Raw genomic sequence first — 105,174 nt, forward strand, 5'->3', positions numbered from 1 at the left:
GGGCAGATCGTCTGCGCTGTAACTAAATGCGGAGGAGCCACCGCCGCCGCCGCCCGATCCACCTCGGGAAACAGTACCAGAAGCCCGCCTCTCACCTGAAGACCCACCACCGCCGGGCGCCTGAATGAATACATCGACACGCTTCGCGCTGGTCGGTTTTGTCCACGTACCGGATGCGTCGAATACGGCGATCTGCGCCGGTAGCCCTGCTGGACCCTGCAACCCTGTCAAGCCGGATAGGCGAATTGTCCAGTCCGTGAACGTGCCGCCGCCGGTGGTCGCATCAACCGCGACGGTCAACGCCGTCCCGCTGTAAGCCGTCACGAGGCCGTTCATGATGCGCGCGTCAGGCGCGCCATCGCTTGTGATGGCGACGCGCGATCCGGCGCCGTAAGCTTTGCCCGCCTGCGTCGTGAAGGTCTTGGACTCGGCCGAGATCGTCTGAGTCGTCGCGGATGTACCAACGAGGCGCGCCGCGCCTTCTTGCGCCTGGGTGGCAGCCGTTTGCGCCAAGCCCTGAGCGGCTACCGCCCCTTCTTTGGCCGTTTGTGCCGCATTCGCGAAGTTGCCTGCGGATTGCTTGCTCGTATCCGCTTGGGTCGCACTGGTTGATGCGTTCGACGCGCTCTGGCTGGCCGAAGTGGCGCTGGTGGCGGCTGAAGTCGAAGAGTTGGCCGCAGCATCCCGTGCCGTTTCAGCGCCAGTTCTTGCGGTCTGTGAAGCGGTCGCGCTGCCAGAGGCCGCGTTCGCACTTGATGCGGCAGCGGTTTTGCTCGCGTCCGCCGCTGATGCGCTTGTCGAAGCTGCCGATGCGCTGCCAGAGGCCGCGTTCGCAAATGCCGAACTGCTGTTTGCAAAATGACGCGCGGAATAGTCAGACGACCCATTCCCCCCAGCCGCCGCCGAGATCAGACTTCCGATCGCCTTGTTCGCCCATTCCTGAGCGTAGTTCTTGTTGTCGACCGCCGTGTTCTTGGCCGTCGTCGCAGTCCCGGCTGACGACGCCGCGCTGGTGGCGCTGGTGGCGGCCTGATCAGCAAGCGGCTGGACACCTGCGATGGCGCCGGCGACCGCGACCGTCACCGGGTCCAGCATGAACAGGTTCGAGCCGTCGCAGTAGATGTCGACCAAGCGTCCCACTGGGACCGTGACCGTCGTCCCACCCATCGTGAACACAAGCGGGTAGCTCGTGCGGTTGCTGACGTGCCAAGACTTCGGCGCGGGCGGGACGGTGATGGTCGGTGATGAGACGAGACCCGGCCCAGTCGTGAAGATCAAGGTGGCGTTGCGGGCTTCGTCCGAGACGAAGTTCTGCACCTGAAGCGTGACGTTGCCCGTTAAGGGCTTGATCAGGACGCCGCAGACAGCCTGCTCGACCATCTGCAAGGCCTGATTAAGACGCTCTCCCCACTGGTTTAGCGCCTCCCCGGTCTGCTGAAGTTCGAGACGGAGGCTGGTTGTCGGCGTGGACGGCATCGCGGTGTCCTTGAATTAGGGTCGGAGGGCGATGATGCCGAGCGGGATCGTCTGCGCCGTCGCGATGGAGAGGCCGAGCGCTGCGCTGTTGACGAGGACCACCGTCAAGGTGCCGTCCGTCAGGCAATAGGCCTCGCCCATAGAGAGGTTGGCAGGCAGCGCCGCGTTGGGCGTCACCACGAGGTTGTCGTTGCGCTTCAGGCCCGTGACGGCCACCGTGCGCGTGCTCTTGCCAGCGAGGATGGTGATGCCTGCAGCCAGCGTCATCGTTCCCAGCAGCGGCACCACCACGGCCTTGAGAGCGTTGATCTGCGTCTGGAGGGCAGCGTCCGCATCTGCACGGGCCTGCGCTTCCGTCGTGACAGCAGCCGCGCGAGCCGTGATCTCCGCAGAGACCGCATTCTGTCGCGCCGTGACCTCGGCTGTGATCTGCGTCTGGAGGGCAGCGTCGGCATTGCTGCGCGCGGTCGCCTCGGCTGTGTCGGCCGCCGCTCGCGTGGATGCCTCTGCCGTGTCCGCATTGGCCCGTGCAGTGGCTTCGGCGGTGTCTGCGGCCTGTCGATCCGCTTTCTCCTGCGCGTCCGTTGCTGCCCTTGTCTGGGCCTCTGCGGTGTCGGCGCTGGTCCGCGCCTGCGCTTCGTTCGCATCGCCCGTCTGCCGCGCATTGCTCTCGGCGCGGAGACGATCGTCTAGCCCGGCTTCGACGTTCGCCGAATAGGACCGCAGCGTCCGCAGCGTCGCCCGTCCCGGCGTGAACCCCCGCTGGAACACCAGCAGTTCCATATCAAGGCTTGGCTCTGTGTAGAGCGGCGCAAGAGGCGGACTAGGCACCGGAAGTCGCCAGAATGCGATCGGCTTCCGCCTGCCCGAACTCGTCTACAAACATGCCGTAGAACTCGGGGAAGAACGTGCCGCGGTGATAGACGGCCGTGATCGCCTCCCATGTCAGTCGCATGCGGGGTGTCGTCTGGTTCAACAGCGTGTCGAACGTGTCCACCTGGGCGTCCGTCATCCGGGTGATGATGTCCGACTTGTAGGTGAAGGGGCCGAAGTTCGGATCGACCATGTAGTTGGCGAGCGCGATCTCGACCTTGCGGGCGAAGTCGTGAGCCCATGAGGGCGCCGCGCTATCTAGCGGGAACGTGTCACGGAGGCGAAGGGTGCGAACACGCTTCATGGCGTCGGTCCCGAGGCGCGCACCGAAGCCCGCGAATACCGGGCCATGTGGTCGAGGCTCTGGAGATCCGCCACCGCCTTCTGATAGAGCGCCGTCCACTTCGCCAGCGATGACGGATCGGCATCCTGCATGAAGATGCAGGCTTCCAAGAGCGAGCCGTAGAGGTAGATATCAGGAGCCCGCTGTAGCAGCCAGTTGGTTTGATTGGCGTCCGACAGCGGCGGGATGCGCGCATAGTAGTCGAGCGTGACGCCCGCGGAAGGCGTGAGGCCGCCGAGGCGAACCTTGAGCCCTTCGATGGCGAACTGATCACCCCAGCCGGCACTGGCCGACGACACCAACACGTGGGGGAATGCCCCGATGGTCGAGAAGTTACGGAACGCGAGGTAGTCGGTCGGGAGATCGCCCACCGAGTTCGTCAATGCGATCGGCGCGCTTGTCTCCTGAAACGTCGTTCGCAGCTCGCGATTGACCCGCGTTTCCAGTAGGCGGATGAAGTCGGGAACCGTGGCCTCGAACTCCTCGTCCTGAGACCGGAAGGCCCAAAGCGCGATGGATGTCTTGAGGGCGTCGTAGCTGTCGAGGGCCATTTCAGATACGCCCCTCCTTCGTCCGCAGCTTCGCGTAATCGCTATCGTTCAGGAATTTCTTCATCGCTGGCTTGTCGCCCGCAGCCCGGGCTTGGGCGTAGTAGCCGTCGCCGTAGAGGAGCGCGTTCGGGATGGAGGCGACGATCTGGCCGTCACCCCATCGTTTGCCGGCTGTCTCGGAACGCTTCTCGGCGTTGGCCTCTAGGATCGGGTCCACGAGGCTCTGATTGCACGTCGTGTACGAGCCGTCGCCGTTGTTCCTGATCCAGACGATATGGTCCGTCTCGCGGGAAAGGATTTCTCCCTCCCCGCCAAACGGGTCCATGCCGAACTGAGCAACGTCGCGAAACTCAGTCCTCTGCATCGAAGGCGTTCTCGGTCGTGGTGACGACGCCGGCCTTGATGAGGCGAGCTGCTTCCTTCTTTGGAAGACGCACGGTGCGGCCGACTGCGAGGGCGTCGTTCTGCACGCTGTCGTCCACGCGCTTGAAGCCGCCGTTGCCGTCCGAGACCGAGTTGCCGGCATCGTTGACCACGACCGCAGGATTGTAGCGGCGCAGGACTTCGACCTCAATGCAACCCTTCGGCACGGGGCCGGGGGTGCCGTCGCTGTCGTCGTGCTCGATGTCCTTCTCGACCAGCCGGTTGGTGTGGAAGTCGGGATGGTTCGGCATGCGATCCACGTGCCCGACCTGCTGGGGCCGCCCGTCCGTAGGCTTGTCGGTGGTCTCGCGCTCGTCGATCTGCTCGGGCAGATAGGGCTCGCCGGGCTGGATCTCGTCCTTGCGGGGACGGCCGGGGCCGCGCGTCTTCTGATCGTCTGCCATGGAATTTTCCTTTTCCGCTGGGATATTCACTTCTGATGAGTGCCTTCGACGCCGCGGCGCATCCGCGCGAGCGTGCGCTGCTGCAGCCAGTGCTGCGCCTCTTCGATCTTGGTCAGCGCCAGCGCGTTCTCGCGGCAGGCGAATGGCCCGGCCTGGAACGAGCGCAGACGGTCAGCGACGATCGAAAGAAGAACCTCCTGCGTCAGGCCGTTCACACCGGCCTCGGCGATCGGCCCGTTCTGAAAGCGGATGACGGTGGCCGTCTCGTCGTTCTCACGATCGTGGTAACCGCGAACCTGATAGACATGGTTCGCCCCGCCAGCGCCCGGCTCGTCCAGTACCTCTAGGACAAGGAGGTCATTAGCAGGGTTGACCTTATGGTCGTCGATCTCGCGCATTGGGTGTCCTCTCATGAAAAAGGCCGCCCCGAATGGAGCGGCCCACTGATGTCCTGATGCTGCGAAGGCTTACGAGGCGGTCGAGGTGCCGTTCAGGTCGGCGACGACAGCCATGGCGGCTTCGTTGCGAACGATCATCGTCAGCTCGGCGTTAAGCACGACCGGCTTGCCGTCCGCGTTCGGGTCGGCCTCGTCCTCGGCGATCTTGCGAAGCCAGGCCTTCTCGATCTTGTCCTTGTCGATGAAGAACGCATTCCGAGAAAGGTCGGTGCCCGCCGCGGTGGCGCGCGCCATCTGACGGTTCGGAACCACCTCGATGATGCCGTAGTCGGACAGGTAGGCGTCGGCCGCACCGACGATCGTTACCTGCTTGCTGGACGAGGCCGCGAAGCGCGTCTGCGCAACGGAGGCGTCCGACATGAAGGTGGAAAACACCTGCTTCAGATACGGGCTGACCATCAGCATATCGACGTTGCCGCCCGCGATGTAGCCGGCGGCGATGCCCTGGTCGAGGAGCGCCTTCGTGAAGGCGCGCTTCGTACCGTTCGTCGCGGCGTCCACCGCACCCGTGGAGGTGTTGTAGCCACCCGAAGCGCCACCGGTACCCATGAGGTCGTTGGTGGCGAGCCAGGCGCGGAGACCGGCCATACGGCGGGCGACCGAGGACGAACCGGCGACCGATGCCTGATTGCTCAGCATGGCCACTTCGATATCGACCTTTATCTCCTGACCCTTTTTAATTTTTTCGTAGGAGCTGTCGGTCGTCTTGCCGGCCTTCTTCACCGCCTCCTGGGTGTTGGAGATGATGAAGCGCTTCGAGAAGATCTGCGTGAAGTTCTTCACGCGGTTGGTGCCGGTGATCGGGTCGAAGGTGTAGATGTCACCTTCCACCTTGGCATTGTTGATGTCCGGCGCGGCCAGCGCGTCGAGCTGCCAGACGGGCTCGGTGCCGTCGATCGTGACATCGCCCGTGTTGGAGTAGAGCGGGGTTTCCGCCGGGGTCAGCCGGGACAGAATGTCGAGAAAGGTTTCCCGACGCGAGTTCGACTTGTAGGTGTCGAGGGTGTTTGCGACCTGAACCATGGGGTGCGCGATCCTTATCCGGATTTATCGAGGAGGGCTGCGGCTTCTCGCAGGGAGAGCCCGCCCGGCTTGTTGATCTGCGCTTGCAGGGATTGGGTCTTCCGAGCTTCGGCCTCGCCACTCGACACGCGGGGGCCGGGCTGGCTCACGCGAGGCGCTTGACGTTGAGGCTGGGCGGCGTTCGTGGGCTTCGGCTTGGCAGCCTGAAGCTTGCGGTAGGCGATGGCGTCCGACATCACCCGCATGAGCCGGTGATCGTAGGCGCCATTGATCTCCTGCGGCTGAAACCCGTAGGTCTCGGTGCCGAACTTCACGAGATCGTTCTGAAATGCCGTCCGCTTGGCGTCGTCCCTGAGTTCCGGCATCGTCTCAAAAAGCTGCTGACGCTGCTGATCGAGGAAGGCAGCCGTGGCGCGCTGCTGCGCCTGGGTCTGCTCCTGATGCCGAAGCTGCTGCCCCTGCTCGATTGCCTGGATCTCGGCCGCTCTTGCCTGATAATCCTCGATTGCCCGGTTCCGGTCGTCCACCATTGCGGAGTACGTAAACGGATCGGTTTCACGCAGAGACCGATCGGGCATTTCGGGGATCTGAGGTAGCTGCGACTGGAGAGCGGCAATCGCCATCGGGGCGATCTGCTCGAAATACTGCGCCTGCTGCGCTGCCTGTTGGGCCTGCTGTTCGAACTCCTGACGCTGCTGCGTGAAGGTCGTGCGGGCCGTCTCAAGCTCCTGAAGGTCGCCCCAGCGCTTCTTCAGATCCCCAACGGTAATGTCGGAGCCGTCCCGCAGGCGCAGCTTCACGTTGCCATGGAGTTTGTCGAATTCGAAGGGTACGTCTTCCGGTGGATTTTCGTCGTCGCCCTCGCCTTCGTCGCCCTCGGGCTCGTCGGTCTGGTCGTCGGTGTCGCCCTGATCTCCGTCATCGTCTTTGCCGGTCTCTGCCGGGGGATTGGACGTGTCGTCGTCGGGCGGGGTCTGGTCCTCTCGCTCTTCGCGATCGGCGTTTTCGAGCATGCTCGCCGCAGCGGACAGGCTTAGGGGTTCGGACGCAGAAACGTCCACACTCTCGCCCGCAGGCGAAGCGGTATTGATGTCAGACATGAGGGTTTTCCGTTGTTCGGGGACGCACCCCGGTTCAGGATTGCCTCATGACGCGAGGCTCACGATCCGCTAGGCGGAATAGGGTGGTGGTCTGCCGCTTCAAATCGTGGCTCAAACCCTTTTACCGCAAGCCTTTGCGGGTGGTGGCCTACCGATTTCTGCTGTTTCTAAATCGTGGGTGTCAGCGCGTTTTTTTGCGTTTCGATCTTGCCAAGCATGACGGTCGTCTGGATGCGCTGCCGCAGCGCACGAATGGCATTCACCTCGTCCAGATGGTGCCGGGCTTCGCGGGTGCCCTCTGGCTGCCAATAGGGGGCCATCAGAGCGCTTTCCATCGACTCCCGCTCCAGATCGGCGAGGAATGGCTCGATCTTCTCCAGCAGGGTTGCCGCCTCATGCCCCGCCTGAATGGCGGTGACGCTCATCGGACCTGCCCGTTGGGATACATAGCGGCGAGGAGCGGATTAGAGGCAGCCTGTGCCGGTGCCACGGGGGTAGCTGCCAGAAGCGGATTGGAAGCCGCTGCCGTCGTGGCCGATCCCTGTGGGTAGAAGAGCGCGTTCGCCGCGGCGTTGTCGATCGGGACGCTGCCATAGTCGCTATAGACGAACGGCATCTGGTTCATGCCCTCGGTCGCCTGACGAGCCGACTGCATGTAGGCGTCCCACGAGGCCGCATCCGTGCCATAAGAGGCCGGGAGCGCAGTGTTCGCAGGCGTGGCGACCGGCGCGGTAGGCACGGCAGCCGCGACCGGAGCATCGACACCCCACGTCCGGCCTTCCTGCTGACCGAAGTTCTGCCAGTGCAGCTTGGCGGTGTTTGCGCCATATGTCGGGACGGCCGCGGCCACGTCGGAATACCGCTTGATGTAGGCGATATCGTTCGGGTCGGTGATGCCAGCCGCCGCGAAATACTCAGCCATCGGATCGGCGATGTTGCTCATGCGGCCTCCATCAGTTCACGCTCGTATTGCTCCACAGCCGATCGCAGGGCAGCCGGTGATAGCGAGCGGTCACGCTGCATCATACGGCGAGCGACCCAAGTCCGATCCGATATGGACAACGGCGATCCATCCGGGATCGCCAGGACGAACCGCTCGTGGTCGCAGTCCAACCCCGCATTGGCGCCCAGAATGATCCGCATCTCGCCGCTCATTCTGGCCTCTCCGGTACAGGCATCCAATGCGTTGGCGCCCTATCAAGGTAGCCATTGAAGCCGTTGAAGCCATCTTCCCCAAGCACCGGATACAGGTTCCAAGATCCCGTTGAGACCTGAACTTCGTCAGCCATGAACCGGGCCAAAAGAATTGTAGACCCATCCTTCGGCGCGGTTTCGATAGGCTGCCAGTCGCTCATTCTGGCCTCGCAATGTTCGCGGTGTTCAGGTTGACCTTCAGCGCCATGGCGATCTGCGAAAGCTGGCTCTCGATGTCCATCTCGCGATAGCGGGCCTCCTGCCGCATGCCCGCTTCCTCACGGGCGATCAGCAGCTTGGCCTCGTTCTCCTCACGGAGAAGCTGAAGGCGGGCCGCAGCCTCTTCGCGCATCAGCTGGAGCTTCAACGAAGCCTCGGCCTGACGGTTCTGCGTGTCCATCAGCAGCTTAGCCTGTGCGATCTCGTTCTCACGAGTGGCACGAGCCTCTTCCGACTGCTGCGTCATCTGGAACTCGGCCACCTTGGCCTGCTGCTCGAACTGCATCTCCTGCTGGCGGATCTGCAGCTTGGCCTGCGCTTCCATCATCTTCGGATCGGGCTGGCCCTTGCCGGCTTCCTGTGCCTGCTGGCGAAGCTGGGCGACCTGCTCCTGACTGATGGACGGGAAGAACGCCTCGGGGTTCCGAATGCCGGCGGCCTCGGCCATCTTCTGATAGCTCTCCGTCAGGTGTCCGACGTTCAGCTGCTCGTTGAAGGGGCCAAACTGGCCGATGATCTGCTCCTGCTTGGCCGCGACGGCAGACAGGGCCGCGAGATCACGGTCGCGAGAGCCGGTGCCGAGACCGATGTTGATCGTCACGTCCATGTCGGCGTTCCACGAGCGCGGATCGATCTCGACCAGCTTGCCGTGAAGGCGGACCATCTTGGAATGATCCTGATGCTTCGTGATGAGCCGCAGGATGCACCGGAAGATGCGTTGCATGCCACCGCACTCGGCGATGTTGCGGGCGTATTCCTCATTTTTCGTCTGCACCGCAGCTTGGACGACGTTGACGGCCGTCGCGGACTGGTTCTGCAACGCGTTCATGTCAAGGGCGGACGTGCGCTGCGAGGCGCCCGTGCGCTTTTCCCCGACCGCATCCATGATGTCCATGAGCGGCAAGAGCTTGTCGGCGATGAACGGGATCTGGACCGGTGCCGGCGGCATTGCGCCAGCCTTCTTGAGAAGAATGATGCCGTCCGGTGTAGGTTCGAGAACCTCGTCCATGTTCTCGACATCGCCGATCACTACGGCGCGCTGCGGAGCGATGTTCTGGTAGGCGTTGTTCAGGACGCCGCGCAGCACCACCGTCTTGATGCGCTGGATGTCGCCAAGCTCCTCATAGAGCCCCTTGCCGCGCCATGCATGAGCCCGAGGGTTCGGCACGATGTCGGAGAACGGGAGATCGTCACCCCATTCGTCGTTGGCGAGGATCGAACGCTTGCCCGTCAGACCGCCCATGACGATGCGACGCCGCTCGGCAATGCCATCCCCATCGGTGTCGATGAGCACGTAGCACTCGTAAACGTCCACGAGTTGCGTCGATTGATCGGGCGACACGTCGGCATCGTCGAAGCTGTCGTCACGCGCGCGGCGAGAGGCATCCCGCTCCATGTCGTTGGACAGGGGGATCTCGTCCACCTTGTCGCGCGGATAGCCTTCCTTGACCAGTTCCGAGCGGGTCGTGCGGCGGACGTGGGCGCAGAAGCGCACCGTCTCGTCCAGAGCGGTCGCACGGCGCTCGATGATGAACTCCTCGTGCGGCACGGCGGCGATCTGGAGCCGGCCATTCGAGCGGATGCGCTTGACCTTGAAGTCGTGCAGGCGTGGCGCACGCGGATCGGCGTCGTCCTCGCTCGTGTCCTTCGTGTCGCCGGTCTGACGCTCGTCGTCCTCGGCATCAACGAGATCGCCCACCAGCGCGCTCGGATCGATCGCAGTCGCCATCATAGGCGCAGGAGGCATGCCGGGCGCTGGCGGGGCTTCCATGGCTCCCAGAAGCGCCGACATCATCATGGCGGGCGGCGGCGGGGGCGGTGCGACCCAATCGGGATCGGCGTAGGTCTCGTGTTCTAGGATCTCCTCCACGTCCGCATCGCTGATGACCATGCGGTATTGGTCTTCGGTCAACGCGGAGTACGTGTCGGTCGTGTAGTCGGGCGTGTTGTCCCACCAGTGCTTCACGATGCCGTTGCCGAGAAGCAGACCATCCGAGATCGCAGAGCGGAAATTGCGGTAGCCTTCGCACTCGCGCATGACGACGTAGTTCACGAGGTCGGACGCCTGATCCGCATACTCCTCGTGCTCGGTGCGGGTGGGCTCGTAGCTCACGATGCGATCGGAGCCGAAGAACACACGCAGGAGGCTCGGCATGATGAGCCCGTGGATGTCGGACACGTCACGCGACACGACCTGCGAGCCGTGCTTACCCATTGCGGGAAGGTCGGTCTCGCCGTCGAAGAACTTGAGCGCGAGTTCGCGTATTTTGTCGCGATCGGTCCCGCCGTAAAGCTGCGCGTCGGCGATCTGGCTATCGACCTTCGTCGCCAGATCATCGTCCGACATGCGCTTGCGTCGTGCCATTACACGTAGCGCCCGCGCAGCACATTGCCGGATTGCAGCAGATCTTGTCCTTCGGTCAGTTCGAAGCTGGGGGTCATCTTCCTGCTCACAAAGTGCAACGCCTCCTGAAGCGTAGAGAATGCTGCGACGTACGTGCTGATTTCGTAATTCGACATCGCCTGTTCGCCCACGTAGAAGCCTCCCTCGGGAGCGGCGAAGATCGTCATCGCAGTTTTCGGCTTGTCGCTCATCTTGTCGCTCATATCGCTACCCATCTCTCGCTTCATCAGATGAACCCTCGCAGGTCGCGCTTCGGCATCTTGAACGCCACCTGCTTCGGTAGCTCGGCGGATCGTAGCATCATCATCGCGTATCGGGTTGCTGAGAGTAGATCGTCGATCTCTTTCACCACCTTGCCGTTCTTTCGGTGGTAGAGACGAAATTCCTCGAACCACTCGCTGATGTTCGAGAACACCTTCCAGCGGTTCGTCTGCATCCGATCCAGCATTTCCATCAGGCCAGCCTCGACACTGTTCGAGCCATCCTCGAATGTCGCACGGTCTGGCAGGAGGTTCATGCCTTGTGATCGATACTGGCTAGCGAGGTTCGGTCCCGCTGCCGTGTCGTTGTTGCCGTCGTGAGGCCACGCCCACGGGAGTTTTTCGCCCCACGGCTTCAGTGAAGCAGCGTGAAGGACCGGCGTTGCCTCGCGGCGACGATAGCCTTTCGTGACGTAGATCGTGTCGCTGTCGCGGTCCCATGCGAGTTCGGCCGCCGCAGTCGGGTGGTCCCAACCGAAGTCGAGCCCGCCGATACGAGGCCAATGGTCTGGGATCGGGAATGGCGCGATCGTAATCAGGCTTTCCTCGACCGGGAAGATGCGTCCCGATCCGAGGGACGGCACACCCTTCGTGCGGGCTTCTCGCTCGTGAGCCGGGTAGCTCGCAATGATCTTGTTGCGCTCTTCGTCCGAGTAGTGCTCAGCGTCGTCGATCGTCATCGTGACGGTCGTTCGATCCTTGCTCGGCTCCAGAAGATACCGCTGTACCACCGCCGACATTCCCCGAAGCGGTGTGAACGTCATCATGACGCTGCCCTTCGTGGCGTTGGTACGTGTGATGCCCTCAAAATAGAGGTCTTCGGGGCACTCCTCATCGAACCAGACGAAATCAACCGTATTGGCCTGCCACTTCGACCGGCCCTGATCGTAGCTCTTGAGGTAGAGCGTGGATCGTTCGCCAGTGACATGCTGGACCGTCACGGTATCAAGGGCATTGCTGACGCCCATGCGCCGCGTGCGGGCAACGATGGCAGACTGCGGGATGAAGCCTGTGCCCCAATCCTCTTCGCGATCAGGTGGCCCCACGAGAAGTCGTTGCACACCGTCGCGGGTCAGCTCGGCAGACTCCGACCCGGCGATGACGACAACCGCCTTCTCGAACCTACGGCCGTCCCACCACTCCGGATATTGGCCTGTGAGATGCATGGCGACCTCGGCGGCGCCGGAAAGCGTCTTGCCGAGCTGATTGCCAGCGAGAAACAGGCGCTCCCGAAAGCTGTGTCCCGCCCGATGAAACTCCCGCTGCTTGGCGTAGGGCTCGTAGTGGCGAAGGCGGTTAGTGTTTCGTCTTACCCGTTGAAGACGCTCCAACCTCGTCAGAAGTGCCGATCGCTGCGCGGAGGGCAGAGATTGCAGCATCGAGAGTGTTGTCGTCGATGTCATCGAGCTTGTCCGTCACGTCGGCCGTCATGGTGACGGGCTTGCCGTAGCCGCGGTCCAGAAGCTCCTTCGCAGCGGCGATGCGAACCTTCGGATCGTCTTCCTCCAGAGCTTCGGAGAGAACGTCCAAGGCGCGGTCGGTGTGCTCCCTCGCTCGCGCTGCGATACCCTTCGGACGGCCGCCGGGATTTCCGGTCTGTCCAGGGCTGAAAGGCTTCAGGTTCGCAAGCTTGTTCACTGTTCTGTCACTGTTTTCAGTGAGCGACTCCGCAGCGCCACCTCAGTCAGCTTCGTGCGCAGAGGCTTCACGCCGTCCACGAGGTCGGCCATTGTCTTGCCGGTGGTATAGTCGGTGGTGGCAACCGCGTCGGCCGCTCGACCGACCGCATCCCGCGCGTCGGCCAATTCTGCAAAGTTGCCGATAGAGACCCCTTGGCAGAACGCTTCATGCCCGCCTGCATCCAATGGAGTAATTGACACCTCCACGATGGGAAGACCGGCCATCACTTCGCCCCTCCGTCGCCCTCACACCATGCGACGAGCTTGTCCGCCTCGGCGATGGCATCGCTCACGCGGCTGTTGAGTCCACCTCGGGTGACGGCATCGTAGGCCCACCGGCGAAGGTTGGAGATGCGCTCGTCTCGGAATGAGGCATCATAGGCTGCCTGGAACGCGGCCTGATCGGCAGCTTGATCGTTGATCTGCTGTTCGCTCATCTTCATGCTCCGGCCAGCTTATCCAAGATCATGCTGACGAAGAAATAGGTGGACATACCTGCGAAGAAGAGGCCTGACTTGCTCACTTTTTGCCTGCCACAGATGACTTGGCGTCCTCAAACCGCTCTCGCAGCCAATCCTCTTGCTCGACAGTCTGAACGCGGTCGTCATTGATGCGCAACCGAACTCGGCTGCTTTCGAACACGGCTAACTTGGCCAAGATCTGCCCGTCGTCGTTCGGCTCCATCATGTGCGCTTGCTGCATCATGTAGTAGTGAAGCTGGTCGAGCATGCCAGCGAATACGCGGAGACGATCCGCCGCCTCGTGGCCATCCTGATCGTTGAAATCCGTGATGAGGGCTTCGGGACCGCCTGGTGTGCTCCAGATACGTAGATCGAAAGCCCACTTGGGTTCCGCAGCTTTGGGCTTGAGCCGATCGCGAATGTCGATGACGTTCTCGCTCATTTCTTGCCTTTCCCGCCCGAGGACTTGCCCGAGCTGCTGGATTTCGAGCTGGACGAGGCCGAGGACCGGCTAGAGCCCCCCACCTTGCCGCCATCGGTTCCAACCGCGCTGTCACGCTCGCCGAAGCCCGCGAAGCCGCCGCTCATGGTTCCGACACCGCCAGCACGACCCGTGCCGTTCGTACCCGTGGCAGAGCGGTTGCCGCCCATGCCGCTGGAGCCCATACCGTTCATCCCACCGCCGAACATGCCGCCAAGGCCGGAGCCGATCCCGCCACGAGCCGCGGGGGCTGAGGCCATAGGTGCCGTTGCCGGTGCAGCAGCAGGAGCGGCAACGCGACCACCCAGCCAGCCGCCGACGATGCCGCCGATCGGACCAGCGACGACCGATCCGAGGGCAGCCCCGGCAATGCGACCCGGCGTCAGGCCAAGGCGCGAGGCCAGAGACGGCGCCTGCGTAACGGTCGGGGCCACCGGAGCCGCGGAGAACGTCGGCCTGGCTGTCGGCGTCGTAACAGCACGAGACACGACGGGCGCCGCACGCGAGACAGGAGCGGCGATCGTGCGTGTTGGAGCGACGGGGCGAGAGGTCGGGGCAGCCACCGCGGAGATCGTGCGAGGTGCGCTCGTGGGCGTCGGGACCGATGTCGGACCAAGAACGCCGCCGAGAGCATTCGCGGGCAACTGACCCTCGATGCTGCGGGGCGATCCGATCTTGCCGGCGAAGCTCGTGGCAGCAGGCGCAGAGAGAAGCGCATTGCCGACTGGAGCCGCTTGGGCCGCGCTCACGCCAAGAAGGCTGCCGAGAGACGGCGCGGTCTTCGTCGGCGTGCTGGTGCCGAGACGGCTGGCGAGGTTCGTCGCCTGTGCGGGCGTGAGACCGGCTGCCGAGATGGAAGCTGAAGCCGTCCGCAGGCTGGCGAGCGATTGCGTCGGGGTGAAGGCACCGCCGAGGCGAGTGGCGAGGTTTCCTTCCTGTGCTGCGGTGAAGCCTGTGGTGCGAGTGGGTGCCGAGACGGTCGGAGCCGAGACCGCACGTGTCGGCGTCGAGGCAACGCGCGAGCCCTTAGCCGATGCCGCGAGGCCGGACGGCAGGGACGCTGCGGAGCGGATGGATGCCGCGCTCGGCGCTGCCACGGAGATCGATCGCGGAGCGCTGGTGGGTGTGGGTGCCATCGCGAGAGAAGTTTGCGGCGACAGGCGGGATGCGAGGTTGCTGGCCTGTGCGGCGGTCAGTGCCGTGCTTGCGGGGCGGTTCGGGCCTTGGACAGGACGAGACGGCGCAAGGCCGGTGGTGACGGACTGCGGGGCGACACGAGATCCGGTGACGCCCGCTTTCTCGGCGAAGCGATCCATCATGGACTTCGGCATGTTGCCGGGAGCGAAGCTGCCGAAGCGGGTAGCATCGGGCTGGGTCTGTGGAGTTGTTTGCGCTTTCTGCAAAGAAGCCCCCACAGGCCGCGCACTCGGTGTCGGGATGCCTGTCGTGGTGTTCGGACCGACACGGCCACCACGGGACGACTGCAGCCCAGCCGGGAGAGACGAGGCAGCGGCCACGAGAGACGGGTTGCTGCGAGTTGAGACGGACCGAGGCGCCGTGGTTGGCGTTGGAACAGCGCGCCCGCTGGTCTGTGCCTCGATGGCTCGAAGCGCACCCGTTGCGCTCGGTGCTGGCGCATAGGCGGTCACGGCAGGGGCGCGGGAGGGATTGGGCTGACGGAACCCCACGGCGGAATTGATGGAGCGGTTCTGCGGGTCGGCGTAGTAGCGATGGCCGCTGGTGGACGTGACCTGTTTCAGACCCTTCGGCAGGTTCTTCGATGCGCCGGGCGTCGCGTAGAACGTGCCCGTGTGGATCGGACCAGTTGTCTGCACCTCACGGATCGCCTGCTCGGCGAGATCGCGATAGGCGTTGACGCCCTTCGGCAGAGCCTTGCCGTAGGCGTTAAACTCCTTGGAGTTGGCGACAACCTGCTGCGGGGTGATCCCCATCATGCGGGCGCGGTTTTCGATCACCGAGACGATGGCGCGCATGTCGGCGGCGCGCTGTGCTCGGGTGCCGTGGGTGGCCTCCCCTAGCACTACGTCTTGGACTGTACGAGCGACCATCGTTCAAGCCTTAGAAGAGGATGGTGGCGAAGCCGAGGGCAACGATCGCTAGGAGGAAGGCGGCAAGGAAGCGTTCGTCATCCATGCGGCCTCTTTCCAAAATGCAGAAAGTCCCACGGGCGTGAACCGGCGGGGGTGATTTCCTAATCGGCTGATTTCGACTGTTTCCCACCCTAAACCCCTTCATAGCAAGGGTTACGAGGTGATTTCCTCAGGACGTGTCGGGTTCGACACCGACTTCCCATCAACGCTGTTTGCAGGCGACGATGATAGGCTGAATTGACCTGCGTTCGCTGCGTGTCCTTCCACGCCGCCGTCCTGATCTGAATGAGGCTGAACGTGCGCGTTCCCCATACATGGAGGGGGTATGTGCGCCGTTAATTCCTATCCCGCCGTGTCGTATGGTGAGACGACAAGCTCACCCGGCCGTTCAGCTTCAACTGTTCATGCCGCCCTGAGGGCACAAGCCACCATGATGCGGAGGACGATCAGTCCGCAACACCCCGGCGTGTCTCGTGGCCGCACAGTCAGGCAAATTCGTCATCGCCAATCTAGGCTACTAGGCGAAGAGCGTCAACATCTACAGTGACCTCTTCCATCACGCCAACGCACTCTTCAAGTCGAACAAGTGCCTTGTTGCGGTTCATGATCTTTGCGACGACGCCATTCTTGGTCGCGAAGATACCAGACGCGACCTGAACAAGCTCGCCGCCGCTTAGACTTAAACGCTCACCCTTCACTTGTCGCGAGTCACGACGACGTTGCAACACGTTGGCTGCAATATCGTTGAATTCGCCACGAAACTCGGCGTCGAACAAAGGCTCAATCGCTTTCGCTGAGATCGGCATCGGCTTGCCGTTCACACCTAGGAACGCTTTTACTCCGTCACACCGGCGGGCAAAGCCGAAGTGGCGCGCAGCTTCTTCCATCCCCACGAACACATATCCGACCATCAGCGGCGAGAACCGCTCGATCTCAGCTTTGGTGCGGTGATGAAGTCGGACGCTGTAGATCCGGGGGCTATAGGCTGCGAAGCCTTTGTCAGAAAGCGAGGCAACAGCCCGACCTTCACATCGGGGATTAGTGCGAGCGCAGAACCACGAGAGCGTCATGCTGCGCCCCCAATCGAATGTGGCCTGTAAGTACCGTACCCCCGGTAGAACGGAGATGGAGACGGCGTCGCGATGGCGATACCGTTCGCAATTAGTAGGTCGCCATGGCCGCCGTAGCTTATCCGGGTTGCAGCGCGAGGCAGATGGTTACGCCCCATGTCTGAGCAAATGGGTGCGCCATATTGGCTATGAGTGATAACGACATCCATTGTGTTTGCCTCTCCACTGCGGTAGTTTCAAGTGTCCCCGCCAGAGGATAGATCAGGAGCCCGCTCGCACTGCCCGGTGCGGCGGGTTTTCTATGATATGCGCTTGATTAAAGCGTGAAGTTCATCGGCACGGGCAATTAGCTTCCCGATGTTGGCATTCGCTTCCGCCATTTTCCCCTTGAAGACATCTCGGTCTGCATTAAGAGCTTTTTGAGACGTTTCGATACCGATCCACAGCTCCTTAATTTGCTTGTAACAAAGCATAACGTTCTCGTTGGTCGAGATAGATCCGAAATTTTCCTCTCGTATGCGCTCAACCCATGATTTTGGGGTTCCAAGATCATCTGATATTTTCTGGTCAGACCAGCCTGCTGAGTATCCTTGATCCTCGCCAATATATACCTCATTGAGCTTAGCGAAAATAATCCGGCGATCATCGCGGGTCATCTCACGTGGAGGCTCAGTGACAGCGGGTGGGTTGCTCTTAGCCATGACGATTTGCTCCAAATCTAGCTTGTGAATTTTTGGTTGATTATTGTTTGAGGCAGAAATCGCGCTTGGGCGGCAGGAAGGGCAGCGGTTAAGCCGCTGTGAGCTCCCCACCACCCAACCCATTCTCTTAAACTTCTCAGATGAAGCTCGATTTGGAGTGGGGCGCCCGCTAGCTGAATAGCTCAGCCCCTCTTCTTTACATGTGCCGCACCGAATTGATGATGCGTTGACAACTCGACCATCGCGCATCTTGGTTAAGATAGGGAAGTGCTGCTCACCCATTTGCTTTCTCCACCATACGTCGGACAGCGCCAGGATCTCTCCATATAAACTCTCCGGTCTGCCGCCAGCCCATGCCGTGCTTACGACAAAGCCCTGCGACTTCGAGACGGATCTCCTTCATGACGCGAGTGCTGATTGGACTTCGAACGTAAGCGATTGTGGTGCGGCGTTGCGCGAGGAGCACATTAAGATCAACCTGAAACTCTGGATTGGCCTTGATGTTACGCGGACGCCGAGACTTAGGCTTGATCATTCCATGATGGTTTTCAAAAACTGCGGCCTCGCTCATCCCACCCACTCCCTGATCGCGTAATCCGTGCCGTTGAACTGAAACCGTCCCTGCCTCACCATGGATTGAAGACGACGATCCAAGCATCCGGCAGAGGCGAGAAGGCCTAGGAATAGGCCGGTGATGAAGGCGAGCGGGGTCATTATCGACCTCCATCAAGAATGGCGCGGATACGGGTCAGCTTCGCACCGTTGGCATGCGTTTCCTGCTGAACTCGCGCGGCATTCAGATAGCCGGTTTCAAAAGCCCGAATGCACTGCCGCGCCTCTTCGAGGAGTGCTGCGTCCTTTCGCTGCCAAGGAAAACCGGTGCCCCTCATCTGTCCAATTCGGAAAGAAATACGGGCGCAGATATCGTCTGCCATGTCCTTGATAACGTTGTCTTGATCGCTCATGCCTTCGACTCCGTGACAACTGTGAAAAGCAAATCACCTGCGCGGCACGCCACGACACCCGCAATGAACGACCAGCCGTTGAAGCCAGAGTTCAGCGCGCCGTCGATGAGAGCGATGATGACAAACGCGGGCCACGTGATGAGGAAGTGCCGAAACGTGCTCATTCCGGCACCTCATCCAACGGGAGGACCGGGATGCCGAGAGCCTTCGCCTTTTCCGGCCACTTCCCGACCGCGTAGAGCAGGGTTGTGTGGTCACGGCACAGAAGGCGCGCCATCTCGGGATAGCTCACCCACGGGCATCTGCGGCGGATCTCATAAGCTGCGTGCTGGCGAGCGTTAATGACCTTCGCAGAGCCGCGCGTGCCGATGATGACGTGCGTGGGAACCTGATGGAATGCGGACACCTCGTTCAGCACGTCGCGGGCAGTAGCGGCGCTCGGGGTATAGCGGGCTAGCCGCTCTTCTAGGATCTCGATCTTGTCCTTGAGGTCGAAGATGAGGTCGGTCTTTTCCTTCGCGTCCTTCTCGGCGCGTCGCTTGGCGTGCTTCTCGGCTTGCAGTTCGGTTTCCAGTTCCGCGATCTGGCTGCGGAGGATCGGAACCAGTTCAGGGTCAATGCGGCGCTGAACGATACCGCGCTGCGTGTTGGTGGCGATGGCGATGAAGTTCATGGCTCAAGCCTCCCCGAGCGCGTTGAGGTAGACTTCGAGGATCGCGTCCATCTCGGCGCGCTCGTCAGCGTCTTGCTTACGGAGGGCGACGATCTTGCGGAGCACCTTAACGTCGTAGCCGCGGCCACCGGCCTCGCCGTACACGTCCTTGATGTCGTCCGAGATCGTCTTCTTTTCGGTCTCAAGGCGCTCCACCCGCTCCACGAAGGACCGCAGTTCGTCGCCAGCGACGTTGGTCTCGGCGGTGTTCTCGATTGTGTCGCTCATGCTGTCGGCTCCTGATTGGTGGGGTTGCAGGCCGTGATGGTGATCGTGCAGGGCTCGCCGCTGTCCTCCCATCCGATGGAGACACGGCGGACGAAGCGGTGGTCGTCTCCCTCAATGACGCCGTGCTTCACTAGGAGGTCAGTGACGCCTTTCTCGTAGTTCGCCGCGTCACGGAGGCGGTTGTCGGGGGCCACGAGGTCGATGCGGATGTTGACCGGGCCAAAGATGCGGGCTGGCTTCTGCGCCGCGACGCGCCACCCCGCCTCGTCCCGCCATGCCCTATAGCGAGGTGAAGGAACTCGGCTGTTGCCACGGGTGGGAAACATACCGTTGACGCTGATCGGGAACGAGAGGACGAGGCGAGCCGTGCTCATGAAGCCTCCAGAATGGCGGCAACCGGGCGGTCGGGCTGGTTCTGATATTTGCCGCGGTACGGGCGTTCAGTGGGTTCATCAAGCGTTTCGAAAATCACTTGGGCAATGGGGTATCCAGCAGGAAGCCGGACCGGCCAAGGACGATCGTGAGTTAGTTCGAGGGTGAGATGACCTGTCCACCCAGGCTCTGCGTTCGTCGATCTAGATGCGTCGATGAACAGGCGAGCGTTCGTTGATTTGTTGTCAATCTTGGCGCGGAGATCGCTTGGAATACCGATACGCTCCAAAGCTGAACCGAGGCGCCCCCAAAACGGAAACAGGACAACGGCTTGAGCCAACCGAATGTCATAGCCGCATGACGAAAGACCGAAGCTGAGGCCATAAGCTTTTTGCGGCTCTGGAAAGAATGGCTCAATGACGAGCGATCCATTTTCAACGCGCTTGCGGATGGTCTGTGCGGAGAGGATCATGCCGCTTCTCCGAAAATCAGAGGCTCATGCTCCGCGAGCGCTGCACGGATCTCGTTCGCCAGCAGGCGATGCTCCTTCTGCGTGCCGGCCTCCTCGCGAACGTCGAGATAATGCAGCCACGAGCGGAACGAGCCAGAGACGTAGAGGGTGGATGGCGTCAGGCCCTCGGGGAGAACAGCGCGGGCGACTTCCTTGGCTATGCCTTTCTCAATAGCCCCCTGATAGATACGAATAGCTTCTGCGTGGGCCATCCTCTGCGCCATGATCCAGCCCTCTGAGAGCGCGGCGTTCTCACATTCGACGCTATTCTGGCGGTTCCGCTCATCCTGCATCCGCGCCTCGCGGAACACAGGCTCCGCATCGACCTCGGCGTAGCGCTGCGAGAACTCCTGAAACGAGAACGATCGATGCCGCAGAAGCTGTCGGGCGATATCTCGCGTGGTGACAACCTCGACGGTAGCCGAAACCATCTCAAACGGGCTCCAATGCCGATTGCGCATCAGGTAGGCCAGCAGCTTGGCGTCGGTCTCGCGGTTCGCCTGATTGGCGGGGTTGCTGACCCTCGCCGCGAACACGATGAACTCGCCGGCAGTCTGGCATTCGGGCACTAGCGGCTTGGTGATGGCGAAGACACGGGCGCTCATACCAACGCATCCATGCTTGTCGCCCTAAGCGAAACCGCGACATGACGTGGGGCGTCGTTGCCAAACCAGATGGAAGCGATCTCGGGAACCATCCTCGTGAACTTCGGAAAGACCGGCGCATCAGGAACGGCGATCCGGCGAGCCTCGCGTTGCGCTTCTTCCTCGGCGCGAACCCTTTCGCCCCTGATGCTGTCCCGCACCCTCTTCGCATCGCGATAGAGCTTGAGGGAGGCGATCGTCGTGTTGGGGATCGTACGCCCGCGCTCTGCAAAGGCTCGCGAGATCAGCATCGACCCCATTCCTTTCGTCGCCATCTCTCCGATCAAGGCGCTCTCTTCATCGGAGAGGACGGTTGCGGATTTGGTCATGACGGCATCCCCATGGAAATCGCTCGCAGCGAGATTGGAACCTGGATCGGAGTGGAATGCATGACGCCGGCAACGGAGGAAGGCGTGACCATCTGCGTGTAGATCGGGAAGTCGAAGGAGATCGGCGGTCGCGTTGGCGACTGACGAGACCTGACGGCCGCTTTGAACACAGCCTTGCAGCGGATCGAATGCGCCGGGAGGATCCGACGACGCTTGGCGAACTCGGCGACGATCTCGGATGGTGTCGCGCCCGCCAGCGCCATCCTGACGATCAGAGCGTCTTCCTCGGCGGTGTATTCCAGCGTAACGCTCATGCTCGCCATTCCTCTTCGATGAGGATCACAGCGGCAGCCAAATAGTTGATGGCGCCTAGCAGCTCGAACACGGCATTCTGCGAGTTCCCGCGCCTGGCCATGGTGTTGGCCTCCTGCGCTTTCTTCATCACCTGTCCGATGGCAAAGCCGGGTCCGACCATGCGGCTGATGGTGAGGATGGGCTGGTCTGTGAAAGGCTGGCCGTTGGCGTGACGGTCTGCACCTTTGCCTTGAGCGGCTTGCTCTAGGGCTCGGGCTAGGACTTCACAGAGGGGAGCGTAGGGAGCGTCGGTCATGCGGAGGTCGTTGCCTCCTTGATCGCGGCCTTCATCTCTTTATGGATGGTGCCGTTCATGGCCCACGTGTGCTCGAACAGGCGCTCCGCGGCGATGAGCGCCGCCAGCAGTCGAGGAGCAGTCGAGATGAGCGGTGCATCGCGCTTGCTACACGTGGCAACACCATCAAGGTTCGGGCCTCCCTCCTCGCCGATGAGATAGTCGTCAGATGTTAACCCCTGCGGATCTAGCGTTGCGACCCATGGCCCCGGAGTGTGCTGCATCTCGCTCATCGTCCTAGCTCCTCGTCGTAGTCGGTGTGTCGTTCAGGGTGATGGAGGGGGTTAGGCGGCGGCGTCGGTGCGCTTCGCCATGAAGACCCGGCCAGCTTCGGTGGCGACGAAGCACTGAGCGCCGCTCTCGGCGGTCCCGAGCGCCGTGACGAAGCCCTCTGCGACAAGACGGTTCACAGGCTCCCGAGCCAATTCGGACGAGCGCCGCATGAAGCGGTGACCCAACTCTTTGACCGTGATCGAACCTCGACCTTGCTCGTCGTTGCGGATGATGGCTCGAAGCACATTCGTTTGCTTATCCGTCAGCTTCACCTTGACTTCGTTCATCGCTCTATCTCCTCGTCAAAATCGCTATGTCGTTCAGGGTGATGGAGACGGCGCTTGCGGAACCTTCGAAGCTCTCGCTGCCGCCATGCGCTGCTGACGGCGTTCCAGAGCCGCCGCCAAAGTGATCTCGTGAGCCGTCTCAAGGTCGATCCTCTCCAGAAGCGCGGTCTGTTCCGCCTCGATGGCCTCGCTGCGTTCGCAGAGTGCGACGTAGGCCCCGCTGAGACGCATCAGGGCCTCGCCCGACACGTCCTTCATGTCCTGCCAGCGGCTCCAGATCCGAGCCGCGTAGGTGCGATCTATCCCCGCCGCTCGGGCCGCCCGATCTCGCGCTGCCGTCCACGTATCGGCGGGGCCGCGATGGTGCGCGACGGTCAGGGCAACGAGCATTCGGCGGGAATGAGCGACGGCAGTGGTCATGGTTTTGCTGACTGAGCTTTTGTCGTTCTCGACAAGCCTGCTGATGGGTGTGACATGACGTTTGGTAAACACGGGGCGGTCTCCGGTGCGATTGTTGACGCATGGAGACGCAGACCACTCAGGGCGGAAACGGCTTCACCAAAGCGCAGGACGGCAATCCCGCGCCGTACCCGGACGGCAATCCAGGCGACGATTATCTCGCTGATCGCAAAGCCAATGAGGCTGTCGCGGAGCGATGGAGACAGAGGGCGGCTCATCAGGCTGCCGCATCCCGAACCGGGGCGACAGGATGAGGATCGAACTCGTAGGACTGGCAGGCTTCACCGGCGAACAGCGTGTCGCCACGCGGCTTCACGCGACCCTTGCGGATGATCTCCTCGGCGTACTGCGGGTCGCAGCGGATGCCATCCGGCTCCAGCAGGTAGACCTTGCCGCGAGGGATGCGATCGTCCTTCACGAAGTGCACCGTCATGCGCTGGCCGAGGATGATGCGCGAGAACAGGCGCTCGGCGGGCTCGGACAGACGGGCCGGGTCCATCGAGACCGGCAGCTTCTTCGCGACCTTGGGCTTCTTGCTCATGCGACAACCCTTTCATTGACGGAGGATGCAGCTTGATCGACGAGAGCGATGGACCGGGCGTGATGGACGAGGCGGGTGATATGGCCCCGCTCTTCCAGCGCCTTGATCAGGCGGTGGACGGTCGCTTTCGATGCCACGTCCAGAGCGACACACAGCTCGTCATAGGATGGTGGGACGCCGGTACGTTCTACGTGATCCCGTATTGAGGATAGGCAGTGATGCTGGCGTGCTGTGAGGCCGTAAGTCATCGAGCAAGCTCAATGATTGCATCGACCAGCCGAAGAATATTCCAAGTGATGCAGCAAACCGCTAAGCCGATAACGAAGCCCATGCCGCTACCAATGTCGAAGTACTTGACGACCGCATATGCACCAAAAGTCACAGGCGAGGTCGCGAGAAACAGAATGAGGAAGCGCTTCATGCGTCGGCCTTCTCGCGATCGGTGGGAGCAATGACGTGCCTGAAGCAATCCGCCGCAAAACTCGCTTCAACGACCTCCCCGTCTCCGAAGTCATGTGGGGTGTTGACGATCTCCCAAAACCGGAGGCAAAGCGTTTCACTTGAACGATCCACGTCACGAACCGTGTAGTACTCGCCAAGGTTCGGCAGCTTTTCGTTGCCGCCCTTCCGTCGAAGAAAAAGGCGGATGCACCGGCACCGCATTCCTGGCTTCCAGATCGTCATGTTGGCCTCCCTCACGCCTCGGCCATGCGCTTCTGCGCAGCCTTCTCGCGAGCCGCGTCGCCAGCCTTCCGGCGCCGGGCGTACTCGGCTTCGTTCTCGGCAATGACCTTCGCCTTGAAGGCCTCGGCACGAGCGACGGCGTTCTCTGCGGAAGGGTCACGGAAGAACGGGAAGGAGGTTTTGGCGCTGTCGCCAATCAGAGCAATGGAGCCGTGCTCGGGGTTCGTGAACACCACAATCGGCAAATCTCGGATCGGATGATAGATCGTCATGTTGGCCTCCTAGCGGCGGTTGGGTTGGGTGTGAGATGCGGGGGAGAGGGTCATGCGACGGACCGGTAGAGTTCGTGCCAGAGGTCGCCGTCCTTGGGTTTCAGGAGGTGCGACGGAACACGGCAGTCAGGATGGCCGGGAACGCGGCCCCAATGCTCGACGAGCCATCGGCGGCTCACTCGGGCCATGTTGAGGGCCTTGTTCCAGTAGGCGTCGTCCTCGACGACCTGGGGCTTCGGAGCCGGGACGGCGCCCTCATCGCTGAACCGATCCTGGTTCAACCACGTCGTCGCCTGCGGGCAGAAAGCCGATGGCTTGGGATGCTTTCGGGCGAAATGGACGACGGCGGCCATGATCGCCTCAACGGGCACGCCGCGCTTCACCGCCCGGTCGAACGCCAGTTTTGCAGGCTTCTTCGGGTTCGGACCATCTCGCTTCGGGTATGCAGCCCAAAAGGCATCGAAGGGATCAGGTTCGGAAGAGGTAGGTTTCTCCGGCTTAAGCGCAGCCGCGCTCGCAGACGCGCATGCGTCTTTTGATAGTTTATCTGGTTCTGGTTCTGTATGGTTAAGCCGTGGCTTCGCTAAGTCGTTGTTTTTCTTAGGATGAGAGCCGTTTTCGCGCTGTTTATCTTGGAGTTTCGCGAGAGTTTCGAGCTCCGAAACCGCGCGATAATTCGTCAGAAACTCTCCTGAAACTTGGATCTTATCCGCTTCAATCAGGGCGGAACGGATGGTCGTCCACTTCCGAATGGAGCATCCCAGCAAGCCTGAAATGTACCGGTTGTCGTCGGGAAGGTTGCCGCCCTGCATGTAAATGAGGTCGAGGATGACGCGGTACGCGCACTTCACCTCGAAAGGCATTCCGATCGTGCCTTCGATGAAATCGCGAGGATAGGCTTTGTAGTATGGGAGACCATTCATCCGGCGTACCTTTCCCCGTTACGGGCAGCCGAGAACGCCATGTCGCACCACAGGTTAATCGTGGTGACGGGGCCGTTTCTCTGCTTGGCGATGATGAACTCAAGACGGTTCTGGCAGGCGGCGAGCGTCGCGATGCGCTCGTTCTCCTTCTCCGTATCCGTCTCTTCGGTGCGTTCGAGGTAGTAGGCTTCCCGGTGAAGAAACACGACGACATCGGCGTCCTGCTCGATGTTGCCGCTGTCTCGGAGATCCGACAGGATCGGACGCTTGTTGTCGCGCTGGGCGAGCTGGCGGGAGAGCTGCGAAAGCAGCATCACCGCGATGTCGTATTCCTTGGCGTAGTCCTTGAGCGCGCGGGTGATCTCGCCGACTTCGTTGTTCCGGTTGCCGCGGTAGTGCGCGCCGGGTTCAATGAAGCCGAGGTGATCCAGCATCAGGCATTCGAGGCGGGGCTGACCATTGCGCTCAAAGCGCTCGATCATCGCTTCGATCTTCATGCGGATGTCGAACACGTTGCCGCCGGCCTCCTCGACGAGGATCGGGTACGTGTGCAGCCGCTGGTTCATCGCCTCGACGCAGGCCAGACCGGCCTCGTCCATGCGACCCTGCAGGATGTCCACGTAGGGAACCGGGTTCTGCGTCGCGAGCGTCAGGTCAGAGAGGCCACGGGCGATCAGCTTGGCCGCGTCCATCTCCAGCGAGAGGATGCCGACGCCATGGCCCTTGCGAGCCGCACGGAGAGCGGTGGACATCATCACCGAGGACTTCCCCATCGACGGACGGGCGCCCACGAGGATCAGGTCCTTGCGCTGCATTCCGCCGGTGATGCGATCTACGTCCGCATAGCCCCAGGTCACGCCCGTCAGGCCCGCCCCGTTCTTCATCGCCTCACGAGCGGCGGCGATCGCAGCGTCACCTGCTTCGCCAGCGGACATGCGGGACCGGCGGGACGCACTGCGACGTACGCCGCTTCCCAACTCTTCCAGCACCGTCCCGGCCGTCTTGATCAGCTTGCCGACCGACGCCGAGGGATCGCGAGCCGCGATGGACGCGAGTTCCATCTGCTCAGCGAAGGCAAGGCGCGCCCACTGCTCGACGACCGACTTCGCCACCTTGTCGATCGACGCGACGGTGTGGACGCACTCGCCGATGAGGCGGGCGAGGTACTGGTGAATGCCGAGACCGTGACGGGTCTTGAACTCGAAATCGAAGCCTTCCGGCAGCAGCTTAGCGACGACCCGAACGTCTGTCGTGCCAGACCGCTCGAAAGCGTCCTGAATGGCCCGATAAATGATGCGATGGTCTTCGGCGCGGAAATGCTGCTCGTTGAGATAGGGCTGGACGCGGGCGAGGCCGTTGCCTTGAAGCAGGACGCCGAGAAGCGACTGCTCCAATTCCGGCACATAGCCATCCGCCCCTTGGGTGGTGACGAGCGCGTTCATGCGGACCGCTTGAAAGGAATTACGTTGGAGGGTGTGCAGAACACGCGCTCAAACTCGCACCATGCCTCTTCGGCTCGGCGTTCAGTTTCCGTCGTGGAATTCTCGAATGAGGCCAGCTTAGCGACGCGATACCGTTCAAAGGCGGCGTGCTGCTCGGCGATGAGATCGCTCATGCCCGCCACGCGACGGTCAGGAGCCCACACGTGATGACGGCGTATGCGAGGAAGAGTTCGAGCCAGATCATGCCGCTACCCCGGCGGACGAGGCGCGGTTCTGCCGACGTGCAGCGCGCATCTCGGCGAGGGCTTCGATGTCCACCTCGCGCACGCCCTTCGACTTGGCGGCGCGAACCAACTGCGGCCAGTATTCCGGCGGGACCGAGCCCCGCCGCTTCATGGCGCGCGCGTGCATATCGGAAACGCCGATGTCGGCGCCGAACGCCGCGATCGTGTCCCACTTGGCGAAGAGGTCGGCAAAGGTTTTCATGACCCAATACATACGAAACGTATCGTGATCGGTCAAGACGAAAGGTATCGCGAATGCCGGTACACGATACGCATGGAACCGTCAGACCGTCTGCGCGCCGCCCGCATCAAGGCCGGCATCGAAACCGCCAAGGATGCGGCCAATCGCTTCGGGTGGAGCGAGCCGACCTACCGCGCTCACGAGAACGGCGTACGCGGGCTCACACTCAAGAACGTGAAGCCATATGCTAAGGCTTTCAGGGTATCGTCGGCTTGGCTGTTGACTGGTGAGGGCGGCGAGAACCCGCCAGCCCTTCGGGTGCCGGTCATCGGTTATGTCGGCGCGGGCTCCGAGGCGCACTTCTACTCGGATGGGCAAGGGATCGGCGAAGACGCGCCGATGCCGGCCTTTGGCAACGAGGACACGGTGGCGCTGGAAGCACGTGGCGAAAGCCTGGGGCACTTCTTCAATCGCTGGCTCGTCTATTACGACGAGGTGCGCAATCCGCCGACCGACGATCTGATTGGCCGCCTCTGCGTGGTCGAGACGATCGAGGGGAAGGTGCTGGTCAAGAAACTGATGAAGGGCACGGCTCGCGGCTACTTCCACCTTTTGTCGCAGACTGAGGCCCCGATCGAAGATGCCGAGCTGGTGTGGGCTGCGCTCGTCACCGGAATGACCCCGAAGGAATAGCGAAGAGGCCCGCCAAGCGCGGGCTTCTTTTTGTGTCGATGCGATACGTTTCGTATTGACCTCCTGCGATACGTTGCGTATCTTCCATCCATCGGCAGCGAATGACGCGCCGGATGGAGCCCAGCACAATGGACACAATCGCCAACCGTCACGCCGAGCTGCTGGAGCAGTCGCAGGCGCACTTCGCCGCCGACATGCTGGCGAAGGGTTTCTACGCAGCCGAAGACGGCGGCTTCAAGGGCTGCTCGGTGGGTTGCCACCTGCATCACATCTTCGCCGACAAGACGGCGGACGAGATCGAAGGACTCGACGGCAAGCACCGGATCGTCGCCGACTACTACGGCTACCCCGAATGGCTGGCACTGCTGCAGGATACGATGTTCGAGGGCCTGCCGCAGCCTGACAACATGCGCTGGCACGTCCAGTTGGCCGAAGTGATCGCGTCTCGGAACGGCGACATTGATTGGCAGCAGACGCTTCACCGCGTCCACCTCGGCATCCTGCGCTTGAGCTACGTCACGGCGGGTTCGGCTGCTGAGGCGGTCAAGACCGTCATGGATCTGCATGAGCGTGCCGCTGGCGGCGAGGCGATCGAAGAGAAGGCGTGGTCGGCAGCGTGGTCGGCAGCGGAGTCGGCAGCGGAGTCGGCAGCGAGGTCGGCAGCGGAGTCGGCAGCGAGGTCGGCAGCGTGGTCGGCAGCGGAGTCGGCAGCGAGGTCGGCAGCGAGGTCGGCAGCGGAGTCGGCAGCGGAGTCGGCAGCGTGGTCGGCAGCGTGGTCGGCAGCGGATTCGGCAGCGGAGTCGGCAGCGGAGTCGGCAGCGAGGTCGGCAGCGAGGTCGGCAGCGTGGTCGGCAGCGTGGTCGGCAGCGTGGTCGGCAGCGGAGTCGGCAGCGTGGTCGGCAGCGTGGTCGGCAGCGGAGTCGGCAGCGTGGTCGGCAGCGTGGTCTGCAGCGTATCTCGATCTGCGCGACGCGATCCTCGACGCCATCAGCACCAAGGCGATGGCCTGACGCCTCGACCGAGGGCCGCACTCCCCTGCGGCCTTCCACCGAAGCGCCAGTCACCCGGAGAACAGATCATGTCCAAGCTCATCAATAAGTTGCGCGTCCTAGCCCATCTTCTGCGCGGCCCATTCCGCTACGGCATCGAGGCCTACTACTGCGAACTCTACGCCAGACGCTTGAGCGATCGCTTCAACCGCAACCCGGAGACCATCGCTCACGCGAAGCGCGCCATTCGTGACGCTCGTGCTCGACTGGCGTTCCACGCGGCCAATCCCCGCCTTTGCTTCGCCTGAACCCCTTACAGCTGGAGAACAGATCGTGACACGACAGCACTACGAAACATTGCAGGAAGTGTTCGATGACGCTTATTGCGGCTTGGCTGCGCAGGGTTTTGTGAAGTCTACGCAAAAACTCTTCGCCATCGGCTCAGATGAGTACCTTCACGCCTCCTGCGCATACCGCGGCGTTGATGGCCGGCGTTGCGCCATCGGTCACTGCATCCCCGACGACCTCTACACGGGGAAAATGGAGGGGGCCTCTGTGGGGACCAGTGCATCTGGTTTTATCGAAGCATTTGAAGTTTTTGCGCGGCTTTTCGGCTTGATCAGTATCAATGATATTCGTCGTCTTCAAGATATGCACGACGGGGCCTCGTCTCCTGGCAGTATGAAGGATCGGCTAGCGGATTTCGCCCAAGAGCATGGTCTCACCATCCCCTCCATCGAAGGGGCTGCCTGATGTTCACCCCCATCCACGAAACCCACACTATGCCCCCTCTCCGCGAGAGCAACCGCGCCCGCCGCGCCTTCTGGCTCGGCTACGGCTTCCTCTTCATCGCTGGAACGGTGTTCCTCGGCTCCTGCATCGCGTCTGGCATGGAGAACAGCCGGATCGCGCATCTGAGATCGCAGGAGGCGTTCTCCTCCTTCCGCACGGCCAATGGGGGCGGGCTATGACTTCACGGAAGTGGAAAGACGCCGAGTATTTAGATGCTCAGGTCGTCCGATCTGGCGAGATGGTTTGCTGCTCGTGCCACAAACTCATTGAAGGTGAGTATCGATCGCGCGAAGCAGATGACGCTTACATAAATCAGCATCGCGAGTGTTCTGAGCACGATGTTGTTTGGAGCAAGCGCGACGCTGAGAAAGCTAGCTGTCTTGCGTTGATAGAACGTCGAAAGTCCGCCGCAATCGACTTCATTTCCGAATGGGGAGTGATTGACCTCGAAGAGGCGGCCACATGACCCGTTCCGATCTCCCCTCTCTCGCCGTCACCATCACGTTCCTCGCGCTCGTCGCCGCCTTGGCGAACCTCGCGCATAGCCTGGGGCCATTCTGATGGCCCGCTGTCCCTACACAGGCCGCGTCCTACACGACCACTACCGGTCCAACCGCGCCGGCTTCCTCGATCTGATGGCTAGAGCCCGCGCGAACGGCAGCCCGCAGCTTGTCAAGGTCGTCCAGCGCGACGCCGCCGCCCTTCGCCGAGCCCACACCGAAGCCCTTCAAGATGAGGCCGCCATGCGCCGGAAGTCCATCGACGAGATCATTACGGAGAGCCGCGCCGACATCGCGGACCGCGAATACCAACTGGCCCGCGAAGAGGCTGTGAACCTCGGCGCGAAGCCCGTCACCAAAGAAGATTGCGAGCGCATCTTCGGCAGAAAGTTTGCAGCATGAGCCTCACCTACGACTGGTACTTTGCCGCGCTTTCCAATCCATCGCAGGTCGGTCGGGCACCGCAGCTGGCCGTCCACGAAAACGAGCCGCAGCCGGGCTTTTATCGCAAGCGCCGCGGCAAGAACGGCCCGTTCGACCCGGTGGCCATCTGGCCTGAGGACGGCTCACTGGTCGCGATGCTCGGCAACGAGATCGCGGATCCGCACGATCTTTGGACTTGGGTCTGCCGGTCTCCTGTGACGGAAGAGGCCTATCGCCGCGCGGCTCGGGGCGACGGCTGGGGTGACGAACCACCGGCTCCTGCCGAGATTGGACACAACAGCGGCGCGTCGGATCCGTTCGATGCTCTGACGATCGAGTATGCCGGCGAGGCCGAGCAGGCGAACGAGTTCCTCGCCACACCGATCGCCACGCAGGAACAGGCCGACCGTGCTGCGGTCTGGTCGAAGCGGCTGAGCGAGATCGCGAAGAAGGCGGCCGACCTCCACAAGGTGGAGAAGCAGCCCGCTCTAGATGAAAGCCGGCGCATTGATGAGCGCTGGCGCGATCTGAAGGATGGACCGAAGGAGCTCGCGACGAAGCTCAAGCGCCACCTCGACACCTTCCTGCAGGAACAGGACCGCGTCGAGCGGGAGCGCCAGCGTGTCGCTTCGGAGGAAGCGGCGCGAATTCGTCGTGAGGCCGAGGATGCCGCACGCGCTGCGTCCGCATCTCAGAACTCCGATGCAGAAGCTCAGGCTAACGCCGATCGCCTCGCTCGCGAAGCACAGCAAGTCGAGAACGACGCCAAGGCACGGAACGCTGCAGCCGGACGTACCGGCGCCAAGGTCTCGCTGCGCACGTTCGTGTCCGCCGAGATCGCCGACTACGACGCGCTGCTGATGGCGCTCAAGGACCGGTCCGAAATCCGCGAAGTGGTTCAGAGCCTCGCCAACCGCGCGGCCAAGTCCGGCGTCGGCCTGCCTGGAATGAAGATCGTCGAAGAGCGGAGAGCAGCATGAGCAACGTCACCACACTGGCGCCGCCCGCGCTCGCCTCTGGCGGCCGGGTTGCTGCGATCGTGCCGCAGACGATGGAGGAGGCCTACCGCCTCGGCAAGGCCGTCTGCCTCGCGGGCATGGCGCCCAAGGGCATGGACACACCAGAGAAGTGCATGATCGCCATCATGCAGGGCCTTGAGGTCGGGCTATCGCCAATGCAGTCCTTGCAGCGGATCGCGGTCGTGAACGGTCGCCCGACGATCTGGGGCGACGGCGCGATGGGCCTCGTTCGCGGCTCGGGAATCTGTGAGTTCGTCCGAGAGACAATCGAAGGCCAGGGCGACTCCAGATCGGCTGTGTGCACCGTAAAGCGCCGCGGTGAGGCGGAAGAGGTCTCGCGTCGGTTCTCGGTCGCGGACGCCAAGAAGGCGAGCCTGTGGGGCAAGGCTGGCCCGTGGCAGCAGTATCCCGAGCGTATGTTGCAGATGAGGGCGCGAGCCTTCGCGCTGCGTGACGTGTTCGCCGACGTGCTGGGCGGACTGTATTTGCGCGAAGAGATTGAGGATGCAGGTCAGCCCCGTTCGCCGCCCGCCGCGGCGCTACGTACGTATATCTCGCCACCGCCGGCTATCCGGCCCGGCCCTCCCTCGCCGGCCCAGATCACAAATGAGCCTCTGCCGCAGGGCAGCGGCCTGCCGCCTAACCCGGAAGACATCTTCCGCGAGGCCGAGGAGCAGCTTTGCGTCGTGCAAGATATCGAGACTTGGGAGGAGGTCTGGAGCGAGTTCCAGCACTACCAAGAAACGCTCTTCCCGCCGGATTGGGAGCACCTGATCGGCATCGGTCAGAGGCATCGCGAGAGAGTTGAAGGGTGACCAAAGCCGTTTTCCGAAAGATGGCGATGCCGCAAGGCGATGTCCTGATCCCGACCGACGAGGACGGGCGCGATATGGTGCGCGCCCTCAAGTCCATGAAGGACGTGATCGTTGATGTCCATGCGGCTCGCAATCCGCGCCACCACCGCATGCTTTTCCTCCTGTTTAAGAAGCTGGAAGACGGTGGCGCTTGGGAAGGAGATATGGACAGCCTTCTCGACTGGATGAAGTTCGCGACCGGTCACGTCCGTACCGTCATTGACCATAACGGGCAGGTTCACACCGTCCCGAAGTCGATTGCCTTCGAGAGCATGGATCAAGCGCAGTTTTCACGCTGGTTCAGCCGCGTGCTTTTCGTCATTTGCGAGCGCCTCTTGCAAGGCCACAGCTGGGAAGCTCTGCGCGACGAGATCGTGGAAGTGACGGACGGGCGGTTCGAAGCGCAGCGGAAGGCCGCCTGATGCCTCGCGCCCACAACTTCACCCGCAAGCAGCGCCGGGAGATGGAAGCCCGCGCCGGCGGCTGCTGCGAGAAGTGCCACGCCGTCCTCAAGCCCAGCGAGGGCGATGCGGACCATATCCTTTCGGTCTGGATGGGCGGCGAGAGCGAACTATCCAACGGCCAATGGCTATGCCGCCCCTGCCACAAAGGGAAGACGGCTCTGGACATCAACATGATCCGCAAGGTCGAGCGCGTGCGCGATAAGGATCGAGGCGTGTTCCCCAAATCCAAGAGGCCCCTCCGATCCCGCGGCTTCGCTTCGACGCGAGGCACCCCATGACCGCCCTCTACGAAACATCCGGCGATGAAGACGCGGCCCGGCGCGTCATCCTCCAGGCACGGAGCAGCATCCGATGACCTTCTTCACCCGATGCCACGCCTGCCGTCTTAAGCAGGCTGATTGCGGCTCCCGTCATTGGCGCATTCAGATCGACGGGTTCGACGAGCAAATCCAACCTGCCGCATCCATTGGTCAGGCTCGCTGGAGAAATTACCGAGCGGGGCGAGAGGCTGGCTACTTCAGCGGAGGCTTCTCTGACTACCTCTCTCGTCTTTCGAGTGTGACGGATGCATCCGACACCATCCTCCAGGCACGGAGTGCAAAGCTGTGAGCGAGATCGGAACTCTGAGCTACCGACTGTACCGAACGCCGTATCTCGTAATACCGCGTCTCGCGCTGGAAGCGATGCCGCAAGACTGGCAGGAGCAGTTCGAGGCACTTCTTGTGGAAGCTGACAAAGCTGGTCTCCAAACCCCGGACTATCATGTCCTGCGCGACGATCCAGAATTCACGCTCGCCGAGCGGAACGACCCGGAAGACGAGGGTTCCGACCTCCGCTTCTTCACGATCATGCGGCCTGACCCGTGGGCCGATTATCGGCGCGGCGACGCTCAGAAGCTTTCGGAGGTTTCCCGATGAGCACCGAACCCACCAGCCATCCCGACACCGCCTACTGCATCGCTTGCGACAAGCCGATGCAGAACGGGCAGCTCTATTACCCGGATGTGAGCGGCGGTGAACTCCACGCCGAATGCTGCGGCCCCGAGCGCGAGTGTTACACGCTCGACGGCGAGCCCCTTCCTGAGGGTGAGCCGATCCCGGCGCCTCGCGTTTGGTACGAAGAGCCCGTGACCTTCAGCGGGCCGCCGCGTCCGTCTGCCGCGCAAGAGTTGGCGTGGCACAACGAGCCGATCATGTCGGACAGCGATCATGACCTAGAGAAAGGCCGCGATCCTCATGCGATGGTCAACGATCTTTCTCATCCAGCAAAATCGCCATGTACCGAACAGGAGGTCGCTGTTGATCCGGTCTTACCACCGGAGAATGCTCCTGTGACCGACCTCCCCGTCTCATCCGAGGGCGTGGGGCAGGAACCTGCGAACGCTTTCGAGATGATCTACCGTCTCGGGGTGCAGGACGCCTGCGCGATGATCGCCCCGCCAGAAGACATGACGGACGGCGAATTGACCCCATACGGCCTTGGCAAGCGGACCGTCACGGCTTGGGCCAAGCGAGAACTTATCAATCCGCAATCGGCTTGGCGGTCAGACGCTGCCCGCGCCGCGATCTCCCAGGCCACCCGTTCGGAGCCGAGCACGTGAGCGGCATACTTACCCAGCATCAGGCGCTTTACGATCAGTGGCTTGCGAGAGCCCTTGAGACTGTCGAGAAGGAGAAGCAGTCTGTTCTCGACAATGACCCGAGCGAGTTCGGCGTCGGTTACGGACGCGGCTACGCTCACGCGTGCCAGAGCATCATGGCAGAGCTTGTTTGTCTCGCCGAGACCTTTCATCTCGCCTCTCTGCGATCAGACCGCGAACCCAACGTTCAGACCATGACCGACGCCGAGCTCGTGGCTGAACTCAATCGATGCGCCTTTCACTTCGACCGCCGTGGCGAGCATGGCGGATCACCCGGTGAGTATTGGGCCGAACGCGCCATGGAGATCGAGACGCTTCAACGCCGTCGAGCTGCCGTATCCGAAAACCCGGAGCCCACCCCATGACCGCCGATCGCAATTCATCGCCAGCAGAGGCCGAGATGGTGTTCACCATTGGAGACCGGGTCGAGAAGTTCACTGGCGACTATCAGCTGCCGGGTGAGGTGCGTTCCAGCTTCACGACACGCGCTGGCAAGGTTCGGTTCGTCGTCGAGCACGACCCCGGCTTCCTGCATATCTACGGGCGGCAAAACTTGCGCCTCCTCACCCCCGCCCCGAAAGCCACAGAGACGCCGGGGCTGCGGGAGGCGACGGTCGAGGACCGTGGTCGAGATCTTTGGAGCGCGGTCGGAGAATTTCTAGCGAACAACACCCGCATCACCGGTCATGAGAGACAACTTCTTGAGCGTCGGCGCGACGAATTCTGCGATGCGGTCAACCTCCCCCTCGCCGCCCTATCCGCCACGCCCCAGCCGGTCGCCGCCCCTGACGATCCAAACCTCTGGCATTTCTGGAATGAGAAAGCGCGCTGGCTCGCGGTGAAACTAGACGCCGAGCGCGCCGCCCATGAGCAGACCAAGCGCCAGTGGGGCGTTGATCTCAAACTGGCGGCGAAGCTTGACCGCCAGTTTGCAGAGACCATCGCCGAGCGTGACGCCGAGCGCGCCGAGGTCGCCCGTCTCCGCAAGGTGCTGGAGGAGGCGAAAGAGAACAACCCTGTATTCGCACAGGAAGAGCGCGCCAGTCGCCTCGGGAAGATGCTTCGCGAAGGCGCCGCCGCCCGATCCTCTCGTGAGGAGGGCTCTGAAATGACCGGCGACATCATGACGCCTCCCGGCCCGCGCTATGGCGGATCTGCAACAACGCCCGAGGGTGAGGCCTGCCCGGCTGTGGTGGAACTACGAAGCGCGCTTCGCGAAGCCCTGTCCGTCATCGACGAATACATCGCGTATGAACACGACGGCAATCCCGACACGGAGGACGCCCGTGAGCACAACGAGATGGAGATCAACAGGTATGAGCGGGACGGTCGTCTAGACGCCGCGAAAGCACTCCTAACGTGCTCCGAGCCTACGGCATGGCGAGACGTGCTAGCTGAGCGACGCCGGCAGGTCGAAGTCGAAGGTTGGTCGGCTGAACACGACGACAGGCAGCATCCCTGCGCCTTGTCCAGCGCCGCTGCCTGCTATGCGCTCGCAGACCCCAACAACACCGTAAAGCCTCCTTCGATGCTCTGGCCTTGGGATGCGACGGCGTGGAAGCCGAGGGACGAACGATCAAACCTCGTCCGCGCTGGCGCGCTAATCCTAGCAGACATCGAACGGCTGGGTCGTGCCGCCGCCCAATCCGAGGAGGGCAAGTGATGAAGAGCGCCCGCCAGCAGCTTGAGGAAGCCGAGGAGCGCCGCGTCGATATCGCGCGGGCCTCTACCATTCCCGGCATGGTGACGCACCAGTGGCAATCGCTGTTCTTCGCCGAGGCCATCCGAGACCAGACCCCGCGCCGGAAGAGGAGGCCCGCATGACCCCGCAAGCGAACCAGCCCAGCGCCGATGTTCCGGAACTCCTGCCGTGCCCGTTCTGCGGCAAGGACAATATCCGCATTATGGGTCCAACATGCACACGAGAGACGCCTTATAATCCAGCACATCGAGCGTTCCCTGTTGCGCACTGCTGGACGTGCAATACGGAAGTTCCAGGCGAAAACTGGGATAGCCTTGGCATCTCGGCTCTCCGGCGCTGGAACACCCGAGCCGATCGTCAAGCCCGAGAGGAAGCCCGTGATGGCGGTGGGTGGAGGGTGAAGGTCGATGAGTAAAGAACTTCCCGATCAAGCGCTTCTTCTGTCTCTGCTTTCGTATGAAGCCGATACTGGCCGATTGACGCGGAAAGCCCTGCCGCTTGAGCACTTCATGGGAAGTGGTCACCCAGGCGGCCCCTCGCTCGCGGCGTTGATTTACAATGCGCGGAACGCCGGTCGTGAAGCGTTCACCACCTCAGATGCGCGCGGTTACAAGCACGGGAAAGTTCAAGGAGTGAACTATCAGGCACATCGGGTCATATGGAAAATGGTCCATGGCGAAGACCCGAACATCATCGACCACATAGACGGAGACCCCAGCAACAACCGTATCGGAAACCTTCGATCCTGCACAAACGAGCAAAACTGTCGAAATTACAAAAAACCAGCCGGCAGTTCGTCTTACCGAGGTGTGTGCTGGGTTCGCAGGGACAAACGATGGGCCGCAAGAATATCGGTTGGGAAGCTAGGGAAGATGAGCTTGGGAAATTTCAGAAGCGAGATAGAAGCAGCTCGCGCCTATGATGCTGCAGCAGTCATTCACCACGGTGAGTTCGCGATCCTCAACTTCCCTGAGGAGGCTCGCATCCGGTCCTCCATTGAGCCCTCCCCGGTGGAAGGAGATAGGCGATGAGCGATCTCGTTGAACGGCTGCGCTACTGTGCTGCAAAATCACAGGACTATGGAAGGCCGAAGGACAGCGCGACGTTGCTCGAAGTTGTCGCCGCCCTGGAAGCCGCCCAGGCTATCCACGCCGGCCTTCCAGACCCCGACATGCCCGCCAAGCAGCTTCGCCTCCACATGGGCGAGATGACCGCGCAGGAGATGCGGACTGCTCGCGCCGCCATCCGGTGGGCCAACTCTGCCGCTCAAGCCCGGATCGAAGCGGTGCGGAGGGGGACGGTGGAGGAGTGCGCCCAGCACCTAACGACGTTGGCCGACGCCATGCATGAAAAGGCGGAGGCCATCTCCGAACGAGCAAGCCGGCATGGACCTTTTGCGCGGCCGCCCGTGTCAGAGCGTGATGCCGCGGTCATGGCCTATGACTTCGAGCAGGCCGCCGCCGCCATCCGCGCCCTCACCGAAGCCAAGGAGGATCGGACGTGAAGCTGACAGAGAAGCAGCAGTTCGCTCGCGTCGCGATCCTTCGAGATGTCATTCGTTCAGGCGGCAAAGACCGTTGGTCGCACCTTCATAGCCACGGCCACCACTTCAAGCAGGTGATGGCATGTGTGCATCGAGGCGATCTCACATCGTCGGTCAGCTACGAGTTCGAGATCACCGAGACCGGTCGAGCCGCCCTCGCCAGCACGGAAGGAGAGAAGCGGTGAGCGCCGTCCTCTTCCTCGACGTTGATGGGGTGCTGAACAACGAGGCCGTCTTTCGGGATCGTCGATTTGGCCCCTTCCCGATCGACCACCAATGCGTCGAGAGGGTGCACACGGTGGTACGTGAGACTGGCTGCGAGATCGTGCTGTCCTCGTCATGGCGCGGAATGGAGAAGTTGGAGAGCAAGCTTGTTGGCGATGGCGTTTTCAGCGTCTATCGCGACATCCCAGGCCGTCAATTCGGCGAGTTCGCCTTCGTTCGTCATCAGGACGGGCAGACCAAGCGCCTTGAGGGCCGCCGAGGTCCAGAGATAGCAGAATGGTTGTCGCGTCACCCGGAGGTGGATCGGTATGCCATCCTTGATGACGAAAGCGACATGCTCCCGGAGCAGATGCCGCACTTCGTCAAGACGGAGTTCCAAGGCGGTATCATGGACGAGCATGTGCCGTTGCTGGCAGCTGCACTCGCCCGCAGTCTCAGCGAGGATAAGGCCGATGGGTGAGGTCCACACGCTTATGACGCTCAAGGAAGCCTGCAGCACCGTGTTCCGCGGCGCCATCTCTCCCGCCACGCTTCGGGCCGAAGCTTCTCGCGGCCGCCTGCGGTTGACCCGCATCGGCCGAAAGGATTTCGTGACGGAGAATGCCCTGGAGGAGATGACCCGTCTATGCCACGCGCCGCAAAGGGAGCCCGCGTCTGGCTCGATCCGACCACCGAGCTTTGGTACATCAGGGACGGATCAGTCAAGCGCGGCACAGGCTGCCGCGCTGCGAACCGCGAGGGAGCTGACAAAGCGCTCGCGGACTACATCGCCGAGAAATACGAGCCCGTCAGGGACAATCGTCCCGATGTCGTCAGGGTCGCGGACGTCCTGAACTTCTACGGGAAGACGGTCGCGAACCAACATCTGTCCAACGCGGCTGGGTACGCGATCAAGGCCCTGACGAAATGGTGGAAGGGCCGGACGGTCTCAGAGATCCGAGCTTCGACTTGCAAGGAATACGTCGCCTACCGCACCTCGCAGGGCATCCATGGGGCGAAAAGCGAGGAGGCGTTGAAGCGAACGGTGAAGGGCGGGACCGCTCGACGGGAACTCGCCGTCTTGCAAGCCGCCCTGAACGCCTACCACAAGGAGACCCCCTTCACGGCCCTGCCCTCCGTGACCCTGCCGCGGGCGTCTCCTCCGCGCACACGCTTCCTGTCACGAGCCGAGGCCGCGCGTCTTCTCCTGGCGACTCGAAAAATGGAGGACAAGGAAGGCGCGCGCGGCATCCGGCGCTTCGTCCTGATCGGCCTCTACACCGGCACCAGATCAGGTGCGATCCGCGATCTAGGATGGATGCCGAACGTGACCGGCGGGTGGATCGACCTTGACCGCGGCATCTTCCACCGGCGCCCAGAGGGAGAGGTCGAGACGAAGAAGCGGAAGCCGTCGTCGCGCATTCCCGATCGGCTCGCCGATACGCTCAGGCGCTGGCGCGACGCGGACATGAACCCTCCGGCGCGCGAGGACGGCACGACACCAGCGCCCATCCCCTTCGTCATCCACTACCGCGGGGTACGAGCCCAGAGCCAGCGCAAGTCGTGGGTCGAAGCTTGCAGGATCGCCAAGCTCGACGGGACGGTCACGCCTCACATCCTTCGACATACCGCGGTCACCTGGATGATGCTGGCCGGCAACGACCCCTATGATGTGTCGAGCTACGTCGGCATGAGCGTGAAAATGCTGGACGAGGTGTACGGTCACCACCATCCCGACCATCAGAAGGCGATCGCGAGCAAGATCGGGCGACGGTAACTGTCAGCGTATCTGTCAGGCAGCTCAACTGCCGGGGTTGCCCGAAATGCCGGAAGGTGCTGATTTATAAGGGGTTCCGATGGTGCTGCGAGCGGGGATTGAACCCGCGACCTCTCCATTACCAATGGAGTGCTCTACCACTGAGCTACCGCAGCCTGTCGATGGAGGGCTATTGCCACAGCCGGCCGGGGAGCGCAAGCGCCCGGCGCGCTCGAATTTCGTGGCGGGTTCGGCGCAAAGGGGTGGACAGGAAAAAGGCCCGTGCCTATAAGGCCTCCACCACGGCGAGACGCACCAGCCCAACCGGTTGCACGCTTGCCGAAGGCGCCCGGGTAGCTCAGTTGGTAGAGCATGCGATTGAAAATCGCAGTGTCGGCGGTTCGAATCCGTCCCTGGGCACCACCCTTCCCATTCGTTTGCTTCGATCGACGTCGCTGGCTCCTTTCGCCTTGATGGCTGGCTCCTTTCGCCTTGATGAAAGCCGTGCGCTGAAGAGGTGACAACGGGCGAAACTCGCTCGTGGAGGCCATGTGCTCGCTCTGCTTTGCTGAAGTTCTCAACGGCTTCGTCCACCACCACGTGGCGATGGACGAGCGCAGTCGGTTGAAGCTCGCCGAGGCGCTGGGGCGGCACCATGGCAAGCCCACTCGATGCTGGGGGGACTGTCGGCCGGTTCGGTGTCGAAGAGGTTTTTCCTCGCGAGTCGAGGCGGCGTCAGAGGTGCCCCCGACGGCCATCTGAAACCCGATGGGAAGTCCGCATCGCGATCGACGGCCGCGCATTCGGGAGCCGCCGGGTGGACGGGCCGACGACGGCGGGATCGCACCGCAACGAGGATCGCCTCGCCCGTTCGACATTTCACGCGCCGCGACGCGTGTCATGACGCGGCCGGCTCTGCGCCGACGGAACCGCGCGCTCGGCTGCGACGGAATGGGCGGCTTGAAGCGCGGCTCGCGGAAGCCAAGTCTGGCTGACGATACTGAACGCGCCGACACGCGATCGACCCGATGGGATGGAGCCCAAAAGATGAGCGAACAGACCCTTTCCCGTCGCACGGTTCTCGGAGGCGCCGTCCTCGGCGCCGCCGCCACGACCCTGGCGGCTCCGGCAACGGCGCAACAGGCGGCTTCTGTGACGGGGGGCGCCGCGATGCTGAGCGACCCTCGAACCAAGTACACGAACGATCCGTTCCCCGAGCAGAAGCAGCCGTGGCCTGCCCTGCAGTCGAAGATGATTCCCGTGCCGGATTGCGGCGAGACCAGCTACAAGGGATCGGAAAAGCTGACCGGCCGCCGGGCGCTGGTCACCGGGGGCGACAGCGGCATCGGACGCGCCGCGGCGATCGCCTTCGCCCGCGAAGGGGCCGACGTCGCCATCAACTACCATCCCGACGAGGAGACGGACGCGCAGGAGGTGGTGGCGCTCGTTCGCGAAGCGGGTCGCAAGGCCGTCGCGATCCCCGCCGACATCCGGACGCTGCAGGCCTGCGAAGAGGTGGTGCGCAGGGCCGTGAGCGAACTCGGCGGCCTCGACCTTCTCGTCAACAACGCGGCCTACCAGCAGAGCAAGGCCGACATTCTCGAGATCAGCGACGAGCAGTTCGTGCGGACCTTCGAGACCAACGTCTTCCACGTCTTCCGGTTTTCCAAAGCCGCCATTCCCAGCCTGCCGCCGGGCGCCTCGATCATCAACACGGTGTCGGTCAATTCCTACGATCCCGGCGAGGAGCTGATCGACTACGCCTCGACCAAGGCGGCGATCCTGAACCTCACCAAGGGCATGGCCAAGCAACTCGCGGTGAAGGGCATCCGGGTCAACGCGGTCTCGCCCGGTCCGGTCTGGACGCCCCTGCAGGTCGCTGGCGGCCAGATCGAGGGAACGATGGGAGAGTTCGGGCAAGATACGCCCCTCGGTCGCGCGGGCCAGCCGGCCGAACTCGCTTCGCTCTATGTCGCTCTGGCATCCGACGAGTCGAGCTTCAGCACGGGAACCGTCGTCGGAGCGCATGGCGGTAAGGGCAACCCGTAGCTAGCCTCGGTGCCCTCGTTCAGAAAAAGAAGCGCCTTGTGGAAGGTCACTGAAAGAGAAAAGGACCGCGGCTGGGAGGGCCGCAGTCCGATCGATGGACGGATTTCCCGGTTTTCTGCCATGGACCCGGACCCGTATTCCCGCGCAAGCGTCGAGGCCGGGATCGTCTCGAACGCCGCTAGGAAGCGGCGGTCTGGTCCATCCAGGCCTTGTGCTTGTCTTCGTCGGCAAAGGCCGTCCGGAAGAAGGCCAGGGCATCCGACGAGGCCGCCGCATTCTTCGAGGCGTGATCGTAGGCCATCTTGGTCTCGATCTCGTTCGTCGACATCGCCTTGAGGATCGTCTTGTCGCCGATGATGCCGGCGAGCGCGATCTTTCCGGTGGTGAGATACTGTTTCATGTCGCCTTGCGTGGGCGCCTCGATCCCGAGCGATGCTGCCAGACGCTTCAACTCGGCGACATGGCGCAGATGGTCCTCGCGGAACTCGGCGATCTTCGCCTTGTAGCCGGTGTCGTCGAGCTTCTCGACGGTCGAGTCGTACGCGGCGATGGCGTCGTGCTCGAGAATGAGAAGGTTCTGCACCAGCTTCTCGAAGGTGGATTCGGTGCCGACAGTGGTGACCATGGTTCTTCGCCTCGGTTGGTGGATGATTCGGGAACCGTATTTTGCCGCGCCGGTTGCATTTCATTCGCTTGGCTGCCGAACGATCGAGGCGCATCGCGCGCGTCTCGCATCGAGCGATGGCGACGACGTCCCCCCCTCGCAGCTGAAAGCGGCGAACACCGCAGTCGGTTCGCCGGAGGCGAACGAACGCGGGCGGGACGACCATCGCGTTGGCCGGGCATGCGCTTTTTCCTGCCGGTCTGACAAACATCGTCGATCACCCGGATGGGGGCGCTCGCGGCTTCGAAGGGCCGGACGAGTGGAAACGCAGCCGGCCACGTTACCGGCCGGAACCGGCAGGGAACGCAAGCCTGCCTGAACGATTCTTCGATCAGGTCGCGGGGTGGAAGCGAGCGGACGCTGGAAGGCCCCTAGCCTTCCTCACACCCGGCGCGCCGGTCCTTCGCGGATCCTCTCCGTGCTCTCGAACCCTGGCGAGTTTGCGTGCCCCCCAAGATGACCTGGCCTTCTCACCTCTGGATCGTCCGTCACGGCGAAAGTCTCGGCAATGTCGCGCGCGAGGCGGCCATGGGGGGCGATCTGGCCCGGATCGACATCGCCCACCGCGACGTCGACGTGCCCCTCAGCCCCCTCGGCCGCGAGCAGGCCCGCTCGGTCGGCGCCTGGTTCGGCGCCATGGCCGAGGACGAGCGGCCGGAACACGTTCTCTCCTCGCCCTACATCCGAGCCCGCGAGACCGCCGAGTTGCTCGTGGAGGGCGCGGGCCTCGCCGTGCGGGAGATCGTCACCGACGAGCGCCTGCGCGAGAAGGAGTTCGGCGTCCTCGACCGGCTGACCACCCGCGGCATCCTGGAGGACTATCCCGAACAGGCGGAGTTCCGCCGCATCCTCGGCAAGTTCTACCATCGCCCGCCGGGCGGCGAGAGCTGGTGCGACGTGATCCTCCGGCTGCGCGCCATGCTCGACGCCGTCGGGCTGCACTATGGCGGGCGGCGTGTCCTGATCGTCGGTCATCAGGTCGTCGTGCTCTGCCTTCGCTACATCATCGAGCGGCTGGACGAGGCGCAGATTCTCGAAATCGACCGCAAGAGCGACGTCGCCAACTGCGCGGTCACGCAATATCGGCTGGCGCCGACGGACGACGGGGAGGCCCGGCTCCAGCTGGAGCGCTACAATTTCGTGGCGCCGATGGAGCGCCGGGGAACCCCGGTGACGGCCGAGCCGGACGCCAAGTCCGCGGCGGCCGGCTGATGGACGGCGGCCCGATGCCGGCAGGGGCCGTCGATCGCGCGCTGCTTCTCGGCTCCCCCCTCCCGGCGCTGGAGGGAAGCTCGGACAAGGACGCGCGCGGCGCCGTGCTCATCATCGCCGGCAGCCGCGAAGTGCCCGGCGCGGCGCTTCTGGCGGCCACTGCCGCGCTTCGGGTGGGCGCCGGCAAGTTGCAGATCGCGACGGTCGCCTCGCTCGCGCCGCATCTGGCGCTGGCCATGCCGGAAGCGCGGGTCCTGGCCCTCGAGGAAACCGAGAAGGGCGAGATCGATCCGCGCTCCGTCGACCGGTTGATCGAGGATGCCGGAAACGCGCAGGCGATCCTCGTCGGCCCCGGCATGATGGAGGAGACGGGCGCGCGCGCCCTGATCCTGGCGCTGATCGAGCGCGTCGAAGGCGCGAGCTTCGTTCTCGACGCCGCCGTGATCACCAGCCTGCGCGACGAACCCGGCTCGCTTCGGGCCTGCGAGGGACGCCTCGCCATCACGCCGCATGCCGGCGAGATGGCGACCTTCCTCGGCCTCGATCGCGATGCCGTCGAGAAGGACCCGGCGGTGGCCGGCTTGCGCGCCGCCGAGGCGATCGGCGGCGTGGTGGCGATGAAGGGCGGGCGGACCTTCATCTGCGAACCCGGCGGATCCCTGTGGTCCTGCGAGGGCGGCGGCGTCGGAATGGCGACGTCGGGGTCCGGCGACGTGCTGGCTGGTGTCATCGCCGGACTGCTGGCCCGCGGCGCGCCGGCCCTCCTCGCCGTGCAATGGGGCGTCTTTCTCCATGCGGAAGCCGGACGCCGGCTTTCACACCGCATCGGCCGCATCGGCTACCTCGCCCGCGAACTGACGGACGAATTGCCCCATCCTCTCGGCGAACACACGGCCTGACGACGGAGGTCCGGGCGGCGCGGGCGCGCATCGTTCCGCCTCCATCTCGATGTCCCGGTGAAGCGTCGGGCCATGCGCGCCCGGTCCTGCGCCGTCTCCGGCTTCGCGGATTCCGTACCATGTCCGATCTCCCGCAGAGGATATGACGTGAGCGTTGGGAACGGGCCGGGAGTCGCCTTAGGCTTACGCCGCAGTCGGTTGCGGCCGCCGACCGGGGCCGTTCGAGCCTCGAGATCCACGGCCGCGAAGCGGCGGTCGCCGACCCGGTTCCGCCTAAAGGTCCAGCGGGGAACGAAGGCCGTAAGCGTGCCTTTCGGTCTGGTCCGGTCCTGCGTCGAGCAGGACCGCCCGATCCCACCGACGGCGCGAACCGCCCGCGAGGAGCCCACCCATGGCCGACCAGACCCTGAACGATCTCTTCCTGCACCAGCTCAAGGATACCTACTTCGCCGAGAACGCCATCCTGAAGGCCCTTCCGCCGATGATGGAGGCCGCGACCTCGACGGATCTCAAGACCGCTCTCGGCGTGCATCTCGAAGAAACCAGGGCGCAGATCCAGCGGCTGGACGAGGTGTTCGGGCTGATCGACGCCAAGCCCGAGGGCGTCGAATGCAAGGCCATTCTCGGCATCATCGCCGATGGCCGGGAGGTCATGGAGGAGTTCGCGGGATCGGAAGCCCTGAACGCCGGCATCATCGCGGCCGCACAGGCGGTGGAGCACTACGAGATCACCCGCTACGGCACGCTCTTCGCCTGGGCCAACCAGCTCGGCCTCGAAGACGCGGCGGCTCTCCTCAAGGAGACGCTGATCGAGGAGGAGAACACCGACGACATTCTCTCCGACCTCGCCGAAACCTCGGTGAACGCCGAAGCGGACGACTGAGACGGTCCGCTCGGGGGTGGCGGTCTCGCCACCCCCTCGACTCGCCGATCGCCGCACCACGGAGGAAGATCATGAGACGCAAACGTCTGCGCGCTCAGGTTCTGGTCATCACCGGAGCCACCAGCGGCAACGGGCTGGCCACGGCGGAGGAAGCGGTTCGCCGCGGCGCGGCGGTGGTGCTCGTCGCTCGCGACGAGGCCGCGCTCGCGGACATTCGCGACCGCCTGGTCGATGCCGGTGGGCGGGTGGCGATCCTCGCCGCCGACGTCGCCGACGAGGCCTCGGCCGAGCGCATCGTCGAGACCGCCGTCCGCGCCTTCGGCGGATTCGACGCCTGGATCAACAATGCAGGCACGGGCGCCTACGGCACGCTGGATCAGGTGCCGGTCGAGGATCATCGCCGGATCTTCGACGTCAACTATTTCGGCGTTCTCCACGGCTCGCTCGCCGCCGCGCGCCATCTTCGCGGGCGCGGCGGCGGCACCATCGTCAACATCGGCTCGATGTTGTCGGACCGGGCGATCCTCCAGCAGGGGCCCTATTCCGCCACCAAGCACGCCATGCAGGCGCTGACCGACACGCTGCGCATGGAACTCGAACGCGAGAACGCCAACGTCTCGGTGACGCTGGTGAAGCTCGCGTCGATCGACACGCCGTTTCCCGAGCATGCGCGCAACTTCATGGACGCCCCGCCCCGCCTGCCGCCGCCGCTCTACCATCCGAGCGTGGTGGCGGACGCCGTGCTGTTCGCCTGCACGCACCGCCGCAGACAGCTCTATGCCGGCGGCTTCGGGCCATTCGGCTCGGCGATGTCGCGTCTGGCGCCGCGCATGACCGACCGCCTGATGGAACTCGTGGGAACGCGCATGCAGCAGATGCCGAACGATCCCGGCAACCCCGCGCGCCGCGACAACCTGTTCCAGCCACGGGACGACGGTGCGCTTCGTGGAAGTCAGAAGGTCGCCGCTCGCGCCTCCAGCGCGGCGTTGGAGCTCCAGAAGCTGCCGCCCGCGGTGCTGGGTCTGGCGCTCGCCGGCGCTGGCGCGATCCTTCTCGGGCTCGCCACGTCCGCGGGAACGCGCAGACGATGGCGTTGACGCGCCGCGAGATCCTCGGCGGCGATGTCGATCTGGTGCTCGTGCTTGGTGGCGGCAATGCGCTCGGCGCGTTCCAGGCCGGCGTCTACGAGGGGCTTCATCGCGCCGGGCTCGAGCCGGACTGGATCATCGGCACCTCGATCGGCGCGATCAACGGCGCGCTGATCGCAGGCAAGCAGCCCACCGGGCGAGTGGAGGTCCTGCGCGGGTCTGGCACACGCCCTTCGACGGTGCCGCCTGGTGGTCCCTGGCGCCCGACGCGCTTCGCCGCACGGCCGCCGCGAACTGGACGCTCGCCGCCGGGCGCCCCGGGATCTTCGGCCCCGTCCTGTCGGGCACCGGGGGGCCCGCGATCTACGGCACGGACGAGTTGCACCGCATGCTCGCGGCGAAGGTCGATTTCGAGCACCTGAACGCCGGACCCTGCCGCTACACCGCGACCGCCGTCGATCTCGAAACGGGCGACGACGTCGTGTTCGACAGCTCGGAGCGACGGATCGAGGCCGACCACGTCCGGGCGAGCGCGGCGCTTCCCGTGCTGTTTCCGCCCGTCGAGATCGATGGGCGGTGGCTGATCGACGGCGGCGTCTCGGCCAATCTGGCGCTCGATCCGTTCTTCGCCTCGCCGCCGGTGCGACCGACGCTGTGCCTCGCGGCGGATCTCCTGCCGCGCGCCCAGGCGCTGCCGCGCACGCTCACGGAGGCCGCCTGTCGCATGCAGGATCTGATCTTCGCCGCGCAGTCCCGTCGCTCGCTCGCCCGGTGGCGCGAGAGCTATGCGTCGCATCGAGAGCCAAGCCTGACACTCGCCACCCTGACCTACGCGGAGCAAGGCGCCGAGGTGGTCGGCAAGGCGCTCGACTTCTCCTCCGGCACGCTGGACGCACGATGGCGAAAAGGCCGCGAGACGGTCGAGGCGTTCCTGCGTCTCGTCCGAGAGGACGGCGTGGCGCTCGACGGACCCGGACTGCAGATCGTCGAGCGTTGACGCTAAAAGCCGACGGTTTGAAACGCCTCGGCGGAGGCAGCCGATCGGTTCGACAGCGAGAGTGTCGTCGAGATCCACGTCATTCCCGCAAGGGTGCCGTGCACGGCGCCGATAGCTGGAAACAGCAGGGCTGCCATTCCGACTTCGCGCTCCTACCGCACCGCGTCCGCTCTTATGTTGCGGATGTCGAAACGAACCGCACCGGCTTCCACCGACGAGAAGCCGACCGAAAGGATAATTCCATGAGCCTCGCTCGCTCTTTCCAGACCTGGCGCCAGTATCGCAACACGGCCGCCGAGCTGAACCGTCTCTCCCAGCGCGAACTCGCCGATCTCGGCATCTCGCGCTCCGAGATCCCGGCCCTCGCCCGCCAATCGGCGCGCTGACGAATTCGAGAGCTTCGCGGCGGTTGTTCCTCCCGACGACCGCAGCGAACGGGCCGCACGGTTCCTCCCACCGTCGCAGGCCATCCCAAGACGCCCTTGCCGGTCCTCCCCCGGCAAGGGCGTTTTTCGTATCGTCTCAGGTCTTGCGGGCCGTGTCGGAGGGCTTCGCCGCGGCTTCGGCGGGAAGGTCGGGTCGATCCTCGTCCTCGTCGGGCGGATCGAGACCGTCGTCGTCCCAGGCCGGCTGGCCGAACGTCGCGACGCTCACCAGATCGTTGTCGAGCCCCGCGAACTCCTCGGTGATGAGTTGCTCGTCATGCTCGTTCTGCGGCGGGTGGGCGTCCGGTTCCGCGCCGTCTCCCGCCGGAACGACGCGCTCTGGCGGCTCGGCCTTGGTCGCTGCGCTCTCACGATCTGAACCTCCGCCCGACGGGGCCGGGTCCGACGCCTTGGTCGGGTTTGCCATGGCCAGATCCTCTCCTCGTCAAACGATGCCGGGGAGGGCCGGGTTTGGCAGCGTGGGATCCGGCTCGTTGGCCGGATTGGTGCCCGCGGGCTTGGTCGGAAGATCGTTGCCGATCCCCGGGCCGCCGTCGGGACGCCCGATCACGTCGTTGTCGCCGCTTCCCGGCAGAATGGGGTCCGGCAGATCCTGGCCCGGCTGCTGTCCCGTGATGTTCGACATGGTCGTCTCCCGTTCGTCTTGAAAAGGACCAAGCGTCGAGACGAGCGGAAGTTCCGGAAGCGCCCGCCGCGCCGGGTTGGGCGCCTCCGCGTCGAGGCCTCTCGACGAGGCCGCCTCGTCCGGGACAGAGGCCTGCCCGCGTTCCGTATTCTCGTCTCGCCAAGCGCCGGGTCCGCACCGAAGCGACTGGCACTGGGTCCGAAGGGCCCCGGAATGTTCCGTCGCATTGGTCGCATCGACAGGACGGCCTCCTCTCCCACCTGATGGCGACATGAACGAGCAGCCTCCCATCACCCGTCAGGCCGGCCTCAAACGGCTCGACGCGTTCCTGCGCGAGGGCGCGGCCGACTATGCGTCGATGCGCAATTTCGACCGGGGGCCGGCCCCGCGCGCGACGACCTCGGCGCTGTCGCCCTACCTGCGACGACGCCTCCTGAGCGAACAGGAGGTCGTTTCGGCGGTGCGATCCACGCTCGGCGAAGACGCGGCCGAGAAGTTCACGTCGGAGGTGTTCTGGCGAACCTACTTCAAGGGGCATCTCGAAACCCATCCCGCCGCTTGGAGCGACGCCCTGGCGCTTGCCGCTGCAGGACGCGAGCGTCTCGATGCGGAGCCGGGCCTGCGCCGTGCCCATGCGGCGGCCGTGGAAGGGCGCACGGGGATCGATGCGTTCGATGCCTGGGCCCGAGAGCTCGTCGAGACGAACTGGCTGCACAATCACGCGCGCATGTGGTTCGCCTCGATCTGGATCTTCACGCTGCGCCTGCCCTGGGCGCTCGGCGCCGCCTTCTTCATGCGCCATCTCCTCGACGGCGACCCGGCAAGCAACACTCTGTCGTGGCGCTGGGTGGCGGGGCTTCACACGCGCGGCAAACATTACGTCGCGCGCGCCGAGAACATTCGGCGCTACACGCAAGGCCGCTTCGATCCGGCCGGGCTCGACGAGAACCGGCGCGCGCTGGACGAAGACCGGCCTCCGCGCGAGGCGCCGCTCGCCCCCGCCGACGCGGTGCCGGCCGGCGACGTCGCGCTGCTGCTCCATCTCGACGACCTCAACCCGGAGACGCTTCCGATCGCCCGCGTTCGATGCGTCGCCGGCCTTCTCGCCCATGCCGAGGACGCCGCCGAACCGGTGCGGATGGCCGACCGGGACGCGATGCGGGACGGACTGGAGCACGCGGCGCGCCGGTTCGGCTGTCCCGTCGTCCCGCGGGATGAGGGCTGGGCGGGCGACCTGCCGGTGGTGACGCCCTGGGCGCCGCTCGGCCCCTCGGCGGCGGCGTTGCCGGCGGGCGTGCTGCGCATCCGGCGGCGATGGGACGAGGCGGCCTGGCCGCATTGCGGACGCGGCTTCTTCCGGCTGCGCTCCGCCATTCCCGCCGTCCTCGAAGCGTGCGCGGCACGGTGAGCGAGCTGACCGTCTGGCACGACGGCTCGTGCCCCCTGTGCCCGCGCGAGATCGCCCTCGTTCGCCGCCTCGACCGGCGCGGTGCCATCCGCTTCGTCGACGTCGCAGCGGACGAGCCGGCCGATTGTCCGCTCGACCGGGCCGAGTTGCTCGCGCGCTTCCATGCCCGCGAGAACGGTCGCCTCGTCGGCGGCGCCGCGGCGTTCGCCGCCATGTGGCGCGCCGTTCCGCTCCTGCGCCCGCTCGGTCTCCTGTTTCGCGGGCCCATCGCCCTTTCGCTTCTGGAGCGGCTCTACCGGCAGTTCCTGCGCGTTCGCCCGCGCCTGCAGCGCCTCGCTCACCGATGGGAGCGACGATGAGACCACGGCCCGATCCCGTCATGCCCGGAGGCGAAAGCGTCTGGCGCTATCCGCGTCCCGCGATCGCCGAACGCACGCAAGCCCATGTCGTGATCGAGCATCGCGGCGCGCGGCTCGTGGACAGCCGCCGGACGGTGCGCACGCTCGAGACCAGTCACCCGCCGAGCTACTACGTTCCGCTCGACGACATCGCGCCGGGCGTGCTGCAGCGCGGCGCGGGCAGCTCGCTCTGCGAGTGGAAGGGAGCGGCGACCTACTGGGACGTCGTGATCGGCTCCGAGGTGCTGCGCTCCGTCGGCTGGAGCTACCGGGCGCCGACGCCCGCCTTCGAGCTGCTGCGCGACCATGTCGCCTTCTACGCCGGGCCCTTCGATTGCTGCCGGGTGGACGGCGAACCTGTCACGCCGCAGCCCGGCCGCTTCTACGGCGGCTGGATCACCCGCCGCGTGGCGGGACCGTTCAAGGGCGAGCCGGGCACGATGGGCTGGTAGGGACACAGGCCAGACCCTTCGACCCGCCCTCCTCAAGCGGCGGCGGCTTCCTCTTCCAGGGTCAGGTCGTACAGGATGGCGTGCACCTTCTGCCCTCCGAGGCGGGCGGGATCGAAGCCGCTCGCGAGGCCGACATCGGCGAAGCGCTGCGCGTTCGCGCAGGACTGTCCGACGAAGCCCATGGCCCAGTGGGTGAAGGACCGGTGAGCGATGGGCTCCAGCGCCAGCAGCGACACGTCGCCATGGCGTTCGTCCTGCTGGATCCGTTCGAACGTCGCCTCCACCGCCTCGAGCGGGCCCTCCAGCACCTGCGCGAAGACGCCGGCGTTGAACAGGAGCGCGCCGGTGATGCCGGCCGCTTCGTTGTTGCGCCGACTGGCTTCCAGGATCGAATTCACTTCGGCGGCGAAGTTCGCCCCGTCGCCCGATACGGCGTTCCGGCTGTAGTAGACCAGCTGATGGAGTGTCTCTGACATCTTGCGTCTCATGCTGACAGGAAAGTGGAAATGCTGTCGGCCGACATCGGGCGGCCGGTGAAGTAGCCCTGGACGTGCGTGCACTGCTCGCTGCGGATCCGGGCGAGCTGTTCCTGCGTCTCGACGCCTTCGGCGGTGATCGCCATGCCGAGGCTGAGGCCGAGGCCCGCGATGGCCTTGAGGATGGCCTCGCTGTCGCCGCCCTCGTCGGCCCCCTGCACGAAGGACCGGTCGATCTTGATCTTGTTGAACGGGAATTTCTGAAGGTAGCTGAGCGAGGAATAGCCCGTGCCGAAATCGTCCATCGAGATCTTGATGCCGAGATCGCGCAGGGCATGGAGCGTGGCCAGGACGTTCGCGGTGTTTTCGAGAAGCGCGCCTTCGGTGATCTCGATCTCGAGCCGATGGGCGGGCAGGCCGGAATGCGCCAGCGCCGACAGCACCGTCTGTACGAGGGCGTCGGACCGGAATTGAACGGGGGAGATGTTCACGGCGACGGTCATCTCCTCCGGCCAGGTCATGGCCGTCGCGCAGGCGGTTCGAAGCACCCATTCCCCGATCTTGCAGATGAGGCCCGTCTCCTCCGCAAGGGGAATGAAATCGACGGGCGACACGCGTCCGCGAACGGGATGGTCCCAGCGGATGAGCGCTTCGAAGCCGATGACCCTGTTGGTGTAGAGATCGACGAAGGGTTGGTAATGGACGTCGAACTGCTTCAGCGCCGAGGCGCGTCGCAGATCGATCTCCAGCTCCCGGCGATCCCGAAGCGCGGCGTCCATCCCCGTTTCGAAGACGCGGAAGCGTCCTCGGCCCGCCCGCTTGGCTTCGTAGAGCGCCAGATCGGCGTTGCGAAGAAGGTCGCGCGGACCGTTCTTCGGCTCGGCCACCGCGACGCCGACGCTGGCGCCGATGTTCACCGTATGGCCGCTGAGGACATAGGTCCGCCCGATCAGCTCGACGAGCCGCGTCGCCAGCCGCTCGGCATCCTGCGGATCGACCACGCCCGTCTGGACGACGACGAACTCGTCGCCGCCGATCCGGGCGATGCCGTCGCCCTTGCGGCAGGCGGACCGAATCCGATCCGAGACCTTCTTCAGGAGGAGATCGCCGATCCCATGCCCGAGCGTGTCGTTGACCAGCTTGAAGCGATCGAGATCGATGCAGTGAACGGCAACGCGCCCTCCCCCCTCGACCGTCGCGGCGACGGCGCCTTCGAGCCGCGAGTGGAGGCCGTTGCGCTTCAGCAACCCGGTCAGCTCGTCCTCGTCGAGGACGACGACAGGTGCCTCGGCCTCGTCCGGGAACAGGCTGAGCACCCGTGCGCCCGCACCGACCGCACCCATGAAGCCCCGGAAACGGGCATGCGTCTTCGAGGTGAGGCTCATCTCCTTGCCGCTGGCCGCAAACCGATCGAACGGCTCGTGACCGGGGAACAGATCGGCGAACGTCAGCCCGACGATCCAACCGCCGAGATAGACCTGGGCCGAAGCGTTGGCGAGCGTCACTTCGCCCCGGTCGTCGAACGTCAGGACGGGATGCGCCAAGGCGTCGAGAACGGCGTCGGCCAAAGAAGGCTCGACGCGCGCACGTATCGACAGTCGGTGGAGCGGCATCGGAGCCTCTGGTCGTTTGCTTTCGACCACAATGCTCCGCTCGACTTGTAAATCCGTGAAGGCCATCCCGCGGCCAAAGGAATTTCACAATCCTTGTCTTCGAAGTTAACGGGAAGCGGCATCCGACGTTTCGGCCAACACCGACTTGGCTGACGGATTTCGTGGCTCCATCGTGCTTGCGCTTCGAACCGTGGGAAGCGACTGACGCGGAGACATCCAAGAGCGGGCGTTCCATATCCGTCGCGAAGGGAAGGTGACGCCGTGTCCGGTGTTCGCTCGACCAATGCCGGCGACTGTCGCTGTCGTCGTCTCGTCATCCGGAGACAGAGGCTCGGAACACCGGCGGCGGCGGCTGATCGAGAACCGATCAACGGCGTGCTCGACAAGCGCGCCGCCAGCCTCCGTCTCGGCTAAGCCCCCTGACGCGTCGACACGATCACCGCTTGCGGCGGCATCGTCGCACCGGGTGAACGCGTCCGCCGTCCCTCGCGTTATCGCGGATGCTTCACCAACCCGAGCGCACCGTCCGATCCTCCCGCCTCTGGCAACCGAAACGCGTCCTCGTCACGCCCTCGGCGCTGGCGAGATCGCATGGCCGGGTCATCGTCGAGCGGGTCGAAGCCCTCGGCATCCCCGTCGAACGCCTGGCGTCCGATCGCCTGCCGCTGGAGCGCGACTCCGACGCCCGTGGCTATTATGCGCAGGCGAAGTCGACGCTCGCCGTGGTCGTCGCGCCGCCCTCCAAGCTGAGGCTGCAGCCGATCGCGCCGAGTGCCGACTGGCGGGTGGATCTCGCCGAGGGGTGCCCGGCCCATTGCAGCTACTGCTATCTGGCGGGCTCGCTGAAAGGACCGCCGATCACCCGCGTCTACGCCAATCTCGACGAGATCGTCGGCGTGCTGCCGGATCATCTCGGCCGGGGCGTCGTCACGTCGAAGAGCGCCGCGCGAGCCGGCGAGGGAACGACCTTCGAGGCCTCCTGCTATACGGACCCGCTCGCGATCGAGCATCTGACCGGCTCGCTGTCGTCGCTGATCGAGCGGTTCGGGCGGTGGGAGGCCGACGTGCAACTCCGGTTCACGACGAAGTTCGCGGCCGTCGAGCCGCTTCTGGGCCTCGACCATCGCGGACGCACCCGCATGCGCGCCTCGCTGAATCCGGCGGAGTTCGCGCGCTTCGAGGGCGGCACCAGTCCCGTCGGCGAGCGGCTGCGCGCACTTCGGCGGATGGCGGAGGCCGGCTATCCGGTCGGCCTGACGATCGCGCCGATCATCGCCGCCGAGGGGTGGCAGGACGCCTATGGCGGGCTCGTCGCGGAGGTCGCGGCAGCCCTCGGCGACGTCGCCGCGGCCGGCGATCTGACGGTCGAGCTCATCACCCATCGCTTCACGCCGGGATCGAAGGCCGTGCTCCGGAGCTGGTATCCGGGCTCGGACCTCGATCTCGGCGAGGCCGGTCGGCGCGAGAAGCGCACGCGCTTCGGTGCGGTGAAGCAGGTCTACGACGCGCCGACGATGAGCGCGCTGCGGCGCTTCTTCGAGACGAGACTGGCGGCCGAGCTTCCGGGCGGCCGCATCCTCTATTGGACGTGAGCATAAGGCCCGGTCGCCTCCAGCGGGGAAGAGCGAGCCGCCGGTGGAGGCCCGATCCGCGTCTCGACGGATGGCGGGCACGACGATCGGCTCAAGCCGTCCGATCGACCTCGCCCGGCTCGGCCAAGCCGTCGAGGTTGGCGATCAGGCGCTGCAGGAACGCGACGAACTGCTCGGCCTCGCGCTCGGAGAAGCCGGCGAGCGCATCGCGGTTGCCCTGAAACAGGACCGCACAGGCTTCGGGAAGCCCGGCGCGAGCCGCCTCGGTCAGCACGATGCGACGGCTGCGTCCGTCCGCAGGGTCCGGCATCCGCCGGATCAGCCCGTCCCGCTCCATCCGCGCCAGCATCTGCGCCATCGTCGGCTGCTCGACGCGGGCGAACCGGGCGAGGTCGCGTTGCGACGAGGCGTGGCCTTCCTCGAGCGCTACCAGCGCCGGCAGGGTGCCGACGCCGAAACCCAGTGGCTTCAGACGCGCTTCGCTGAGACGGGCGAAGCCGCGGGCGGCCAGACTGACGAGATGCCCCGGCGTCGAAAGCACATCGAGTTTCGCGTCCACCACTTGCATAGGTTCCTATGTTGATACATAGGTCACTATACGAAAGCCACAGCGCACAGGCAATCACCCGCAGTCCCGCGGAGATGGCAACGCCGGAGAGGCCCATGGACGATCACATCGCAACGCTTCGGCGGCTCTACGAGCGGTTCAACGCCCGCGACATCGACGGCGTCCTGCCCGTCCTCGCGGTGGACGTCGCCTGGGCCAACGGCATGGACGGGGGCCACGTCCACGGCCACGAGGCCCTGCGCGACTACTGGACGCGCCAATGGGCGATGGTCAGCCCGCACGTCGCCCCGGTCGGCTTCACCGAGACCGGCGACGGCTCGATCACCGCCGAGGTCCGGCAGACCGTCCTCAACCTCGACGGAACGCCGCTGGAAGGGCAGACGCACGGCTTGAGAGACAAGACGGTCGCGCACGTTTTCCGCATGCAGGATGGCAAGATCAACCGTTTCGACATCCGCGACATAGCCTGAATACGCCGTTTCGCTTCGATGCCCTCCACCGCCGTCGGCCCCTCCGCAACGCCCTCCGCCCCTACGAGGGGTCGCCGAGACGGATGCGCTGGCCGCAGACGGCGTCGGCCAGCGCCTCGTCGTGGGTGACGAGGAGGATCGCGCAGCCGTCGCGATCCGCCGCCTCGACGATCAGTTCGATCATCTCCTTCTGCGTGACGAGGTCGAGCCGCGAACTCGGCTCGTCCGCCACGATCAGCGCCGGCTTCAGGAGAAGCACGCGCAGCAGGGAGAAGCGCTGGAGCTCGCCGCCCGAAACCTCGCCGGGCGTGCGGTCGAGGAGGCTCGGGTGCAGCCGCAGACGCTGCATCAACTCGTCGATCCGGCGCTCGTCCAGCCGGTGCCGTGCGGCGAGATCGGCCAGGGTGCGCCGCAGCCGCCGGCGGGGCGGAAAGGCCAGCACCGGATCCTGGTAGAGCTTCTGGAAGGCGACCGGCGGCAGGCCGGCGGCGCGGCGCACCGTTCCGGCATCCGGCGGCACGAGGCCGAGCACGGCATCGCCGAGGGTGGACTTGCCGCAGCCGCTCGGGCCGGTCAGCCCGACGATCTCGCCGGGGCGCAGGCCGAAGGACAGGTCGGCGAAGAGCCGGCGTCCGCCGCGCGAGACCGCGACGCCTCGAAGCTCCAGGACGGCATCGCCGCCCCGTGCTGCGCCGGCCGCGTCCGTCGCACGCCTCCGCCACTGCCGCGGATCGGCGGCGAGAAGCGTCCTCGTGTAGGGGTGCTCCGGCGCCGACAACACCGTCTCGGCGCGGCCGCACTCGACGATCTCGCCCTTCCACATGATCGCGACGTCGCCGCCGAGGCGGCGCGCGACGTCCAGATCATGGGTGATCGTCAGCAGCCCGCCGCCGCTCTCGAACCCCTTGCGCAGGAGATCGACGACCTCGCCGACGCGGGCGGCGTCGAGACCCTTGGTCGGCTCGTCGGCGACGACGATCGGCGCGCCGCCCGCTTTGGCGGCCACGAAGGCCAGCCGCTGCGCCATGCCGCCCGAGAGCTCGAACGGATAGCGCGCCGTGGCATCCCCGAGGCCGACGCTCGCAAGGTCCGCGGTGGCGGCTCGCCCGGCTTCCCGCGCCGGGCGGCCGGCGACGAACCGGTGCGTCTCCTCGACTTGGCCGCGGGCGCGCATCGTCGGGTCGAGGCTGAGCCAGGGCTCCTGCGGAAGCACGGTGATGGCGTGCCCCCAGAGCGAGCGGCGCCCGGTGGCCTCGGCCTCTTCGGTGAGATCGCCGATCGCGATCCGGCCGCGGGCGTCGAGGCCCGCCGGCAGATTGCCGACGATGGCCTGGGCGAGCAGGCTCTTGCCCGATCCGGTCTCGCCGACGATGGTGAGCGGGCGCCCGGCGTCGAGCGCGAGGCTGGTCGGCGCCACGATGCGCTGCGCACCCGCATGGACCGAGACGTCGTCGATGGTGAGAAGCGCGGTCATCGCGAGCGATATCCTGCCAGGAGGTTGAGCGACAGCACGAGCAGGAAGACCGCCAGGATCGGCTGCAGCAGGATCCACGGAGCCTCCGCGTAGTAGGGCATAAGCTCGGTCATCATCAGGCCGAGCTCGGCCGTCGGCGGGCGCAGCCCGACCGAGACGAAGCCGAGCGCGGCGACCGCCATGATCGCGGTGGCCGCGCCGAAGGCCGCCACGGTGAAGAGCACGGGCGAGAGCTCCGGCCAGAGATGATGGCGCACGATGTAGGCCTGGCCGAAGCCGAGGAGGCGCGAGGCTTCGACGGCGGGCGAGGCGAGGATGGCGCGGGCGGTGGCCCGCGACATGCGGAAATATTCGATCCAGAGCACGAGCGAGATCGAGCCGTAGATCGCCGCGAAGGAGCCGGGGAAGATCGCGCTGACGAGCAGCACCAGAAGAAGACCCGGCAGCGACAGGACGATGTCGCAGACGATCGACAGCGCCCGGTCCGTCCATCCGCCCCGCCACGCCGCGAGGATGCCGAGAAGGGTTCCGGGAATGCCGGCGGTCACCACGCTGAGAAGCGCCAGGCCGAGCGACAGCCGGAGCGCCGCGCCGAGCCGGGCGAGCATGTCGCGCCCGAGGTGATCGGTGCCGAACGGATGATCGGCGCCGAACGGATGATCGGCGCCGGGGTTTGCGAGGATCGCGCCGTAATCCTGGCGGCCGGGGTCGACCGAGGACAGGAGGGGCGTGAGCGCGGCGAAGGCGACGAGTGCGAGGAGCAGCGCCGCGCCGAGACGCGGCAGCGGCCGCCGCGGTTCGGCGGCGATGGGAAGCGTGCCCGAAAGGCTCATGCGAACGATCCCCCTCGCGGGTCGAGCCGGGCGTTGAGGAGGTCCACCGCGGCGTTGAGGGCGACGAAGGTGAGGCCCATCACGAGCGCCGCGCCCTGCACCATCGGAACGTCGCGCTGGACGATGGCGTGGACGAGCGCATGCCCGATGCCCGGCCAGGCGAAGAGCGTCTCCACCACCACGACGCCTTCGACGAGCATCGCGAACTGGACGCCGAGATAGGTGACGACGGGAACCGAGACGTTGCGCAGGCCATGCCGCGGGAAGACGTGCCGCTCGGGCAGCCCCTTCAGCCGCGCGAAGGCGTAGAAGGGCGAGGCGACGACCGCGGCCGTCGCGTCCCGCGTCACGCGCGAGGAGACCGCGGCCAGCCCGAGCGCCAGCGTCAGCGCCGGCAGGACGAGATGGCCGCCATGGCCGTGCCCGGCCGCCGGCAGGATGCCGAGCGTGAGGGCGAGCGCGAGGATCAGCAGCAGGCCGAGCACGAAGGGCGGCAAGGCGCGCAGCACCACCGCGGCGACGAGCAACGCCCGGTCGAGCGCGCCGCCGGCACGCCGCCCGGCCATCGTCCCGAGCGGTAGACCCAAGGCCAGCGACAGAACGATCGCGGCGGCGGCGAGGATCATCGAGGCGCCGAGCTGGTGGGCGAGCTCGTGCACCACCGGCTCGCCCGAGACGAGCGAGCGACCGAGGTCGAGCGTCACGATGTCCCAGAGCCAAGCCCCGAGCGCCATCCACCCCGACTGGTCGAGACCGAGTTCGGCCCGTACGGCCGCCGCCGCGTCGCTCGACACGAGATCGTAGCCGTAGCGGCCCGCCGCGATGCGATAGGCCATGTCTCCGGGCAGGAGACGCATGAGCGCGAAGGTGAGGAGGCCGACCGTGAGCGCCACGAAGCCGGCCTGGAGAAGACGATGGGCGAGACGGCGGATCATGGCTTCCACGCCATCTCGGCGAGGCCGAAGGAGCGCTCGAACGGATCGATCGCCGCGCCCTCGACGGCCTTCGTCACCGCAGCGGTCTGCTCGTACCAGACCACGGGGATCACCGGCAGGTCGCGCTGCAGGATCGCCGCGATCTCGTGGCGCAGCTGCGCCTGCGCGGACGGATCGTTCGACGCGAGCAGCGCGCGCATCGCCTGGTGGAAGGCCGGATCGTCCCAGTTCATCGAGCCCCAGTCCGATCCGCCCTCGCGAAAGTCGCCGAGAAGGGTCACGAAGGGATCGGGCACGAGCGAATAGTTGCGGGCGGCCAGCGCCAGCTGCAGCGTGCCGTCCGCATGGCCGGCCGGGATCGACGAGGCGTTGGTCACCGAGACCTCGACGTCGATCCCGACCTGGCGAAGCTGGTCCTGAAGCGCGGTGGCGATCAGCGGCAGTTCCGGGCGGTCGGCATAGGTCAGGAGCTTCACGCGCAGCGGCCTGCCGTCCTTCTCGGCGATCCCGTCCGCGCCGGGCACCCAGCCGAGCGCGGCCAACCGCGCCCTGGCGCGCTCGGGATCGGTGGCGAGGGGCGCGAGCGCGGGGTCGTGCCAAGCCTCGACGCTCGGCGGAAAGAGCTGCGTCGCCCCGGTGCCGGGCGCGCGCAGGAGAGCGGCGGCGAGCCCTTCGCGCTGGATCGCCTCGCTGAGCGCCGTGCGGCCCTCCACATTGTCGAAGGGCGGCATCGCCGCGTTGACCTTCAGCTGCATGACGCGCGGCAGCGGCGCCTTGAGGACGTCCACCGCGCCGTTGCGCTTCAGCCGGGCGATGCTCGGCGGGTCGAGCTGGAACGCCAGATCCGCGTCGCCGCCCTCGATCATCAGGGTGCGCGTCTCGCCGCGTCCGGCCGCCAGATAGGTCGCCGCCTCGATCGCCGGCTTGCCGCCCCAGTAATCCGCGAAGGCCGCGACCTCCAGACGCTGCGGGGGTTCGAACCGGGTGATCCGGTAGGGTCCGGTGGCGACCACCTGGCTCACCGTGCCGTCGCCGGCCAGCGACGACGGCGCGAGGACGATGGTCGAGAAATGCGCGAGCAGCGCCCAGAGCGGGGCGAAAGGCTCCGCCAGCCGGATCACGACGGCGCCGTTCTCGGCCGCGATGCTCTCGATCCTGGCGCGTTCGAGAACGCCCGGCTTCGATCGGGCGCGGTCGAGCGAGGCGGCGGCGAGGTCCGCGGTGAGCATGGTCCCGTCATGGAAGCGGACGCCGGCGCGGATCGGCAGGGTCCAGGTGAGGCCGTCCGGCGAAATCGTCCATTGCTTCGCGAGCCCGGGCCGCGGCCGGCCCTCGCGGTCGACCTCGACCAGCGTCTCGCCCACCTGCATGCGCTGGAAGATGAAGCCGGAGAGAGACGGGTCGGCGCCGCCGATCTCGAAGGGCGCGACGATGTCGAAGACGCGGTCGGCAGCGACGGCGGGAAGCGGCGCGAGGAGCGAGACGCCGACGAGAAGCGGTCCCGCAAGGCGGGAGACGAGGGCAGATCGGGTCATGGGACGGGTCCGGTGCGGGTCAGGAAGGGAGGGCGTCGAAAGCCGGGAGGTCACGGCGACGAGGAATGAGGCGTTCGTCTCGGGCGTGCGACGCATCGTTCGGCGGCGGCGCAGCGGCGCTGTTCGCGCGGAGGCGCGCCCGACGCGAAGGTCACATCATTTGGGGGCGCGGGTCTTCCGCCGGCGATGGCGAGGCGTCACGCCCGCGGACTGGCGTCATCGGGAGCTGGTCCGTCGTGGTGCCGATGCCGCGACGTGCGGACGTGGACGTGCATGCGACTCATGGGCGATCTCCGCACTCAAGGTTCGCTCTTGTTATTTTATAACATTACAAAGGACAAGGAGGTGCGGAGGGCCGTCGGGGAATCGTGCCGGACTCATGGGGGTGCGTCGGGATGCCCACCCTTACGCCACGGGTCGATCGCCGGCGGTCAACTTTATGCCAGGAGGTGAAGGAGGGACCGTCACCTCGCCGCCCTCGGCAGTGCGGAAGCCCCGAACATCTGCGATGCCTCGGCCGGTCGCCTGTCGGGAATTGCAGGAGTCATCGGCATCGGAGGGCGATCCGACCGCTGCCCTCGAGTCAGGTGCCCGTGGCATCCGGGGTCGTGATTGCACTGTTGGTCACGAGGCATGGGATGCCGGACTGGAACCCAAACGCCTGCTCCGCGGCCAAAGCTCGTTCCAGAAGGGGCGCTCGTTCCAGAAGGAACGGCGCGACGACGCGGATCTTCGTCGGGAAGCGGTTCTCACAGAGCCGCGAATCGCTTGCTGCCCTGTCTACGGGCGTTCACCCACGGTTGCAGCGTCGGCGCCGTTCGTTCGAAGGCGCCTTCACGGCATGTTCGAGGGTGGCTCCGATCAGTCTCTACGGCGCCCGTCGGATGAATGACGGACGGTATGATCGACCACGAACTGGCAAGCGCCGTCCACGTCTTCGCGCGACGTTCGACACGCTGGGACTACCAACGCTCTCATGTGTTTCGGAGCGAATTCGGGTGGTTGCCGAACCCATCTCAACGGGAAAATCCAGATTGATCTGCACCGATCGGTCGCCGCCGGGAGAGAAGGGCGACCGATGGCGAAAACTGGGATTGGCCCGATCCGATCAGCGCGACGCCTGCGCCTGCGGGCCGGGAGCCACGCGCCAGATCGTGTTGGAGAGATCGTCGGCGATCAGCAGGATCCGCCGCGTCGGATCGAACGTCACGCCGACGGGCCGGCCGCGGGTCTCGCCACCCTCGATGTGGAACCCGGTGACGAAGTCCACGGGGTCGCCGGCCGGGCGGCCCTGCTCGAACGGCACGAAGACGACCTTGTAGCCCGACGGGTCCTGCCGGTTCCAGCTGCCGTGCTCGCCGACGAAGGCGCCCTGCGCGAAAGGGCTGCCGAAGCCGTTCTCAGTTGCGAAGGAGAGGCCCAGCGCCGCGACGTGCGAGCCAAGGGCGTAGTCCGGCGTGATCGCGGTCTCCACCAGTTCCGGCTTCTGCGGATGGACGCGGGGGTCGAGATTCTGGCCCCAGTAGCTGTAGGGCCAGCCGTAGAAGGCGCCCTCGCGCACGGAGGTCAGGTAGTCCGGCACCAGCTGCGGCCCGAGTTCGTCGCGCTCGTTGACGACGGCCCAGAGTGCCTGGCTCGTAGGCTCGATCGCCAGAGCCGTCGGGTTGCGGATGCCGCGCGCAATGGTCCGCGTCGCTCCGGTCGCGCGGTCGATCTCCCAGACGACCGCCCGCTCCTCCTCGACGTTCATGCCGCGCTCGCTGACATTGCTGTTCGAGCCGATGCCGACATAGAGCTTGGTGCCGTCGGCGCTCGCGGTGAGCGACTTCGTCCAGTGGTGGTTGATGGCCGAGGGAAGCTTGGCGACCTCCTCGCCGGGTGCGGTGATCTGCGTCTGGCCTTCCTCGTAGGGGAAGCGCAGCAGCGCGTCCTGGTTGGCGACGTAGAGCGAGCCGTCGACGAACGCGAGGCCGTAGGGCGCGTTGAGGTTCTCGATGAAGACGGTGCGCAGTTCCGGCGTGCCGTCGTTGTCGGCGTCGCGCAGCAGCGAGATGCGGTTGCCGCTCTTCACCTGCGTGTTGCCCTGCTTCTTGATCACGCCGGCGATGATGTCCTTCGGCCGGAGCGCCGGGGCATTGCCGCCCCGTCCCTCGGCGACGAGGATGTCGCCGTTCGGCAGCACCAACATCTGACGCGGGATCAGGAAGTCGCTCGCCATCGCGTTGATCGTGAAGCCCTGCGGAACGGTCGGCACCTGTCCGTTCCAGCCGGCCGGCTCGGCGATCTTCATCGGCGGGATGAGCGTCTCGTTCACCGCCGGCAGGTCCGGCGTCGCGCCGACCTGGCTGAGGCTCGGGTCGCTCTCGCTGCAACCCGTGAGAGCCAATGCGGCGACGGCGGCGAGGAGGAAGGTTCGGGTCATCGGACGGCGTCCCAGCGCAGGCTTCGGGAGAAAAACATCCAGCCCGCCGCGAGGGCGAGAAGAGTGGTGGCGACCGACAGGCCGGCTCCGGCCGTGCCGACGGAACTCCACGCGTCGCGCGCATGGTGGAAGGCGTTAACCAGACCGAGCACCCACATGACCGCAAGGGTCGCGAAATAGGCCAACCGACCGCGGCTTCCGGGACGACGGAGCTTGAGGAGCCAGTCGATCAGCGCCCAGGCGGCGACCAGCCCGCCGAAGACGAGCGCCCCGGCGATCGCCCAGCTCGCGAAATTGGTCCACTGGATCTCGGACGTGTTGAGATAGGCGACGTCCGACGCGAGCGCGGTGCTGAAGAGGGCGACGGGAAAACTGAGAAGGATGCCGTGCACGGCGTCCATGGGCGATCGATGATGGTAGGCGGTGTGGCTCATGCCGAACTCCGTTTCGGTCTGGCTACAATCCAAAGTGGAGCGATCCGTTCCGATCCGCCATCCCGGCACATCCGGACGCAAGGTGAACGATCCTGCGACGACGCACCCGTCGCGCTTCCGTTCCAGAAGGCCGACGAAACCTCAATCCCGGTATCGCAGCGCCTCCAGAAGCAGGGCGAAGGCCGGGGACGGCTGCCGGCGGCTGGGATAGTAGAGATAGTAGCCGTCGAACGGCTCGCACCAGTCTTCCAGCACGCGCACAAGCGAGCCGTCGCCGAGGAGCGGGGCGACGCGGTCCTCGACCAGATGCGCGATGCCGTGGCCGGCGGCGGCGGCCTCCACGATGAGGGCGACGTCGTTCATCACGAGCTGTCCCTCGACCTTGACCCGAACCTCGCGCCCGCCCCGCTCGAACTCCCAGGCATAGACGCTGCCGCTGACCATGCGCAGGTTGATGCAGGCATGCCCCGCCAGATCGTCGGGCGTTTCGGGACGCGCGAAACGGGCGAGGTAGCCGGGCGAGGCCACGGTCGCCATCCGCAATCGCGGCCCGACCCGCATCGCGATCATGTCCTGTTCCAGGCGTTCGCCGAGACGCACGCCCGCGTCGAACCGCTGGGCGACGATGTCGGTGAGGCCGGACTGGACGTCGATCTCCACCCGGATGTCCGGGTTCTCCGCGGTCAGGCGGCTGACGGCCGGCCAGAGAACGGACCGCGCGGCGTGCTCGGAGGTGGTGATCCGGATCGTCCCGGCGGGACGCTCGCGAAGCTCGGTCAACGAGGCGAGCGTCGCCTCGATCTCCTCGAAGGCGGGCCGCAGGGTCTCGATCAGCCGCTCCCCGGCCTCGGTCGGCGCGACGCTGCGGGTGGTGCGCGTCAGAAGCCGCAGACCGAGCTTGGCCTCCAGCCTTCGAACCGAATGGCTGAGGGCGGACTGCGAAACCCCGAGCCGGGCCGCCGCGCGCGTGAAGCTTCGCTCCTCCGCCACCGCGAGGAACATCGACATGCCTCCCAGATCCTCGCGCGGCACGACGCCTCCCTCGAAGCGGTTTCATGACGGACCGTCATAGGCCCATGCGCTCGGTCTTGTCTAACGAGCGGCATTGGCGGTCGCTACCTTCCAGACGACGCAAGACCCGGCCCATGAGCCATCCAAGGCGAGGACCATCGCGATGACGACGACACGAGCCCCCGAGATCGGCCGCCGCGCCCTGTTGCTGGCCGGCGGGGCCCTCGCCGCCGCTCCTCTGGCGAGCCGGGCCTTCGCTCAAGGCCCCGCGACGCAGGCGGCCGGCGCTGCCCCGGCCCCCGACTTACCGGTCGTGACGGCGCGCCGGATGCTCGGCACGCTGCGCCGGGCGCATGCCGAGCTGCCCGTCGCGGCCGTCCAGAGCGAGTATTCCATGCTCTGGCGCGGGCCGGAGGCGCAGTGCTCGGGGTCTGCGAGGAACTCGGCATCGGCTTCGTGCCGTGGAGCCCGCTCGGCGTCGGCTTTCTGACCGGCGCCATCGACGCCCAGACACGGTTCGCCGAAGGCGACATCCGTGGGGGCGAGTCGAGGTTCTCGCCGGACAACCTTCCCGGCAATCTCGCCCTGGTCGAACTCGCCAGGACCTGGGGCCAGCGCAAGGCGGCCACGCCCGGCCAGATCGCGCTCGCCTGGCTGCTGACGCAACGCCCCTTCGTCGTGCCGATCCCCGGCACCACGCAGATGGCCCACATGCTGGAGAACAACGGCGCGGCCGACCTGCGCTTTACGGCCTCGGAGCTCGCCGAACTCGACGCCGCCGTGCGCGCCGTCGAGATCCGGGGCGCAAGACTGCCGGATGCCGTGCTCGCCTATTCTGGCGTGGAGGCCCCGCCTCGGAGCTGACCGGACGACGATCCCGCGATCGCGAAGAGGAGACGATCCATGACATCCACCAAGACCATCTCGCGCCGGCAGGCGCTGAAGGGATCGCTGGCCTTGCCTCTCGCGGCAGGCATGGGGTCTCTCACCACGGGAACCGGACCGGCTTCGGCGACGGGGCGCACGTCGAGCCTCGTCGCCTACTTCACGAGGACGGGAAACACCCGGCTGATCGCCACCCAGATCGCACGAGCCCAGGGGGCGACGCTGTTCCAGATCGTTCCGAGGGATCCCTACCCCGAGGACTACGAGGAGCAGGTGGCGCAGGCGGAGGACGAGCGACGGCGCGCCTACCTGCCGCCGCTGCGAGGAACCGTGCCGGACTTCGACGGCTTCGACACCGTGTATCTCGGCTTTCCGATCTGGGGCACGACGGCCCCGTCGGTGATCCGGTCGTTCCTCCGGGCCCACGACATGTCGGGCAAGCGGCTGGCGCCGTTCGTCACGCATGGTGGCTATGGCCTCGGCAGCAGTCTCGCCGTGGTGGCCGAGCAGGCCCCGGGCGCCCGTCTCGCCGACGCCTTCTCCAAAGAGTGCGACCAGGAGCGGGAGACGCTGCGGGAGGTGACGCAATGGCTGGACGGAACCGCACGATGATCGGCGGCGCCAGCGCGCCGAACCCGAGGCCGACGCGGGACGACCGGCGATGCCGAGCCTGTGATGACGAGGGCCCGTTGTCGGCTCGCGTCCCCGTGATATCTCGAACGCAAGGACAAACCGCGCTCGGGCGCCAGGGATCGGAGACGAGACGGCCGTGCAGGACTGGACTTCGGTGCCCTATTGCGGAACGCCGCCGCAGCCGACGGACCTGCTTCTCGCCTGGAACCTTGATCCCTGGCTCATCCTCGCTCTCGCACTGGCCGCGATGGGCCGCTTTCATCCGGCCCTGGCCGGAGACAACGCTCGGCGACGATGCTTCGATCTCGCCCTCGTTGTCGCCGCGCTGGCCTTTCTCTCGCCACTCTGCGCCCTGTCCTCGGCGCTGTTCTCAGTGCGCATCGTCCATCACGTCCTTCTCGTCTCGGCCATCGCGCCGCTTCTGGCCGCGGCGTTTCCAGCGCCGAGCCGGCCGCTCGCAGGCGCACGGCTCGTGCTCGGCGTGCTGGCGGCCTCGGCGACGCTCTGGTTCTGGCACGCGCCCGCCGCATACGCCGCGGCCCTCTCGGACGACCACCTCTACTGGCTGATGGAGCTGACGCTGGTCGGGAGCGCGGTCTTCGTCTGGCGCGAGCTTCAGAGCCCCGGCGCCCTCATGCGCACCGCTCTCGGCCATGTCGCGCTGATCGTGTCGATGGGCCTTCTCGGCGCCCTCCTCACCTTCGCACCGGCGCCGCTCTATGCGCTGCATATCGTGGCCGCTCCAATCTACGGCCTGACGCCGCTGGAGGACCAGCAGCTCGCCGGGCTCGTCATGTGGGTGCCTGCGATCGTGCCGAACCTCCTGGCCGCGCTCTTGTCGCTCGATCGCGTGGTCAACGCAGCCGAGGGCGGGCGCCTCGCCTCCCCCGCATGATCGTCGTCTGGCTGAAACTCCTGCATGTCACCGCGCTCTCGATCTGGGCCGGCGGCATCCTCCTGATGCCGCTGCTGCTTGGCCGTCGCGAGGCGGCGGGCGACGGCGCGACGCTGCATCGCCTGCACGCCTTCTCGCGTTTCGCCTATATCGTGGTGATCTCGCCGGCGGCCTTCGTGGCCATCGGCTCCGGGATCGGCCTGATCTTCGCGCGCGAGGTCTACACCGCCTGGTTCGCCGCCAAGCTGCTGCTGGTCGGCGGGCTGGTGGCCCTGCATGTCTGGGTGGGGCTGCTCGTCCTGTCGGTGTTCGACGAGGGCGGGCGCTTCGCGCGCTGGCGCGTCGCCGCCAGCGTGGTCGTCTTGTCGGCGCTCATCACGGCGATCTTCTGGGTGGTGCTCGCCAAGCCGCCGATCGCGCTCGCCGGCTGGGTCGCGGATCTCGCGCGGCCCGGCGGTCTCGGCGCGCTCGCCGAGCCCCTCATTCGTCGTCTGACACCATGATGCCGACCCCGTGATGCAGGATCAGCTTTCCCCCATGCCAGCCCGCCAGACCGGTGAACACGGCGCCGAGCGCGGAGAGCGCGAGGCCGAGCGGCAGCACCGCGTCGGGATCGGCCAAGCGCAGGCCCCAGTTGAGGCCGATGATCGACACGAACATCATGGCCGCGATGGCGTGCGTCCAGCTCGCCGCGCGCGCCCGGATGCCGGGCACCAGCAGGAGTTCCAGCGTGCCGACCGCCGAGGCGCCGACCGCCGTCCAGAAGGCGAAGCCCGCCGCCCACAAGCCCGCGCGCAGCCAGAACGGGTCGGCGCTCCACCAGTAGAAGACGTCGGCACCAAGCGTCGCGACCGCGAGCGCGATCGGGAAATGCACCGCCATGGCATGGATCGGATGGCCGGCCACCGCCACGGCGGAGCCGATGTCCTTCTCCGCGACGGCGCTCAGAACGGGGCTGTCGTCGGTCGCGGTCTTGCTCATGGAGGCTCCGGAAACGGGTCGCGCCGGTGCGGCGCGGGGGCGGTGATCGTCCTGTCATGTGGGCTGTCGGGCTGCGCCGGCAACCTGTCGATCCTCGATCCCGCCGGTCCGGCGGCCGCCGCGACCGCGACGCTCGCCATCGTGATGTTCGCTGGTGCGGCTCTGATCCTGGCGCTCGTCTGCGTGCTGTTCGCGCTGGCTATGTGGCGGCCGGGCATCGGCGAGGCGGTGCCGCCCAAGCGCTGGCTCGTCTGGGGCGGCCTCGTCTTTCCGAGCGTCACGCTGACCGCGCTCCTCGTCTTCGCGCTCGGCACCGGCGAGCGCCTCCTGCCCCATCCCGGCGAGACCCGGACGGTCGTCGAGGCCCATCCCGAGCAGTGGCGCTGGCGCTTCCGCTACGGTGACGGCCGCGAGACGCTGGACGTCCTTCATCTTCCGGCCGCGCGCGCGGTGGACGTGCGCGTCGTCGGCGGCGACGTGATCCACTCCTTCTGGGTGCCGCGCCTCGCCGGCAAGGTCGACGCCATCCCCGGCCACGTCAACACGATCCGCATCCAGGCCGACCGACCCGGCCGCTATGGCGGCGTGTGCTCGGAATTCTGCGGCACCGGCCACACGCTGATGCGCTTCGAGGCGCTGGCGCACGCGCCAGAGGATTTCGAGGCGGCCCTGTCGGCGGCCGCCGGCCCGCCGCGAGTGGCCGAGACGACGCAGGAGATGCCCCGATGAGCGACGTCGCCCCTCCCGACGCCTTCGCTCACACCGCCGATGCCGTGGTGGACCGCCCGCCGGCGCTGACGCCGGCGCAGCGCGAGCTGGAGCGCATCTGGTCGACGCCGCCGGGATGGGGCCGCCTTTCGGCCGTGAACCACACGGTTCTCGGTCGTCGCTTCATGGTGGCCGCCTTCGTGTTCTTCGCCATCGGCGGGGCGCTCGCCATGCTGATCCGCGCCCAGCTCGCCTCGCCGCGCTCGGCCTTCCTGGGCCCCGACCTCTACAACCAGATCTTCACCATGCACGGCACGGTGATGATGTTCCTCTTCGCCATCCCGATGTTCGAGGGGGTGGCGATCTACCTCCTGCCCAAGATGCTGGGCGCGCGGGACTTCGCCTTTCCGCGCCTCACCGCGCTCGGCTTCTGGTGCTACGTCTTCGGCGGCGGCATCCTGATCGCGGCGCTTCTCGCGGGCGCGGCGCCGGACGGCGGCTGGTTCATGTACACGCCGCTCTCTTCGAGCACCCACTCGCCCGGCATCAACGCCGACGTCTGGCTGCTCGGCGTCACCTTCGTCGAGGTCTCGGCGATGGCGGCGGCGGTGGAGCTCGTGGTCTCGATCCTCAGGTTCCGCGCGCCGGGCATGACGCTGGCGCGCATGCCGCTCTTCGGCTGGTACATTCTCGTCACCGCCGGCATGATGCTCGTCGGCTTCCCGCCGCTGATCCTCGGCTCGATCCTGCTCGAGGTGGAGCGGGCCTTCGACCTGCCCTTCTTCGACCCCACGCGCGGCGGCGATCCGCTGCTGTGGCAGCATCTGTTCTGGCTCTTCGGCCACCCCGAGGTCTACATTATCTTCCTCCCGGCGGCCGGCATCGTCTCGACGATCCTGCCGGTTCTCGTTGGCCGGCCGCTGATCGGCTATTCCTGGGTCGTGGTCTCGGTGGCCGCCACCGGCTTCCTCAGCTTCGGCCTGTGGGTCCACCATATGTTCGCGGTCGGCATTCCGCATCTGGCGCAGGCCTTCTTCTCGGCCGCCAGCATCCTCGTCGCCGTGCCGACCGGCGTGCAGATCTTCCTCTGGCTGGGAACGATGCTGGCCGGCCGGCCGCGCATGAGCGTGCCCATGCTCTACCTGTTCGGCTTCTTCTCGGTGTTTGTCTGCGGCGGGCTGACGGGCGTGATGGTCGCCGTCGTGCCCTTCGACTGGCAGGTCCACGACACCCATTTCGTGGTGGCCCATCTGCACTACGTGCTCGTCGGGGGCTTCGTCTTTCCGATGCTGGCCGCCGCCTACTACTACCTGCCGCACGTCACGGGCCGGCAGCCCGTCTATGCGGTCGGGGTGCTGGCCTTCTGGCTGATCTTCGTCGGTTTCAACCTCACCTTCTTCGTGATGCACCTGACCGGTCTGCTCGGCATGCCGCGCCGCTGGGCCTACGTTCCCGAAGGGCTCGGCTGGGAATGGCCGAACCTCGTCTCCTCGATCGGCGGCTTCGTGACCACGGCCGGCTTCGCGCTGTTCGCCGTCGACATGCTCTTCCAGTTCCGCTTCGGTCGGCCGAGCCCGCCCGATCCCTGGAGCGCCGAGACCCTGGAATGGGCGACCGCCACGCCGCCGCGGCCCTACGCCTTCGCGGCGCTGCCCGAGGTCGCGGGGCGCGCGCCGCTGAAGGACGATCCGGGCCTGCGCGAGCGCCTCGACCGGGGCGAGGGTTTCCTCGCCGTCCCGCGCAACGGCTGGCAGGAGACGCTCGTGGTGGACGCCGCCACCGCGCAGCCGCTCCACATCGCCGTGCTGCCGCGCCCGAGCTTCCTGCCCTTGTGGAGCGCGCTCGCCATCGGCGGCTTCGTGCTGTCGCTCCTCTTCAAGCTCTACTGGTTCTCGCCCGTCGCGATCCTCCTCGTGACAGCGTCCTTCCTCGCCTGGGGCCCCTCCTCCGGGCACCGCCGAAGCTTCGGCGCGCTGGATGCCGGGCGGGGGCTGTCGCTGAAGGTCCATGCCGAGGTGGAGCGCCCGCCGACCTGGTGGGGCCTCATGCTGCTGCTGGTCGCCAACGCTACCCTCTTCGCCTCGCTCCTGTTCGGTGCCCTGTTCCTCTGGCTGACCGCCCCGCTTTGGCCGGCGCTCCTCGACGTCTCGCTTCCTCTCCCGAAGCGCGCCGCGCTGGTGATCGCTGCCGCCGCCGCCGCCATTCTTGCGCACCTGGCGCTCGCGAGGGCGCGTCGCACCGGGCCGGACGCGGCGGTGCCGATGCTCGCCGGCGCCGCGCTGGCGCAGGTGCTCGCCGCGGCGCTCGGCGTCTGGCTTCTCGCGGTCCACGTGCCCGACCCGACCCGGCACGCCTATCCCGCCCTCGTCTTCGCCTTTCTCGCCTACCTCGTTCTCCACGCCGCGATCGGCGCGGTGCTGGCGGGCTTCGGCATCTGGCGCTGCCGAGCCGGGTTCGTGGCGCGCGATCGCCTCGGCGATCTCGCCATCGGCACGCTCTGGCACGACTACACGGCCGCGGCGACGCTGATCGCCGTCCTATTCCTCGCCGCGCTCGAGGCGCTGATCCCCTTCGGTGCCCTGATGGTGCAGCCGTGAACGCGACGCGGCATCGCCCGACCGTCGATCTCGCGCTCCTCTTCGCGGGCTTCACGCTCTGGGCCGCGGCCTTCGTCACGCTCTACGCGCTTCTGTCGCTCGGCTGCGCCTGGCGATGGGAGACGGTGGCGTTGGGGCCGGTGAGCCTGCATCGTGCGGCCCTCGTCGGCGTCTGGCTCGCCTACGCTGGGGCCGCCGCGGCGCTCGCGGTCTGGACGCGAAGGCGCGCGCGCCGGCTGGCCGATGCGGGCGACCCTTCCGCCTTTCTCGCCCGCGCCTCGTTCTGGACGAATGGCGTGGCCTTCGGGGCGACGGTGTTGAATTTCATGCCGGTCCTCAGCTTGTCCACCTGCCTCTAGAGCCGACGCCTTCGCGCTTCAGACGCGCATCGTCCGCGCGATCGAGCGGGCGGCGTGCTCGGCTTCGCGCCGCGCCTGCCGGAAGTAGCTCGTCAGGCTCGGCCGCATGCCGACGAGCCAGAGACCGGGCACCGAGGTTTCGCCGAGCCGCCCGCGAAGGCGCGGGCGGCCCGCCTCGTCGATCGCTCCCAACGGGCCGAGCAAGGGCGCGAGGGCCGACGCATAGCCGAAGGCGGCGATCACGATCTCCGGTTCGAGCCGCGTGCCGTCGGCGAGGATCACGCCCGCCGCCTCGAATGCCACGACCGGCGGAACGACGCTGATCCGCCCCCGCTTGATCGCCGCGACTGCCCCGTCGTCGACGGCGATCGCGACGTGATCCTCGGCCAGTCGCGTCGCGGCGTCGTGCCGCCCCGGCGGAAAGCCGTGCCGGGCGAGGTCGCCGAACGCGATCCGCTGCGTCCACCCGACGAGGCGATCGACGAGCCGGGTCGGCAACGCGGCCATCAGCGGCGACAGCCGATGCACCGCGAAGCCACCGAGGCGTTTGGGCAGCAGGCCGGGGCTGCGCCGGAGCGACAGCCAGACGGGGCCGGTCTCGACGCGGCTAAGATGGTTGAGGACGTCGAACCCCGAGTTGCCGCCGCCGACGACGAGGACGGATCGCCCGGCATAGGCGCGGGCCTCGCCGAACTCGGCGGCGTGGACGATGCGTCCCCCGAAGGTCTCGATGCCCTTCCAGGGCGGGATCGACGGCAGGGCGTCGCGTCCCGTCGCGACGATCACGGCCCGCGCATGGAGGGTGCCCGCCTTTGTCGCGATGGCGAACGGTCCGTCGGTCCTGGCGAGAGACAGCACCTCGACGCCGTGGCGGATCTCGAAGCGATGCCGGTCGGCGAAAGCCTGGAGATGCGCGATCACGGCGTCTCGCTTGGGAAAGGCGCCGGTTCCCGCCGGATAGGCCGATCCCGGCAGCGACGAGACCGAGCGGTGGGTGTTGAGGGTCAGTTGCGGATGGCGGCGGTTCCAAGAGGTCCCGACCTCGCCTTCCCGCTCGAGAACGAGCGGCTCGATGCCCTGCCCTCGCAGCGCGTGGGCCGCCGTCAGCCCGGCCAGTCCCGACCCGATGACGACGACGTCTCTGACGATGGGGTCCAGGCTCATGAAGATCCGCTCGAAGGCCGGGGCATGCCGGCGGGAATGCCACAGGGGGAATGATTGACTAACCGCCTTCGCCATGGAAAGCGAACCGTCGATTGGCAGGACGCGGGCCATCGACCGCCGAGCCCCGCGCAGGAACCACGGCGCATGCCAAGCTTCAAGTCGATGCTGGATTCGTGGCTGGAGGCGCGGCTTCCGGCCGTTCCCGCCTTCGAGCCCGACCTCGAGACCCGGCTCGCCCTGTGCCGCCGGCATGGCGACTTCTCGCTCGCCTATTCCACCGCGGTGCAGCCCGGACTTCGCTATTTCGGCGACGACAAGGGCTATATCGCCTTCGCCACCAAGATGGGACATGCCTTCGTCCTCGGCGATCCCGTGGCGCGCGAGGCGGACCGGGCGGACTTCATCCGTCGCTTCGTGGCGGAGACCCGGCATCCCTGCTTCGTTCAGATCGGCGCGGCCAGTGCCGGCGTCCTGGCCGACCTCGGCTACCGCGTCAACCAGCTCGGCATCGAGAGCGATCTCCATCTCGGCGCGCATTCCTTTGCCGGAAAGCGCAACGAGACGATCCGCTATTCCGAGGCGTGGCTGCGCAGGAAGGGCTACCGGATCCTCGAATGCGACGGGTCCGTCGTGGATGCCGAGGAGGTCCGGCACATCTCCTCGAACTGGCGCACCGGGCGCATCGTCAGCCGGCGCGAGATGCGGTTTCTGAACCGGCCTTTCGAGGCCCGCCTCGCCCCGCACATGCGGCGGTTCATGATCGTTCATCCCGAGGGGCACGCCACCGCCATCCTCGATTTCGACCCCATCTTCCAGGGCGGTGCCGTCGTCGGCTACACCTCGGCCTTCAAGCGCAAGCTCGTGGGAACGACGGCCCACGCCGAGATCGGCCTCACCAAATTCGCGGCCGATCGCTTCCGCGAGGAGGGCCGCAGCCGCCTGTCGTTCGGCCTGTCGCCTCTGGCCGATATCGAGGCGAGCGGGTTTCCCGAAAGCCGGATCTGGCGCCACTCCTTCGAGCGCGCGTTCCGTTCCAAACGCATCAACGAGACGATCTTCAACCTCCAGGGCCAGGCGGCCTTCAAGCGCCGCTTCCATGGCGTCCATCAGCCGAGCTACATCGCGTTCAAACGGGGCAGCCCGGTCGAGATGCTGGCGCTGCTGCGGTTGCTCAAGACGCTGTGAAGGCGCAGCGCCGCCGCCGCATCCGGCAGCGACATCGCGGCGCTTCGCAAAACCGGCCGGGCGATCCCATATCGGGTCGGTCTTGTCCTCCGGAGGTTGTCCCGATGCCTGATGGCGTTCCCGCGAGGACTGCAGCAGCAGCCCTGTCCCTGCTCGGTTTCGCCGTCGCGGCGGCGGCGCCGACTGCCGCACAGTCCAGCCCCAGGCCCATCCGCATCGTCGCCTTCGGCGACAGTCTGGTGGCGGGCTACGGCCTGCGGCCGGGCGAGGCCTTTCCGGCGCAGCTGCAGGCGGCGTTGCGCGCCAGGGGATACGACGTCTCGGTCGCCAATGCCGGCGTCTCCGGCGACACCACGGCCGCCGCGCTGACGCGCGCGCCGCGCGCCGTGCCGGCCGGCACGGACCTCGCCATCGTGGAGCTCGGCGCGAACGACATCCTGCGCGGCGTCCCTCCCGCCGCTACCGAGCGCAATCTCGACGCCATTCTGCGGCGCGTCTCGGGGAATGCCGACGCGGTGATCCTCGCCGGAATGATCGCGCCGCCCGGCCTCGGCAACGCGTTCTCGCGCTCGTTCGACCCGATCTACGAGCGGCTGGCCGAGCGCCACGGCGCGACGCTCTATCCGTTCTTCCTGACGGGCGTCGCGGGCCGCGCGAACCTCAACCTTCCCGACCGCATCCATCCGAACGCCGCCGGCGTGCGCCGCATCGTCGAGGGCATCCTCCCGACGGTGCGTCGCCAGCTCGACGCGCTGGCGAGGCGACCCGCCGCGCTCGACTGAACGGCGCCGGGGCCGCAGCCGAGGACGGCGGCGGTCTCCGTCCTACATGAGCTTGTCGAGCGTGATCGGCAGGTCGCGGACGCGCTTGCCGGTGGCGTTGAAGACGGCGTTGGCGACCGCAGCCGCGACGCCGGTGATGCCGATCTCGCCGATGCCCCGCGCGCCCATCGGCGCGTGCGGATCGGCGATGTCGTTCCAGATCAGGTCGATCGCCGGCACGTCGAGATGCACCGGCACATGGTACTCGGCGAGGCTCGGGTTCATGATCCGGCCCGACCGCTCGTCGAACTGCGTCTCCTCCATTAGCGCGAGGCCGAGCCCCATGATGATGCCGCCCTTGAACTGGCTCGCCGCCGTCTTGGGGTTGAGGATGCGCCCGCAATCGTAGGAGCCGAGGAAGCGCGAGACGCGCAGCTCGCCCGTGACGGCGTTGACGCGCACCTCCGCGAAGACAGCGCCGTAGGAGTGCATCGACCAGTGCTCGGTCTCGAGCGGCATCGGCGCCTCGCCGACGACGCTGATCTCGTCGCGCCCGGCCCGCGAGAGGATCGAGGCGTAGCTTTCGAAGCGATCGGGATGCTCAATCCCGGCGAGGCCGCCGTTCGTGCCACCCACTTCGTCCGGCGAGAGGCCGGCGAGCGGCGTGTCGTTGCCTGCGAGCTTCAGAAGCTCGGCCACCAGCAGGCGCTGCGCCGCGACCACCGAGGCGCCGATCGAGGCCGTCTGCTGCGAACCGCCGGCGAGCACCATGCCAGGCAGCGCGGAATCGCCATAGGCGAAGGAGACGCTCTCCATGGGAAGGCCCAGCCGCTCGGCGCAGATCTGCGTCTGCACCGTCGCCGTGCCCATGCCCATCTCGTGCGCGGCGATCGCGACGAGCGCCGTGCCGTCGCGCCGGATGGTGATCCGCGCGGCGCCGCCGGGCATGCGATGATAGGGGTAGGTTGCGGTCGCGCAGCCCATGCCGACGCGCCAATCCCCCTCGCGCCGCATGCCCGGCTCGGGGCTGCGGTGCGCCCAGCCGAAACGCTCGGCGCCCGTGCGGTAGGCCTCCAGCAGATTGCGCGAGGAAAAGGGCGTGCCCTTGACAGGATCGCGCTCCGGCTCGTTGCGCGCGCGCAATTCGATCGGGTCGAGGCCGAGATCGTGGGCGAGCTCGTCCACCGCCGATTCCAGCGCGAAGGTGCCGACCGCTTCGCCCGGCGCGCGCATGAAGGTGTTGGCGATCATGTCGAGCTTGGCGGCGTCGATGCCGAGCTTGAAGTTGCGCGCGCCGTAGAGGTTGAGCGTCGCCAGGATGAAGGGCTCGGGCATGCCGTTATGCGCCGTCGTGGCGATCGTGCCGGTGTGGACGATCGCATCGAAGCGGCCGTCCTCGTCCGTGCCGATCGCGACGCGCTGCTCGGTGAGCGTGCGCCCGCCGACGACCCGGTAGACGCCCTCGCGCGACAGGGCGATGCGCACCGGGCGCCCGGCGAGCTTCGCCGCCGCCGCGCCCAGCACCTGATGCTCCCACAGCGTCTTCGAGCCGAAGCCGCCGCCGACGAAGGGCGAGGTGACGTGGACCTTGTCCTCCTCGATGCCGAAGACCTGCGCCAGCGACCAGGCCGTGTGCGAGACGGCCTGCGTGGCGTCGTGGACCCGCAGCGTCTCGCCTTCCCAAAGGAGCGTCGCGGCGTGCGGCTCGATCGGGTTGTGGTTGTGGCGGGGGGTTCGGTAGACCTGGTCGACCCGGTGCGCGGCCTTCGCCAGTGCCGCTTCGGCGTCGCCGATCGCCACAGCGAGCGGCTGTCCCATGAAGGTCGCGGGTTCCGTGCACTTGGCCTTCGCCGCCTCGAACGAGGTCGTCGCGGGCTCGGCCGCGTAGTCCAGCGCGATCAGCGACGCCGCATGGTCGGCCTCTTCCTGCGTATGGGCGAGCACGAGGGCGACGGGCTGGCCGTTCCAGTGGATGCGGTCGTCCTGCAGGATCGGCAGGTCATTGCCGCCCGCCGCCTTCTGCGCCGAACCGAAGAGCGGCATCGGCTTCATGCGCGGGGCGTTGCGATGGGTCATCACGAGAACGACGCCGGGCGCGGCCTCCGCATGGGCCGTGTCGAGCGAGGCGATCCGGCCCTTCGGGATCGTGGAGTAGCGCACCGAGGCGAAGACGAGTCCCTCCAGCGCGAACTCGGCGGCAAAGCGCGCGTCGCCCTGCACCTTCAGGGGCCCGTCGATGCGCGACACCGAGGCGCCGACGAGGCCGTGCTTCTGGCGGCCGAGCGGATCGGGCTTGCCGCCGGGCATCCAGGCGTCCGGCGCCAGCTCGATCGCCTTCTTCACCACACTCTGGACCACGCTCTGAACGATGGTGCTCATATCCGGTCTCCCGTCAGATCGCCGAGGGTCGTCACGATGACGCGGCGCGCCAGCTCGATCTTGAACGCGTTGTCGCGAAGCGGCCGGGCATCGGCGAGTTCGGCCTCGGCCGCCACGCGGAACGTCTCGGCATTGGCGGGCCGGCCGCGAAGCGCCGCCTCGGCGCGCAACGCGCGCCAAGGCTTGTGGGCGACGCCGCCGAGCGCCAGCCGCACGTCGCGCACGGTGCCGTCGGGCGCCAGATCCAGCACGGCGGCCACCGACACGAGGGCGAAGGCATAGGACGCGCGGTCGCGCACCTTGCGGTAGGTCGAGCGCGCGGCAGAGCCGAGGCCCGGCAGTTCCACCGCCGTGATCAGTTCGCCGGGTCGCAGCTCGGTGTCGACGTCCGGCCGATCGCCGGGCAGGCGATGGAGATCGACGATCGGCAGCGTCCGGCGGCCACCCGCGCCTTCCAGATGCACGAGCGCGCCGAGCGCGGCGAGCGCCACGCACATGTCGGACGGATGGGTGGCGACGCAGCCTTCCGAGGCGCCGAGAATCGCGTGGATGCGGTTGAAGCCCTCGCGCGCGTCGCATCCGGTGCCCGGCATGCGCTTGTTGCAGCGGGCGGCCTCGTCGTAGAAATAGGTGCAGCGGGTGCGCTGAAGGAGATTGCCGCCCACCGTCGCCATGTTGCGGATCTGCCCGCTGGCGCCCGAAAGGATGGCGCGGGCGAGCACAGGATAGCGCTCGCGCACGCCCCGGTGCTCGGCCAGCGCCGTGTTGCGAACGGCAGCATCGATGATCAGGCCGCCTTCGGGGGTCTCCTCGATCCCTGCCGGCAATCCCGAGACGTCGATCAGCGTCGCCGGCTGCTCGATCCCCTCGCGCATCAGATCGACGAGGTTGGTGCCGCCGCCGAGATAGCGGGCGCCCGTCAGGGCTGCCGCCGCCTGAACTGCGCCGGCGCTGTCGGCGGCGCGCTGGAACTGAAACGGGGTCATGCCGCCTTCTCCGCTTCGATTTCGTTTCGAGCGAAGGTCTCGGCCACCGCCTCGACGATGCCGTTATAGGCGCCGCAGCGGCAGAGGTTTCCGCTCATGCGCTCGGCGATCTCCTCGCGCGTCAGCGTCACGCCGTCTGCGGCGACGTCGGCGGTGACGGCGCTCGGCAGGCCGCGCGCCGCCTCGCCGGCCATGCCGATCGCGGACAGAAGCTGGCCCGGCGTGCAGTAGCCGCACTGGAAGCCGTCATGCTCGACGAAGGCGCGCTGCAGCGGATGAAGGCCCGCTTCGCTCGCCAGCCCCTCGACCGTCGTCACCGATCGCCCGTCGTACTGGACCGCAAGGGCGAGGCAGGAGACGATCCGCTCGCCGTCCACCAGCACGGTGCAGGCACCGCAGGCGCCCTGGTTGCAGCCCTTCTTGGTGCCGGGCAGGCCGAGATGGTCGCGCAGGAGATCGAGCAGCGAGACGCGGGGATCGCCCGGCACCTCGCAGGAACGGCCGTTGATCGTGATCGTCATGATGCCCCCGGATCTGAACCCGTTCTAAACTAGGGCGGCGGGGATCGACCTGCCAAGGGGACGATCATCTTTGCCGGGCGTTTCCGGACGGGCGAGCCGCATGAGGCGGGTCTGCCCCGAACGCACCGAAGCTTTCCCCGCATCCGCGATCAGGGCTTGGCCGTACCGGCCTGCACCTTCGGCCGGCTGCCGAGCATCTTCCAGTTCTTGTAGAAGAGCGCCTTCATCTGGTCGGCGATGGCCGAGACGCCGGCGAGAAGCAGCGAGAGGAAGCCCGGCACGGGGCTCGGGCGGATGACGTCCATGAAGACGTTGTAGCGACGGGCGTCCACCTCGTTCACAGAGCGATGGAACAGCGTGTCGTCGAAGATGTAGAGCGGATCGTCGCGCCAGAGATGGCGCGCCCCGTTGCATTCGATGAAGACGCGGTCGCTGTCGGCGGGCTTGAGGTTGAGGAGCACCCGCAACGTCAGGCGCAGCGGCCCGTAGTGCCAGGTCGTCGATTCCTTGCCCGAGAAGACCGAGACGGCGATCGTCTTCACATAGCGGAAGTCGCGGTTGAACTCCGGCACGGTGTCGAGATGGCGCTTGCCGTACCAGCGATAGACATACATGCCGCGGCGCCCGTCGTGGAACTCGGCGTCGATCTCGCGGGTGATCTCGTCGCGCCGGGTGCGGAACGTGTTCAACACGGCGTCGATCTCCTCCTGCCATTCCGGTGGGAAGTCGGACAGGCGATAGACCCCGGGACTGCGGCGGCTGAGACCGTCGACGAGGAGGTTGAAGGGCGACAGGAGCCAGGTCGGAATGCCGTTGCCCATGAAGTAGCGCTGCAGCATCAGGCCAGTCTTGGCCTTGTTGCGCGAGACGTCGATCGCCCCGGCGATCAGCCAGATCAACGTCAGGATCGGCAGAAACCAAAGAAGCAGGGCGAGAAGTGGCAAGGCGATGGCGAAGCGGCGGAACGCCTTCTTCTGCGAGCGGGTCATGAGCGGGTCCGGAAGTCAGGAACGAATTCGCCGATAACGGACATGTGATCGCGTCGAACGCAAGGCAGGCGACGCGATGTCCTGCATGATCGATGCGTCGCCGTGGCAAGACTGCACGGTTCCACGGCGCTTCCACCCGCGACGGACGCCGATGACAGGATCTCCGCTTGGGCGAACGATGCGCCAAGCTCCTGCGAAAAAATGGTGTCTGCGGCGGGATTCGAACCCACGACCCCAGGATTCATACCACTTCGACTTTCGCCGCCGCCTTGCGGGCGTTCGTGGTCTGGACTGTCCCTTCACCCTAGACCGAAGCCCGTAGGTGCTGCCCTACCAGTCTCTACACCTTCCGGCAGTGCCGGCTTGGCTCGGGATCCGCATCGGCGCGAGTTGCGCGAAGCCTTCCCCGAATTTGAGCAGATCCGATGCGGACTTTCGAACCGCACCGCCCAATTTGCATCAGGAATCCTGTGCTCTATCCTGCTGAGCTACGCAGACATGCGGCCACTCGGCGCCCGAAAGGCCGGAGCGTCCACGCTTGTTGGTAGGACATCTCGGCCACCGAGACAAGCGCCCGGCCCTCACCGAACCGCCGGGTCGGCCTGCAACAGGAGCACCGCGCGCCCGCTCGCGAGGGTCACCGTCACCGGTCCGGTCGCCTCGTTCGACTGCGTGAGGATGGACGAGAAGGGCAGCGCGACGCCGTCGAGCGGGAAGCGAGCGCCCTCGATCGACAGGCCGGCGAGATCGGAAAACTTGAGGAGCGAGAACTGGGCACCGGGCGCGGCGTCGAATCGGTGCGGGAAGCCGTCGGCGGTAAGCGGCCAAGCCCGTTCGCGCCCGTCGAAAAGCTCGATCTCGCGCCCCGCCTCGGCTTCGCGCAGCGCCACGACGAGATGCGAGAAGGCGTGGTCGCTGCGCCCGCCGAAGGCACCGACGAGAAGGATCGACGTGGCGCCGCGCTCGACCGCGGCGGCGATCGCGAGTTCCCCATCCGTCTCGGCCTTGTCGCGCGGCAGGACCTGCCGGGCAATGCCGGCCCCAACGGCGGCATCGGGCTCGGAATCGAAATCGCCGACCCAGAGCTCGGGCCGAAGCCCGAGCGCTGCGGCATGGCGAATGCCGGCATCGGCCGCCACGACGCGCGTTCCCGCCACGGTGGCTCGAAGCGCCGGCGTCGGATGGATAGGGCCGGCGAGGAGACAGGTGAAACGCGCCATGGCCTCCCGTCTATCCCGTCCGGCGCCCCGGCGGCAATCGCGGGCGCCGGCCCTTCCGTTCGCGGGGGGATCCGCTCTCGCCGAGCGGCCCGGCACCGATCGTCCATCCCATCTGGCGAACCCCAATTTGGCCGGTTTCGGCCCGCATGGAAAAGCGGTCGCGAGACGCTGCCGAGAGTTTCGAAAAGCCTGTTGCTCGCCAACCCTTTCGTGCGCATCTCTTCTGCGGGTACACCATCGGTTCGGCGGCCCGATGCGCAGCGGCCGCGCGATCACAGGAGACGAATCGAGCATGGGGCATGACGTTCGATCGCAGGGGACAGGACGCGGCGCATCCACACGCGCCCGCTCGACCTCGCGCGCCGTCCTCGTGCTGCCCCTTCTGGCGCTGGCGGGCTGCACGACGCTCGGCGCCGGTCTCGAAGAGACCGCCGCGAGCCCCGAACTGCAGACCGGCTTCCTGCCGGGGCAGAGCCGGCAGCCCGTGTCGTTCGAGGCGGTGCAGAGTAGCGATCCACAGTCCACCATCGGCAAGTCGCAGCATCCCAAGATCCTGGCGGCCTATGGCGGCGCCTATTCCGACCCCAAGCTCGAGCTGATGCTCGCCGGCATCGTCGGCAAGCTCGGCGCCGTGTCGAGCGATCCCGGCCGCGCTTACAAGATCACCGTCCTCAACTCGCCCAACATCAACGCCTTCGCCCTGCCCGGCGGCTATCTCTACGTAACGCGCGGCCTGCTGGCGCTCGCCAACGATTCGGCCGAGGTGGCGGCCGTGCTGGCGCACGAGATGGGCCACGTGCGCGCCAACCACGGCATCGAGCGCCAGCAGCGCGAGGAGGCTGCCGAACTCGCGGGCCGGGTCGTGACGGAGGTCCTGTCGAGCGACACCGCGGCGCGCGCGGCGCTGGCGCGCGGTCGCCTGAACCTCGCCAGCTTCTCACGCAACCAGGAACTCCAGGCCGACGAGATGGGCATTCAGCAGACCGGGGATGCCGGATACGACGCCTATGCTGCGGCGCGCTTCCTCAAGACGATGGATTCCTTCTCCTCGTTCCGCAACGCCTTCCAGGCCAGCAATCCCAATCTCGACTTCCTCGCCTCCCACCCGGCCGCGCCGCAGCGGGTGGAACTGGCGCGCAAGCATGCCTCCGCCTTCGGCCCGGAAGGCACCGGCGCCACCGACCGCGAGCGCTACCTGTCGGGCATCGACGGCATGCTGTTCGGCGACACCGCCTCGGAAGGCTACGTTCGCGGCCGCTCCTTCTATCATCCCGGCCTCGGCATCACCTTCGCGGTGCCGGAGGGCTTCGCAATCGACAACACCGCCGAGGCCGTGCTCGCGACCGGGCCCGGCGACACCGCCGTGCGCTTCGACGGCATCGCGGTGCCCGAGCGCACCAGCCTCACCGACTACATCCAGAGCGGCTGGGTCGGCGGGCTGGACACCGCCTCGATCCGCCCGGTGAAGATCGGCGCGCTCGACGCCGTGACGGCGGAGGCCTCGGGCGGCTCCTATGTCTTCAACGTCACTGTGGTGCGCGTCGGCGGCCAGATCTATCGCTTCCTTACCGCGCTGCCGGCCGATTCCTCCGCGCGCCTCGCCGGCATCTCCACGAGCATCGCCAGCTCGTTTCGGCTCCTCGCCCCTTCCGAGCGCGAGCAGTTGAAGCCGCTGCGCATCCGCATCGTCACCGCGCGCGCCGGCGACACCGAGTCCTCGATCGCGGCCCGGATCCAGGGCGTCGATCGCAAGGTCGAGATGTTCCGCCTGCTCAACGATTTCGAGGGCGGCGGCACCGTCAAGGTCGGAGACCGCTACAAGATCGTCGCCGAGTAGCCTCGCCGCCCGTCGGACGCTTCGAACGCCTGATGCGTCGCGCGTCCGAACGACGTGGCCCCTGCCGCAGGACGCAACGAAAAAGGCCGCCCTCGGAGAGCAGCCTTTTTCGTGGAATGTCGATGCAGACCCTTCTCGTCAGGCGAGGAAGGCCGCTTCGTCGGGGTTGGACTGGAGAAGCGCGATGCGCAGCTTCTCGAGGGCGCGGGTCTCGATCTGCCGCACACGCTCCTTCGAGATGCCGAGCTTGGAGCCCAGCGCCTCGAGCGTCGCACCGTCGTCCTGCAGGCGGCGCTCGCGGATGATCTTGAGTTCACGCTCCGATAGAACGCCGAGCGCCGAACGCAGCCAGACGACGCGGCGTTCGTCGTCGATCGTGGCCGAGACCATTTCGTCGGGCAGCGGATCGTTGGAAACGAGGAAGTCCTGCCGGTCGGCCGAACCGGACTCGTCTTCCATCAGCGGCGCGTTCAGCGAGGAGTCGGGGCCCGACAGCCGCGAGTCCATCAGCGCGACGTCGCTTTCGGACACTTTCAGCGCGGTGGCGATCTCGCGATACATCTCGGCGCCCGAGAGGCTCTCGGAGCCTTGGCTGAGACGGGCGCGCAGACGGCGGAGGTTGAAGAACAGCGCCTTCTGGGCCGACGACGTGCCCCCGCGCACGATCGACCAGTTGCGCAGGATGTAGTCCTGGATCGAAGCGCGGATCCACCATGTGGCGTAGGTCGAGAATCGAACCTCGCGCTCCGGCTCGAAGCGAGCGGCGGCCTCGAGCAGACCGACATGGCCTTCCTGAATGAGGTCGCTCATCGCCAGACCGAAATGGCGGAACTTCGAGGCCATGGAGATGACGAGGCGCATGTGGGCGGAGGTGATCTTGTGGAGCGCCTCCTGGTCTTGGTGCTCCTTCCACCGCACCGCCAGATCGTACTCTTCCTCGCGCTGCAGGTAGGGCGCGGCCATCGCCGCCTGGATCAGATGACGGCGAGTGTTTTGAGACTTCATGGCTCGGACCTTCCGATGACGTCGGGAACTCTAGGGATCCGAACGCCGATACCGGGACCAGCCACGGCGCTCACGGAGAAGAAACACCGCGCGCGACCGAACGTTCCCGCCTCGGGAAACTTTTTTCGCTATTTAGGCGAGCCGACGAGAAATCAAGTGAGACAGGGATGGGTCCGGAGCGACGCTCGACAGACAGGTAGGTATAGCATTCGGCCCCGACAAAGAAAAGCCGACCGTCTGGGACGGTCGGCTTCTGCGGCAAACCCTTCGGAAAGCGCCTGATTCAGGCGGCTTCGTCCTGTTCGGCGACGATTTCGGTCTCGGCCTCGGTCTCGCCCTCGACCTCCTCCTCTTCGTCGGTCTTGGCCGTGCGCTTCGGGCCCTTGTTGAGGTTCAATTCGATGAGATGGACGGCCTCGGTCTCGCTGACCTCGTTGACGGCGGCGAGCTCGCGCGCCATGCGGCCGAGAGCGGCCTCATAGAGCTGGCGCTCGGAATAGGACTGTTCGGGCTGCGACTCCGCGCGGTAGAGGTCGCGCACCACCTCGGCGATGGAGATCAGGTCGCCGGAATTGATCTTCGCGTCGTATTCCTGGGCGCGGCGGCTCCACATCGTGCGCTTCACGCGCGCACGCCCCTGGACCACCTTCAGCGCGCGCTCGACGAAATCGGTCTCCGAGAGCTTGCGCATGCCGACCTGCTCGGCCTTGGCGACCGGCACCTTCAGGCGCATCTTGTCCTTCTCGAAATCGATGACGAAGAGTTCGAGCGTCATGCCCGCGACCACCTGCTCCTCGATCGCAACGATCTGCCCGACGCCGTGCGCGGGATAGACGATGCTCTCGCCGGTCTTGAAACCCTGACGCTGGGAGGTCTTCTTCTGAGTGCTCATACGCTTGATAAACTCCCTGTTGTGCAGAGCCGCGAACGCCGCTATGCACGGAACGACCGACGAGGCCGCGGATTGAGCATGCCGGCCGATCTGATAGCGGCCGCAGCCTGACGAGCCCGCGGTTCTCCGCACGACCGACCGAGTTCGCCCGAGGCGAACCCGAAACCGATGGTGTGTGGAGAGCCTCTCGGAAGCGTCGTGAAGAGCGGGTCAAGTGGGATCACGAGACCCGGTCATCGACTGTTGCAGAAATAATACCCTATTCCCGGGCAAAATTCAACTGCCATGCAAAGCACCCGCCGCGCGCGAAACGCCGGCGTTCGGACTCGGGTCGTAGCATGCCGACGGGCCGATGCGGACAGTCGGCGGGATGCCCACACCGGGAGCCCCGGCGGCGAACCCGCCGCGCCTTTCGGCCGATCAGTCGCCCTGACCGGGTTCCGCCGAGAAATACTTCTCCAGCTTGCCCTCTTCGCCGTCGAAGGTCTTCGCATCCGCGGGAGCGTCGCGCTTCACCGTGATGTTCGGCCACTGCACGGCATAGTCGGCATTGAGCTTCAGCCACTTGTCGAGCTGCGGCTCGGTGTCGGGCTTGATCGCCTCGGCCGGGCATTCCGGCTCGCAGACGCCGCAGTCGATGCATTCGTCTGGATGGATCACCAGCATGTTGTCGCCCTCGTAGAAGCAGTCGACGGGGCAGACCTCCACGCAATCCATGTACTTGCAGCGGATGCAGTTGTCGGTGACGACATAGGTCATGACGGATTTCCCGGGACTGGCATCGGCCCGGGGCGGCCGCCGGGACGAAGGATGGTCGCTGACGCGATCCGCAGGGCCGCCCGAAGCGACAGGGGGCGGCGAGCCGATCGCAGATGCCGGAGGTAGCGACTAGCGTCCGGCCTGACAAGGGCCGTTCCGTGCGCCGCGAAGCGCGATCGCGAAACGTCGTTCCAATGTGTCGAACGAGCCGGGTGCGCGCGCCATGAGCACGATGGATCGCTCTCGCGTGTGACGTTCAGTCGTCCCAGGCCATCGCGACCAGCCGCCCCGCGTCGCGGCGCTCGCGGCGCGTCGGACGCCCATTCGCCTCGATCGACGCGATCCCGGGTGTCGCCGGCCCCGCCGCGTCCGATCCCTCAGGGGGTTCCGTAGAGGGGGTCAGATCCTCGAACAGCGCCGCCGCCTCGCTGGCGGGCCCGCGCCGAACCCCGGGATCGAGAACCCTGAGGACGCGGATGCGCTCATGCACGTTGATGGTGAGAACGTCGCCCGGACGCACGATCCGGGCGGAATGGGAGACCTTCTCGCGATTGACGCGAACGGCGCCGGAGATCGCCAGCTTCTGCGCGAGAGAGCGCGATTTGACGACGCGCGCGAAGAACAGCCATTTGTCGATGCGCTGTTCGGATCCCGCCATTCGCGTCCCCTATTTCCCGAGCTTGTCCTTCAGAGCCGCCAGCTTGGCGAAGGGCGAGTCCGGATCGATCGCCCGAGGCTTCTCGACCCGCCGCTCTCCACCGCTGCCGGCAGCATCACGCTCATGCGTCGTGTGGGGCTTGCCCCCCTTGCCACCACGACCGTGAGAGAAACGCTCCTCGCGCGATCCCGCCTCCCCGCGCGACGAACCGTCGCGCCGATCCCGCTCGCCGCCCTTGCCGCCGGAGCGCGGGCGCCCCTCGGCGTCGGCGCGCACCGGAGCGGCGCCGCCGCGCTGCGGACGATCGTTGCGGCGCTCGCCGGACCGCGCCTCCGGGGCCGCGACGGCCTCGCCCGTCTCGGCCCCGGCACCGCCGCGGCCACGCCCCTGCGGCCGCGTACCGGCGCGCCCCGCGGGGCGCCCGCGGTTCTCGCCCCGATGCGGACGCCACAGCAACACGAGCTTGGGCGGCTCTTCCGGTTTGGCCTCGGCGGATGCGGCCTCGACGGGAGTGGCCTCCCCTTGGGACGCCGCCGTCTCGCTCTCTGCCGACGGTTCGTCAACGGGGGCCGACCCGGCGTCTTCGCCGGTCGCCTCGACCCCGACCTCGTCGACGACGGCTTCGGACGCATCCGAAGCAGGCGCCTCGTCCTCGTCGTTGCCCGATGGCTCGGCGACCGTCGCATCCGCCGTTGCCGGCTCGTTCTCGGCCGAAGGCGTGGCATCGCTCTCGTTCACCGCGGCGTCGGATGCCACATCCTCAGCAGCCTCGGACACCACATCCTCGCCGCCATCGGTCGCGGTCGCCGGTTCGATCAAAGCCGCGTCCATCGGAGCGGCGTCAACGGGTTCGGTCGCGGCCGCGGCCGATCCTGCGGCCTTGGCCCGCGCGGCTGCGCTGGCAGCCTCGTCCTGGCTGGCGATGGCAGCCTCGACCTCGCGTTGCTCGATCGCCTGCGAGCGGTAGCCGAGACCCTTGAGGATCTCGTCCATGTCGCCCGCGGTGGCGCCGAGGATCGACATCATCGCGGGGGTGACGATGAACTCGCGCCCGTTATAGGCGCCGTCCGGGCGCTTGGAGGAGCCCGGCGTCCAGGCGAGCGCGGGGCGAATGAGATCGGCGAGGCGCTCGAGAATGTCGATGCGCACCGCGCGGCTGCCGAGCACCCGGTAGCCGGCGAGCCCGTAGAACACGGGGTCGAAGCTCGCATCCGGCTTCACCGAGGTGCGGCCCGTCGCCAGAAGCTGCGTCACCTCACCGAAGCCCGGACGATCGCGTCCATCGTTGGCGATGCCCCAGAGCAGCGTCATCAGGTTGGCGGGCGCCGGTTTCACGAGGGCGGGCAGGAAGATGTGGTAGGCGCCAAAGCGCACGCCGAGCCGGCGCAGTGCGGCGCGGGCCTCCTGGTCGAGCGAGCGCACCTCCTCGGCGACGTCGCGCCGCTGCAGCAAGCCGAAATTCTCGTAGAGCCGATAGGCGATGCCCTTGGCGGCGCCCTCGACGCCCTCGGCGCTCTGGAGGTCTACCAGCGGCTTGAGGACGGTCGACACCTGATAGGTGACGAAGCGCTCGGCCCGCTGGGCGACGCGATCGCGCGCCGGCCCGGCGAGCTGGTCGTCGGCGAGGATCACGATGCGTGGCTTCAGCGGATCCTCGCCCGCCGTCAGCGAGGCCACGGGCGAGCCGAGCCAGCGCAGCAGCCCGTCGGACCCCATCGCGAGGTCGCCGTTGGGCGCGTTGAAGAAACGCTCCGCACGCTTGTCGTATTCGCCCGCCAGCGCCTTCTGCGCGGCGGCACGAACGGCCTTGGCATCCGGACCGTCGGACTTCACGTCCGGCGTGAACCTGAAGCCCTGCAGCTCGCCCACCAGGTGACCCTCAACGAGCACCGTGCCGTCGCCGCCGATTTCAGCTTCCATGAATGCGTTCTCTCTCAGCCGCTTCATCAAGACGCTTGTCCTGCGGTCTACGAAGCGTTTCGTCAACCGCTCGTGCAAGGCGTCCGACAGGCGGTCTTCGATCGCCTTGGTGTTTTCCTGCCAGTGTGTCGGATCGGCCAGCCAGCCCGGACGGTGGGAAATGTAAGTCCAGGTTCGGATCTCCGCGATGCGCTGGGAGAGCGTGTCGATGTCGCCCTCGGTGGAATCGGCGCGCCGAACCTGGCTCGCCATGTAATCCTCGGCCACGGTGCCGCGGCGCACGAGATCGGCATAGATCGAGGCGATGATCTCGGCATGCTGGGCCGGCGCGATGCGGCGGTAGTCCGGCAGCTTGCAGGCCTCCCAGAGAAGCTCGACGCTGCGCGCGTCCTTCGCCCATTTCGCCACGCCCTCGTCGCGCGACAGGAAGTCCAGCGCCCGCTGATCGACCGAGGGCAGCGCGCGGGCGAGTTCCTCGCTCGGCGGCAACACATCGAGCGAGCGCTTGAGCGCGTCGATCGAAGCGAAATCCAGCTTGCGCGAGCGCCACTGCACCACGCGAACCGGCTGGAACGTGTGCGATTCCAGATGCTCGACGAGTTCCTGCGGCATCGGATCGACGCGGCCGGTGACGCCGAACGTGCCGTCGCGCACGTGGCGTCCGGCGCGGCCGGCGATCTGACCGAACTCGGGCGGCGTCAGCTGACGATACTGGAAGCCGTCGTATTTCCAGTCCTGCGCGAAGGCGACATGGTCGACGTCGAGGTTCAGTCCCATGCCGATCGCGTCGGTGGCGACGAGGAAGTCGACCTCGCCGTTCTGGTAGAGCTCGACCTGCGCGTTGCGGGTGCGCGGGCTCAGCGCGCCCAGCACCACCGCCGCGCCGCCGCGCTGGCGGCGGATCAGCTCGGCGATGGCGTAGACCTCCTCGGCCGAGAAGGCGACGAGCGCCGAGCGCCGCGGCAGGCGGGTGATCTTCTTCGAGCCGGCATAGAGGAGCTGTGACAGGCGCGGCCGGGTGACGCACTGGATGCCCGGCAGCATGCGCTCGAGCACGCCGCGCATGGTGGAGGAGCCGAGCAGCAGCGTCTCGGCGGTGCCGCGCGTGTACAGGATGCGGTCGGTGAAGATATGGCCGCGTTCGAGGTCGGCGGCGAGTTGCACCTCGTCGATGGCGACGAAGGCGGCTTTGGTCTCACGCGGCATCGCCTCCACCGTGCACACCTGATAGCGCGCGTTCGGCGGCTTGATCTTCTCCTCGCCGGTGATCAGCGCCACCGCGCCGACGCCCACCCGCTCCACCACGCGACTGTAGACCTCGCGCGCCAGAAGGCGCAGCGGCAGGCCGATGACGCCCGAGGAATGGGCGACCATCCGCTCGATGGCGAGAAACGTCTTGCCGGTGTTGGTGGGACCGAGGACGGCGGTGACGCCGCGTCCATCGAGGCCGCTGTCGGGGCGGCGGGCGGGTCGCGGGGAGTGAAAGGCATCCATCATGGTCGCCCCATAGGTGGGACCGCGCACCGGAAACGCAAATGCGGCGGGGCCGGGATCGGCCTCGCCGCACAAAAAAAGACGAGGCCGGCCATGCCGGTGCCTCGTGCGACGGACGTCCCGGTCAGCGAACGTCGATCACGTCGCCCGAGCGGCTGTCGATGATGACGGTCATGTCACGGCCGCGCCGGTCGGCGCCCTCGACGCGAATCGAGCGACGCTGGCGGTAGACGTCGTCGACCTCGCGCATGCCTTCGGAGCGGGCGATGCGGGCGGCCTCGCGTTCGCCGATCTCGCGGCGGGGCGGCGGCGGGCCGTCGCGGTAGTCACGCGGGCCGTCGTAGCCGGGCGGGGGCGGCGGGCCGCGGCGATCGTCGTCGGGTCGCACGCGAACGCCGTTCGGCCCGATCTCGAGCGACTGCGCCATGGACGGCGCCACGCTCGTGAGGGCGAGGCCGGCGACGAGGCCGGCCCGGATGAGGGACTTGATCATCGGTGGAACTCCTCTGGCGCCGGCCGTCTCACCAAACCGGGCCCACTCCAATCGAGAAGGGTCGTCAAAGGTTCCCTCGATGAAAGACGGCAAACGACAAAACGGGCGGTGCGTCGCCGCCCGCCCGTCTGGTCTACCCGGTCTCTCGAACTGCCCACCACGCAAACGACGTCTCGCGTCAGCCGTTGCCGCCGACACACATCAATCTTTGCGTGGGCATACCGCCCAACTCAGCGAACGGCGATGACGTCGCCGCTGCGACGGTCGACATCGACTTGGATGTCGTCGCCACGCCGGTCCGTCCCCATGACACGGTAGGCGTTGCGAGTGCGCGTGACGTCGTCGACTTCGCGCACGCCCTCGGCACGAGCGATGCGGATAGCATCGCGCTCGCCGATCTCACGAGCCGGCCGGCGGTCGTCGCGGCGATCGCCGGGGCGCTGCGCGTTGGGATCGACGAGGCGCACACCATCGCGACCGATCTCGATGCCCTGCGCCAGCGAGGGGGCGGCGGAGCCGAGCAACGCAACGGCCGCCAGTGCGGTGGTCCACTTCTTACCGATCATGCCAGTCGTCCTCCGAAGCGGGATCTCGTGTCCCGAATTGTCACTCTTCGGAGAGATCAACACCGCGCTGCACCGATCGGTTCCTCGTGGCGCAAGCGCGGTCGTCCGCCCGACAGAGGACACCCTCGGCCGAACGACCGTCGCCTCGCACGGGTTCAGTGGAAGTACTGGCCGCCGTTCACCGTCAGCGTGGATCCCGTGATGTAGCCGGCATCGTCGGAGGCGAGGAAGACGACGCAGCGCGCGATCTCCTCGGGCTCACCGAGACGGCCCACGGGGATCTGCGGCAGGATGCGCTCCTTGAGCACGCCTTCGTCGATGGCGCGCACCATCTCGGTGCCGATGTAGCCCGGGCAGATCGCGTTGACGGTGATGCCGACGCGCGCGCCCTCCTGCGCCAGCGCCTTGGTGAAGCCGATGTCACCGGCCTTCGAGGCCGAATAGTTCACCTGCCCCGCCTGACCCTTCTGGCCGTTGATCGAGGAGATGTTGATGATACGGCCGTATTTGCGGGCGCGCATCCCGTCCCAGAGCGGCCGCGTCATGTTGAACAGGCCGTTGAGATTGGTGTTGATGACGTCCGACCATTGCGCCGGCGTCATCTTGTGGAACATCGCGTCGCGCGTGATGCCGGCATTGTTGACCAGGATCTCGACCGGTCCATGCGCAGCCTCCACCGCCTGGATCCCGGCTTCGCAGGATTCATAGGACGAGACATCCCACTTGAAGACGGGAATTCCCGTCTCCTCGCGGAAGGCCTCGGCCGCCGCGTCGTTGCCGGCATAGTTGGCGACCACGGTGTGGCCGGCCTCCTTCAGCGCCCGCGCGATGGCGGCGCCGATGCCGCGCGTTCCACCCGTGACGATGGCGACCTTGCCCATGGGGCTCCTCCCTGATGACGTGGCGTGAATTTTAGATTGCCCGCCCCGACCCTGACGAGGAAAGGCGGGCGGGATCGCGGCCGGCGGCTCGACGCCGCACTCCTCCCGGCGATCCCTTGGGTCTCAGGCGCGGAAGATCCCCCGCGCCGCTAAGTCCCTCAAAAGCGCTCGACGCACATGGCGACGCCCATGCCGCCGCCGATGCAGAGCGTCGCGAGGCCCTTCCTGGCGTCGCGCCGCGCCATCTCGAAGATCAGCGTGTTGAGGCAGCGCGCGCCGGAGGCGCCGATCGGATGGCCGATGGCGATGGCGCCGCCATTGACGTTGACGATGTCGGGGTTCCAGCCGAGATCCTGGTTGACGGCGCAGGCCTGCGCCGCGAAGGCTTCGTTCGCTTCCACGAGGTCGAGATCCTCGATCCGCCATCCCGCCTTCTCCAGCGCCTTGCGCGAGGCCGGGATCGGGCCGGTGCCCATCACGGCAGGATCGACGCCCGCGGTGGCCCAGGAGACGATGCGCACCATCGGCGTCAGACCGCGGCGGCCGGCCTCGCCTTCGCTCATCAGCACCAGCGCGGCGGCGCCGTCGTTGAGGCCCGAGGCGTTGGCGGCGGTGACCGTGCCCTCCTTGTCGAAGGCGGGGCGCAGCTTCTGCACCTTCTCCAACGTCGTGCCGGCCTTGATGTACTCGTCGTCGGCCACCGTCACGTCGCCCTTGCGGCTCGCCACCACGAAGGGCACGATCTCGTCGCGGAAGCGTCCGGCAGCCTGCGCGGCCTCGGCCTTGTTCTGCGAGCGCACGGCGAACTCGTCCTGCATCTCGCGGGTGATCTGCCACTGGCGCGAGACGTTCTCGGCGGTGTTGCCCATGTGGTAGCCGTTGAAGGCGTCGATCAGGCCATCCTTGAGCATGGTGTCGACGAGCTTCATGTCGCCCATCTTGGTGCCGGCGCGCAGATGCGCGGCATGCGGCGCCATCGACATCGACTCCTGGCCGCCGGCCACCACGATGCGCGCGTCGCCCGTCGCGATCTGCTGCATGCCGAGCGCCACGGCGCGCAGCCCCGAGCCGCAGAGCTGGTTGAGCCCCCAGGCGGTGGCTTCCTTCGGAACGCCGGCCTTCATCGCCGCCTGCCGGGCCGGGTTCTGCCCCTCGCCCGCCGACAGGACCTGGCCCAGAATCACTTCGTCGACCTCGGCGCCCTCGACGCCGGCACGCGCCAGCGCCTCGCGCACCACGGCCGCGCCGAGTTCGTGCGCGGGCACGTTGGCGAAGGCGCCGTTGAAGGCGCCGACGGGCGTGCGCGCCGCGCCCACGATCACGATGGATGCACCTGCGGAACTCATGGGATGACCCTTTCCTCGCCTCGGGAATCGTTCTTGGCCGGCGCCGGGCACCCGCAATGCCAGCTTCGCAGAGGTCGCTTCGCACTGTCAAACCACAGCGGGTGCCCCAACGTCAGCCATTCACGCCCGGCTCTAGGCGACGCTTTTGCGTGCGCCGCGGTGGACGACGGCCGCAATTGCTGCGGTTCCCTTGCGAAGCGTTTGGAAACGAGGCGAAATTATGCCTATCTCTTCGCAAGGGCAGCGCGAACGTGCCCGGCGCCACGCATCTGGGGAGGAAACGGATGGCCCGCAACACCGAAACCACCGTCATCAAGAAATACGCCAACCGCCGCCTCTACAACACGGGCACGTCGATGTACGTGACGCTCGAGAACCTCGCTGCGATGGTGAAGGGCAACGAGGACTTCGTGGTCAAGGATGCCAAATCCGGCGAGGACATCACCCATTCGGTGCTGACGCAGATCATCTTCGAGCAGGAGAACAAGGGCGGCCAGAACCTGATGCCGATCACCTTCCTGCGCCAGCTCATCCGCTTCTACGGCGACCAGATGCAGATGGTGATCCCCGCCTATCTCGAAAGCTCGATGACCGCCTTCTCGCGCGAGCAGGAGACGTTTCGCGGCGCCCCGACGGCGACGCACAATCCCGTGCAGTTGATGGAGGCGCAGGTGCGCCGCAACACCGAGCTGTTCCGCGAGGCGATGGGCATGTTCAACCCGTTCGTGGCCAACGCGCTGGGTGGCGCGGATGCGGCCAAGCGGGGCGCGCCCGCCGCCTCGCAGCCCAAAGCCGCCGATCCCGACGATCTCGCCGCGATGCGCGACCAGCTCGCCGAGATGCAGAAGCGCCTGGAGGCGCTAGACGCCAAGAAGGGCTGAGGCTGAGCCGGGCTCCAAGCTCGCCGCGACGCCGCGTCAGGTCCCGAATGAAAAAGGCCAGATGCGCACGCATCCGGCCTTTTTCCATATCTCGATGACCCGCTCCGGACGGAGCGAGCCGGCCTTCGAATCAGGCGTTGTCCTTGATCGTCAGGATCTGCTTGCCGCGATACATGCCGGTCTTCAGGTCGATGTGGTGGGGACGGCGCAGTTCGCCCGAGTTCTTGTCCTCGATGTAGGTCGGCGCGACCAGGGCGTCGGCCGAACGGCGCATGCCGCGCTTCGAGGGGGAGGTCTTTCGCTTCGGGACGGCCATGGGTCTCTCCGTTGGGGTCGGCGGCGTCGGACGCCGTGAGGGCATCGCGCCGCTGCGCAGATGGGTGGGCTCCGGCCGCCCGCATCCTTGCAAGAGGCCGATCCCGGCGTACGCGGCCGACAGCCGATCCGAAAACGGGATCGATCCTGCCTGTCGCGAGACACGGGAAATCGCGTGTGCCCATAGCAAACCCACCCCGTCTTGGGAAGACCGGAGCCGGAGATTCTTGGGTTGCCAGGGTCTTGCCGGTCAGCCGATGCAGCCCGCATAGTCGCCCGCCGCGCGCGCGCGCGCCTCCACCACGTTGGCCAGCCGGTTGAGCCCGCGCGAGGGATTGGCGGGGTCGCGGGTGCGCGGCGAGGGCAGCGCCACCGCCAGCAGAGCGGCCTGGCGCGCGGTGAGCTGGGCCGGGCTGCGGTTGAAGTAGAAGCGCGAGGCGGCGCCGATGCCGTAGATGCCGTCGCCCCATTCGGCGACGTTGAGGTAGATCTCCATCGTGCGGTTCTTGCGCCAGACGAGATCGGCATAGAGCGCCAGCGGCAGTTCCAGCGCCTTGCGCACAAAGGAACGCCCGTTCCAGAGGAAGAGGTTCTTCACCGTCTGCATCGGGATGGTGGAGGCGCCGCGCCCCGCCTCGCCCTCGTTCACCGCCTGGTCGACCACCGTTCCCAAGGCGTCCCAGTCCACCCCGCCGTGGAAGCAGTATTGCCCGTCCTCCGACATCATCACCGAGCGCACCAGAACCGGCGAGATCTCGGACAGCGGCGTCCATTCGCGGTCGAAGGGCTGGAACGAGAAATGCTCGGCGAGCATCAGCGTCGAGACCGGGCGCACGCCGGGAATGGCGTAGATCGGCACCAGCACGAGCGGGATCGCGGCCACGAAGACGAGCGCGAACAGCACTCCGTAGATCAGGCGTCGGGTCATCGGCGTCGGGGTTCCACGAAGGAAGAGGTCGCGAGGGGCCGGCGGCGGCTTGGCGCGTAAAGCGCCAAGCGTCGCAGGCCCTCCCTCATAGCAAGACGAGGGAAAGCGGAGCAACGACCGCGCCGACGCCTTGCGAGATCGCCAGTGGACGGGCAGAGACGGGATCGACGCCCTGCCCCGACGCTTGCCCTGTCTTCCCGCCGAAATCCGGACCCCCGCCATGGCCCCTTCCCGCTTCGACGCCGCGCTCCAGGATGCGGCGCTGCGCATGGAGACGACGTTCGCGCATGCTCTCTCCGAGGCCCATCCGCTGCTCTCGGGCGCGCCCGAGCGGCTGCTGGCGGCGATGCGCCACGGGGCGCTCGGCGGCGGCAAGCGGCTGCGGCCCTTTCTCGTCGAGGCGAGCGCCGCCCTCTTCGGCGCCGAAGCGGCCCACGCCGCCCCGGTGGGCGCGGCGCTGGAATGCATCCACTGCTATTCGCTCGTCCACGACGACCTGCCGGCGATGGACGACGACGACCTGCGCCGCGGCCAGCCGACCGTGCACCGGGCCTTCGACGAGGCCACCGCGATCCTCGCCGGCGACGCGCTGCTGACGCTGGCCTTCGGGCTCGTCGCCGAAGCCGAGGCGATCGAGCCGGCGGCGCGTCTGCGTCTCGTGGCGCTCCTGTCGCGCGAAGCGGGGGCGGCGGGCATGGCGGGCGGGCAGGCGCTGGATCTCGAAGCCGAACGACAGGCGCTGGACGAGCCCGCCATCCGCCGCATGCAGGCGATGAAGACCGGCGCGCTCATCGCCTTCGCCGCCGAGTCCGGCGCGATCCTCGCCGGCGCCCCGGAGGCGGACCGCGCGCGCCTACGCCGGTTCGGCGAGATCGTCGGCCTCGCCTTCCAGCTTGCCGACGACCTCCTCGACGAGACCGCCGACGCCGCCACCCTCGGCAAGGCCACGGCCAAGGACGCCGCCCGCGGCAAGAAGACCCTGCCCGCCCTCCACGGCCAGGACTGGACCCGCGCCGAGCTCGAACGCCTCGTGGCCGAAGCCGAGGCGCTGCTGGCATCCTACGGCGACAAGGCCGAGACGCTGAAGGCGGCGGCGCGTTTCGTGGCGTTCCGCGATCGGTGAGACGGCACGAAAGGTCGAGGTGGGTTTGAATCTCCGGCCATCCACCGAGCGGTGTCCGACTCGAGCATGGACGGGCCAGCGGTTTCAGCTGACGGTAGCGATTTCGCCGCCACCCGTCGCATCGGTCGTCGCCGCTTCCGGCGTCAGGGTCCCGCGATAGGCGACGACCAAGCCGACGATCGGCACCCGAATGGTGACGTCGAAGGCAAACCGCCCGTCGCGCTCGGTCTCGAACGTCTCGCCGCTCGGCAGCAGCCATCCCGGCATCGGGATGTGTCCGATCGACCATCGCCGGGGAACGAACCTGAGGCGTGATCCCTCATGTACGAGAGCGATCGAGAAACGGGCGACCCCGAATCGTTCGACCAGAAGATGACGATCCCGTCCCGTTCCCGCCGACTGGAGCGAGCGAAACGTCCGGCTGCCGATGCGCCGGGTCCATAGCTCGCCTGCGGGCGTCGGCGAGAAGGTGACGATCGCCGGAACATTGCGCGCCGCATGCGGGAAGCGGAAGGCCGCACACAGGAGACGCGCGATCATCCCGCTCCCTCGTGTCACGTCGGCCGAGCCCATCCAGCGGCGCGAAGCGGATGCGCCGTGGATATCTCTCAAAGCCGCAGGCAGTGCCTGAAAAGCGGATCCGAGAATCGCTCTGTATATCGTGTCGCCCTCGCCCTCGTCGCGAAAGCCGGAGACGATCCGGCGGCGTTCGAACAGGGCCTCGTAGTCCTCGAGCTCCAGCGCGTGAACCGCCGATCTGGCGCCCACACCCGGCCTCTCGCCGCGCAGCCTCTTGCGGATCAAAGCCTCGATCGCCATCGAAGGAATGAGCGGTCCGTCGTCGCCTTCCGCCAGAAGATGCCAGCTGCGCACGACGGGACGATCGCCCGAACTGCCGGAAACGGACACGAACATGCCGCCGCGATGCGCGCCGAACCGCGCCCGCTTCAACACCGCATGGAACAGCGTTGCGAACGGTGCGAGAGCCGGAAGGCCGAACAGGGCTCTGGCCTTGGCGAGGAGGTTCAGCAAGCGATGCAAAGATTCCGGGACCGGACCGGCGCCCATCCAGATGTCGGTCATCGACGGATGCTCCGGTGGGAGAACCTGGAGATCGGGCACGTCGACCAGAGAGAAGCGGAGATTGCGCAGAGGCAGGTGACCGGGAACGGCCACCGTGAAGCGACGGCTCTCCGTCAGGCCGCGGCCCTCGAAGGGCTGGCCGGCGCGCAGCAGCTTCACCGGTCCGCCCGCATATCCCAACACCGCCCGCATCACGTTTAAGCCGATCCCGGCATAGGGCGAAGGCGCGATGCCGCCCTCGACGACGCGAATGTCCATGGTGGCGGCCATCCGGCGCAGCACCGCCGCGGTCAGCACGGGAAAGCTGCTGACGCCGGACAGGACGACGACGCCTGCGGCCTTCGCCTGTGCGTCGAAGCGGGAGACGCCGAAGACGAAATCCGCCGCGTCGGCGAAATCGAGATAGTCGACGCCCGCCTCGATGCACGCTTCGATCACGCGGTATGGATGGGCGCCGTAGTCCTGAAACGGACCGGAGGCGTCCACCACGAGATCGGGCCTTCGGCTGCGCAAAGCCTGCAGGATGTCGGCGCGGTCGAGGCCCAGAGGCTCGACATGCGCGATGCCTCGATACGACGCGCAGAAGGCTTGTGCGCGCTCCCAACTCCGGCCGCAGAGAACGAGTTCGAGATCGCCGACATCCTGCAGCAGCTCGACGAGCCGTCCACCGAACACGCCGTAGCCGCCCAGGATCAGAACCCTCATGCGATCGAGTGTCCTTCAGACACCGGCAAAGGCGCGACGGGGGAACCCGTCAAAGGATGCGATCCCGGAAGCGTTGCGGCGCGACCCAGCAGCTGTCGCGTCGACCGAACAGGCGGTAGCGGTTCCGTGCGACGACGCGGTAGACGGGATCGCGCGCGAAGGCCGGTACGATCCGGAAGATCCGCATGAGCGCCCAAGGAAAGCCGAGCCGTTCGTAGATGCTCAGAACGGCGTCGCTGTCGCGGCGCATCCGATCGCCTTCCACCACGAGCATGCTCGCCGGATCGTTCGGGTCCATGCCATGCCGCCGGTAAAGCGCCTGGCCGACCTCGCCCTGCATCGACGCGAGGCGAAAGAGACCGGCGCGATCTCGCTCCAGCACGAACCGGGCGTTGGCCGAGCACAGCACGCACTCGGCGTCGAACAGGATGATGGGTCCGCCGAAGGCGGTCGCGGGGTGGGCGGTGGTCATGGTTCGCCGTTGTAGCGAACTGCGTCTCGCCCCGAAACCTCGCTCTGCGAGAGAGGCCGTCGCCGATCGCCGCTCGGAAGATGCAATTCCGCCAACTCCCCGTCAGTTGCGCATCACCACGCAGTCGCCGCCGGCGGCGCGGAACTTGGTGCAGAAGCCGTTGGCCTCGCCGCGCGAGTTGGCTCCGATGCGCACGGCGGTGATGCGGCGGGGGCCGGAGATCGGGCGGGTGCGCATCACGATCGGCTCGACGCCGCCGAGAACGCCGGGATAGCGGTCCTGCAACTTTCGATAGAGACGCACGGCGATCGCCTCGTTCGGGTGGCCGGCCACCTGCACGCCCCAGGGGCGCATCGGCGCCGATTCCGCCGCCGCGAAGACTGCGCGTGTCGAGAGGATCGGCAGCTTGCGGCAGGCGCTGGCGAAGTCGAGATCCTTCACCAGCGGCGTTACCTCGGCCTCACGGCGTTCGTCGCGAAACCAGGCGGCGGGCTGCGCGGTGATCGAGAGCACGTAGTCCTCGGTCTCGTAGGGCAGGCGCCCGCCAGCGTTCATCCAGCGCTTCACGCGGTTGATACCGCCATTGTAGGCCGCGGCCGCCAGACCCCAGGAGCCGAGCTCGGCCCTGAGATCGCGCAGATACGTGGCGGAATGGTAGATCGCCTGCCCCTTGTCGTAGGGGTCGGCGAGACCGCGCTCCCGCGCCGTGTAGGGCATGAACTGGGCGATGCCCTGCGCCCCCACCGGCGAGCGGGCGCTCTCGTCGAAGCGCGATTCCTTCCAGATCAGGCGGGCGAAGAACTCCGGGGGCATGCCGACCTTGCCGGCATTCTCGGCGATGAGATCGCAGATCGCGCCGACGCGCGGGTCCGACGCCTTCTCCGGCTGCTCGGCGGCTGCCGGCAGGGCGACCAGCGCCGCCGCGAGAAACAATGCGGCCGCAAGGACCCGCCTCATGCGCCGAGCCTCATTCGGCGGCGGCGGTGCCGGCGAGCGCGGCCGGGCGCCCGAAGCGGCGGTCGATGTACTGGCGCACCATCTCGTGGAAATCCTCGGCGATGCGCGCCCCCCGCAGCGTCGCCACCTTCACGCCGTCCATGTAGACGGGCGCCGAGGGCACCTCGGCGGTGCCGGGCAGCGAGATGCCGATGTCGGCGTGCTTGGATTCGCCGGGCCCGTTGACGATGCAGCCCATGACGGCCACCGTCATCGCCTCGACGCCGGGATAGCGCTCGCGCCAGAGCGGCATGTTGGTGCGGATGTCGGTCTGAATGGTCTCGGCGAGTTGCTGGAAGAGGGTCGAGGTGGTGCGCCCGCAGCCCGGGCACGCCGCGACGATCGGGATGAACTGGCGGAATCCCATCGTCTGCAGGATCTCCTGCGCCACCTGCACCTCGCGCGTGCGGTCGCCGCCGGGCTCGGGCGTCAGCGACACGCGGATCGTGTCGCCGATGCCCTCCTGCAGGAGGATGCCCATCGCCGCCGCCGAGGCGACGATGCCCTTCGAGCCCATGCCGGCCTCGGTGAGGCCGAGATGGATGCAATGGTCGGTGCGGCGCGAGAGATCCCGGTAGACGGCGATGAGATCCTGGACGTTGGAGACCTTGGCCGAGAGAATGATGCGCTCGCGCGCCAGGCCCGTCTCCTCGGCGAGCGCAGCGGAATGGAGCGCCGACTGGACGATCGCCTCGCGCATCACGTCGCGCGCCGGCAGCGGGCTGGCCAGCGCCGAGTTGGCGTCCATCAGCCGCGTCAACAGTTCCTGGTCGAGCGAGCCCCAGTTGACACCGATGCGCACCGGCTTGTCGTGCCGGATCGCCATCTCGACGATCTCCACGAACTGCCGGTCCTTCTTGTCCTTGAAGCCGACATTGCCGGGATTGATGCGGTACTTGGCGAGCGCGGCCGCGCAGGCGGGATGATCGGCCAGCAGCTTGTGGCCGATATAGTGGAAGTCGCCGACCAGCGGCACGGTGACCCCGAGCCGGTCGAGCCGCTCGCGGATGCGCGGCACGGCGGCGGCGGCCTCGTCGCGGTCCACCGTGATGCGCACGATCTCCGAGCCCGCCCGCGCGAGATCGGCGACCTGGCGCACGGTGCCGTCGACGTCGGCCGTGTCGGTGTTGGTCATCGACTGCACCACCACGGGCGCCGCGCCGCCGACGAGGACGCCGCCGACATCCACCGCCACGGTGCCGCGGCGCGGCAGCGGATCCACGAGAACGGGTTCGAGGGGGGCTTGCAGGTTCATCGGCGGAAGGTCCGGTTGGGCGGCGGGTCCGGGCGGGCGAAACGACGCCCCGCCAGGCGGGCAAGGTCTACAGCGCCCCGCGCCTCGATCATAGAGGCGGCGGCGTCGCGTCGCCCGTCGCCGCGTTTCAACACCCGCAACTTGTCGCGAGCATGACGCCGCGCGGCTTGATCGGGAGGCGCGCGGCTGGCACATCGCGGCCCGTCCGCTTCCCCTTCCGGAGGTTTCGTGCCAATCGGCCCCGCCCTCGCCCTTTTCTGTCTCGTGATGACCGCCGCGCTCGCGCCGGTCTGGCCCTGGTCGCGCAGCTGGAGCGCCCGTCCGGCGATCGGCTTCGCGCTTGCCTTCACGGTCGTGGTGCTCGGATGGGTGACGATCCTGATCTGAACTCCCGCCCCCGCTCACGGGCCTGCGACAAAAGGATGCGGATGAAGGGAACCGGGTGGTTTCTCACCGGGTTGTGAACGCGAAGGAACGCGTTTTCACTCGGAGTCCCCCATGACCCTCGGCACCATTCTTCTCATCGTCCTCATTCTGCTGCTGGTTGGCGCGCTGCCGTCCTGGGGCCATTCGCGCTCCTGGGGCTACGGGCCGAGCGGCATCCTGGGCTTCCTGCTCGTGGTGGTCCTCGTGCTGCTGCTTCTCGGCCGCATCTGACGACATCCCAAGAAGGGCGGCGGATCACTCCGCCGCCACCGTCTCGCGCGCATGCGCCCCGGCGGCCCGGTCGGCGCCGCGCATGAGGTTCGAGAGCAGGAAGATCACGACGAGGCAGGCCGAGAGCGCCAGGAACACCGGCGGGAAGCCGAAGCGCCCTGCGAAGAAGCCGATCGCCGAAGGCGCGATGAGAATGCCGCTATAGCCGATCGTCGTGGCGATCGAGATGGCGATGCCCGGCTTCAGGCCCTCGATGTTGCCGGCCGCCGAGAAGGCGACGGGCACGAGGTTCGACAGGCCGACGCCGAGAATGGCGAAGCCGAGCAGCGCGAAGGCGAGGCCCGGCGCCAGCGCGATGACGAGAAGCCCTGCGATGCCGAAGGCGACGGAGACGCGCACCGTGCCCACCGCCCCCAGCCGGTCGCGGATGCCGTCGCCGAGGAAGCGGAAGAGCGCCATGGTCGCCGAAAAGGCGGCGAAGGCGAAGCCCGAAGTGGCGATGTCGGCGCCGAGATCCTGGCGCAGGTAGATCGCGCTCCAGTCGATCGCCGCGCCTTCCGGCACCATGCCGAACAGCGCGCAGCCGCCGATCGCCACGGCGGCGAGGGCCGCGGCGCCGCGTGTCGGGCTGCGACCCGCCGGAGCTCCCTCCGATGCGGCGTCGGCTACGGCGGGGCGGTCGTCGCGGTCCTCGCGCAGCGCCCGCGAGACGGGCACCAGCGCGGCGAGAAGCACCAGCCCGACCAGAACCGTGTGGCCGAAGGGGCCGAGCGCGGCGATGAGCGGGCCGCCGACGAAGGCGCCGGCAAAACCGCCGATCGACCAGAAGCCGTGGCAGGACGACATCATCGCCTTCGGCAGGCGCCGCTCCACCGAGACGGCGTTGGCGTTCATCGCGACGTCCATGCCGCCCATGGTCATGCCGAAGAAGAACACCGCGACCGCCGCGGCCGTGGGATTGGGCGCGAGCGTCAGCAGCGGCAGCGCGAAGGCGAGGAGCGCCTGCAGCACAAGCACGGGGCGGCGCGAGCCGAAGCGCGAGACGGCGGCGCCGACGAGCGGCATGGCGACGATGGCGCCGATGCCGATCACGAGGATCAGAAGCCCGAGGCGCGCCTCGTCGAGCCCGAGGCGCTCGGCCTGCACGGGCACCTGCGGGGTCCAGTTGCCCATCACGAAGCCGTTGGCGAGGAAGGCGAGCGACACGGCGCGGCGGCTCGGCGGGAACGAGGCGGGGATCTTCATGGGAGAACGGACGCTTTCGCGAGAGATTCGAAATGGGCGTGAACGCGGGAACGGGACGGCGGTCAGGCGTCGGCGATGCGGTGGACCGTCGTGCCGGCGGCCTCGAAGGCCCGCAGCGTCGCAGGATCGCCGGACGCCTGCGTGACGAGATGGGTGAGCCGGCCGGGCGCCAGCACGCGGAACGGGGCAGCGGTGCGCAGCTTGTCGGCGGTGGCGACCACCATCACGGCGCGCGCGCCCTCCGCGACGCGGCGCTTGAACTCGGCCTCGTCCTGGCTGAAGGCGGTGACGCCCGCCTCCGCGTCGACCCCGCAGGCGCCGAGAATCATGAGATCGGCGTGGAACTCGCCGGCCTCGCGCAGCGCCCGGCTGCCGAGGCACGCGCCGAGCGCGGGATCGTAGCGCCCGCCGACGAGCAGCGTCTCGATGCCGGGAGCAGTGGGCACGGCCAGCGCCACCGCCGGCGAATTGGTGAGAAGGGTCAGCCGGCGCACGGACCCGAGCGCCGCGGCCACCGCCGCGTTGGTGGAGCCGGCATCGACGAAGATCGTGGCGCCCTCCCCGATGAGCGGCACGGCGGCGGCGGCGAGGCGCTCCTTGGCGCCGGCCATCTGGTCGCGCCGTTCCGCCAGCGTGCCGGTCTGCGGCGCGAGCGGCAGCGCGCCCCCATAGACGCGCTCGCAGAGACCGGCCGCCGCCATCTCGCGAAGGTCGCGCCGCACCGTGTCGTCGGAGATGCCGAGTTCGCGCGCGATCTCGTTCGCCACCACGCGCCCGTCCCGCGCGAGACGCTCGGCGAGCAGGCTCTGGCGCTGGCGCGTAAGGAGGGTGCCGGCCATCATTTTACCCGTTTGGATCGGTTTCTGCACGATCTTGCATGATTGAACGGCAGGGCGCAACCCATTCGTGCTTGTCAGGCGTCGCGCTTCTTCAGATAGGCGAACCAGTAGGACAGGCCGATCGAGGCGCCGCCGAAAATGTTGCCGAGGGTGACGACGACGAGGTTTCTGACAAAGCCGCCGAGCGTCACCGTCGGAAAATCGGCGGCGGTGTGGGAAATTCCCGTCCAGAACTCGGGCGCGGCGAAGGCCTTCACCAGAAGCGCGATCGGGATGATCGACATGTTGGCGACCGAGTGCTCGAAGCCGGCGGCGACGAAGGCGGCGACGGGCAGCAGCAGCGCCAGGATCTTGCCGGGCACGGTGCGGGCGGCCTGCGTCACCCAGATCGCGAGGCACACCAGCATGTTGGCGAGGATGCCGCCGGCGAGCAGCGCCACCCAGCCCTTGCCCGTCTTGGTGGCGGCGATCTCGAGCGCGCTGAGACCGACCGCCCCCTCGCCCGGCATGTGGCCGCCCGCCGCCACGAAGAGCGCGGCGATCAGCAGCGCGCCGACGAGGTTGCCGCCGTAGACGAGCGCCCAGAAGCGCCACATCGTGGCGGCGTCCAGCGTGTCGCGCATCCGGTTGATCACCAGCATCGTGTCGCCGGTGAAGAGTTCGGCGCCGGCGATCACCACGAGCACGAGGCCGACCGCGAAGCTCGCGCCGGCGATCAGGTGCTGCGGCCCGGAATAGGCGCCCCCGCCCGCCGAGGTGACGATGTAGAGGATCGACCCGAAGGCGATGTAGGCGCCGGCCAGAACCGACAGGAGCAGCACGTCGCCCGCCGGCTTCTTCACTTTGCCGGACAGATATTCGAGGGCGATCTTCGCCGCCTCGGGCGGAGCGGCATCCTTCGCCGACACCACGGGCGGGGCATCGGACGAAGCCGGGGGCGCAGGGCGTTCGGCAGTCATCGGGCGGTCTCCTCTCGGGGGCACCCGTCGAGCGGCGCCGCAAGCCAGTGGAGATGGGGCGCCGGGCCGGCGGGGCGAGCGCCCCGCCGCAGGGCTCCTGCGTCTCAGGGCGCGAAGACGACCAGAAGGTCCTTGGCGTCGATCTGGTCGCCGGTGCGCACGTGCACGGCCTCGACCACGCCGTCGCGCTCGGCATGGAGCGCCGTCTCCATCTTCATCGCCTCGATGGAGAGGAGCACGTCGCCGGCCTTCACCGACTGGCCGGGTGCGACCGCCAGCGTCGAGACGACGCCGGGCATGGGCGCGCCGACATGGGCGGCGTTGCCCGGCTCGACCTTCGCCCGCGCCGCACTGCCGCCCGCGTTGGAGCGGTCGGGCACCTTCACCCGGCGCGGCTGGCCGTTGAGCTCGAAGAACACGGTCCTCTTGCCCTTCTCGTCGGTGTCGGCGGTGCCGAGGCAGCGGATCACCAGCGTCTTGCCGGGCTCGAGATCGACGAGGATCTCCTCCTCCGTGCCGATGCCGTAGAAATAGTTCGGCGTCGGCAGCGTCGACACCGGGCCGTAGGTCTCGGCGGCCAGCGCGAAGTCGGTGAAGACCTTCGGGTACATCAGGAACGAGGCGAATTCGGCGTCGCTCACCTTGCGCCCGAGCTTCTCCGCGATGGCGGTGCGTTCGGCGGCGAGGTCGGCGTCGGGGATGAGCGAGCCCGGCCGCACCGTGATCGGCGTCTCGCCCTTCAGCGCCTTCTTCTGCAACCCTTCCGGCCAACCGCCGGGGGGCTGGCCGAGATCGCCGCGCAGCATCGCCACCACCGAATCCGGGAAGGCGATGTCGCGCGTGGGGCTCTCGACGTCGGCGACGGTGAGGTCCTGCGCCACCATCATCAGCGCCATGTCGCCGACGACCTTCGAGGAGGGCGTCACCTTCACGATGTCGCCGAACATGCGGTTGGCGTCGGCATAGGTCTGCGCCACCTCGTGCCAGCGCGTCTCCAGCCCGAGCGAACGAGCCTGCTCCTTGAGGTTGGTGAACTGGCCGCCCGGCATCTCGTGGAGATAAACCTCCGAGGCCGGTCCCTTGAGGTCGCTCTCGAAGGCGGCATATTGCGTGCGCACGGCCTCCCAGTAGAAGGAGATCCGCCGGATGGCGTCGCCGTCGAGGTCGGGATCGCGCTCCGATCCGCGCAGCGCCTCGACCACCGAGCCGAGGCAGGCCTGCGAGGTGTTGCCCGAGAGCGCGTCCATCGCCGCATCCACCGCATCGACGCCCGCCTCCACCGCGGCGAGAATCGTGGCCGCCGCGATGCCGGACGTGTCGTGCGTATGGAAGTGGACGGGCAGGCCCACCTCCTCCTTCAGCGCCTTCACCAGCACCCGCGCGGCCGCCGGCTTTAGAAGGCCCGCCATGTCCTTGAGGCCGAGAATGTGCGCCCCGGCGCGCTCCATCTCCTTGGCGAGCGCCACGTAGTATTTCAGGTCGTATTTCGAGCGCTCAGGGTCGAAGAGGTCGCCGGTGTAGCAGATCGCGCCCTCGACGAGCTTGCCCTCGTC

General features: G+C 66.6%; 132 protein-coding genes, 2 tRNA genes and 1 pseudogene (2 of these 135 only partly in view). 49 read left to right on the forward strand and 86 right to left on the reverse strand.

Annotation, left to right across the window (positions count from 1 at the left end):
* The 45 genes from GGR04_RS05060 to GGR04_RS05285 form a co-directional block, all read right to left on the reverse strand.
* Positions 1-1,476, reverse strand: partial view of a glycine-rich domain-containing protein gene (locus tag GGR04_RS05060; RefSeq protein WP_183198465.1) — the 5' portion only. The gene continues 645 nt to the left of window position 1, outside the view; only the first 1,476 of its 2,121 coding nucleotides appear in the window; its start codon is at positions 1,474-1,476; the stop codon falls past the left edge of the window.
* Positions 1,477-1,491: 15 nt separating this feature from the next.
* Complete coding sequence (locus GGR04_RS05065) at positions 1,492-2,259, reverse strand: hypothetical protein (protein ID WP_183198467.1); 768 nt, start codon at positions 2,257-2,259, stop codon at positions 1,492-1,494.
* 40 nt (positions 2,260-2,299) lie between these two features.
* Positions 2,300-2,653, reverse strand: coding sequence for a hypothetical protein (locus tag GGR04_RS05070; protein ID WP_183198470.1), 354 nt, complete (start codon positions 2,651-2,653; stop codon positions 2,300-2,302).
* Entirely contained in the window at positions 2,650-3,243 is a 594-nt protein-coding gene (locus GGR04_RS05075; RefSeq protein WP_183198472.1) for a phage adaptor protein, read from the reverse strand. The genes GGR04_RS05070 and GGR04_RS05075 overlap by 4 nt, the downstream gene beginning before the upstream one ends.
* A 1-nt stretch (position 3,244) precedes the next feature.
* Entirely contained in the window at positions 3,245-3,607 is a 363-nt protein-coding gene (locus tag GGR04_RS05080) for a hypothetical protein (protein ID WP_183198474.1), read from the reverse strand.
* Complete coding sequence (locus tag GGR04_RS05085; RefSeq protein ID WP_183198476.1) at positions 3,594-4,070, reverse strand: hypothetical protein; 477 nt, start codon at positions 4,068-4,070, stop codon at positions 3,594-3,596. Before GGR04_RS05085 ends, GGR04_RS05080 begins: the two co-directional genes overlap by 14 nt.
* Positions 4,071-4,096: 26 nt before the next feature.
* Entirely contained in the window at positions 4,097-4,468 is a 372-nt protein-coding gene (locus GGR04_RS05090; RefSeq protein WP_210291624.1) for an Acb2/Tad1 domain-containing protein, read from the reverse strand.
* A gap of 69 nt (positions 4,469-4,537) precedes the next feature.
* Positions 4,538-5,551: an SU10 major capsid protein gene (locus GGR04_RS05095; protein WP_183198478.1), complete on the reverse strand. Its 1,014-nt coding sequence runs from the start codon at positions 5,549-5,551 to the stop codon at positions 4,538-4,540.
* Positions 5,552-5,565: 14 nt separating this feature from the next.
* Complete coding sequence (locus tag GGR04_RS05100) at positions 5,566-6,651, reverse strand: hypothetical protein (protein ID WP_183198480.1); 1,086 nt, start codon at positions 6,649-6,651, stop codon at positions 5,566-5,568.
* Between the two features lie 167 nt (positions 6,652-6,818).
* Positions 6,819-7,076 (reverse strand): hypothetical protein, encoded by a 258-nt coding sequence (locus tag GGR04_RS05105; protein WP_183198482.1) that lies wholly within the window; start codon positions 7,074-7,076, stop codon positions 6,819-6,821.
* Entirely contained in the window at positions 7,073-7,594 is a 522-nt protein-coding gene (locus GGR04_RS05110) for a hypothetical protein (protein WP_183198484.1), read from the reverse strand. Before GGR04_RS05110 ends, GGR04_RS05105 begins: the two co-directional genes overlap by 4 nt.
* Positions 7,591-7,806, reverse strand: a complete 216-nt coding sequence (locus GGR04_RS05115; RefSeq protein WP_183198486.1) for a hypothetical protein — start codon at positions 7,804-7,806, stop codon at positions 7,591-7,593. The genes GGR04_RS05110 and GGR04_RS05115 overlap by 4 nt, the downstream gene beginning before the upstream one ends.
* Positions 7,807-8,002: 196 nt before the next feature.
* Positions 8,003-10,411 carry a portal protein gene (locus GGR04_RS05125; RefSeq protein WP_183198490.1) on the reverse strand — a complete coding sequence of 803 codons (2,409 nt, stop codon included), beginning with the start codon at positions 10,409-10,411 and terminating at the stop codon, positions 8,003-8,005.
* 17 nt (positions 10,412-10,428) lie between these two features.
* Complete coding sequence (locus tag GGR04_RS05130) at positions 10,429-10,671, reverse strand: hypothetical protein (RefSeq protein ID WP_183198493.1); 243 nt, start codon at positions 10,669-10,671, stop codon at positions 10,429-10,431.
* Between the two features lie 23 nt (positions 10,672-10,694).
* The gene (locus GGR04_RS05135; protein ID WP_183198495.1) at positions 10,695-12,131 is read right to left on the reverse strand and encodes a terminase large subunit domain-containing protein; all 1,437 of its coding nucleotides are present in this window, start codon (positions 12,129-12,131) and stop codon (positions 10,695-10,697) included.
* Complete coding sequence (locus GGR04_RS05140) at positions 12,025-12,366, reverse strand: DUF5681 domain-containing protein (RefSeq protein ID WP_183198497.1); 342 nt, start codon at positions 12,364-12,366, stop codon at positions 12,025-12,027. Before GGR04_RS05140 ends, GGR04_RS05135 begins: the two co-directional genes overlap by 107 nt.
* Complete coding sequence (locus GGR04_RS05145) at positions 12,363-12,632, reverse strand: hypothetical protein (protein WP_183198500.1); 270 nt, start codon at positions 12,630-12,632, stop codon at positions 12,363-12,365. Before GGR04_RS05145 ends, GGR04_RS05140 begins: the two co-directional genes overlap by 4 nt.
* Positions 12,632-12,844 (reverse strand): hypothetical protein, encoded by a 213-nt coding sequence (locus GGR04_RS05150; RefSeq protein WP_183198502.1) that lies wholly within the window; start codon positions 12,842-12,844, stop codon positions 12,632-12,634. Before GGR04_RS05150 ends, GGR04_RS05145 begins: the two co-directional genes overlap by 1 nt.
* A gap of 82 nt (positions 12,845-12,926) precedes the next feature.
* Positions 12,927-13,310: a hypothetical protein gene (locus tag GGR04_RS05155; protein WP_183198504.1), complete on the reverse strand. Its 384-nt coding sequence runs from the start codon at positions 13,308-13,310 to the stop codon at positions 12,927-12,929.
* Positions 13,307-15,343, reverse strand: a complete 2,037-nt coding sequence (locus tag GGR04_RS05160; RefSeq protein WP_183198506.1) for a hypothetical protein — start codon at positions 15,341-15,343, stop codon at positions 13,307-13,309. Before GGR04_RS05160 ends, GGR04_RS05155 begins: the two co-directional genes overlap by 4 nt.
* Positions 15,344-15,969: 626 nt before the next feature.
* On the reverse strand, positions 15,970-16,530 hold the full coding sequence (gene nusG, locus GGR04_RS05165) for a transcription termination/antitermination protein NusG (RefSeq protein ID WP_183198507.1): 561 nt from the start codon (positions 16,528-16,530) through the stop codon (positions 15,970-15,972).
* 299 nt (positions 16,531-16,829) lie between these two features.
* Positions 16,830-17,513 carry a hypothetical protein gene (locus tag GGR04_RS05170; protein ID WP_183198509.1) on the reverse strand — a complete coding sequence of 228 codons (684 nt, stop codon included), beginning with the start codon at positions 17,511-17,513 and terminating at the stop codon, positions 16,830-16,832.
* Complete coding sequence (locus tag GGR04_RS05175) at positions 17,506-17,802, reverse strand: hypothetical protein (protein ID WP_183198511.1); 297 nt, start codon at positions 17,800-17,802, stop codon at positions 17,506-17,508. Before GGR04_RS05175 ends, GGR04_RS05170 begins: the two co-directional genes overlap by 8 nt.
* A gap of 142 nt (positions 17,803-17,944) precedes the next feature.
* Positions 17,945-18,196 (reverse strand): hypothetical protein, encoded by a 252-nt coding sequence (locus tag GGR04_RS05180; protein ID WP_183198514.1) that lies wholly within the window; start codon positions 18,194-18,196, stop codon positions 17,945-17,947.
* On the reverse strand, positions 18,193-18,360 hold the full coding sequence (locus GGR04_RS05185) for a hypothetical protein (RefSeq protein ID WP_183198516.1): 168 nt from the start codon (positions 18,358-18,360) through the stop codon (positions 18,193-18,195). The genes GGR04_RS05180 and GGR04_RS05185 overlap by 4 nt, the downstream gene beginning before the upstream one ends.
* On the reverse strand, positions 18,357-18,869 hold the full coding sequence (locus GGR04_RS05190) for a helix-turn-helix domain-containing protein (protein ID WP_183198517.1): 513 nt from the start codon (positions 18,867-18,869) through the stop codon (positions 18,357-18,359). Before GGR04_RS05190 ends, GGR04_RS05185 begins: the two co-directional genes overlap by 4 nt.
* Before the next feature lie 3 nt (positions 18,870-18,872).
* Positions 18,873-19,136 carry a DUF2312 domain-containing protein gene (locus tag GGR04_RS05195; protein WP_183198519.1) on the reverse strand — a complete coding sequence of 88 codons (264 nt, stop codon included), beginning with the start codon at positions 19,134-19,136 and terminating at the stop codon, positions 18,873-18,875.
* Complete coding sequence (locus GGR04_RS05200) at positions 19,133-19,510, reverse strand: RusA family crossover junction endodeoxyribonuclease (protein WP_183198521.1); 378 nt, start codon at positions 19,508-19,510, stop codon at positions 19,133-19,135. The genes GGR04_RS05195 and GGR04_RS05200 overlap by 4 nt, the downstream gene beginning before the upstream one ends.
* Positions 19,507-19,980, reverse strand: coding sequence for a dCTP deaminase (locus tag GGR04_RS05205; RefSeq protein WP_183198523.1), 474 nt, complete (start codon positions 19,978-19,980; stop codon positions 19,507-19,509). Before GGR04_RS05205 ends, GGR04_RS05200 begins: the two co-directional genes overlap by 4 nt.
* Positions 19,977-20,624 (reverse strand): FAD-dependent thymidylate synthase, encoded by a 648-nt coding sequence (gene thyX / locus GGR04_RS05210; protein ID WP_183198525.1) that lies wholly within the window; start codon positions 20,622-20,624, stop codon positions 19,977-19,979. Before thyX ends, GGR04_RS05205 begins: the two co-directional genes overlap by 4 nt.
* Positions 20,621-20,992 carry a hypothetical protein gene (locus tag GGR04_RS05215; protein WP_183198527.1) on the reverse strand — a complete coding sequence of 124 codons (372 nt, stop codon included), beginning with the start codon at positions 20,990-20,992 and terminating at the stop codon, positions 20,621-20,623. The genes thyX and GGR04_RS05215 overlap by 4 nt, the downstream gene beginning before the upstream one ends.
* Entirely contained in the window at positions 20,989-21,306 is a 318-nt protein-coding gene (locus GGR04_RS05220; RefSeq protein WP_183198529.1) for a hypothetical protein, read from the reverse strand. Before GGR04_RS05220 ends, GGR04_RS05215 begins: the two co-directional genes overlap by 4 nt.
* The gene (locus GGR04_RS05225) at positions 21,303-21,602 is read right to left on the reverse strand and encodes a hypothetical protein (protein WP_183198531.1); all 300 of its coding nucleotides are present in this window, start codon (positions 21,600-21,602) and stop codon (positions 21,303-21,305) included. Before GGR04_RS05225 ends, GGR04_RS05220 begins: the two co-directional genes overlap by 4 nt.
* Positions 21,599-21,874, reverse strand: a complete 276-nt coding sequence (locus GGR04_RS05230) for an XkdD/Y8K6 family phage-associated protein (protein ID WP_183198532.1) — start codon at positions 21,872-21,874, stop codon at positions 21,599-21,601. The genes GGR04_RS05225 and GGR04_RS05230 overlap by 4 nt, the downstream gene beginning before the upstream one ends.
* Positions 21,875-21,925: 51 nt before the next feature.
* Positions 21,926-22,201 carry a hypothetical protein gene (locus GGR04_RS05235; protein WP_183198534.1) on the reverse strand — a complete coding sequence of 92 codons (276 nt, stop codon included), beginning with the start codon at positions 22,199-22,201 and terminating at the stop codon, positions 21,926-21,928.
* Between the two features lie 33 nt (positions 22,202-22,234).
* Positions 22,235-22,693 carry a hypothetical protein gene (locus tag GGR04_RS05240; RefSeq protein WP_183198536.1) on the reverse strand — a complete coding sequence of 153 codons (459 nt, stop codon included), beginning with the start codon at positions 22,691-22,693 and terminating at the stop codon, positions 22,235-22,237.
* A gap of 184 nt (positions 22,694-22,877) precedes the next feature.
* Complete coding sequence (locus tag GGR04_RS05245) at positions 22,878-23,201, reverse strand: hypothetical protein (RefSeq protein ID WP_183198538.1); 324 nt, start codon at positions 23,199-23,201, stop codon at positions 22,878-22,880.
* Positions 23,198-23,449, reverse strand: coding sequence for a LexA family protein (locus GGR04_RS24540; protein ID WP_183198540.1), 252 nt, complete (start codon positions 23,447-23,449; stop codon positions 23,198-23,200). The genes GGR04_RS05245 and GGR04_RS24540 overlap by 4 nt, the downstream gene beginning before the upstream one ends.
* Positions 23,446-23,622 carry a hypothetical protein gene (locus tag GGR04_RS05255; protein WP_183198542.1) on the reverse strand — a complete coding sequence of 59 codons (177 nt, stop codon included), beginning with the start codon at positions 23,620-23,622 and terminating at the stop codon, positions 23,446-23,448. The genes GGR04_RS24540 and GGR04_RS05255 overlap by 4 nt, the downstream gene beginning before the upstream one ends.
* The gene (locus tag GGR04_RS05260; RefSeq protein ID WP_183198544.1) at positions 23,619-23,885 is read right to left on the reverse strand and encodes a hypothetical protein; all 267 of its coding nucleotides are present in this window, start codon (positions 23,883-23,885) and stop codon (positions 23,619-23,621) included. The genes GGR04_RS05255 and GGR04_RS05260 overlap by 4 nt, the downstream gene beginning before the upstream one ends.
* Positions 23,886-23,896: 11 nt before the next feature.
* Complete coding sequence (locus GGR04_RS05265; RefSeq protein WP_183198546.1) at positions 23,897-24,157, reverse strand: hypothetical protein; 261 nt, start codon at positions 24,155-24,157, stop codon at positions 23,897-23,899.
* Between the two features lie 50 nt (positions 24,158-24,207).
* A complete protein-coding gene (locus GGR04_RS05270; RefSeq protein WP_183198548.1) occupies positions 24,208-25,080 on the reverse strand; it encodes a DUF1376 domain-containing protein in 873 nt (290 codons plus the stop codon).
* Positions 25,077-26,522: a replicative DNA helicase gene (locus tag GGR04_RS05275; RefSeq protein ID WP_183198550.1), complete on the reverse strand. Its 1,446-nt coding sequence runs from the start codon at positions 26,520-26,522 to the stop codon at positions 25,077-25,079. The genes GGR04_RS05270 and GGR04_RS05275 overlap by 4 nt, the downstream gene beginning before the upstream one ends.
* On the reverse strand, positions 26,519-26,695 hold the full coding sequence (locus GGR04_RS05280; RefSeq protein ID WP_183198553.1) for a hypothetical protein: 177 nt from the start codon (positions 26,693-26,695) through the stop codon (positions 26,519-26,521). Before GGR04_RS05280 ends, GGR04_RS05275 begins: the two co-directional genes overlap by 4 nt.
* Positions 26,696-26,762: 67 nt before the next feature.
* On the reverse strand, positions 26,763-27,044 hold the full coding sequence (locus tag GGR04_RS05285; RefSeq protein WP_183198555.1) for a hypothetical protein: 282 nt from the start codon (positions 27,042-27,044) through the stop codon (positions 26,763-26,765).
* Positions 27,045-27,080: 36 nt separating this feature from the next.
* Between GGR04_RS05285 and GGR04_RS05290 the strand changes: the two genes are divergently transcribed.
* The 21 genes from GGR04_RS05290 (at position 27,081) to GGR04_RS05390 (ending at position 39,586) form a co-directional block, all read left to right on the forward strand.
* Positions 27,081-27,680, forward strand: coding sequence for a helix-turn-helix domain-containing protein (locus GGR04_RS05290; RefSeq protein ID WP_183198557.1), 600 nt, complete (start codon positions 27,081-27,083; stop codon positions 27,678-27,680).
* Positions 27,681-27,808: 128 nt separating this feature from the next.
* Positions 27,809-28,690 carry a hypothetical protein gene (locus tag GGR04_RS05295; RefSeq protein ID WP_183198560.1) on the forward strand — a complete coding sequence of 294 codons (882 nt, stop codon included), beginning with the start codon at positions 27,809-27,811 and terminating at the stop codon, positions 28,688-28,690.
* 68 nt (positions 28,691-28,758) lie between these two features.
* Positions 28,759-28,977 (forward strand): hypothetical protein, encoded by a 219-nt coding sequence (locus GGR04_RS05300; protein WP_183198562.1) that lies wholly within the window; start codon positions 28,759-28,761, stop codon positions 28,975-28,977.
* Between the two features lie 25 nt (positions 28,978-29,002).
* Complete coding sequence (locus GGR04_RS05305) at positions 29,003-29,422, forward strand: hypothetical protein (RefSeq protein ID WP_183198564.1); 420 nt, start codon at positions 29,003-29,005, stop codon at positions 29,420-29,422.
* Between the two features lie 29 nt (positions 29,423-29,451).
* Positions 29,452-29,640 carry a hypothetical protein gene (locus GGR04_RS05310; RefSeq protein WP_183198566.1) on the forward strand — a complete coding sequence of 63 codons (189 nt, stop codon included), beginning with the start codon at positions 29,452-29,454 and terminating at the stop codon, positions 29,638-29,640.
* 381 nt (positions 29,641-30,021) lie between these two features.
* Positions 30,022-30,363 carry a hypothetical protein gene (locus GGR04_RS05315; RefSeq protein ID WP_183198567.1) on the forward strand — a complete coding sequence of 114 codons (342 nt, stop codon included), beginning with the start codon at positions 30,022-30,024 and terminating at the stop codon, positions 30,361-30,363.
* Entirely contained in the window at positions 30,360-31,364 is a 1,005-nt protein-coding gene (locus GGR04_RS05320) for a hypothetical protein (protein WP_246392671.1), read from the forward strand. The genes GGR04_RS05315 and GGR04_RS05320 overlap by 4 nt, the downstream gene beginning before the upstream one ends.
* Positions 31,361-32,218 (forward strand): recombinase RecT, encoded by an 858-nt coding sequence (locus GGR04_RS05325; protein ID WP_183198569.1) that lies wholly within the window; start codon positions 31,361-31,363, stop codon positions 32,216-32,218. Before GGR04_RS05320 ends, GGR04_RS05325 begins: the two co-directional genes overlap by 4 nt.
* Positions 32,215-32,679, forward strand: coding sequence for a DUF1367 family protein (locus tag GGR04_RS24390; protein WP_183198571.1), 465 nt, complete (start codon positions 32,215-32,217; stop codon positions 32,677-32,679). Before GGR04_RS05325 ends, GGR04_RS24390 begins: the two co-directional genes overlap by 4 nt.
* Positions 32,679-32,999, forward strand: a complete 321-nt coding sequence (locus GGR04_RS05335; RefSeq protein ID WP_183198573.1) for an HNH endonuclease — start codon at positions 32,679-32,681, stop codon at positions 32,997-32,999. The genes GGR04_RS24390 and GGR04_RS05335 overlap by 1 nt, the downstream gene beginning before the upstream one ends.
* A gap of 73 nt (positions 33,000-33,072) precedes the next feature.
* Complete coding sequence (locus GGR04_RS05340; RefSeq protein WP_183198575.1) at positions 33,073-33,330, forward strand: hypothetical protein; 258 nt, start codon at positions 33,073-33,075, stop codon at positions 33,328-33,330.
* On the forward strand, positions 33,327-33,638 hold the full coding sequence (locus tag GGR04_RS05345; protein WP_183198577.1) for a hypothetical protein: 312 nt from the start codon (positions 33,327-33,329) through the stop codon (positions 33,636-33,638). The genes GGR04_RS05340 and GGR04_RS05345 overlap by 4 nt, the downstream gene beginning before the upstream one ends.
* Entirely contained in the window at positions 33,635-34,321 is a 687-nt protein-coding gene (locus tag GGR04_RS05350) for a hypothetical protein (protein WP_183198579.1), read from the forward strand. Before GGR04_RS05345 ends, GGR04_RS05350 begins: the two co-directional genes overlap by 4 nt.
* Entirely contained in the window at positions 34,318-34,725 is a 408-nt protein-coding gene (locus GGR04_RS05355) for a hypothetical protein (RefSeq protein WP_183198581.1), read from the forward strand. The genes GGR04_RS05350 and GGR04_RS05355 overlap by 4 nt, the downstream gene beginning before the upstream one ends.
* A complete protein-coding gene (locus GGR04_RS05360) occupies positions 34,722-36,023 on the forward strand; it encodes a hypothetical protein (RefSeq protein WP_183198583.1) in 1,302 nt (433 codons plus the stop codon). Before GGR04_RS05355 ends, GGR04_RS05360 begins: the two co-directional genes overlap by 4 nt.
* Positions 36,023-36,184, forward strand: a complete 162-nt coding sequence (locus tag GGR04_RS05365; RefSeq protein WP_183198585.1) for a hypothetical protein — start codon at positions 36,023-36,025, stop codon at positions 36,182-36,184. The genes GGR04_RS05360 and GGR04_RS05365 overlap by 1 nt, the downstream gene beginning before the upstream one ends.
* A gap of 285 nt (positions 36,185-36,469) precedes the next feature.
* A complete protein-coding gene (locus GGR04_RS05370) occupies positions 36,470-37,093 on the forward strand; it encodes an HNH endonuclease signature motif containing protein (protein ID WP_183198586.1) in 624 nt (207 codons plus the stop codon).
* Positions 37,090-37,566 carry a hypothetical protein gene (locus tag GGR04_RS05375; RefSeq protein ID WP_183198588.1) on the forward strand — a complete coding sequence of 159 codons (477 nt, stop codon included), beginning with the start codon at positions 37,090-37,092 and terminating at the stop codon, positions 37,564-37,566. The genes GGR04_RS05370 and GGR04_RS05375 overlap by 4 nt, the downstream gene beginning before the upstream one ends.
* Complete coding sequence (locus tag GGR04_RS05380) at positions 37,563-37,790, forward strand: hypothetical protein (protein WP_183198590.1); 228 nt, start codon at positions 37,563-37,565, stop codon at positions 37,788-37,790. Before GGR04_RS05375 ends, GGR04_RS05380 begins: the two co-directional genes overlap by 4 nt.
* Positions 37,787-38,290 carry an HAD domain-containing protein gene (locus GGR04_RS05385; RefSeq protein WP_183198592.1) on the forward strand — a complete coding sequence of 168 codons (504 nt, stop codon included), beginning with the start codon at positions 37,787-37,789 and terminating at the stop codon, positions 38,288-38,290. Before GGR04_RS05380 ends, GGR04_RS05385 begins: the two co-directional genes overlap by 4 nt.
* A gap of 600 nt (positions 38,291-38,890) precedes the next feature.
* Positions 38,891-39,586: a site-specific integrase gene (locus tag GGR04_RS05390; RefSeq protein WP_183198594.1), complete on the forward strand. Its 696-nt coding sequence runs from the start codon at positions 38,891-38,893 to the stop codon at positions 39,584-39,586.
* Positions 39,587-39,666: 80 nt separating this feature from the next.
* Here GGR04_RS05390 and GGR04_RS05395 read toward each other — a convergent pair.
* Positions 39,667-39,741, reverse strand: a tRNA-Thr gene (locus GGR04_RS05395).
* Between the two features lie 171 nt (positions 39,742-39,912).
* On the opposite strand from GGR04_RS05395, the gene GGR04_RS05400 reads away from it, so the two are divergent.
* Positions 39,913-39,988, forward strand: a tRNA-Phe gene (locus tag GGR04_RS05400).
* A gap of 624 nt (positions 39,989-40,612) precedes the next feature.
* The gene (locus GGR04_RS05405) at positions 40,613-41,614 is read left to right on the forward strand and encodes an SDR family oxidoreductase (RefSeq protein WP_183198597.1); all 1,002 of its coding nucleotides are present in this window, start codon (positions 40,613-40,615) and stop codon (positions 41,612-41,614) included.
* Positions 41,615-41,792: 178 nt separating this feature from the next.
* Here the strand turns inward: GGR04_RS05405 and GGR04_RS05410 are convergent, their stop codons facing one another.
* Entirely contained in the window at positions 41,793-42,239 is a 447-nt protein-coding gene (locus GGR04_RS05410) for a DUF2383 domain-containing protein (protein WP_183198599.1), read from the reverse strand.
* Between the two features lie 495 nt (positions 42,240-42,734).
* Between GGR04_RS05410 and GGR04_RS05415 the strand changes: the two genes are divergently transcribed.
* The 6 genes from GGR04_RS05415 to GGR04_RS05440 all read left to right on the forward strand — a co-directional run bounded on the left by GGR04_RS05415 (position 42,735) and on the right by GGR04_RS05440 (position 47,357).
* Positions 42,735-43,490 carry a histidine phosphatase family protein gene (locus GGR04_RS05415; protein ID WP_183198601.1) on the forward strand — a complete coding sequence of 252 codons (756 nt, stop codon included), beginning with the start codon at positions 42,735-42,737 and terminating at the stop codon, positions 43,488-43,490.
* A gap of 14 nt (positions 43,491-43,504) precedes the next feature.
* Positions 43,505-44,389, forward strand: a complete 885-nt coding sequence (locus GGR04_RS05420; RefSeq protein ID WP_210291625.1) for an NAD(P)H-hydrate dehydratase — start codon at positions 43,505-43,507, stop codon at positions 44,387-44,389.
* Positions 44,390-44,780: 391 nt separating this feature from the next.
* On the forward strand, positions 44,781-45,272 hold the full coding sequence (locus tag GGR04_RS05425; RefSeq protein ID WP_183198605.1) for a YciE/YciF ferroxidase family protein: 492 nt from the start codon (positions 44,781-44,783) through the stop codon (positions 45,270-45,272).
* A 71-nt stretch (positions 45,273-45,343) separates the two neighbouring features.
* Positions 45,344-46,369 carry an SDR family oxidoreductase gene (locus GGR04_RS05430; RefSeq protein WP_183198607.1) on the forward strand — a complete coding sequence of 342 codons (1,026 nt, stop codon included), beginning with the start codon at positions 45,344-45,346 and terminating at the stop codon, positions 46,367-46,369.
* Positions 46,360-46,782, forward strand: coding sequence for a patatin-like phospholipase family protein (locus tag GGR04_RS05435; RefSeq protein ID WP_183199027.1), 423 nt, complete (start codon positions 46,360-46,362; stop codon positions 46,780-46,782). The genes GGR04_RS05430 and GGR04_RS05435 overlap by 10 nt, the downstream gene beginning before the upstream one ends.
* Entirely contained in the window at positions 46,749-47,357 is a 609-nt protein-coding gene (locus GGR04_RS05440) for a patatin-like phospholipase family protein (RefSeq protein ID WP_183199051.1), read from the forward strand. The genes GGR04_RS05435 and GGR04_RS05440 overlap by 34 nt, the downstream gene beginning before the upstream one ends.
* Before the next feature lie 2 nt (positions 47,358-47,359).
* Here the strand turns inward: GGR04_RS05440 and GGR04_RS24245 are convergent, their stop codons facing one another.
* On the reverse strand, positions 47,360-47,494 hold the full coding sequence (locus GGR04_RS24245; RefSeq protein ID WP_281383028.1) for a hypothetical protein: 135 nt from the start codon (positions 47,492-47,494) through the stop codon (positions 47,360-47,362).
* A 105-nt stretch (positions 47,495-47,599) separates the two neighbouring features.
* Here GGR04_RS24245 and GGR04_RS05445 point away from each other — a divergent pair, with 105 nt between their 5' ends.
* The gene (locus GGR04_RS05445; RefSeq protein ID WP_183198609.1) at positions 47,600-47,743 is read left to right on the forward strand and encodes a DUF1127 domain-containing protein; all 144 of its coding nucleotides are present in this window, start codon (positions 47,600-47,602) and stop codon (positions 47,741-47,743) included.
* Between the two features lie 136 nt (positions 47,744-47,879).
* Here the strand turns inward: GGR04_RS05445 and GGR04_RS05450 are convergent, their stop codons facing one another.
* Together GGR04_RS05450 and GGR04_RS05455 are read right to left on the reverse strand one after the other, a co-directional pair.
* Complete coding sequence (locus GGR04_RS05450) at positions 47,880-48,209, reverse strand: hypothetical protein (RefSeq protein WP_183198611.1); 330 nt, start codon at positions 48,207-48,209, stop codon at positions 47,880-47,882.
* 18 nt (positions 48,210-48,227) lie between these two features.
* The gene (locus GGR04_RS05455) at positions 48,228-48,428 is read right to left on the reverse strand and encodes a hypothetical protein (protein ID WP_183198613.1); all 201 of its coding nucleotides are present in this window, start codon (positions 48,426-48,428) and stop codon (positions 48,228-48,230) included.
* A 271-nt stretch (positions 48,429-48,699) separates the two neighbouring features.
* Between GGR04_RS05455 and GGR04_RS05460 the strand changes: the two genes are divergently transcribed.
* The 3 genes from GGR04_RS05460 to GGR04_RS05470 are packed head-to-tail and all read left to right on the forward strand — an operon-like array spanning position 48,700 to position 50,686.
* On the forward strand, positions 48,700-49,836 hold the full coding sequence (locus GGR04_RS05460) for an FAD-binding domain-containing protein (protein ID WP_183198615.1): 1,137 nt from the start codon (positions 48,700-48,702) through the stop codon (positions 49,834-49,836).
* Positions 49,833-50,195: a thiol-disulfide oxidoreductase DCC family protein gene (locus GGR04_RS05465; protein WP_312857399.1), complete on the forward strand. Its 363-nt coding sequence runs from the start codon at positions 49,833-49,835 to the stop codon at positions 50,193-50,195. Before GGR04_RS05460 ends, GGR04_RS05465 begins: the two co-directional genes overlap by 4 nt.
* On the forward strand, positions 50,192-50,686 hold the full coding sequence (locus tag GGR04_RS05470; protein ID WP_183198619.1) for a DUF427 domain-containing protein: 495 nt from the start codon (positions 50,192-50,194) through the stop codon (positions 50,684-50,686). The genes GGR04_RS05465 and GGR04_RS05470 overlap by 4 nt, the downstream gene beginning before the upstream one ends.
* A gap of 32 nt (positions 50,687-50,718) precedes the next feature.
* On the opposite strand, the gene GGR04_RS05475 is transcribed toward GGR04_RS05470, so the two are convergent.
* Both GGR04_RS05475 and GGR04_RS05480 read right to left on the reverse strand, forming a co-directional pair.
* Positions 50,719-51,162 (reverse strand): BLUF domain-containing protein, encoded by a 444-nt coding sequence (locus tag GGR04_RS05475; RefSeq protein ID WP_183198621.1) that lies wholly within the window; start codon positions 51,160-51,162, stop codon positions 50,719-50,721.
* An 8-nt stretch (positions 51,163-51,170) separates the two neighbouring features.
* Positions 51,171-52,775, reverse strand: coding sequence for a putative bifunctional diguanylate cyclase/phosphodiesterase (locus GGR04_RS05480; protein WP_183198623.1), 1,605 nt, complete (start codon positions 52,773-52,775; stop codon positions 51,171-51,173).
* 500 nt (positions 52,776-53,275) lie between these two features.
* Between GGR04_RS05480 and GGR04_RS05485 the strand changes: the two genes are divergently transcribed.
* On the forward strand, positions 53,276-54,367 hold the full coding sequence (locus GGR04_RS05485; protein WP_183198626.1) for an SPL family radical SAM protein: 1,092 nt from the start codon (positions 53,276-53,278) through the stop codon (positions 54,365-54,367).
* 91 nt (positions 54,368-54,458) lie between these two features.
* Here the strand turns inward: GGR04_RS05485 and GGR04_RS05490 are convergent, their stop codons facing one another.
* The gene (locus GGR04_RS05490; protein WP_312857400.1) at positions 54,459-54,926 is read right to left on the reverse strand and encodes a MarR family winged helix-turn-helix transcriptional regulator; all 468 of its coding nucleotides are present in this window, start codon (positions 54,924-54,926) and stop codon (positions 54,459-54,461) included.
* A 104-nt stretch (positions 54,927-55,030) separates the two neighbouring features.
* On the opposite strand from GGR04_RS05490, the gene GGR04_RS05495 reads away from it, so the two are divergent.
* Positions 55,031-55,405, forward strand: a complete 375-nt coding sequence (locus GGR04_RS05495; RefSeq protein ID WP_183198630.1) for a nuclear transport factor 2 family protein — start codon at positions 55,031-55,033, stop codon at positions 55,403-55,405.
* Positions 55,406-55,466: 61 nt separating this feature from the next.
* Here the strand turns inward: GGR04_RS05495 and GGR04_RS05500 are convergent, their stop codons facing one another.
* From GGR04_RS05500 to GGR04_RS05530, 7 genes are all read right to left on the reverse strand, one after another.
* Positions 55,467-56,879 (reverse strand): ABC transporter ATP-binding protein, encoded by a 1,413-nt coding sequence (locus tag GGR04_RS05500; RefSeq protein WP_183198632.1) that lies wholly within the window; start codon positions 56,877-56,879, stop codon positions 55,467-55,469.
* Complete coding sequence (locus tag GGR04_RS05505) at positions 56,876-57,712, reverse strand: ABC transporter permease (RefSeq protein WP_183198634.1); 837 nt, start codon at positions 57,710-57,712, stop codon at positions 56,876-56,878. Before GGR04_RS05505 ends, GGR04_RS05500 begins: the two co-directional genes overlap by 4 nt.
* Positions 57,709-58,647, reverse strand: a complete 939-nt coding sequence (locus tag GGR04_RS05510) for an ABC transporter permease (RefSeq protein WP_183199028.1) — start codon at positions 58,645-58,647, stop codon at positions 57,709-57,711. Before GGR04_RS05510 ends, GGR04_RS05505 begins: the two co-directional genes overlap by 4 nt.
* Positions 58,644-60,182, reverse strand: coding sequence for an ABC transporter substrate-binding protein (locus tag GGR04_RS05515; protein WP_183198636.1), 1,539 nt, complete (start codon positions 60,180-60,182; stop codon positions 58,644-58,646). The genes GGR04_RS05510 and GGR04_RS05515 overlap by 4 nt, the downstream gene beginning before the upstream one ends.
* A gap of 1,108 nt (positions 60,183-61,290) precedes the next feature.
* A complete protein-coding gene (locus GGR04_RS05520) occupies positions 61,291-62,604 on the reverse strand; it encodes a PQQ-dependent sugar dehydrogenase (protein WP_183198638.1) in 1,314 nt (437 codons plus the stop codon).
* Positions 62,601-63,038: a DUF2231 domain-containing protein gene (locus tag GGR04_RS05525; RefSeq protein ID WP_183198640.1), complete on the reverse strand. Its 438-nt coding sequence runs from the start codon at positions 63,036-63,038 to the stop codon at positions 62,601-62,603. Before GGR04_RS05525 ends, GGR04_RS05520 begins: the two co-directional genes overlap by 4 nt.
* Before the next feature lie 141 nt (positions 63,039-63,179).
* Positions 63,180-64,070 carry a LysR family transcriptional regulator gene (locus GGR04_RS05530; protein ID WP_183198643.1) on the reverse strand — a complete coding sequence of 297 codons (891 nt, stop codon included), beginning with the start codon at positions 64,068-64,070 and terminating at the stop codon, positions 63,180-63,182.
* A 310-nt stretch (positions 64,071-64,380) separates the two neighbouring features.
* Here GGR04_RS05530 and GGR04_RS05535 point away from each other — a divergent pair.
* The 4 genes and pseudogenes from GGR04_RS05535 to GGR04_RS05550 form a co-directional block, all read left to right on the forward strand.
* A pseudogene (locus GGR04_RS05535) lies at positions 64,381-64,913 on the forward strand (aldo/keto reductase); the annotation flags it as partial.
* A 39-nt stretch (positions 64,914-64,952) separates the two neighbouring features.
* Positions 64,953-65,546, forward strand: a complete 594-nt coding sequence (locus tag GGR04_RS05540) for a flavodoxin (RefSeq protein WP_183198645.1) — start codon at positions 64,953-64,955, stop codon at positions 65,544-65,546.
* A 157-nt stretch (positions 65,547-65,703) separates the two neighbouring features.
* Positions 65,704-66,462, forward strand: a complete 759-nt coding sequence (locus GGR04_RS05545) for a cytochrome c oxidase assembly protein (RefSeq protein WP_312857401.1) — start codon at positions 65,704-65,706, stop codon at positions 66,460-66,462.
* On the forward strand, positions 66,459-66,965 hold the full coding sequence (locus GGR04_RS05550) for a CopD family protein (protein ID WP_183198648.1): 507 nt from the start codon (positions 66,459-66,461) through the stop codon (positions 66,963-66,965). The genes GGR04_RS05545 and GGR04_RS05550 overlap by 4 nt, the downstream gene beginning before the upstream one ends.
* Here the strand turns inward: GGR04_RS05550 and GGR04_RS05555 are convergent.
* The gene (locus tag GGR04_RS05555) at positions 66,943-67,443 is read right to left on the reverse strand and encodes a DUF2231 domain-containing protein (RefSeq protein ID WP_183198650.1); all 501 of its coding nucleotides are present in this window, start codon (positions 67,441-67,443) and stop codon (positions 66,943-66,945) included. The two genes, GGR04_RS05550 and GGR04_RS05555, sit on opposite strands and share 23 nt — an antisense overlap.
* 42 nt (positions 67,444-67,485) lie before the next feature.
* Here GGR04_RS05555 and coxB point away from each other — a divergent pair, with 42 nt between their 5' ends.
* From coxB to GGR04_RS05570, 3 genes are read left to right on the forward strand one after another with little or no spacing between them, the layout of a single operon-like run.
* Positions 67,486-68,172, forward strand: coding sequence for a cytochrome c oxidase subunit II (coxB, locus tag GGR04_RS05560; RefSeq protein ID WP_312857402.1), 687 nt, complete (start codon positions 67,486-67,488; stop codon positions 68,170-68,172).
* Positions 68,169-70,748 (forward strand): cytochrome c oxidase subunit I, encoded by a 2,580-nt coding sequence (ctaD, locus tag GGR04_RS05565; RefSeq protein WP_183198654.1) that lies wholly within the window; start codon positions 68,169-68,171, stop codon positions 70,746-70,748. Before coxB ends, ctaD begins: the two co-directional genes overlap by 4 nt.
* The gene (locus GGR04_RS05570; protein WP_183198656.1) at positions 70,745-71,107 is read left to right on the forward strand and encodes a hypothetical protein; all 363 of its coding nucleotides are present in this window, start codon (positions 70,745-70,747) and stop codon (positions 71,105-71,107) included. The genes ctaD and GGR04_RS05570 overlap by 4 nt, the downstream gene beginning before the upstream one ends.
* A gap of 18 nt (positions 71,108-71,125) precedes the next feature.
* Here the strand turns inward: GGR04_RS05570 and GGR04_RS05575 are convergent, their stop codons facing one another.
* Positions 71,126-72,271 carry a flavin-containing monooxygenase gene (locus tag GGR04_RS05575; RefSeq protein ID WP_183198658.1) on the reverse strand — a complete coding sequence of 382 codons (1,146 nt, stop codon included), beginning with the start codon at positions 72,269-72,271 and terminating at the stop codon, positions 71,126-71,128.
* Between the two features lie 144 nt (positions 72,272-72,415).
* Here GGR04_RS05575 and GGR04_RS05580 point away from each other — a divergent pair, with 144 nt between their 5' ends.
* Together GGR04_RS05580 and GGR04_RS05585 are read left to right on the forward strand one after the other, a co-directional pair.
* Entirely contained in the window at positions 72,416-73,456 is a 1,041-nt protein-coding gene (locus tag GGR04_RS05580) for a phosphatidylglycerol lysyltransferase domain-containing protein (protein ID WP_183198660.1), read from the forward strand.
* 104 nt (positions 73,457-73,560) lie between these two features.
* On the forward strand, positions 73,561-74,238 hold the full coding sequence (locus tag GGR04_RS05585) for an arylesterase (RefSeq protein WP_183198662.1): 678 nt from the start codon (positions 73,561-73,563) through the stop codon (positions 74,236-74,238).
* Between the two features lie 42 nt (positions 74,239-74,280).
* On the opposite strand, the gene GGR04_RS05590 is transcribed toward GGR04_RS05585, so the two are convergent.
* From GGR04_RS05590 to GGR04_RS05610, 5 genes are all read right to left on the reverse strand, one after another.
* Complete coding sequence (locus GGR04_RS05590) at positions 74,281-76,524, reverse strand: xanthine dehydrogenase family protein molybdopterin-binding subunit (protein ID WP_183199030.1); 2,244 nt, start codon at positions 76,522-76,524, stop codon at positions 74,281-74,283.
* A 68-nt stretch (positions 76,525-76,592) separates the two neighbouring features.
* Positions 76,593-77,582, reverse strand: coding sequence for an FAD binding domain-containing protein (locus GGR04_RS05595; protein ID WP_183198664.1), 990 nt, complete (start codon positions 77,580-77,582; stop codon positions 76,593-76,595).
* On the reverse strand, positions 77,579-78,103 hold the full coding sequence (locus GGR04_RS05600) for a (2Fe-2S)-binding protein (RefSeq protein WP_183198666.1): 525 nt from the start codon (positions 78,101-78,103) through the stop codon (positions 77,579-77,581). Before GGR04_RS05600 ends, GGR04_RS05595 begins: the two co-directional genes overlap by 4 nt.
* Positions 78,104-78,252: 149 nt before the next feature.
* Positions 78,253-79,092 (reverse strand): aspartyl/asparaginyl beta-hydroxylase domain-containing protein, encoded by an 840-nt coding sequence (locus GGR04_RS05605; RefSeq protein ID WP_183198668.1) that lies wholly within the window; start codon positions 79,090-79,092, stop codon positions 78,253-78,255.
* A gap of 581 nt (positions 79,093-79,673) precedes the next feature.
* A complete protein-coding gene (locus GGR04_RS05610) occupies positions 79,674-80,312 on the reverse strand; it encodes a thiamine diphosphokinase (RefSeq protein ID WP_183198670.1) in 639 nt (212 codons plus the stop codon).
* Positions 80,313-80,604: 292 nt separating this feature from the next.
* On the opposite strand from GGR04_RS05610, the gene GGR04_RS05615 reads away from it, so the two are divergent.
* Complete coding sequence (locus tag GGR04_RS05615; protein WP_183198672.1) at positions 80,605-82,149, forward strand: M48 family metalloprotease; 1,545 nt, start codon at positions 80,605-80,607, stop codon at positions 82,147-82,149.
* Positions 82,150-82,287: 138 nt separating this feature from the next.
* Here GGR04_RS05615 and GGR04_RS05620 read toward each other — a convergent pair whose 3' ends face one another.
* From GGR04_RS05620 to GGR04_RS05660, 9 genes are all read right to left on the reverse strand, one after another.
* Entirely contained in the window at positions 82,288-83,154 is an 867-nt protein-coding gene (locus GGR04_RS05620; protein WP_183198674.1) for an RNA polymerase factor sigma-32, read from the reverse strand.
* 283 nt (positions 83,155-83,437) lie between these two features.
* The gene (locus GGR04_RS05625) at positions 83,438-84,046 is read right to left on the reverse strand and encodes a CarD family transcriptional regulator (RefSeq protein WP_183198676.1); all 609 of its coding nucleotides are present in this window, start codon (positions 84,044-84,046) and stop codon (positions 83,438-83,440) included.
* Positions 84,047-84,466: 420 nt separating this feature from the next.
* The gene (gene fdxA / locus GGR04_RS05630; RefSeq protein WP_183198678.1) at positions 84,467-84,805 is read right to left on the reverse strand and encodes a ferredoxin FdxA; all 339 of its coding nucleotides are present in this window, start codon (positions 84,803-84,805) and stop codon (positions 84,467-84,469) included.
* A gap of 256 nt (positions 84,806-85,061) precedes the next feature.
* Positions 85,062-85,463 (reverse strand): RNA-binding S4 domain-containing protein, encoded by a 402-nt coding sequence (locus GGR04_RS05635; protein WP_183198680.1) that lies wholly within the window; start codon positions 85,461-85,463, stop codon positions 85,062-85,064.
* Positions 85,464-85,472: 9 nt separating this feature from the next.
* Positions 85,473-88,877 carry a helicase-related protein gene (locus tag GGR04_RS05640; protein WP_183198681.1) on the reverse strand — a complete coding sequence of 1,135 codons (3,405 nt, stop codon included), beginning with the start codon at positions 88,875-88,877 and terminating at the stop codon, positions 85,473-85,475.
* A 124-nt stretch (positions 88,878-89,001) separates the two neighbouring features.
* On the reverse strand, positions 89,002-89,370 hold the full coding sequence (locus GGR04_RS05645) for a PepSY domain-containing protein (RefSeq protein WP_183198683.1): 369 nt from the start codon (positions 89,368-89,370) through the stop codon (positions 89,002-89,004).
* 230 nt (positions 89,371-89,600) lie between these two features.
* On the reverse strand, positions 89,601-89,936 hold the full coding sequence (locus GGR04_RS05650; protein ID WP_183198685.1) for a PepSY domain-containing protein: 336 nt from the start codon (positions 89,934-89,936) through the stop codon (positions 89,601-89,603).
* A gap of 155 nt (positions 89,937-90,091) precedes the next feature.
* Positions 90,092-90,817, reverse strand: a complete 726-nt coding sequence (locus GGR04_RS05655; protein ID WP_183198687.1) for a beta-ketoacyl-ACP reductase — start codon at positions 90,815-90,817, stop codon at positions 90,092-90,094.
* A 158-nt stretch (positions 90,818-90,975) separates the two neighbouring features.
* The gene (locus GGR04_RS05660) at positions 90,976-92,163 is read right to left on the reverse strand and encodes an acetyl-CoA C-acetyltransferase (RefSeq protein WP_183198689.1); all 1,188 of its coding nucleotides are present in this window, start codon (positions 92,161-92,163) and stop codon (positions 90,976-90,978) included.
* A 284-nt stretch (positions 92,164-92,447) separates the two neighbouring features.
* On the opposite strand from GGR04_RS05660, the gene phaR reads away from it, so the two are divergent.
* Entirely contained in the window at positions 92,448-93,044 is a 597-nt protein-coding gene (gene phaR, locus GGR04_RS05665) for a polyhydroxyalkanoate synthesis repressor PhaR (protein ID WP_183198691.1), read from the forward strand.
* A gap of 130 nt (positions 93,045-93,174) precedes the next feature.
* On the opposite strand, the gene rpmF is transcribed toward phaR, so the two are convergent.
* A complete protein-coding gene (rpmF, locus tag GGR04_RS05670) occupies positions 93,175-93,360 on the reverse strand; it encodes a 50S ribosomal protein L32 (protein WP_183198693.1) in 186 nt (61 codons plus the stop codon).
* Positions 93,361-93,609: 249 nt separating this feature from the next.
* Positions 93,610-94,287 carry a biosynthetic peptidoglycan transglycosylase gene (locus GGR04_RS05675; protein ID WP_183198695.1) on the reverse strand — a complete coding sequence of 226 codons (678 nt, stop codon included), beginning with the start codon at positions 94,285-94,287 and terminating at the stop codon, positions 93,610-93,612.
* A gap of 220 nt (positions 94,288-94,507) precedes the next feature.
* Between GGR04_RS05675 and GGR04_RS05680 the strand changes: the two genes are divergently transcribed.
* The gene (locus GGR04_RS05680; RefSeq protein WP_183198697.1) at positions 94,508-95,410 is read left to right on the forward strand and encodes a polyprenyl synthetase family protein; all 903 of its coding nucleotides are present in this window, start codon (positions 94,508-94,510) and stop codon (positions 95,408-95,410) included.
* An 84-nt stretch (positions 95,411-95,494) separates the two neighbouring features.
* On the opposite strand, the gene GGR04_RS05685 is transcribed toward GGR04_RS05680, so the two are convergent.
* The 4 genes from GGR04_RS05685 to ispG all read right to left on the reverse strand — a co-directional run bounded on the left by GGR04_RS05685 (position 95,495) and on the right by ispG (position 99,921).
* On the reverse strand, positions 95,495-97,198 hold the full coding sequence (locus GGR04_RS05685; RefSeq protein WP_183198699.1) for a saccharopine dehydrogenase family protein: 1,704 nt from the start codon (positions 97,196-97,198) through the stop codon (positions 95,495-95,497).
* Positions 97,199-97,247: 49 nt separating this feature from the next.
* Positions 97,248-97,670 (reverse strand): thiol-disulfide oxidoreductase DCC family protein, encoded by a 423-nt coding sequence (locus GGR04_RS05690; RefSeq protein ID WP_183198701.1) that lies wholly within the window; start codon positions 97,668-97,670, stop codon positions 97,248-97,250.
* Between the two features lie 102 nt (positions 97,671-97,772).
* Positions 97,773-98,627: a transglycosylase SLT domain-containing protein gene (locus tag GGR04_RS05695; protein ID WP_183198704.1), complete on the reverse strand. Its 855-nt coding sequence runs from the start codon at positions 98,625-98,627 to the stop codon at positions 97,773-97,775.
* A gap of 10 nt (positions 98,628-98,637) precedes the next feature.
* On the reverse strand, positions 98,638-99,921 hold the full coding sequence (ispG, locus tag GGR04_RS05700; RefSeq protein ID WP_183198705.1) for a flavodoxin-dependent (E)-4-hydroxy-3-methylbut-2-enyl-diphosphate synthase: 1,284 nt from the start codon (positions 99,919-99,921) through the stop codon (positions 98,638-98,640).
* Positions 99,922-100,149: 228 nt separating this feature from the next.
* On the opposite strand from ispG, the gene GGR04_RS05705 reads away from it, so the two are divergent.
* Together GGR04_RS05705 and GGR04_RS05710 are read left to right on the forward strand one after the other, a co-directional pair.
* Complete coding sequence (locus GGR04_RS05705; protein WP_183198707.1) at positions 100,150-100,308, forward strand: DUF3309 family protein; 159 nt, start codon at positions 100,150-100,152, stop codon at positions 100,306-100,308.
* 111 nt (positions 100,309-100,419) lie between these two features.
* On the forward strand, positions 100,420-100,578 hold the full coding sequence (locus GGR04_RS05710; RefSeq protein ID WP_183198709.1) for a DUF3309 family protein: 159 nt from the start codon (positions 100,420-100,422) through the stop codon (positions 100,576-100,578).
* 24 nt (positions 100,579-100,602) lie between these two features.
* Here the strand turns inward: GGR04_RS05710 and GGR04_RS05715 are convergent, their stop codons facing one another.
* The 4 genes from GGR04_RS05715 to pyc all read right to left on the reverse strand — a co-directional run.
* The gene (locus tag GGR04_RS05715) at positions 100,603-101,823 is read right to left on the reverse strand and encodes an MFS transporter (protein WP_183198711.1); all 1,221 of its coding nucleotides are present in this window, start codon (positions 101,821-101,823) and stop codon (positions 100,603-100,605) included.
* A 62-nt stretch (positions 101,824-101,885) separates the two neighbouring features.
* Positions 101,886-102,662: a DeoR/GlpR family DNA-binding transcription regulator gene (locus GGR04_RS05720; protein WP_183198713.1), complete on the reverse strand. Its 777-nt coding sequence runs from the start codon at positions 102,660-102,662 to the stop codon at positions 101,886-101,888.
* A 74-nt stretch (positions 102,663-102,736) separates the two neighbouring features.
* The gene (locus GGR04_RS05725; protein ID WP_183198715.1) at positions 102,737-103,621 is read right to left on the reverse strand and encodes a formate/nitrite transporter family protein; all 885 of its coding nucleotides are present in this window, start codon (positions 103,619-103,621) and stop codon (positions 102,737-102,739) included.
* Between the two features lie 104 nt (positions 103,622-103,725).
* Positions 103,726-105,174: the 3' portion of a pyruvate carboxylase gene (gene pyc / locus GGR04_RS05730; protein WP_183198717.1), read on the reverse strand. It continues 2,010 nt past the right edge of the window; the window shows 1,449 of its 3,459 coding nt (coding positions 2,011-3,459); its start codon lies off the right edge, out of view; it ends in the stop codon at positions 103,726-103,728.

Source organism: Aureimonas pseudogalii (assembly GCF_014196835.1).
GTDB classification, from domain to species: Bacteria; Pseudomonadota; Alphaproteobacteria; order Rhizobiales; family Rhizobiaceae; genus Aureimonas; species Aureimonas pseudogalii.

Excerpts from the sequence above, each read along its gene's own strand:
- GGR04_RS05605 (WP_183198668.1), bottom strand. The coding sequence starts at position 79,092 with ATGACCCGCTCGCAGAAGAAGGCGTTCCGCCGCTTCGCCATCGCCTTG.
- GGR04_RS05185 (WP_183198516.1), bottom strand. The coding sequence starts at position 18,360 with ATGAGCACGTTTCGGCACTTCCTCATCACGTGGCCCGCGTTTGTCATC.
- GGR04_RS05505 (WP_183198634.1), bottom strand. The coding sequence starts at position 57,712 with ATGAGCCTTTCGGGCACGCTTCCCATCGCCGCCGAACCGCGGCGGCCG.
- GGR04_RS05675 (WP_183198695.1), bottom strand. The coding sequence starts at position 94,287 with ATGACCCGACGCCTGATCTACGGAGTGCTGTTCGCGCTCGTCTTCGTG.
- GGR04_RS05245 (WP_183198538.1), bottom strand. The coding sequence starts at position 23,201 with ATGAGCAAGAAGCCCAAGGTCGCGAAGAAGCTGCCGGTCTCGATGGAC.
- GGR04_RS05645 (WP_183198683.1), bottom strand. The coding sequence starts at position 89,370 with ATGATCAAGTCCCTCATCCGGGCCGGCCTCGTCGCCGGCCTCGCCCTC.
- GGR04_RS05255 (WP_183198542.1), bottom strand. The coding sequence starts at position 23,622 with ATGAAGCGCTTCCTCATTCTGTTTCTCGCGACCTCGCCTGTGACTTTT.
- GGR04_RS05610 (WP_183198670.1), bottom strand. The coding sequence starts at position 80,312 with ATGGCGCGTTTCACCTGTCTCCTCGCCGGCCCTATCCATCCGACGCCG.
- ispG (WP_183198705.1), bottom strand. The coding sequence starts at position 99,921 with ATGAACCTGCAAGCCCCCCTCGAACCCGTTCTCGTGGATCCGCTGCCG.
- GGR04_RS05460 (WP_183198615.1), top strand. The coding sequence starts at position 48,700 with ATGAACGAGCAGCCTCCCATCACCCGTCAGGCCGGCCTCAAACGGCTC.
- GGR04_RS05115 (WP_183198486.1), bottom strand. The coding sequence starts at position 7,806 with ATGAGCGGCGAGATGCGGATCATTCTGGGCGCCAATGCGGGGTTGGAC.
- GGR04_RS05655 (WP_183198687.1), bottom strand. The coding sequence starts at position 90,817 with ATGGGCAAGGTCGCCATCGTCACGGGTGGAACGCGCGGCATCGGCGCC.
- GGR04_RS05685 (WP_183198699.1), bottom strand. The coding sequence starts at position 97,198 with ATGAGGGTTCTGATCCTGGGCGGCTACGGCGTGTTCGGTGGACGGCTC.
- GGR04_RS05575 (WP_183198658.1), bottom strand. The coding sequence starts at position 72,271 with ATGAGCCTGGACCCCATCGTCAGAGACGTCGTCGTCATCGGGTCGGGA.
- GGR04_RS05075 (WP_183198472.1), bottom strand. The coding sequence starts at position 3,243 with ATGGCCCTCGACAGCTACGACGCCCTCAAGACATCCATCGCGCTTTGG.
- GGR04_RS05585 (WP_183198662.1), top strand. The coding sequence starts at position 73,561 with ATGCCTGATGGCGTTCCCGCGAGGACTGCAGCAGCAGCCCTGTCCCTG.
- GGR04_RS05420 (WP_210291625.1), top strand. The coding sequence starts at position 43,505 with ATGCCGGCAGGGGCCGTCGATCGCGCGCTGCTTCTCGGCTCCCCCCTC.
- GGR04_RS05415 (WP_183198601.1), top strand. The coding sequence starts at position 42,735 with ATGACCTGGCCTTCTCACCTCTGGATCGTCCGTCACGGCGAAAGTCTC.
- GGR04_RS05440 (WP_183199051.1), top strand. The coding sequence starts at position 46,749 with ATGCTCGCGGCGAAGGTCGATTTCGAGCACCTGAACGCCGGACCCTGC.
- GGR04_RS05520 (WP_183198638.1), bottom strand. The coding sequence starts at position 62,604 with ATGACCCGAACCTTCCTCCTCGCCGCCGTCGCCGCATTGGCTCTCACG.
- GGR04_RS05425 (WP_183198605.1), top strand. The coding sequence starts at position 44,781 with ATGGCCGACCAGACCCTGAACGATCTCTTCCTGCACCAGCTCAAGGAT.
- rpmF (WP_183198693.1), bottom strand. The coding sequence starts at position 93,360 with ATGGCCGTCCCGAAGCGAAAGACCTCCCCCTCGAAGCGCGGCATGCGC.
- GGR04_RS05725 (WP_183198715.1), bottom strand. The coding sequence starts at position 103,621 with ATGACTGCCGAACGCCCTGCGCCCCCGGCTTCGTCCGATGCCCCGCCC.
- GGR04_RS05095 (WP_183198478.1), bottom strand. The coding sequence starts at position 5,551 with ATGGTTCAGGTCGCAAACACCCTCGACACCTACAAGTCGAACTCGCGT.
- GGR04_RS05445 (WP_183198609.1), top strand. The coding sequence starts at position 47,600 with ATGAGCCTCGCTCGCTCTTTCCAGACCTGGCGCCAGTATCGCAACACG.
- nusG (WP_183198507.1), bottom strand. The coding sequence starts at position 16,530 with ATGACGCTCTCGTGGTTCTGCGCTCGCACTAATCCCCGATGTGAAGGT.
- GGR04_RS05340 (WP_183198575.1), top strand. The coding sequence starts at position 33,073 with ATGACCTTCTTCACCCGATGCCACGCCTGCCGTCTTAAGCAGGCTGAT.
- phaR (WP_183198691.1), top strand. The coding sequence starts at position 92,448 with ATGGCCCGCAACACCGAAACCACCGTCATCAAGAAATACGCCAACCGC.
- GGR04_RS05085 (WP_183198476.1), bottom strand. The coding sequence starts at position 4,070 with ATGGCAGACGATCAGAAGACGCGCGGCCCCGGCCGTCCCCGCAAGGAC.
- GGR04_RS05435 (WP_183199027.1), top strand. The coding sequence starts at position 46,360 with ATGGCGTTGACGCGCCGCGAGATCCTCGGCGGCGATGTCGATCTGGTG.
- GGR04_RS05455 (WP_183198613.1), bottom strand. The coding sequence starts at position 48,428 with ATGTCGAACATCACGGGACAGCAGCCGGGCCAGGATCTGCCGGACCCC.
- GGR04_RS05690 (WP_183198701.1), bottom strand. The coding sequence starts at position 97,670 with ATGACCACCGCCCACCCCGCGACCGCCTTCGGCGGACCCATCATCCTG.
- GGR04_RS05540 (WP_183198645.1), top strand. The coding sequence starts at position 64,953 with ATGACATCCACCAAGACCATCTCGCGCCGGCAGGCGCTGAAGGGATCG.
- GGR04_RS05300 (WP_183198562.1), top strand. The coding sequence starts at position 28,759 with ATGTCCAAGCTCATCAATAAGTTGCGCGTCCTAGCCCATCTTCTGCGC.
- GGR04_RS05170 (WP_183198509.1), bottom strand. The coding sequence starts at position 17,513 with ATGGGTGAGCAGCACTTCCCTATCTTAACCAAGATGCGCGATGGTCGA.
- GGR04_RS05500 (WP_183198632.1), bottom strand. The coding sequence starts at position 56,879 with ATGACCGCGCTTCTCACCATCGACGACGTCTCGGTCCATGCGGGTGCG.
- GGR04_RS05635 (WP_183198680.1), bottom strand. The coding sequence starts at position 85,463 with ATGGCGGGATCCGAACAGCGCATCGACAAATGGCTGTTCTTCGCGCGC.
- GGR04_RS05195 (WP_183198519.1), bottom strand. The coding sequence starts at position 19,136 with ATGAGCGACACAATCGAGAACACCGCCGAGACCAACGTCGCTGGCGAC.
- GGR04_RS05335 (WP_183198573.1), top strand. The coding sequence starts at position 32,679 with ATGCCTCGCGCCCACAACTTCACCCGCAAGCAGCGCCGGGAGATGGAA.
- GGR04_RS05125 (WP_183198490.1), bottom strand. The coding sequence starts at position 10,411 with ATGTCGGACGATGATCTGGCGACGAAGGTCGATAGCCAGATCGCCGAC.
- GGR04_RS05410 (WP_183198599.1), bottom strand. The coding sequence starts at position 42,239 with ATGGTCACCACTGTCGGCACCGAATCCACCTTCGAGAAGCTGGTGCAG.
- GGR04_RS05550 (WP_183198648.1), top strand. The coding sequence starts at position 66,459 with ATGATCGTCGTCTGGCTGAAACTCCTGCATGTCACCGCGCTCTCGATC.
- GGR04_RS05315 (WP_183198567.1), top strand. The coding sequence starts at position 30,022 with ATGGCCCGCTGTCCCTACACAGGCCGCGTCCTACACGACCACTACCGG.
- GGR04_RS05230 (WP_183198532.1), bottom strand. The coding sequence starts at position 21,874 with ATGAGCGAGATGCAGCACACTCCGGGGCCATGGGTCGCAACGCTAGAT.
- GGR04_RS05590 (WP_183199030.1), bottom strand. The coding sequence starts at position 76,524 with ATGCCCGGCGGCAAGCCCGATCCGCTCGGCCGCCAGAAGCACGGCCTC.
- GGR04_RS05595 (WP_183198664.1), bottom strand. The coding sequence starts at position 77,582 with ATGACCCCGTTTCAGTTCCAGCGCGCCGCCGACAGCGCCGGCGCAGTT.
- GGR04_RS05290 (WP_183198557.1), top strand. The coding sequence starts at position 27,081 with ATGGAACCGTCAGACCGTCTGCGCGCCGCCCGCATCAAGGCCGGCATC.
- GGR04_RS05295 (WP_183198560.1), top strand. The coding sequence starts at position 27,809 with ATGGACACAATCGCCAACCGTCACGCCGAGCTGCTGGAGCAGTCGCAG.
- GGR04_RS05155 (WP_183198504.1), bottom strand. The coding sequence starts at position 13,310 with ATGAGCGAGAACGTCATCGACATTCGCGATCGGCTCAAGCCCAAAGCT.
- GGR04_RS05105 (WP_183198482.1), bottom strand. The coding sequence starts at position 7,076 with ATGAGCGTCACCGCCATTCAGGCGGGGCATGAGGCGGCAACCCTGCTG.
- GGR04_RS05715 (WP_183198711.1), bottom strand. The coding sequence starts at position 101,823 with ATGAAGATCCCCGCCTCGTTCCCGCCGAGCCGCCGCGCCGTGTCGCTC.
- GGR04_RS05615 (WP_183198672.1), top strand. The coding sequence starts at position 80,605 with ATGGGGCATGACGTTCGATCGCAGGGGACAGGACGCGGCGCATCCACA.
- GGR04_RS05080 (WP_183198474.1), bottom strand. The coding sequence starts at position 3,607 with ATGCAGAGGACTGAGTTTCGCGACGTTGCTCAGTTCGGCATGGACCCG.
- GGR04_RS24245 (WP_281383028.1), bottom strand. The coding sequence starts at position 47,494 with ATGGCAGCCCTGCTGTTTCCAGCTATCGGCGCCGTGCACGGCACCCTT.
- GGR04_RS05650 (WP_183198685.1), bottom strand. The coding sequence starts at position 89,936 with ATGATCGGTAAGAAGTGGACCACCGCACTGGCGGCCGTTGCGTTGCTC.
- GGR04_RS05640 (WP_183198681.1), bottom strand. The coding sequence starts at position 88,877 with ATGGATGCCTTTCACTCCCCGCGACCCGCCCGCCGCCCCGACAGCGGC.
- GGR04_RS05325 (WP_183198569.1), top strand. The coding sequence starts at position 31,361 with ATGAGCAACGTCACCACACTGGCGCCGCCCGCGCTCGCCTCTGGCGGC.
- GGR04_RS05660 (WP_183198689.1), bottom strand. The coding sequence starts at position 92,163 with ATGAGTTCCGCAGGTGCATCCATCGTGATCGTGGGCGCGGCGCGCACG.
- GGR04_RS05225 (WP_183198531.1), bottom strand. The coding sequence starts at position 21,602 with ATGACCGACGCTCCCTACGCTCCCCTCTGTGAAGTCCTAGCCCGAGCC.
- GGR04_RS05130 (WP_183198493.1), bottom strand. The coding sequence starts at position 10,671 with ATGAGCGACAAGATGAGCGACAAGCCGAAAACTGCGATGACGATCTTC.
- GGR04_RS05145 (WP_183198500.1), bottom strand. The coding sequence starts at position 12,632 with ATGGCCGGTCTTCCCATCGTGGAGGTGTCAATTACTCCATTGGATGCA.
- GGR04_RS05405 (WP_183198597.1), top strand. The coding sequence starts at position 40,613 with ATGAGCGAACAGACCCTTTCCCGTCGCACGGTTCTCGGAGGCGCCGTC.
- GGR04_RS05360 (WP_183198583.1), top strand. The coding sequence starts at position 34,722 with ATGACCGCCGATCGCAATTCATCGCCAGCAGAGGCCGAGATGGTGTTC.
- GGR04_RS05350 (WP_183198579.1), top strand. The coding sequence starts at position 33,635 with ATGAGCACCGAACCCACCAGCCATCCCGACACCGCCTACTGCATCGCT.
- GGR04_RS05580 (WP_183198660.1), top strand. The coding sequence starts at position 72,416 with ATGCCAAGCTTCAAGTCGATGCTGGATTCGTGGCTGGAGGCGCGGCTT.
- GGR04_RS05070 (WP_183198470.1), bottom strand. The coding sequence starts at position 2,653 with ATGAAGCGTGTTCGCACCCTTCGCCTCCGTGACACGTTCCCGCTAGAT.
- GGR04_RS05495 (WP_183198630.1), top strand. The coding sequence starts at position 55,031 with ATGGACGATCACATCGCAACGCTTCGGCGGCTCTACGAGCGGTTCAAC.
- GGR04_RS05320 (WP_246392671.1), top strand. The coding sequence starts at position 30,360 with ATGAGCCTCACCTACGACTGGTACTTTGCCGCGCTTTCCAATCCATCG.
- GGR04_RS05175 (WP_183198511.1), bottom strand. The coding sequence starts at position 17,802 with ATGAGCGAGGCCGCAGTTTTTGAAAACCATCATGGAATGATCAAGCCT.
- GGR04_RS05710 (WP_183198709.1), top strand. The coding sequence starts at position 100,420 with ATGACCCTCGGCACCATTCTTCTCATCGTCCTCATTCTGCTGCTGGTT.
- GGR04_RS05100 (WP_183198480.1), bottom strand. The coding sequence starts at position 6,651 with ATGTCTGACATCAATACCGCTTCGCCTGCGGGCGAGAGTGTGGACGTT.
- GGR04_RS05430 (WP_183198607.1), top strand. The coding sequence starts at position 45,344 with ATGAGACGCAAACGTCTGCGCGCTCAGGTTCTGGTCATCACCGGAGCC.
- GGR04_RS05090 (WP_210291624.1), bottom strand. The coding sequence starts at position 4,468 with ATGCGCGAGATCGACGACCATAAGGTCAACCCTGCTAATGACCTCCTT.
- GGR04_RS05065 (WP_183198467.1), bottom strand. The coding sequence starts at position 2,259 with ATGGAACTGCTGGTGTTCCAGCGGGGGTTCACGCCGGGACGGGCGACG.
- GGR04_RS05310 (WP_183198566.1), top strand. The coding sequence starts at position 29,452 with ATGCCCCCTCTCCGCGAGAGCAACCGCGCCCGCCGCGCCTTCTGGCTC.
- GGR04_RS05485 (WP_183198626.1), top strand. The coding sequence starts at position 53,276 with ATGCTTCACCAACCCGAGCGCACCGTCCGATCCTCCCGCCTCTGGCAA.
- ctaD (WP_183198654.1), top strand. The coding sequence starts at position 68,169 with ATGAGCGACGTCGCCCCTCCCGACGCCTTCGCTCACACCGCCGATGCC.
- GGR04_RS05235 (WP_183198534.1), bottom strand. The coding sequence starts at position 22,201 with ATGAACGAAGTCAAGGTGAAGCTGACGGATAAGCAAACGAATGTGCTT.
- GGR04_RS05150 (WP_183198502.1), bottom strand. The coding sequence starts at position 12,844 with ATGAGCGAACAGCAGATCAACGATCAAGCTGCCGATCAGGCCGCGTTC.
- GGR04_RS05135 (WP_183198495.1), bottom strand. The coding sequence starts at position 12,131 with ATGACATCGACGACAACACTCTCGATGCTGCAATCTCTGCCCTCCGCG.
- GGR04_RS05200 (WP_183198521.1), bottom strand. The coding sequence starts at position 19,510 with ATGAGCACGGCTCGCCTCGTCCTCTCGTTCCCGATCAGCGTCAACGGT.
- GGR04_RS05555 (WP_183198650.1), bottom strand. The coding sequence starts at position 67,443 with ATGAGCAAGACCGCGACCGACGACAGCCCCGTTCTGAGCGCCGTCGCG.
- GGR04_RS05475 (WP_183198621.1), bottom strand. The coding sequence starts at position 51,162 with ATGTCAGAGACACTCCATCAGCTGGTCTACTACAGCCGGAACGCCGTA.
- GGR04_RS05270 (WP_183198548.1), bottom strand. The coding sequence starts at position 25,080 with ATGAATGGTCTCCCATACTACAAAGCCTATCCTCGCGATTTCATCGAA.
- GGR04_RS05180 (WP_183198514.1), bottom strand. The coding sequence starts at position 18,196 with ATGAGCGATCAAGACAACGTTATCAAGGACATGGCAGACGATATCTGC.
- GGR04_RS05510 (WP_183199028.1), bottom strand. The coding sequence starts at position 58,647 with ATGATCCGCCGTCTCGCCCATCGTCTTCTCCAGGCCGGCTTCGTGGCG.
- GGR04_RS05480 (WP_183198623.1), bottom strand. The coding sequence starts at position 52,775 with ATGCCGCTCCACCGACTGTCGATACGTGCGCGCGTCGAGCCTTCTTTG.
- GGR04_RS05525 (WP_183198640.1), bottom strand. The coding sequence starts at position 63,038 with ATGAGCCACACCGCCTACCATCATCGATCGCCCATGGACGCCGTGCAC.
- GGR04_RS05220 (WP_183198529.1), bottom strand. The coding sequence starts at position 21,306 with ATGAGCGTTACGCTGGAATACACCGCCGAGGAAGACGCTCTGATCGTC.
- GGR04_RS05275 (WP_183198550.1), bottom strand. The coding sequence starts at position 26,522 with ATGAACGCGCTCGTCACCACCCAAGGGGCGGATGGCTATGTGCCGGAA.
- GGR04_RS05260 (WP_183198544.1), bottom strand. The coding sequence starts at position 23,885 with ATGACGATCTGGAAGCCAGGAATGCGGTGCCGGTGCATCCGCCTTTTT.
- GGR04_RS24540 (WP_183198540.1), bottom strand. The coding sequence starts at position 23,449 with ATGACTTACGGCCTCACAGCACGCCAGCATCACTGCCTATCCTCAATA.
- GGR04_RS05720 (WP_183198713.1), bottom strand. The coding sequence starts at position 102,662 with ATGGCCGGCACCCTCCTTACGCGCCAGCGCCAGAGCCTGCTCGCCGAG.
- GGR04_RS05680 (WP_183198697.1), top strand. The coding sequence starts at position 94,508 with ATGGCCCCTTCCCGCTTCGACGCCGCGCTCCAGGATGCGGCGCTGCGC.
- GGR04_RS05190 (WP_183198517.1), bottom strand. The coding sequence starts at position 18,869 with ATGAACTTCATCGCCATCGCCACCAACACGCAGCGCGGTATCGTTCAG.
- GGR04_RS05280 (WP_183198553.1), bottom strand. The coding sequence starts at position 26,695 with ATGAGCGATCTCATCGCCGAGCAGCACGCCGCCTTTGAACGGTATCGC.
- GGR04_RS05370 (WP_183198586.1), top strand. The coding sequence starts at position 36,470 with ATGAGTAAAGAACTTCCCGATCAAGCGCTTCTTCTGTCTCTGCTTTCG.
- thyX (WP_183198525.1), bottom strand. The coding sequence starts at position 20,624 with ATGAGCGCCCGTGTCTTCGCCATCACCAAGCCGCTAGTGCCCGAATGC.
- GGR04_RS05205 (WP_183198523.1), bottom strand. The coding sequence starts at position 19,980 with ATGATCCTCTCCGCACAGACCATCCGCAAGCGCGTTGAAAATGGATCG.
- fdxA (WP_183198678.1), bottom strand. The coding sequence starts at position 84,805 with ATGACCTATGTCGTCACCGACAACTGCATCCGCTGCAAGTACATGGAT.
- GGR04_RS05450 (WP_183198611.1), bottom strand. The coding sequence starts at position 48,209 with ATGGCAAACCCGACCAAGGCGTCGGACCCGGCCCCGTCGGGCGGAGGT.
- GGR04_RS05625 (WP_183198676.1), bottom strand. The coding sequence starts at position 84,046 with ATGAGCACTCAGAAGAAGACCTCCCAGCGTCAGGGTTTCAAGACCGGC.
- GGR04_RS05265 (WP_183198546.1), bottom strand. The coding sequence starts at position 24,157 with ATGACGATCTATCATCCGATCCGAGATTTGCCGATTGTGGTGTTCACG.
- GGR04_RS05160 (WP_183198506.1), bottom strand. The coding sequence starts at position 15,343 with ATGCGCGCCATCGTCTCGGTGATCGAAAACCGCGCCCGCATGATGGGG.
- GGR04_RS05365 (WP_183198585.1), top strand. The coding sequence starts at position 36,023 with ATGAAGAGCGCCCGCCAGCAGCTTGAGGAAGCCGAGGAGCGCCGCGTC.
- GGR04_RS05470 (WP_183198619.1), top strand. The coding sequence starts at position 50,192 with ATGAGACCACGGCCCGATCCCGTCATGCCCGGAGGCGAAAGCGTCTGG.
- GGR04_RS05375 (WP_183198588.1), top strand. The coding sequence starts at position 37,090 with ATGAGCGATCTCGTTGAACGGCTGCGCTACTGTGCTGCAAAATCACAG.
- GGR04_RS05515 (WP_183198636.1), bottom strand. The coding sequence starts at position 60,182 with ATGACCCGATCTGCCCTCGTCTCCCGCCTTGCGGGACCGCTTCTCGTC.
- GGR04_RS05215 (WP_183198527.1), bottom strand. The coding sequence starts at position 20,992 with ATGACCAAATCCGCAACCGTCCTCTCCGATGAAGAGAGCGCCTTGATC.
- GGR04_RS05110 (WP_183198484.1), bottom strand. The coding sequence starts at position 7,594 with ATGAGCAACATCGCCGATCCGATGGCTGAGTATTTCGCGGCGGCTGGC.
- GGR04_RS05600 (WP_183198666.1), bottom strand. The coding sequence starts at position 78,103 with ATGACGATCACGATCAACGGCCGTTCCTGCGAGGTGCCGGGCGATCCC.
- GGR04_RS05695 (WP_183198704.1), bottom strand. The coding sequence starts at position 98,627 with ATGAGGCGGGTCCTTGCGGCCGCATTGTTTCTCGCGGCGGCGCTGGTC.
- GGR04_RS05620 (WP_183198674.1), bottom strand. The coding sequence starts at position 83,154 with ATGAAGTCTCAAAACACTCGCCGTCATCTGATCCAGGCGGCGATGGCC.